Source organism: Actinomycetota bacterium (genome assembly GCA_030018275.1).
In the GTDB taxonomy this organism is placed as follows: domain Bacteria; phylum Actinomycetota; class Aquicultoria; order Subteraquimicrobiales; family Subteraquimicrobiaceae; genus Subteraquimicrobium.
On sequence record JASEGB010000003.1, the window covers coordinates 1 to 115,343 of the forward strand.

Sequence of the window (115,343 nt, forward strand, 5' to 3'; positions counted from 1 at the left end):
AACCGAAAGTGTCAGAAGTGTCAGAAAGTGTCAACTTGACTTGTTAATAGTCCATCTGAAACTTCAAATTAAACACAAAATAATCTGTCTTACAGACGAAATTAATGAGTTAAAAAATTCTCCCTACTTCCTCGATGAAATTCCAAGAGTAGCAATTGATAGAATTACCTCCACCTCTAATATTTTCCATTTTCTTCAAGTTAGATTCCAAGAAGATTGCGGTTGCTTTTTTCTCATAGATTTGAGAGATGCTAAACTTCAGAGAAAGCTCATTGGGGCATTGAACATTCTTTCCGATGAGGGAATAGGAGGAGATCGTTCTTCGGGGAAGGGTTTGTTCAAACCAGAATGTAAATCATTTGAATTGCAAATCAAGGGCGAATCAAAATTTTTTACGACACTTTCAACCTATTTTCCAAAAGAAGACGAAGTTAGGAAAGAAATAATAAAGAACTCTTGGTACGAATTCATTGAACGAAAAGGTTGGGTCTATTCATTTGGAGGTACCTCTTTCCGCCGAAAAGGAGTTAGGATGTTTTCCGAAGGTTCTGTTTTTCCCGATAAAAAGCAGGCTGGACAACTCGTTGAGGTAACGCCTACCGGCTTTCTCGATCATAAAGTCTATCGATACGGCTTGCCCTTTAAAATTCCCATCGAGGTGAGCTAATAGTGAATTATCGATATAAATTGGAAGTTCTTACACCCCTTCACGTCGGGTCCGGGGAAAAGATCACTCCAATTGAATATGTAGTGAAGGAAAAGTTGTATCGCATAGATATGGGTAAACTTTTCGCTGAGGAAAGCTTTCCGAGAAATGCTTTCATCACTAGAGCTAAAACCGGAATATATCTAGGTGAATTATTTACCGATTGGGCCATTTTGCCCAAAGTTACCCGCTATGCTTTGAGCATAGATATTTCTCATACTCAAGATATCACTCGCCCCAGTGCTGAGATTCAAGAGTTCATAAAAAGTGCAGATCGACCCTATATTCCTGGAAGTTCAATAAAAGGAGCCATGCGAACAGCTATTGCGTGGCGGCTTTTGGTAAAGGGTGGCCTCAAATCGAGGTACGAAAGAGCGATAAGCAATAGTCTTGGGAGAAAAAGACGGAAACATTTTTTCAGCCAGCAAGCCAATCGTGAGCTTTTTGGATCGGATCCGAACCATGACCTCATGAGAATTATTCAGATTGGAGATACACAACCTTTAAATATGGAGAATTTGGAAGTAAATTTGGTACGAATTTTATCAAAGCAAGATAGAGGCTATGGGTGGAAAGTCCTTCCACAGAGACGGACTGTAAAAAATCCAGAGACTGCTACACCCATTTTTCTTGAAACCCTTAGGGTGGGAACTGTGACCGAGGGTTCATTAAAGATTGATGATTGGTTGTTAGGAGAGGAGATAGCCCGTGTTTTGGGATTTAAAGGGAAGGAACATTTGTTAAATCGAGTTGGAGATGCGTGCAAGGAATTTTCCTCTGCTATCCTTGAGTCGGAGCTAAACTTTTATAAAGCCATAGGGATGCGGAATCTTATCGAAAAGGTAGAAGAGATTTTGAACACATCCCTTTCACCCGACTCTTTCATAATTGACCTTGGCTGGGGCACGGGTTGGAAGGCAAAAACCGTGGGAACTTCCTTAAGGGATGATTTATTGTCAAGGATACGGAGGGAATTCCGCCTTGGTCGTCAAGGTCAACCTTTTCCTAAAACGAGGAAGGTACTTTTCCAAAACGGTGTGCCGTCTATGCCGTGCGGGTGGGTTAAGATCACCCTAAAAGAAGCTTAGGAAATGCTATGCGAAGAGCTTTAATCATCTCTGTTGGTACGGGACGAAATGTCGAGAGTGGAATAGCGACTTCAATCAAAGTCCATGGACCAGGCTTCATTATTTTCGTAGTCACTCCCCAAAGTGAGGAAACCGTTTATAAAGTTCAAAATATTCTCCAGGGTTTGCCAAAACATGAAAAATTTAAGGTCACTGACGAGAATGATTATGAAGCAATTTATACTTTTGCAAGGGAAATCTTTGACAAGCTGGCTGCCAAAGGATTTTCATCGGAGGATATAGTATGCGACTTTACAAGTGGCACTAAGGCTATGTCCGTTGGGTTAGCTTTTGGCGCTTTTGCAAAAGGGTGCCAAATTCTTTCTTATGTGACTGGAAAAAGAGACGAGAATGGGCGAGTGATCAGCGGAACCGAGCGAGTCCTACCGATCTTTTTCAGCGAAATTATGTACGATTCAAAGATTGCAGAGATTCAACGTTTTTTTAACCTTTATGAATTTGAAGCTGCTCTTAACATCATAGAAACTCTGAAATCGAATAGCATCATAAAAACTCTGGAATCGAAAGAAGACAAATTAACCGAAATCAAAAACTTGGAGAAGGTTATTAGTGCATATAATCATTGGGATAAGTTTGACCACAAAAAGGCGTATCAGATATTAAGGCAAGCTTCTCCAAAATTAAGATTGAAGTGGTTAGGGGGTAAGAGTGATTCACAGCTAAAATTTCTCGGGCAATTGGCGGAAAATAATAAAGCCGATAGTGAAAAGGCAGTTGATTTATCATGTAATGCGGAGAGATGTGCAGCGAAGGGAAGATTTGACGACGGAGTGGCTCGCCTGTATCGACTTATCGAGTTTTTAGCAGAGATTGAATTACGTCAAAAGTATGGCATTGATACGTCGAATGTAGATTTATCGAAGTTAAAACCCGAGCATAAAGAGAAGTACCAGAATCTAAGAGATGAGGAAACAGGACGGATTAAGCTTGGGTTATTTAAGGCTTATGAACTTTTGGCTGATCTGAATAATGATTTAGGAAGAGCTTTTTTAGAAAACAGTAAACTTAAAAGCCTTTTGGGTTCGCGAAATGTTTCTATCCTAGCTCATGGGTTTAAACCCGTGGGTGAAAAAGTTTTTGTACAGCTTAAGGAAGAAGTAGAAAAGCTTCTCCTATTACGAATCAATAATTTGGATGAACTCAGAAGATCAGCAACGTTTTGTAAATTAAAGATCATCTAGATTTAATAATGCTCTCTTTAACTAGGCTCAAGTTTAAATTGAATTTTCCAGGTGGATTTTCTCTTCCCTACTGGTTGGGTAATAAGTTTAGGGGTGGATTTGGAAATCATTTGAGGGAAGCAATCTGCAACTATGTTGATGCCCATTGCAAGGATTGCAAAAGAGCAGAAGATTGTCTGTATTTTGTACTTTACGAGAAGGCAAAGCAGAAAAGAGGATATGCTCCTCCAATTAGACCGATCATCTTTGTTCCCCCATTCTTCGGGAAGGAACTGAAGGTCAAAGAGAATGGATTTCTCGATTTAGATGTCCTTATTTTCGGTGATTACACGAGATATTTTCCTCATCTCATCTTCGGATTGAGACTTTTAGGTAAGCGTGGTCTAAATAGGTTCTCTAAGTTCGGCATTTCCTCAGTCATTTCCGTCTACAATCAGCAAGAGGTTTTTGACGGTGAAACCCTCTGGCTTAACTTAATTGAAACTAAGGGTGTAACCGAATTCTTTATTGAGCCCGCTGAGCGGATAAGGGTGAACCTCCGAACTCCGCTGGAACTCAAAAGCCTGGATTTTCCCATAAAACTCGAGGATTTGCTGGAGATGGTGAGAAGGAGATTGATTCTTTATGTAAACGAATACGGACGCGGGAAGGTTCCTGAGTTCGATGTCGATAGTTCTATCTTGGATTATAGAAGGAGCTCTCACATATTGCAGTTTAGGAAATTGCATCCCGAGACTGAAGCCCTAGGAAAGTATATTGGTCACACCGGTCACATAGAGTATGAGATTAAAAAGATTGATAAGAATGCCGGTTGGTTGTTGGCAGTGGGTCAAGAGATCGGAGCGGGTCCAAAGTCCAGTTACGGCATGGGTTTCTTTTCCCTTGAGCGGATATAGGAGAGGAGTCAAAATGAGTTTAATTGCAAAGATCACAGACTTGGCGGTTGATATCTATGATGAACTTGGAAGCGGATACGATGAAGCGATTTATCAAAAGGCTTTTGAGGTTGCCTTGAGAATCGAGGGGATCGGTTATGAAGATCAGCGAGTCGTTCCCATCTTTTATAGGAAGCATTACGTTGGGGAAGGTAAACCGGACATCGTGGTTGGTAAGGGCGGCGAAAAACTAGTCATAGAGCTCAAAGCCGTAGCCAGTTCCATCGGTCCAAAAGAGGAAACACAGCTTAAGAACTATATGGGGGTTCTAAACATTGGAAAAGGACTTCTCATCAATTTCCCGCAGCCGGGAGCGAAGGGAACTCCAGAAAAACCAGAAGTAAAAGAGGTCAGTTTGGAATAGAAATTTTTAAATAACCTAGTCAGATGGTTAGTCGAAAAGAGATTGCTAGCTCAGCAGGTGTATGTTTCCAATTTTCACTCTTTTAAGTCCTACCTCCAAGGCTGCTTCTCGACACTCAAGCGCTTGTTTCCTCGAGGTTGTGGGCATATCCATCATCTGAAAGCAGGGGTAAAAAGCTAGAAGCGAGTAGGGGATGTTGGGATCCAAACCAGCGATGAACTTAGCGATGTTAAAGACCTCCTGGGCATCGATGTAGCCGGGTACGAGCAGAGTGCTTGCGACGAGGAATGGTGATTCGGGTCTTTGGGCGATGAATTGGGCGAGCATCTCGAAGTTCTGCAGGGTTTGGCGATTGGTTATCCCCGTTAAGGCGATATTCAAATTTTCATCCCAGGCTTTAAGGTCGAACTTAATGCATCCCCCCGAATTCAGGGAGAGTTCGGCCATTTTTCTTGCCAAGGATGGATTCATGGTCCCATTGGTTTCCCAGCATATCCTCAAGATTCTGTCCTCATTTTGTTTCAGGGCGATCTTTGAGGCTTTGATGGCGAAGGGCAGCTGAGGTGTGGGATCCCCACCGAAGTAGCAGATGCAGGAGGTTTTGTCATCCACACAATCGGCGAGTTCCTGAGCGGTCATAATTGGGAATAGAGTTCGGGTCATCTCCCGATAGTGCCAGTTTTGGCAGAAGAGACAATCGAAGGAGCAAGCCCCCAGGAAAACGGCGAGGTTCTTATAGCCGTATTCTACCCCCGGCGAGTAGGAATATTTGGGATAGCCACATTCGCTTCCACCGGGACAGACCCAGTCGGCAACGCAATTCGTAGGGAGGGGGTCGAAATACCAACTGACTATACCTTTTGAAGGTGTTCCTCCAAGGTGAACGAGCTTACCCTTTTGATTGGTTCGCAGTCCGCAGAAACCCTTTTGCCCCTCTCCAATCATGCATTGATTGACGCATATGGTGCACTTTACTCCATTGGGATCCTTCGGGGGAGAGGCGGGGAGGTCGAATTTTCCCTTGCTTTTTGCGTGAGCTTTCTCGATATAGACCTTTGCTTCTTGGGGTTTTTCTCGGAGACAGCTACCGCAAACTCTTAGCTCTTTGGATATAAGCTCGGAAGTCTCACCACAGAAGTTACATTTGACCTCGCTCACGGTGTGCCACAGGACATATCGAATCATTTTTGCCGCCTTCAAATCCGGGACCACCAATTTGTTGCACATCAATGAGGTACCAGTTTCCCAGAAACATCATCAATAAAAATCCATTTTTTGTCAATGAAAGGCAATACTTACGATGTGGGCAGATTTGTTTTACTTTTATTTAATGAGAAAATATAATTTAATTGTGGATTGTGTATAACCCAAGGATTGCTCCAAGGATAAACCTTGGAGTTTATTTTAACTTTTAGCCGATTCGTTGGTTTTCAAAGATGCAAAGCGATGTGAAAATCTTGGAAAATTTGAATCCCGTTCAGCGGGATGCGGTCACTCACGGTGAAGGTCCCTTACTCATTCTGGCGGGAGCCGGCAGCGGTAAGACGATGGCTTTGACTCACAGGGTTGCCTATTTGATAAAGGAGAAGGGGGTAAATCCCTATCGCATTCTGGCGATTACCTTCACCAATAAGGCTGCTCAGGAGATGAGGGACCGCATCCGCGCTCTCATTGGCAAAATCAGTGAGGATATGTGGATATGTACCTTCCATGCCGCCTGTGCCCGTATCCTAAGGAGAGAAATCCATCGCCTGGGTTTTAAAAGGAATTTCATCATCTATGATGAAGGCGACCGACTCCGTCTCGTCTCCCAATGCCTCAAGGATTTAAATCTGGACACTAAGCGTTATCCACCGTCATCCATTCAGACGACGATTTCCCTGGCTAAGGATGAGCTCATTGACGCCGATACCTTCGCCTCTCGAGCTCAAACTCACTATGAAAGAATCGTTGCCGAAGTGTATAAGTTGTACCAAAAGCGTTTATATCAGAATAATGCCTTGGACTTCGATGATCTGATTATGGTCACGGTGAGCCTGTTCACTCTCTTTCCCGCGGTGCTGGAAAAGTATCAGAACAAGTTCCAATACATCCTGATCGATGAATATCAGGATACGAATCACGCCCAGTATCGCTTGGTGAACCTTCTGGCTGCCAAGCACCGCAACCTCTGCGTCGTGGGCGATGATGACCAATGTTTACCTGAAGGTACTTTAATTTCTACCCCTGAAGGACAAAAAACAGTACAGCAACTGAATGGTGGAAGTCCGATAATCGCTGCTTCGGGTTGGGGAGAGACGACTGTAACTGAGGTGGAGAGAACGAGGTGTCGCGAGTACAATGGATCAGTCATTAAGATTCAAACTAAAACTGGTTTAAGAATAAGAGCAACTCCCAACCATATTTTCTTTGCCAAATTAAATGCACAACCTAAGCTTTATTATGTTTACCTTATGTATCGAGGTGATCTGGGCTTTCGTATTGGAATCACCCAAGGTGTGCGCAGCCGAAGACAATCGGATCAGATTGTTTGTGGCCTCAAAATTCGAACTAACCAAGAACAAGCGGGCAAGATTTGGATATTACGTACCTGTACGACATCCGAGGAAGCCATATTTTATGAGCAACTTTTCGCGGCTAAATATGGAATTCCAACGATGATTTTCCATAACAGGGCGAGAAAAGTGAGTGAGATAGATACTCGAACTCGAGCCAAGAGGTTAATGGAGGACCTCATGTTATTCGAGGAATATCCTCATTATCTTCCAAAGGCGGTGATAAGGGGAAACTCAACTCGAAAGGTGGTTAATTTAATGATGTTCGGCGACAGCCGTCCTCACATCGTTCGACCTTGGCATGAACATAGAATTAGTTTAAATACATCGGACGAGGATCTGCGATTAAAAGTTGCTGTGGAGTTTAAAACCCGCCTTGGTCGGAAAAATACTTGGAGAGTGGAAACTTCTCGTAAGGACTACGATGAAGCGGAAAGATTTGCCAGAAGATTAGCGAGTTTCGATACAATTGATATCATCAAGCGCGCTCGCCTAACTTCTCATGGTGCGTTCCATTACCAACCCGCTAGCCATCTGCGTCCAGGAATGAGTATTCCCATTTGTAGAAATGGAGTCATAACCGAGGACATTATCACGGATATACAAGTTGAAGAGTATCATGGTAAGGTCTTTGACTTAAGCATCAAAGATTTACGCAATTACGTTGCTAATGGTGTTGTGGTGCACAATTCCATATACGGGTGGAGAGGGGCGGACTTCAGAAACATATTGAGGTTTGAGGAGGACTACCCGGATGCGAAGGTGGTCACACTGGAGCAAAATTACCGCTCCACACAGACCATTCTGGAAGCGGCAAACTACGTGATCAGAAATAACAGGGGAAGAAAACCCAAGACTCTGTGGACCACCAATGCCAAGGGAGAGGCGATTTCCAGGTATCAGGCGGAAAATGAGCACGATGAGGCGGCATATGTTGCTATGGAAATCGAGCGCTTAAGGGAAATTGAGGGCAGAAGCTACCGAGATTTTGCTGTTTTCTACCGAACCAATGCTCAATCTCGAGTCTTTGAAGAGGTCTTCATGAGATGCGGTCTTCCATATAAGATAGTCGGAGGTTTGAGGTTCTATGAGCGGCAGGAGATAAAGGATGTCCTGGCATATTTGAGGGTGATCTGCGATCCTGAGGATACCATCAGTCTCAAAAGGATCATCAACGTCCCCAAGAGGGGTATTGGAAAGATGACCTTAAGCGCATTGGACCTCATCGCTCAGAGGGGGAACATGAGCTTCTTTGAGGCTCTAAGAAAAGCCCGGGAAAATCACTCAGACGGGCAAGCTCTCCTACCGGCGGCGGCAAAGAAAGTGGTGACACGATTCTTAAATATACTGGAGGAACTCATGGCTGACTTTGCCCGCCGGCAGGCGGGAAGGGACAAGGAAGGTATCGCCGAATTCACCGAGAAGGTGCTGGATAAAACGGGCTATATCGCCGCTTTGGAGGAAGAGAGGACAGTTGAAACCCTTGGAAGGATGGACAATATAAGGGAACTTCTTAATGTCATGAAGGAGTTTGAAGTGAGCCACCCAAATCCAAGTCTCGATCAATTCTTGGATCAAATTTCGCTACTCACGGATATAGATACCTATGAAGAATCCGAAGAGGCTGTGACCCTAATGACCCTTCACAATGCCAAGGGTCTGGAATTTCCCGTAGTATTCATGGTGGGCATGGAGGATGGCGTTTTTCCCCATATCCGTTCCATGACAGTCTCTGAGGAACTCGAAGAGGAGCGCCGCCTATGCTACGTTGGGGTCACCAGAGCGAAAGAGAGACTTTATCTCACCCATGCCTGGTCCCGTAGCCTTTGGGGTGGACCGAGTTATAATATTCCATCGAGATTTTTGAAGGAAATCCCCGAGGAACTAACCTGCTTTGCGGAGCAGGCAGAAGCTGTGCCCACCGGTGAGCTTAAGATCCTTAAGAAAAAGCCCATCTTTTCCGTTGGTGATGAGGTAATACACAAGAAGTTTGGGAGGGGCAAGGTTGTCGCCATCAAAGGAGCCGATCAGATAACCGTCTTTTTCCCAACCGAGGGTGAGAAAACCCTGCTAGTTGAGTATGCACCCCTCGAGAAAATCTAAACTTAATGCACCTTTCATGAGTAGATAAATTATTGTACTCTGGACATAATTCGTCCACAGAAGTTTCTTCCAGCAAGCACGTTTCAAATTCAAAATTTAAAATGGTTTAATATGAGGGATGAGAGAGAAGTCTAGAGTCAATTTTTATTTTTTATTTTTGCATTTTACATTATGATAACCTATCCTGTATCTTGCAATTGGAGGTATTATGTCAGAAACGGTATATCTGATTGGGCACAAAAATCCAGATACGGATTCCATCTGCTCAGCAATCGCTTATGCCTATTTAAAGAACCACATTGAAGGCGACCATTACATTCCCGCTAGACTGGGCAAAATAGATAGGGAGACCGAATTTGTCCTCAAATATTTCAATCTTTCTCCCCCCGAGCTAATTCCCCACGTTAAAATTCGAGTCAAGGATGTTATGACTTCACCGGTAATCACCGCCCGTCCCGACACTCCCATTCGGGAGATTGGCGAACTCCTTTACACTCACAAAATCAAATCCATCCCCATCATCGATGAAAGTCGGCGCCTACTGGGCATAGTCACGGAGCGGGACATGGCTCACCGCTATATTGAAGAAATCAAAATCAGAAGCTTAAAGGATATCTCCTTTGAGGTCTCAAAGATCGTTCAGACTCTGGATGGAAGATTGATCGTGGGGGATGCTCACAAATTGATATCCGGAAATGTGCTCATTGGAGCCATGCTTCCTCAAACGATGGTTAATTACATCGTACCCGGAGACATCGTGATCGTGGGCGATCGGGAAAGGGCACAGAAAGCAGCTTTAGAGAGAAAGGTTTCGTGCCTGGTGATCACGGGCAATTTCGATCCCCCTCCCGAGATCATACAACTGGCAAAGGACCAAGGAGCGACCATTATCGTTACACCTCATGATACATATGCGGCTGCAAGACTCATAAATTTGAGCATCCCCTCGGAGAAAATCATGCAAAGGGAGATATTCACCGTGGAGGAAGAGGATTTGTTGAGCGAAGTGACCGAGGATGTGATGACTTCCGAACACAGGCAGGCCCTGGTCGTCGATTCCGAAAATCGCCTCATGGGAATCTTAACCCGAAGCGATCTCGTAAATCCCATTCCAAGGAAAGTCATCCTGGTGGATCACAATGAGATAAAGCAATCCGCCGATGGCATAGAGCAGGCGAATATCTTGGAGATAATTGATCACCATCGGTTAGGAGATGTACAGACCAAGGAGCCCATTTTGGTCGTAAACAAACCCCTTGGTTCCACGGCGACCATCATTTGGAGAAGATTTAGGGAGCTCGGTGTGGAAATCCCTAGCGAGATTGCCGGTATCTTGATGGCATCCATCCTCTCGGACACCGTTCTTTTTAAATCGCCGACGACCACCGAAGAGGATAAGATGGCCGCCGAAGAATTGGCGAAAATTGCCAGGATTGAGGATCCCATCGAACTTGGGATTCGAATGTACCATGAATCCTCAGAGATAGTTTCCATGAAATCTAAGGATTTGATATTCGCGGATTTTAAGACCTACAACTTTGGGGATTTAAGAGTGGGGATAGGACAGGTGGAAACGATCGATTCCAATATCATATTAAAGAACAAAGCTGAGATATTACAGACCATGGAGCAAATTCGCCTGGATAAAGAGTTCGACATATTGGTACTGATGCTCACGGATATCATGGAAGAGGGGACAGAACTCTTGGCTGTGGGTAAGACGAGGTTTATAGAAAGAGCTTTTGGAAGAAAGTTGGAGCATGGAAAGATGTTTCTCCCCGGTGTTATCTCCAGGAAAAAGCAGGTCGCTCCACCATTGGCAAAAGCCATTGGATAAGCTTCCTTTTGCCTATTCCTTATTAAAGAGCAAGGCGGATATGTCGATTATATTTAAAGAGTAGTATTATTCTGGGGGAATTAAAATGAGATGGTATGTGAAAAAATTCTCTGAATTTTTCGATGAATGGCGGAAAGGGGAGCTTTATCTGAAAAATGGCCAGAGCTATATGGGAACCGTGGAGGAGTTCACGGTAGATGGCGATTTCAAGGAAAGCAAAATCGAATTTAAATACGAAAAGGGAGAGAAAGCCATTCCCCTCAAGGATATAAAGCATTTCCGGGTTTTAAACGGTCCCATCTTAAATATCGAAAAGTATTTGAACATAATTGAGCTGGCGAAACAAAGTGAGGAGCAAAAGGAAGAGTCGGATGAAAAAGGGTTGGTCTGTGTAGCCTTTGGCCTTGAATTTTACACCTCAAAGAAAGTGGCCAATTTACTCAAATCCAATGTAAAGGATATTTTATTCACCGGATTAAAGAATTTGCCCCTTTTGATGATCAAGGATCAACCCGCTGTTGACATGACCCCCACTTTTACCTCTTCGATTAAAAAATTGAAATCCATACTTGGGGTCAGACCTCGCCACCCCCATTTACCAGGCACAATAAATTCTTAATCCCAATTTTTATACTCCAATGCGGACTTAGAGCCACTCTGTGTGTTAAAAATTCACCAGTAGTGCTAAAATGAGAGATAATTTTTGCGGGGGACCCATAGGGGCAAGCTAAGCCCCCGCACTACTTGATAACTAGCACGGTTAACCGTGAACAGTGAACCATGAATGGTGAACCAAAATAAGGGGGTGTCTCTATGTCCAAGACTTACCAGGAGATAAACGAAAAAATAAAAAAAGGTCAGGCCGTTGTGGTTACCGCCGAGGAGATCATCGACCTTGTTGCCGAAAAGGGCACCCAGTGGGTTGCCAGGGAGGTCGATGTGGTGACTACAGCGACCTTTGGTCCAATGTGTTCTACGGGTGCTTTCATCAATTTCGGTCACGCCGACCCTCCCATAAAGATGGCGAGGGTATGGTTAAATGATGTCCCAGCTTATACTGGTATTGCTGCGGTCGATGCCTATATTGGGGCCACGGAGCTTTCCGAAACTCAAGGTTTGAGTTATGGTGGAGCACACGTAATCGAGGACTTAATCGTGGGAAAGTCCGTAAAACTGAAGGCTGTGGCATACGGCACGGATTGCTATCCCCGCAAGGATATAGAAACCTATATTACGAAGGATGACATCAATCAGGCATATTTATATAACCCCAGGAATTCCTATCAGAATTATTGTGTCGCCGTGAATTCATCCGATAGGACGATCTTCACATATATGGGTATACTCCTCCCCAAGATAGGAAATGCCACCTATTCCAGCGCCGGACAGCTCAGCCCTTTACTTAACGATCCCTATTATCGGACGATTAGCATCGGAACTAGGATCTTCTTAGCTGGAGCCATTGGTTACGTTGCCTGGGAGGGAACCCAGCACAACCCGGTTCAAGAAAGGGCACCGCATGGAATCCCAATTGGCTCGGCGGGTACCCTTGCTCTCATTGGAGATTTGAAACAGATGAGCACCAATTACATTAGAGCCGCGAACTTTTATAGGTATGGAACAACCATATACGTGGGGGTGGGCATCCCCATTCCCATATTGGATGAGGAAATGGTAGAATTTGTGAAAGTGAGCGATGCGGAAATTTATACCACCATCATCGATTATGGCGTCCCTCGTCGATCAAGACCCATGCTGGGGAAGGTGAGCTATGGGGAGCTCAGGAGTGGAGAGATCACAATTAAAGGCAAGAAGGTACCCACCGCGCCCCTGTCGAGCTATGCCAAGGCACGGGAGATCGCCAACGCCCTAAAATCCTTGATTCGAGAGGGGAAATTCCTGCTTCAGGAACCCATCGAAAGACTTTCTTTGGAAAGAACCTTCAAACCTCTGGAGATTTCAAGGGAGGGGATATAAGTGGTTCGGAAAAAACTCGTATTGACCTTTCCTCCTGAAAGAGTGGATAAACCTATAACCTACCATTTGGTCAAGGATTTCGATCTCGTCATCAACATCCTCCGAGCTGAAATTCACGAAGAAGAAGTGGGAAGAATGGTCCTCGATGTGGAAGGAGATGAAGAAAGGATAAATCAAGGAATTGCCTATTTAAAAAGCCAGGATGTTAAGGTTCAGGAGGCTGCAAGGGATATCACACTCGATGAGTCGAGGTGTGTGGATTGCGGAGCATGCACGGCGGTTTGCCTCCCCAAAGCGTTACGTCTAAATAACGAGACTTGGAAGTTGGAGTTTGACAAGGAAAAATGCATCTTTTGTGAATTGTGCGTGAAATCCTGCCCTCTGGGAGTTATCGAGATTAAATTTTAACGGGAAGCATTAAAGGGGAAGGTGAACTCGGTGGTGGGATTTAAACCATGTTGCATACCAACGGCAATTGGGAGTATGCCCCATACCGATGCAAAAAGGGCTTGCCAGATCGTATTGGAAAATTTTCCAGAGGTACCCGTTTGGCCTCAGCTGCCACGTCTATCCCTTCGAGAGAATATGTACATCCAATACAGCGAAGGCATGCCCTGTGTAGTTATGGATGAGCAAAGACATCGAATCTTCTTCGACACATCAGTGGATGTCACCTCAAAAATTGAGAAATTTTATGAAAGATATCTCGCTAAGGATATCGAAGCCTTTGCTCTAACCCCCGATTACGCCCAGGGCTTTCACGTCTTCGTCGATATCTTGAAGAAAAGTAGACCAAAGGAGCTCAGGTTGCTCAAGGGACAGGTCACTGGTCCCATTAGCTTTGGCTTAACCGTAACCGATGAGAATAAGAAGGCGATTATATACAATGAGGCGATCTTCGATACCGTATTGAAGACCCTTGCCCTAAAAGCGAAATGGCAGGAGAGAGAGTTCACCCAAATTGCCCCAGAGGATGTTGGAACACTCATCTTCTTCGATGAGCCCTACCTGGTTTCCTTCGGCTCAGCCTTTGTCAGCTTGCAGAGAGACCAGGTTATCAATTATCTCAATGAGTGCGTGGGTACCATTGATGGTTTGAGTGGTGTTCACTGTTGTGGACGGACCGACTGGGCAATTCTCATGGATACTAAGGTGGATGTGGTAAGCTTCGATGCCTATAACTACTTCGAGAGCTTGACGCTATACCCCAAGGAATTGAAGGAATTCCTTGAGCGTGGCGGTCTTTTGGCTTGGGGGATTGTTCCTACCTCGGAGGATATCGCCGGGGAAAGCACTGAAAGCCTGATGAAGAGATTCGAATCGAACATCGATCTTTTGGGTAATAAGGGTATAGATAAGGAGCTCTTACTCCAATCTTCCTTCGTGACGCCGAGCTGTGGAACGGGTTCTCTCCCGGTTGAACTCGCCGAGAGGGTACTCAATCTCACAAGGAGTCTCTCAAAGGCGATGAGAGAGAAGTACTGAATTCCTCTCCAGGATGCCCGCCGTCCCACAAAAATATGAGCTTAATCTCGATATAATCACTACGCATGTCATAATTTCAAAATTACTGTTTAATGCTCCCCGACGAGTCGGGGCGACGCCGTCGCTCACACTCGCTCGTGCGAGGCCATGAGCCAAGTTTATGGTTTTATGACTTAACTTAATTACTGTGAACCGTGAACGGTCAACTGTGAACGGTGAATTACGCTTTTGCTTTGGGCTTGAGATTGGAGGTAAAATAGGATTAGTTCCAAACTAGCATACAAAAACTTAAAACAAGCTTTTGACCAGGTCATTCTAAAATTCTTAAGAATATTGGAATATAAAATGGAAAAATTAGGAAGAAAATGTAAGACATTATATGTTGGGGGGAACGATGGATTACGAGCTCATTGCCGAGGCTTATGAGAAGATCGAGCGTACAAGCAAAAGATTGGAGATGACCGATTACCTAGTGGATCTAGTCAGGAGAACCCCTAAAGAAGCTATAGGTAAGGTGGTCTACCTCACTCAAGGAAAACTATACCCTGATTATATGGGCATAGAGATCGGAATAGCCGAGAAGCTGGCCATAAGGGCAGTTACCTTAGCCGCAGATGTTGGTGAGGACAAGGTCAAAAAGAGCTATAGGGAAACCGGCGATTTGGGGGAGACCATCCAAAGGATTCTTGAGGGGAAAGCACATCATGTGGAAAAACCCCTCACCGTGGAAGAGGTCTATGAAACGTTGGATAAGATGGCCAAAACCACGGGATCGGGCACTATCGAAATGAAGATGAATTTACTCTCCTCTCTACTTAAGAAAGCAAAGCCAAAGGAGGCAAAGTACATCATCCGAACGGTCACGGGCAAGCTCAGATTGGGAATCGCCGATATGACCATGCTCGATGCACTGGCCATCGTCTACGCCGGAGGAAAGCATTTTCGGGGGGAAGTGGAAAGGGCCTACAATATCTCCTCGGATTTGGGGGAGGTTGCCAGTACCATCGCCAAGGGTGGGCTAAAAGGGATAAGAAAGTTTGGAGTCCACGTGGGGAAGCCCATCCGACCGATGCTCGCGGAGAGACTCCCCTCGGCTCAAGGGATATTGGATAAAATGGGGGGGAGCTGCGCGGTGGAGTATAAATACGATGGCGAGAGAATCCAAATCCACAAAAAGGGGGATGAAGTCTTCCTTTTCTCCCGAAGGTTGGAAAATATCACCCATCAATATCCAGACGTTTTGGAGCTGGTGCGGAAAAATATAAGAGCCAAAGAGGCTATAATCGAGTGCGAGTGTGTAGCTGTGGATTTGGATACCGGGGAGATGAAACCCTTTCAGGAACTCATGCACAGGCGCAGGAAATATGGGATTGAACAGGCAATGGAGGAGTACCCCGTCTCAATTTTTGCCTTCGACGCCCTTTATGTTGATGGAAGGGATTTAACCCTTTGTTCTTATCCCGAAAGGAGAAAGACGCTGGAAAAGATCGTAAGGATAAATGATAGAGTCAGTTTAACACCTTACCTTGTGACCAACGATGTTGAAGAGTTGGAGAAGTTCTTTGAGAAAGCAATCGAGGATGGTTGCGAGGGTTTGGTTTGTAAAGCCACCGGTCCCCATGCGATCTATCAGGCGGGAGCAAGGGGCTGGCTGTGGATAAAGTACAAGCGCGAATACAAGAGTGAGATGACGGACACCGTTGATCTAGTCGTTGTCGGTGCCTTTCATGGGAGAGGTAAGAGGGCTGGAACTTATGGTGCTCTGCTTCTGGCAGCATACGATCCGGAAGGGGACATCTTTCCCACGGTGACGAAGTGCGGAACAGGCTTTACCGACAAGGATCTCGCCGAATTACCGGGCAAACTGGGAAAGTATAGGATCTCCCATAAGCATCCGAGAGTTGGCTCACTAATTGAGGCGGATGTGTGGTTTACCCCCGGTTTCGTTTTGGAAACCATCGGTGCCGAGATCACCTTGAGTCCGGTTCATACCTGCGCCTTGAATAAGATCAGGAGGGAAAGCGGTCTAGCCATCAGATTCCCCCGGTTCACGGGCAATTTTAGATTCGATAAGGCTCCTGAAGATGCTACAACGGTACAGGAAATTGTGGAGATGTACCAGAGTAGGTTAAGAAAAGTCTCAGCTTGATTCCAAAAAAGGAACAACTTTTAGCTTGTCAATTTTCTACTACTGGCTCTCCTGTGTCTGGTTTCCATGTGGTTGCTTGAGGGAGTAGGATTCGGTCTTTTAATTCATGGAGTGGGTAAATTTATTCCATTTTTAAGCCTGGTTAGGATTTTTTTAGCCAGCAATTTTGTGGGTTTTGTTACTCCCTTCGGCTCAGGGGGAGTGCCCACGCAGATTTATCTTCTAACAAAGAAGGGACTCTCTGCTGGGGAATCAACGGCTGTAGTATCCACTAGAGCTCTTTTATCCTCCTGGTTTTTTGGTATTATTGGACCGGTAGTCTTTTTCTTGCTGCGCCCTCATTTGTCTCTTAGATCTTCTTGGATTGATTTTTTTGGCCCCACACTTGTAGCTTTATTTTTATTTACACTCCTATTTCTTTATCTTCTGTGGAGACCACAGAAAGGGGGACATCTTGCCTCTGCCTGCTGCAATTGGTCTCCCTTGGTAAGGTGTTTTGGAACCGAGCGTATGAAAAGAATCCAAACCTCCATTGCTCATGAGATTGAGAAGTTACATCAAGGTCTCTCACTTCTCTTTCGCTCCAATTTTTTGATGGTCCTGGCTGTTGCCGGCTGTATAATTTTATGTTGGCTACTTTTGTTTGCGATTGCACCTTTGTTGCTTTTGGGGTTGAGGGTCAAGATCAATGTGGTACAGGTCCTCTTTTACCAATTTGTATTATTTTTCCTCATTCCTCTTTCGCCCACGCCAGGAGGTAGTGGAGCAGCGGAGCTAGGATTTGCCGCCTTACTAGCTTCTCTAGTTCCCAAACATTTATTAGCGGTTTTTGTTTTGTTATGGCGATTTCTAACCTATTATCTAAACTTGGTTGTGGGAGGGGCTATTCTAGTTTTATTTTTAAGGAAGTAAGTAAACTCTTTAGGAAGGGGGAGATGGCGGTGAGGTATCTTCTAATACTTCTGGGCGTTGTGCTGCTCGTTCTTGGTGTGTATGGTATTGCAAGCTTTTGGTGGGACGAATTGTACATCTTAATTAAGGGAGGAGTGGGGCTCCTCCTTCTCATTGCCGGCCTCATTTCACTAATTTCGGGCATTTCTGATCTACGCCAATGAGCAAAGTAAGACTTAAGGGGGAGTCTGGGAGGCAGGAAAGAAGGGGAAATTGTCCAAAGAAGTGGAAAGAGAGAAAGATTTTATCCTCCGGGGAATAACGAAAAATGTTTTCATCCTGGGAATGGTGAGCTTATTCACCGACATCAGTAGCGAGATGATATATCCTCTCATTCCCATCTTCTTGACCGCCGTTTTGGGTGCCCCCATGGCCATCGTTGGGGTAATCGAGGGTATTGCAGAGAGTACCGCCAGCATCTTGAAGGTATTTTCAGGATGGTTCTCCGACAAATTGGGCAAGCGGCGTTCCTTCATCGTCTCCGGTTATAGCTGTTCCGCTGTGGCCAAACCGCTTTTAGCTGCGGCTTTCAGTTGGCCGGTGGTCCTGGTCGCCCGCTTCATCGATCGATTCGGTAAAGGGGTAAGGACTTCAGCCAGGGATGCGATGATCGCCGATGAAACCAATACCCAGAATCGGGGAAAAGCTTTCGGTTTCCATCGAGCGATGGATACGAGTGGAGCGGTTCTCGGTCCTCTCTTGGCTTTGGTCCTTTTGACTCTTCTTGAAGAGAATTATCGTCTTATCTTTTTAATCGCTCTCATTCCGGCGGTTACAGCCGTTGTACTCCTACTTTTATTCGTGAAGGAGAGGGTAAAGATAGCATTGTCCCCTGCTGAAGTGCCGAAGTTCAACTTAGGTCAGTTTGACCGCAGGTTCAAACTCTTTCTCTTAATCATTTTGATCTTCGGATTGGGTAATTCCAGCGATGTTTTCCTGATCATGCGGGCGAAGAATTTGGGATTCTCAACGATGCTGGTTGTGGTCGCCTATGTGCTTTATAACTCCGTCTATGCCCTCCTTTCGACTCCAGCAGGGATCCTCTCCGACAGAATTGGACGAAGAAGGGTCATAATGACTGGTTTCTTCATCTTTGCCGCGGTATACTTCGGTTTCGCCTTCGTGAGGACAAGTATTTACGTTTGGGGACTTTTTGCCATCTACGGATTTTATGTGGCCATGACCGAGGGTGTGAGCAGGGCTTTTGTCTCGGATTTGGTTCCCACTGAAAAAAGGGGTACGGCTTTGGGTATATTCCATACAACCACTGGGCTGGTAACCTTTGCCGCTAGCTTTATCGCCGGTCTCTTGTGGACCTACGTGAGTGTCCCCGCGCCCTTCATTTATGGAGGAATTATGGCCGCCCTTGCTGCTATATTATTCTTTAGACTTTTACCTTAAACTCTGAACCCTAAATGTATTAATCACAGACATTGGTTACACTCTACATGGTTCACCGTTCACGGTTCACAGCTCACAGTAATTATATCAAGATTAAGTTCACATTTTTAGGACGGGGTATCCTGGAGAGTGCATCTTAAGAGAACCGTTAAGCGAGCAAGGCTCGAACAGCAGCGGCAACGGCCCGACCCGAACTTATGGAGGGTGTTCGCCCTTAAGAGAGCAGCGAGTAGGCTCGCAGCAGCTAGCACTCGGAAGGATGCCATCGAACAATATAAGTGTTACCAATGCAAAGCAAGGAAAAGGTCAGATTAACCCTTATAAGCAAATTGGATAAAGGAAATTCCGAGAATTACCAGGAAAATCCCGCTGCCAACCACAATGTATTTAAGTAGAATGTCGCTCAAAAATTTCTTTCCTTTATCGATGGAGTAGCTAACAAAACCGAACCAACCCAAATCCGCGCTGATATGTCCAATCAGAAAAGCCGTGAAGCCAATTATTCCCGCGAACTCTATGCTCTTGTACATGATGGGCATACCTATCGCTGCCCACCATAAAAAGAAGTGGGGATTGGAGACGCTGGTCAGAAATCCCTCAATGGGAAGACCATAAGCGGAGAATTGAGTTTCTCCGACTGGACTCGGTTCTATGTCGAGATGAACACCCCTGGAAACAATCATTAGGTAAAATCCCATCAGCATGAGCATAACTCCACCTATGTAGCCGATGGCGACTCTAACCGATGCCGATTCCAATGCAGCACCTAGACCTAAGAAAAGCAAGATGATTATGATTGTTTCGATCATGAAATGACCCAGTATAATCAAAGGTCCTGCGATATAACCTCGTTTTATGGATTCAGCAATAGTGACCGCAAAAACGGGTCCGGGCACAATAGCCCCTGATAATGCCGCCAGGAATGAGGCAACTATCAATCCCAGAAGTCCCAATACCATCTCTTGGATCGACCCCCGGTATAGCTTTTTATCATAGCTATGGTAGTATGACAAATATATAATAAAGGTAAATCTGTTTAAAGTGAGGGGCAAATATGAGAAGGATCAAATGGATTCTGATTTTAATCATTTTATTGATCCTGCTCAGCTTGGGGAGGATAGCTGGACTTTACACCGACTGGTTATGGTTTAAAGAACTTGGATACGCTTCAGTCTTTTTGAAAATTCTTTCAACCCAAATTCTCCTCGCGTTATTCTCGGGGGCTCTCTTCTTCGCCATCCTTTTCATAAACGCCCTCCTCACCAGGTATCTTTCTCCGAAATATGTAACCATCGAACAGGAATTAATCGAGATCTATAGAGGGGTGTACAGGAGATACTTCAATTTAATCTTACTAGTCATTGCATTATTTTTTAGCGCCATCGCCGCGAGTAGTACTGCAGACCATTGGGATATGGTTTTACGCTATCTCCATCAAGTCCCTTTCAAAATTACCGATCCCATATTCCATCGCGGTGTAGGTTTTTATGTTTTCAACCTGCCCCTTTACCGCTATCTATGGGGATGGTTACTGTGTGCCCTCGTGGCTGCCGTGCTCATTTCGATCTTCGTGTATTGGTTTGAAGGAGCCATTCTCTTAAGGAGAAGGGAGACTCGCCTCTCAAGACTGGTGAGGATCGTGCCCCAGGCTAAAGCGCATCTTTCGGTACTGTGCGGATTAATTTTGGTCGTCATCGCTTGGGGCTACAGGCTGAATATATACGAACTTTTATATTCCCCGCGAGGGGTGGCTTTTGGAGCGAGCTATACCGATATCCACGCTCAGCTTCCAGCCTTGAGACTAATGATCATCATGTCCCTATTCTGCGCTGCTCTTTTCATAATCAATATCTATTACCGTGGTTGGAGGCTCCCCGCCACGGGCATAAGCTTACTCATACTAGCTTCAATCGTAGCCGGTACCATCTATCCTGCCATCATCCAGCAGTATCGGGTTCTGCCCAATGAAATTGCCAGAGAAAAGCCATATATCGTGTTGAACATCAAATATACACGAAAAGCCTACGATTTAAACAAAATAAAGGAGCGGGAATTTCCAGCCACGGAGACTTTGACTTTGGATGATATCCGAAAGAATGAGGCCACGATAAAAAATGTAAGGCTCTGGGATTGGCGCCCCTTAAGGAAAACCTATGGTCAGATACAGGAAATAAGATTGTATTATAATTTCCGAGACGTCGACATCGACCGCTATCACTTGGATGGTGAGTATCGACAAGTTACCCTATCTGCAAGGGAATTGGCACAGGATCAACTTCCCGCGGCTGCAAAAACTTGGATTAACCGGCATTTGGTCTATACCCATGGACATGGTCTGGTCATGAATCCCGTGAATACGGTTACTCCAGAGGGCTTGCCAGAGTTACTCATCAAGGATATCCCACCGAAGTCAAAGGTCAATCTGAAAATCAATCGCCCAGCGATATATTACGGAGAAATAGCCAATGAGTATGTCATAGTGAAAACCAAGGAAAGGGAGTTTGATTATCCCAAGGGCGACAAAAATAAGTGGACCACTTATAGGGGGCGGGGCGGAGTTCCAGTCAGATCGCTCCTCAGAAAGCTCGCCTTCGCTTTGAGATTTGAGAGCGTGAAGATTCTTCTTTCCGATGCAATCACGCCCAGAAGTAGATTCATGTATTATCGCCAAATTACTCAACGTGTAAGGAAAATAGCTCCATTTTTGACTTACGATCCTGATCCATACCTCGTCGTCTCCGAGGATGGCAAGCTCTACTGGATCCTAGATGCCTATACCATTACCGATATGTATCCCTATTCTGAACCCTTTAAGGGTAGAAACCTTGGCAAGGGTAACTACATCCGAAATTCTGTGAAGGTGGTCATTGATGCCTATAATGGAGATACCGTTTTCTATCTCATTGACAAAGAGGATCCACTCATAAATACCTACGCCAAAATTTTTCCCGGTTTATTCATGCCTTTTGAGGCAATGCCCTTTGATTTGAAGAAGCACATTAGATACCCTGAAAAGTTATTCAGAATCCAGGCTCAAATGTACTGCACCTACCATATGCAAGATCCTCAAGTCTTCTACAATAAGGAAGATTTGTGGACTCTTCCAGAGGAGATTTATGAGGAAGGTGAGCAGAAGATAGAGCCATATTATATCATCATGAGATTGCCGGATCATCCAAAGGAAGAATTCATCCTCATGTTACCGTTTACACCCGCGAATCGGGATAACATGATCGCTTGGGTGTGTGCCAAGTGCGACCTACAGGATTATGGGGAGCTTTTAGTGTACAAGTTTCCCAAGGAAAAGCTGATTTACGGACCGATGCAGATCGAGGCACGTATCAATCAGCATCCTGGAATTTCTAGACAATTGACCCTTTGGGGCCAGAGAGGGTCTCGGGTGATTCGAGGTAACTTGCTCGTCATCCCAATTGAACAATCACTCCTCTATATTGAGCCCCTTTATTTGGAGGCGGAGCAAACCGAGCTCCCCGAGCTAAAGAGGGTAATCGTCGCCTTCAGCAATCGCATTGCCATGGAGGAGAACCTCGATACGGCTTTGCGCGCTATATTCGAAGAGAAAAAAGTCCGCGAGCGGATAAAACCTCCCGAAGAGGAAGAATTGCCCATAGCCAAGCTCATCGATGCCGCTGTTGAGCACTTCAATAAGGCTCAAGAGCGACTCAAAGCTGGTGATTGGGCAGGCTTCGGTGAAGAGATCAAGAAACTGGAAAGCTACTTAAATATGCTCAAAGAACGAACGTAATATTGTCACCTCGGAGTCAAACCTATTTTAGAGTTGCATCGAATTGTCAATAGTTTATTGTGTTATGCGAATTTAAGTTTGTTAACATCACGTTTAGGCGAAATGCTCGCTTGCTGCCGGTAGATAAAAGCTGAGCTTTAAAAAGGGAAACTGAAAAAAGCCGGCTGCTCCAATATCAGAGTATTTAGGTTCAACCAAGGAATAGATAAAAGACCAGTCAATGGAATCAAAGATTTGTTTGATAGGATTCGACAAGAAAGCTTTAGAATCCTACTCAAAAGTGGGGGTGAAAGCAAAAATTTTAGTCTAAAACATTGTTTTAGAATTAAACAGCCATTTTATATTTTGGGAGGTGAAAGCATGAAAATACAAATTGCGGGACCTGGTTGCCCCAGGTGTCAACAGAGAAGAATGTAATCGACGCCTGTGCTGAACTGAACCTTGCCGCTGATATCTCACACCTTTATGATGTAAGGGAATATGCAAAGCTCGGTGTAATGATGACACCAGCAGTGATTGTGGATAGCAAGGTTGTGGTATCTGGAAGAGTTCTCACGGTGGAGGAAGTGAAGAAGCTCCTCTCCTCTATTGAGTAATGCATTCATCTTGAATTTGACCACTTCTAATAATTTCCGCTGCTCCACGCCTTGAGGGGGGACTGTCCCCAAAAGATCGCTTATCGTACCAAGATTATTCCAGCAACTATTAGAATGATTCCGACTATCTTCGGGATGGTGAGGGCTTCACCGAGCAGGGATATCCCCAATACTGCTGCAATTAAAGGATATGTTCCGCACACGGGGACGACCCTAGAGCTTTCACCGAGTTTTAGCGCGGCGAAATAAAACACTTGACCCAGAAGTCCAGCCAAGATGCCACCGATGGCTATATAAATCAAGCTTTTCAATTCAACCCTGGGTATTGTCGTTATTTCCTTTGTAAGAATGACGGAGATGATGAGGATTATGGAAATGACAACGCTTCTTACGGTAACAGCAACAAGGGGACTCATCTTCCCTATCCCTACTTTTTCAAAGATGGGAGCGCTACCCCAGCATAAGGCAGCCAAAATCGCAAACCAGAACCACTGCATTTCATTCCCTCCTAATCGAGATAATTCTTGTGATTAGACCAAACAAATTTATTGCGGTAAGCAAAGGATACTAAAATGAGAACAGAATAAAAAGAAAATTCTTCCAAATTTAGCTTAAAAATGAATGCGAGTGTTGATAAACTTAAATTGTAGAGGCGATAAATTTTTATAGGGGTGGTTTTTGTGGTCAAGGCAATCAAAATAACACCAAAAAATACAGAGTTCGTGGTCATATCCTTTGAAGGACCGGATAAATATTATTCTCAAGCAGGAGGTTTGGGGGTGAGGGTCTCCGAGCTCACTCAAGTTTTGGCTTCAAAGGGGTTTACTACCCACGTCATCTTCATCGGAGATCCGAAGAAGCCGGGTGAAGAATGCTTGCAGGAGGGGAGATTGATTCTCCATCGCTGGTCTCAGTGGATAAGTGACTATTACCCGATTGGGGTGTACCAAGGTGAAAGTGAAAAGCTGTACGACTTCAACGACACTGTGCCCACTTTTGTCATGAATGATATCGTTAAGCCCGCGGTGGAAAGAAAAAAATTGGTGGTTATAATGGGAGAGGAATGGCATACCGCCGCTGCGATGATCAACATCAGTGACATCCTTCACTATAATGGTCTCAGGGATAAAGTATTGATGCTTTGGAATGCCAACCACACTATGTCCTTTCATCGGATAGATTGGGGTAGGCTGAACTACACCACAACCATCACCACTGTGAGCAAATATATGAAGCATTGCATGTGGGGTTTAGGTGTAAATCCTATGGTGATATCCAATGGGATTCCCAAAAGAATGCTGGAGGAGCACGATCATGAACTCTATAAAGAATTTCGGACAATTTTCCCTTCCGATTTGGTGCTGTTCAAGATAGGGAGATGGGACCCCGATAAACGCTGGAATATGGCTGTGGAAGCGGTTGCTTGCTTGAAGAGGATCGGTGTTTCCACGACTTTCTTGATTAGAGGAGGTAAGGAAACCTACGAGGGAGAAGTGATGCATAATGCAAAAAAGCTGGGTTTAATGGTCAAGGAAGTTAGGGTCAAAGAGCCAGATATTAAAAATTCCCTTGATGCATTCCGCCGAGCCTTACCCGCTGATATTTTGAATCTCAAGTTTTATCTCTCTGAAGACCTTCTGAGGCTCATCTACCGTGACTCCGATGCAGTCTTGGCCAATAGTGGAAGGGAGCCCTTTGGGCTGGTGGGTTTGGAGGTAATGGCCGCCGGAGGGGTGGCGATAACTGGGTCAACTGGTGAGGATTATGTGACCCCCTTCCAAAATGCCATCGTTTTGGAAACCGATGATCCCCGAGAGTTAGTCCAATATTTGCTCTTCTTAAAGGAACATCCTAATGAGGAGAAAAGGATTAGGAGAGAAGCACGGATAACTGCCAAGCAATACACCTGGGACGAAATCCTCAAAAACCTAATTTACAGGCTAGAGTTCATAGCGTTCACCAAAAATATCCAAATGGGGGAAAATCCCCATGGCCAGTGATCTGGTAGTCTACGTTGTCGTTCATCAGCCTCAAAGGTTGAAGTTGCCTGCTCAACCTATACCTAAGGGAGCTATACCCGATGATATTGAGAGATGTGTTTTCGATTCTGAGCTTAATCGATTTTACTTTGAGAAGGTTTCAAAGACATGTTACCACCCAGCTACCAGCCTGTTTCTTCAGATGGTAGAAAGTGGTTTCAAGATGTCCATCGGTTTTTCCGCTTCCTTCATCAAACAGGCCTTAGCCTGGGGACCAGATGTTTTGGAAGGTTTTAAAAATCTGGTCAAGCATCCCAATGTAGAGTTAGTCTGCGTGGAGCCCTCTCATAGCTTCATTTTTTTCTTCGACGTAGAAAAGTTCATTGATCGGATGAAATGGTGGAGGGGTTATCTTAAGGAGATTTTTGGATTTGAGCCCAAGGTAACCGATACCACCGAGATGTATATCTCAAATGATGTTTATTTTGCTCTTTTACAGGCGGGATTCGAAGGTGCACTAATGGACGGCAGGGAGTGGGTGCTGGAATGGCGTGATCCCACCCACCTTTACACTTATGTGGGGAAGAAACTCAAACTCCTCCCCAGGCATTATGATTTGAGCGACGATGTTGGCTATAGGTTCTCCAATTGGAGATGGGAGGGCTGGCCTCTCAAAGCTGAAACCTATGCCCGCTGGCTTAAAGAGGCAAGGGGAGATTTTGTGCTCATCGGTTGGGATATGGAAACCTTCGGTGAGCATCAAAGGGAAGATTCGGGAATTTTTTGGTTTATGGGATCATTACCTCGAGAACTTGAGTGGAGGAACATCACCTGCCTTACGCCAAGTGAAGCCATAGCAAAGTATGAGGATAAGACCCATGATCTCCCTTTGCCGGAATTCGGTTGCACCTGGGCGGGAAGCGGGGGGATGGAGTTTTTCCTGGGAAACTCCGCACAATTGGCGATATTCAGGCTCATGCAGCACGTCTACAACAAAGCCAAACTCACTGGACATGAGAGGTTGCTGGACATCGCCATGTGGCTTACACAATCGGATAACCTGCACACGATTCAATGGTTTGGGCGTACTGGTGAGGAAGCCGAGGTATCGGCCTACTTCACCCCAAGACGGTGGTGGGAACTCGGTCCGGATAGAATAATTTGGGAGCAACAACAGGTATACAAGAATGTAATTCGGGCCATGGATCATTATCTATAAAAATGTTTTTCAACGGATCACGAATTTGACAATCATTGCATCTCTGGGAGACGTATGATCAGGAGAATTAGTTTTGTTTTGGGACTACATAGCCATCAACCCGTCGGAAACCCCCCCTCGGTAATTGAACTTGCATACCAGCAAGCTTACCTTCCCTTTCTTCAGGTATTGGAGTCTCACCCCAGGATTAAGGCAACTCTGCACTATAGCGGAGTTCTCCTTGAGTGGATTTTACAGACTCATCCCGAGTTACTAGAGATGCTTGGACGATTAATCGATGCAAAGCAGATTGAGATAAAAACTGGGGGTTTCTACGAACCTATCCTACCCATCATCCCAGACGAGGATAAGGTGGCACAGATCAATAAGTTAACCCATTTTATCCAGTCTCATCTCCATTATTCTCCTCGGGGTATGTGGCTTGCCGAGCGAGTTTGGGAACCACATCTTGCAAAGCCCATTTCCGATGCAGGGGTAGAATATGTGGTGGTCGATGACTCTCATTTTAGATACTCCGGTTTGAAGGATGAGGAGATGGTGGGATACTACGTCACCGAGGAGCAAGGAGCTGCCCTCAAGGTTTTTCCCTCGAGCATGAAGCTCAGATATCTCATCCCCTTTAAAGAGCCCAAGCGAATAATCGATTATTTGCATAGCCTGGCTACGGATAGAGGTGACAGAATAGCCATAATTGATGACGATGGAGAGAAGTTTGGAGCTTGGCCAGAAACCTACAAGACCGTCTACCGAGAGGGCTGGCTAGAAAATTTCTTCAATCTGCTTGAAGAAAATTCGGATTGGATCGATGTCCTTACTTTCGCTGAATGCCTTGACAAATTTGATCCTCGTGGAAGGATATACCTAACCACCGCATCCTATACAGAGTTAATGGAGTGGGCTCTCCCCACCCCCATGGCTCTGGAATATGAGAGAATTGTGAGGGAATTAAGTGAGTCGCAGACCTTACAGCGATATTCTCCTTTTCTAAGAGGGACGCTTTGGAGGAATTTCTTGGTAAAGTACCCCGAGAGCAATAACATGCATAAAAAGATGCTTTATGTGAGCCAAAAGGTTCACCGGACCAATGACCCCAAAGCCCTGGAGGAGCTATGGCGAGGTCAGTGCAATGATGCTTATTGGCACGGCGTTTTCGGCGGTCTTTATCTTCCCCACCTTAGATCCGCCATCTACGAGCATTTGATCAGTGCGGAGGCGTTGGAGGATGAGCGATTGCATGGCAGCAAAGCTTGGGCAGAGGTTAAATTACTCGATTTCGATAAGGATGGGCTAGATGAGGTGCTTGTGGAGACATCGAGGTTGAATCTATATTTTGATCCCGCGGAAGGAGGGACCCTCTTTGAGCTGGACTACAAACCGAAACTAGTAAATTTATTGAATACGCTGGCCAGAAGACCAGAACCCTATCATGAAAAGATCCTCCAACCGCAGGAGCAAAAGGAAATACAAGGCTCTAAAGCGAAAACCATCCATGAGCTCATTCGGGTGGGTAAAGAGGATTTGAGACCTTATTTGCATTACGACCGGTATAGGCGTCTCTCTTTAATAGATCATTTTTTGTCTCCGGATGCGAATTTAAGCTCTTTTAAAGAATGCGATTATGAAGAACAGGGTGATTTCGTGGATCAACCCTATGAAGCTCAAGTGATTGGCTCCGATCCCCCTGTAATTTTGCTCAAGCGGAGGGGAATCATATTTAAGCGATCCTTAAGGCTACCCCTTCAGGTTCAAAAGAGGATAGAGATTCCCAAAGAACATTCCAGATTCACCATCGATTATGAGATTAAAAATCCTGCTACTCGCCGAAGCTCGGATATCTGGTTTGGAGTAGAATTTAATTTTTCCATGCCCGGAGGTTGCGAGCATGCTTATTATCACATTCCTGGGAAAAAATTGCCCGATAATAAGTTGAGTAGTATGGGAGAAAGTTCGGGAACTTCGACGGTGGGCATTCGGGATGAGTGTAAGAAGCTCAACATCACTCTCATGTTTGACAAAGATGCCTTCTTATGGAGATTTCCCATCGAGACGGTATCCCAATCGGAAGAGGGCTTTGAGAGAACTTATCAGAGCTCTGTGTTGATGCCTAGCTGGAAATTTATCCTGGAATCACAAGAAAGTTGGAAAGTTAGAATCATTCACGAGATTGAAGAGGCAAGGTGTCATGGGTAAACTTCTAAATGTAGCCTTTGTTTGGCATATGCATCAGCCTTATTATGGGAATGACTCCTACACCTTCCCTTGGGTTCGAATGCATGCTATAAAAGACTACGCCGACATGGTTGCCATCCTCAAAGGTTATCCCCATCTTCACCTAACTTTCAATCTCACCCCTTGCCTTCTCAGGCAAATTCAAGACCATGGTCAGGGTGATGTCGAAGACGTGTATTGGCAAATGACCATGAAACGGGCGGATGCACTCACCCCTTCCGAAAAACTCTTCATCGTCAAGCGGTTCTGCAATCCCATTTGGTATAAAAGAATCTCCCCTTATCCTCGATACCTTGACCTCTGTAAAAGGATTGAGTTTCTAACAACTTTATCCCCCACAGCTGCTATCGAAATTCTTACCCAGCAGGATATGCTCGATCTGCAGATTTGGTTCAACTTATCCTGGTTTGATCCTTTCTGGATCGAGACCGATGAAAAATTGCAATCTTTAGTGAATAAGGGGAGGAATTTTAAAGAGGAAGACAAAATGGTCATAGCTCAAAAGCAAAAGGAGATAATTAAGAGGATCATTTCCTTGTATAAGGAAGCGCGGGAAAGAGGTCAGATTGAGGTTACAACCTCTCCTTACTATCATCCCATCCTTCCTCTTTTGAACAATATCAACATCGCAAGACTTGCCATGCCACAAATAGTGTTTCCCATGAGGCAATTTGCTTTTCCAGAGGATGTAAAGGAACAGATAAAGATGGGTATAGATTGCTACCAAAACCACTTTGGCGAGTTACCTCGAGGACTTTGGCCTCCGGAATTGGCTGTGGGAGAGGATATCCTTTCAATGGTGGGGGGATCCGATATATCCTGGCTGATCAGCGATGAAGGCATTTTAGCCAAATCGCTTGGGATCGAGATCTCTCGTCATGGTATAGGTCATGTAAACGAACCCAAAGTGCTTTACCGAGCCTATCGCATAGAGAGAAAAGGGTTCTCTCTCGCAATCGTATTTCGCGATCGGGTTTTGTCTGATTTGATAAGTTTCACTTATTCTTCGTGGTCTCCCGAGGATGCGGCAACAGATTTAGTGAGGAGGTTAAATCATGTCCAGACTGCCTTGGGAGATAAGAGCAGTGAGCATTTAGTAACCATCGCCTTGGATGGTGAAAATTGTTGGGAATTTTATGAAAATGATGGTCATCAGTTTTTGCATACTCTTTACGGATTGCTGGAGAAAAGCCAAACCCTACGAACGGTGACCATCAGTGAATATTTGGCAGAAAATCCTCCGAAAGAGGAACTTTCCTGGCTTTATACCGGTTCTTGGATAGGTGCTAACCTGCGTGATTGGATTGGAGACCCCACGCAAGCCAAAGCATGGGATATTCTATCGGAAACCCGATCTTTTTTATCTCGGTTCAAGGAGCATCGAAGTAAGAAATGTGAGGAAACATGGAAAATGTCGTTAAACGAGGTATATATAGCGGAGGGTAGCGATTGGTTCTGGTGGTTCAGTGACCTTCATCGGTCCGAATTCAATGACATTTGGGATAGCCAGTTTCGCCAGCATCTTCGCCGAGTTTACAAACTATTGGATAAGCCCGTCCCTCACGATCTTTTCCGTCCAATTCGAGAAAAACCGTCACTGTCTCCTGTGGTTTATCCCCTGGGAAGTATCTGTCCCGAAATCGATGGGAAGGTCACAGATAATGAATGGATTCTCGCAGGATATTACGATTTTTCCACGTTAATGGGCACTCAATCTTGGACGGAGAAGGTCATCGAGAGGATTTACTACGGCTGGGATTACGAGAATCTATACTTACGAATGGATACACATTTTAGCCCTGACGAATTTGAGATAAGTAATATCTGGTTTGAGCTCTATTTTTCCCATCCAAGAAAGGAACCCCTGAACTCCTCCTGTCCTTATTGGGGTCTTCATTCCAACACGGGTGAGCTGGGTTTCGGTCTGGCTTATCGAATGGAATTAAAATTTAGTCCAAATGGAATCGTTGCCTTTCTTTCCTCGGCCAGGGGAGAGAATAAATGGGAAGGAAAAAGAGAGTTAAAAGACGTAGCTAAGGGCGAATGCATTGAACTAAAGATTCCCTTTTCCGATTTGGAATTAAAATCGGGCGATAGACTCGATTTTGCTTTAATTTTGATAAAAGAAGGAATTGAGTTAGAAAGGGCACCAAAAGAGGGTACGATCTCGATCGCGGTTCCCTAATCAAAAGTTCAAGGCAATCTGTGTTTCGGTATGGGGGTGGAGATGATGACCGATAAATTGAAAATTCTCATGATCGCCGCTGAGGCTGTTCCCTTCGTTAAGATTGGGGGGCTCGCGGACGTGGTTGGGTCGTTACCGAAAGCTTTGAGGAAGCTGGGGCACGACGTGAGAATCTGTATTCCGGGCTATGCCTTTATTGACCGTGCTAAATTTCGGTTTAAGAGGACTGCTGAGATATTGGTTCCCATGGGTGATGACCATCACGAGCCTGCGTTGATCGAAGAGGCTCTCCACGAAGGCAATATCCCAGTTTATGCTATTGGAAATACTAGATATTTCGGCAGGGAGAGGGTATATGGGTACTCCGATGATGATGAAAGATTCCTCTTTTTTAGCAGGGCGGTTTTGGAGATGCTCAAAAAGTCCGAGTGGTGCTCCGATGTCTTACATTGCAATGATTGGCATACGGGGGTCATACCCAATTACCTAAAGACCATTTATGAGAATGATCCCTTTTTTAAGCATGCTGCAACGGTTTTCACCATCCACAATTTGGCCTATCAAGGTGCATGTGGACCTGGCACTTGGAGGAAAGGGGAATTGGAGGGATACGATTCTAAATATACCGAAATTGCGGAATTTTCCAGTTTCATGAGCAGAGGGATCTTCTTTTCAGATGTGGTAAACACCGTTAGTGAGAAATACGCGCTGGAAATCCAAACTCCTGAATATGGAGAGGGACTTGACTTATTATTCCGTAAGAGGCGGGAAAGGCTCTTTGGAATATTGAATGGTCTCGATTATGAGGACTATGATCCAGCTACTGACAAGCGAATTCCCGTTAACTATGATGCTACAGCCATCGAGAAGAAGAAAGCAAACAAGTTGGCATTGCAAAAGGAGTGTAATTTACCGGTTAATTCCAGAATGCCACTCATGGGCATAGTCTCTCGCTTAGTGAGTCAGAAGGGACTAGACCTGGTCGCTAACGCCATTCATGGCATCCTGCTACACGATCTTCAGCTTGTATTTTTGGGGACCGGGGACGAATATTTTGAGCGTCTCTTTAGAGGAATTGCCCAAAAATTTCCCACAAAGATTTGTGTTAATATTTCTTTTGATCCCGATCTGGCACGAAGGATTTACGCTGGCAGTGATATGCTTTTGATGCCTTCTCAATTCGAACCCTGTGGCTTGAGCCAACTTATCGCCATGCGCTATGGCACGGTTCCGGTGGTGAGAGCCACAGGAGGCTTGGCTGATACGGTTAAGGATTTCAACCCGTCTACCGGTAAAGGGAATGGTTTTGTCTTTGAACTCTACAACCATTGGGTACTATTTTCGACCATCGTTAGAGCCGTTGAGACTTTCAAACACAAAGCTATTTGGTCTGAGTTGATTAAACGGGGTATGAGTGCCGATCACTCCTGGATGAGCTCAGCGAGAAACTATGTACAATTGTATAAAAAAGCTTTAGAGTTCAGAAGGAAGAGTTGACACTTTGTTGCTGGTTTGGATATAATTACCTGTAACTTTAGCTTTCTAAAGGCTGTGAAGGGGAGTAGTAGATTTAGCATTTGTCACAGCGAACCGGGATTGGTGAAAGCCGGGACAGTTTGCCGAATTGAATGTCGCCCTGGAGCTATCAAGCCCAAAAGAGTGGAAGGGATGTAACTTTTAGTAGGTTTGATCGGTTAGCAGCCGTTACAATGCTATGAGTGCCTCCGTTTAGGAGGAATTTGGGTGGTACCGCGGAAGAAGAACTCTACGAGTTGTAGACCTCTCGTCCCTTGGATGAGGGGTTTTATTGTATGGTCACCAGACGCAAGATGCAGGTTGCATATTATAGATATTTTGACGACTTCTGGAAATATCAAGGAAGTCAATGCAAGGGAGGAAGGATCATGAATTTGAGAAGCGATGTCATGAAAAAGGGGCTAAGCAAAGCTCCCCATCGATCGTTACTTAAAGCAGCTGGATTGAGCGATGAGGAGATAAATCGGCCCTTAATCGGTATCGTCAACTCAGCTAATGAAATCATCCCGGGCCATATTCATCTTGATAAGATCGCTCAGGCTGTGAAAGCGGGGGTGCGCATCGCCGGCGGGACTCCCCTTGAATTTTGTACCATTGGTATCTGCGATGGTATCGCCATGAATCATCCGGGTATGAAATATTCTTTGCCCAGCCGTGAGGTGATTGCCGATTCCATAGAGCTCATAGTGGAAGCGCATCGCTTTGATGCCCTGGTCATGATCCCCAACTGCGACAAAATAGTTCCGGGGATGCTCATGGCGGCGATGAGGATAAACATCCCAACCATCTTCATTAGCGGTGGTCCCATGCTCACGGGGCGATACAAGCGTCGGGATATCGATTTGATCTCCGTTTTTGAAGCCGTTGGCGCCGTTGAAGCTGGTAAAATGAGTCAGGAAGAGCTGGCTAGAATTGAGGATTATGCCTGTCCCAGTTGTGGTTCCTGCTCAGGGATGTTTACCGCGAATACCATGAATTGTTTGACCGAGGCTTTGGGTATGGCTTTACCGGGCAATGGCACTATTCCCGCCGTTTACTCCGAAAGGATTAGATTGGCGAAAAGGGCTGGGATGCAGATAATGGAGCTTTTACAGAGGGATATAAAACCCCGCGACATCATGACGCTTGCGGCTTTTGAGAACGCATTGGCTGTGGATATGGCCCTTGGTGGTTCAACGAATACGGTGCTTCACCTTCCGGCCATCGCATGTGAGGGAGGAATAAATCTCGATTTGGATATCGTTGATAAGATCAGCAACAGTGCTCCCAATCTTTGTCAGATAAGTCCGGCGAGCACTACCCACATTTATGAATTAAATGAAGCCGGTGGGATACCAGCGCTTATGGCCGAACTAGCCAGGGCGAATTTGATACATACCGGTACGATTACGGTGACGGGTAAAACCATTGGAGAAAATATCAAGGATGTTGAAAATCTTAACCCCGAAGTCATAAGACCCATAACCAATCCCTACTCAACGACGGGGGGTCTGGCAATCTTAAGCGGAAATTTGGCTCCCGAAGGAGCGGTGGTCAAACAATCGGCAGTTTTGCCGGAGATGCTTCGGCATTCCGGTCCCGCCAGGGTCTTTGATTCTGAGGAACAAGCCGTTGAGGCAATCATGGGAGGCAAAATAAATAAGGGAGACGTTATCGTCATTCGTTACGAAGGACCGAAGGGTGGTCCGGGAATGAGGGAGATGCTCACTCCCACCTCGGCGGTCGTGGGCATGGGGCTGGATAGGGATGTAGCCCTAATTACTGATGGGCGCTTTTCGGGGGGCACGAGAGGTGCAGCAATTGGACACGTTTCTCCCGAAGCCCAAGAGGGCGGACCCATCGCCATCATACGAGAGGGGGATTTAATCGAAATAGATATCCACGGAAGAAAATTGAATTTAAAATTGGATCAAAGCGAAATGGATAGGAGGATGAAAGAGTGGTCACCTCCTCCTCTTAAAGTCAAGGAAGGATATTTGGCTTTATACGCAAAATTGGTATCATCTGCTTCTGAAGGAGCAATAATTAAGAGGAGTTGATAGTCTCTTAGTCGGGAGTTAGGAGTCAATCCCCCATCCCAAAAAATATGAGCTTAATCTAGAATATAATTACCGTGAATGGTGAACGGTGAACCAGGTAAGAGTGTAACCAATGTCTGCGATTAATACAGTTGGGAGTTAAGGTATTAGATTTTTCACTACCGACTAATCACTACCGACTATCAACTAAGCCGAAGGCTTGAAAGGGGTGGTAAGGTGAAGCTAACGGGAGCCCAAGCAATAGTGAAGAGTTTGGAAAAGGAGGGGGTAGAGGTCATCTTCGGAATTCCGGGGGGAGCCACGCTTCCCATCTACGATGCCCTTCGGGAATCGAAGATAAAACACATTTTGATGAGGCATGAACAAGTCGCAGCGCATGCTTCTGATGGATATGCGAGGGCGACGGGGAAGGTCGGAGTATGCATGGCTACCTCCGGACCGGGAGCGACCAATCTAGTTACCGGCATAGCTAATGCATATATGGATTCGATACCAATCGTGGCCATCACCGGTCAGGTTCCCACACCCGTAATCGGCACCGATGCTTTCCAGGAAGCTGACATCACTGGAATCACCCTTCCCATAGTCAAGCACAGCTATTTAGTGAAGGATGCCAATGAACTACCGAGGGTGATAAAGGAGGCATTTTATATAGCTTCCACCGGGCGACCGGGACCGGTGCTTATCGATGTTCCCAGGGATGTATCTCAAGTTGTCATAAATTATAAATATCCCGAGAGCGTTGATTTATCCGGCTATAAACCCACTTATAGAGGACACGCCAAGCAAATAAGATTAGCGGCGAAAGCCATTATTGAGGCCCAGCGCCCAATCATCTATGCTGGAGGGGGAGTCATCACTTCCGGAGCCTCCGAGGAATTGAAGAAACTCGCTGAGCTGACCCAAATTCATGTGACCACCACGTTGATGGGGAAGGGTGCTTTCCCTGAAACACATCCCCTTTCTCTGGGAATGTTGGGGATGCACGGCACCCGTTATGCCAATTATGCCATGTGCGAAACCGATCTCATCATCGCTGTGGGCGCCCGTTTCGACGACAGGGTGACGGGCAAACTCTCCACTTTCGCTCCCAAAGCAAAGATAATCCACATCGATATAGATCCGGCTGAGATAGGAAAGAATGTGACCACTCATATTCCCATCGTGGGCGATGCCCGATTCATCCTTCATGATCTCATCGCCATCCTCGAGAAACTCTTAGCGGGGGAAAAGATGCAGAATAGGGTGGCATGGAACGAGCAAGTAGAAGAATGGAGGAAGAAATATCCCCTTACTTACAGCAAAGAAGGTGGTTTGAAACCGGAATTCATCGTAGAGCAAATTTATGATCTAACGAAGGATAAAGAGACCATAATAACCACTGGAGTGGGGCAGAACCAAATGTGGGCTGCTCAATATTATAAGGTCACTAAACCCCGGACGTTTCTTTCATCGGGAGGTTTGGGAACCATGGGATTTGGTATGCCCGCGGCAATTGGTGCCCAATTCGGTCGCCCCGATGCCATAGTTATAGATATCGATGGGGATGGTAGTCTGCAAATGGTCTCGCAGGATATTGCAACGGCGGTTATAAATAAGTTGCCCATCAACATCGTCATCATGAACAACGGCTATCTGGGGATGGTCAGACAGTGGCAGCAGCTTTTTTATGAACATCGGTATTACGCTGTCGATTTGATGCCCGGAATTCCGGATTTTGTAAAGCTTGCTGAGGCTTATGGAGCCAAGGGTATGAGGATAACCAAACCGGAGAAGGTAAGACCAGCCTTAGAGGAGGCAATCGCCTCCCCCATGACTGTGATAATAGATTGCTGGATAGAGAGGGAGGAGAATGTATTTCCCATGGTTGCCCCAGGAGCACCCCTTAGCCAGATGATCGGAGGTGAGGGAGAGTGAGACATACCCTATCCGTATTGGTTGAAAATAAACCAGGGGTTTTAGCCAGGGTGTCGAGTCTCTTTAGACGCAGAGGCTTTAATATCCACAGCCTGGCTGTGGGACCCACTGAAAATCTTGAGGTCTCCAGGATGACCATAGTAGTCGATGTCGAGGAGCGCCCCTTGGAGCAAGTGACTAAGCAGCTTCATAAGCTGGTGAATGTGATCAAGATAAGCGATCTCGATCCAAAAGAGTCCGTGGAGAGGGAGTTGGTTTTGATTAAAGTCAACGCCACCGCGGAGGTTAGACCGGAGATCATCGAGATAGTGGATATATTCAGAGCCAAGATAGTGGATGTCAGTCAGACGACTCTTACCATAGAGGTCACGGGAACGGGGGATAAGATCGAGGCGATTGAGGATTTACTTCGACCCTATGGCATAAGAGAGTTGGTTCGCACGGGTAAGGTTGCCTTGCCCAGGGGAGCTAAGGTGGGAGGATAAGTAACAAGGAAAGGAGGTCAAATGGCTAAGATCTACTATGACAAAGATGCCGATTTAGATGTACTTAAGGGCAAGAAGATTGCAATTATCGGCTTTGGTAGTCAAGGACACGCCCATGCCCTCAACTTAAATAATAGCGGTCTGGATGTCATCGTTGGTTTACGCAAAGGGGGCAAATCGTGGCGGAAAGCTCAAGAGAGTGGCCTAAATGTGATGACAATAGCCGATGCTGTAAAATCATCGGATCTTGTAGCCATGCTCACCCCGGATCAAACCCATAGGGATATTTATTATAGCCAAATCCAACCCAACTTGAATAATGGCAATGCGATCCTTTTTGCTCACGGATTTAATATTCACTTCCATCAAATTATCCCCGAACCGAATACGGATGTGATAATGGTTGCTCCAAAGGGACCTGGTCATCTTGTGCGGAGGACTTATCAGGAAGGCACCGGAGTCCCAGCTTTATTAGCTGTTTATCAAGATTATACTGGTAACGCCAAGGAGATAGGATTAGCTTATGCAAAGGGTTTGGGAGCCACTCGAGCCGGAGTCATCGAGACAACCTTCAAGGAGGAAACCGAGACCGACCTATTTGGCGAGCAATGTGTCCTCTGTGGAGGAACAGCGGAACTGATAAAGGCCGGTTTCGACACCCTAGTTGAAGCGGGTTATCAGCCGGAGATAGCCTATTTCGAATGTTTGCACGAGCTCAAACTTATAGTAGACTTAATATACGAAAGTGGCATCAGCGGAATGAGATACTCCGTCAGCGATACCGCGGAATACGGTGATCTTACCCGAGGTAAGAGGATCATAAGCGAGCAAACACGGGATGAGATGCGAAGAATTCTTAGGGAGATTCAATCCGGGGAATTTGCCAAGGAATGGATTTTGGAAAATCAAGCGGGACGCCCCGTTTTTAACGCACTACGAAAGCGCGAGGCTGAGCACTTGATAGAAAGGATAGGAAAAGAGCTTCGGTCCATGATGAGTTGGATCAAAAAATAGTTGCCAGATTTCTGGACCCAGATCCCAGTCGAAATATCTCAAAGATTTTCACCGGCATCTGGTGACTGGAATCTGGGAATTTTGTAAATTGGTTTGTGATTAAAGGCTCAAAATAATAGTATGCACATGAGTCATTTTCAAATGCAAAGTGCTCAAGGGCCGCCCTTGAGCTTCGGGTGCATCGGGTTGCTCGAATTGCGCTCGCGACGCCGTTGCTCACATTTGCTCTGTAAGCGGCTCTTGGCAGCAAGTTTATAGCTTATGACCTAACTATAATTGGGAGGTAGAGTATGAAAAAGGAATATTTAATGACACCGGGACCCACTCCTGTGCCAACCGATGTGCTTCTCGCTCAAGCGAGATGCATGATACACCATCGCACGCCTCTTTTTACGGAAACTCTGCTTTCTTTGATAGGGGACCTTAAATATATCTTTCAAACGAAAAACGACGTACTCATCTTCGCCTCTTCAGGTACGGGAGCCATGGAATCAGCAGTTGTCAATCTATTTTCTCCGGGCGATAAGGTTATCGCCGCAAGCAACGGTAAGTTTGGGGATAGATTTATAAAACTTGCCGAGGTCTATGGTCTCAACGTTGCAAAACTCGAGTACGAATGGAACAAGGTGGTAAATCCAGATGATATTGCAAACCTGCTTGAAAAGGACAAGAATATAAAAGGTATACTGGTGGTCCAAAGTGAGACCTCCACGGGAATCCTCAATGATATTAAGACTATAGGAGAGATCGTTGAAGACCATCCGGCCGTTTTGGTGGTGGATTCCATAACTGGAATAGGCGCCGTGGAGTGCAAAACCGATGAGTGGCACCTGGATGTGGTCATGACCGGGTCTCAAAAGGGTTTGATGCTCCCACCTGGTTTAGCCTGCGTGAGCGTAAGCGATAAGGCTTGGGAGGCGGTTGAAAGGTCTACTTTGCCGAAGTTTTATTTTAGTTATAAGAAGTATCGCGATGCATTGGGTAGATCCTCCCCTCAAACTCCCTTTACCCCCCCAATTTCACTGATGATGGCATTGAGGGAGGCTTTAAGGCTGATCAGGGAAGAAGGGTTGGAAAACGTTATTAGGCGCCACGCCATTTTGGCTGAGGCTGTCCGCCAGGGAGTCCAAGCTTTGGGTTTGGAGCTTTTTGCTCCCCCTGGAGGGAGAGGAAATGCGGTGACACCCGTTAAGGTCCCCCAGGGGATAGATGGAACGAAAATTGTAAAAATCATGCGTGATAAATATGGAATTACCATAGCCGGTGGTCAAGAGCACCTGAAGGGAAAGATTTTCAGAATTGGTCATCTGGGCTATTTTGATAGGTTTGACATCATCACCACCCTATCGGGTTTGGAGAGCACTCTCTCCGAGTTGGGTTACCCCCTCGAATTTGGAACCGCGATTAAGGCGGCGGAGGAAGTATTCAGGGAAAATCCACTCTAATGATAAATGGGTGAATGGGTGAATGGGAAACAATAACCCAATAACCCAGTAACTTAGTAACCCAATAACCGAGGTTGGAGGGAAGATAAATGAAAGTCTTAATCACGGAAAAGATCGCAGAAAATGGGATCGAACAGCTAAAGGCAGCAGGCTTCGATGTTGATGTTAAACTAAATATAGCCCCAGAGGAGCTCAAGGAATGCATCAAAGATTATGATGCCCTGATAGTTCGAAGTGGAACCAAGGTCACCGAGGAAGTTATATCTAACGCCAAGAACCTCAAAATAATCGGCAGAGCGGGTATTGGAGTCGATAATATCGATGTTAATGCCGCTACAAAGGGGGGAATAATTGTAGCCAATGCTCCTCAGAGCAATATCATTTCCGCGGCGGAGCATACCATTGCCTTGCTCTTTGCCCAGTGCAGAAATATTCCATCGGCTCATGTCCATTTGAAATCGGGAAAGTGGGAAAGATCCAAATTCCAGGGTGTTGAGGTGTGTGATAAGACATTGGGCATCGTAGGTTTGGGACGCATTGGTACATTGGTGGCTACTAGAGCACACGGTTTGGGGATGAAGGTAATCGCCTATGACCCATACGTTTCCGAGGAGCGCTTTGAGCAGTTGGGTGTGGAGCGAGCGGAAAAGCTCGAGGATTTATTGAAGGTTTCCGACTTTATATCCGTTCATGTCCCCAAGACCAAGGAGACAACGGATATGTTTGGAGAGAAGGAATTCACGCTGATGAAAGAGGGCGTACGCATAGTGAACACTGCTCGAGGAGGTATCTTCCAAGAAAAAGCCCTCATAAAGGCCCTTAAGGGGGGGAAAGTCGCCAGTGTGGCGGTCGATGTTTTCGAGAAAGAACCCTGTACTTCGAGCCCTTTGTTTGAATTTGAGCAGGTCGTGGTGACTCCCCATCTTGGCGCTTCGACTCAGGAAGCTCAGGATAAAGCGGGAATCATGATCGCTGAGCAAATAATCGCCGCCCTCAAGGGTGGAGTGGTCACGAATGCGGTAAACATCCCAGTGGTCCCGACGGAGGTAGCTGAAGCGCTGAAACCATTTCTGCCTCTCGCGGAGCAGTTGGGCAACCTCTATATTCATTTAGCGAAGGGGAAGTTGGGTCATCTGGAGGCCGAATACTCCGGAGAAATTGCCCAGTGCGATACGAGACTCCTCACCAATTCCATACTCAAGGGTTTATTCGCTTCCGTGGTTGAGGAACCCATAACCTTGGTCAATGCACCAGTTATTGCTAAGGAAAGGGGAGTAAGGATAAAGGAGAGCAAGAGCACCATCTCCAGGGATTATATCAACCTCATCACTCTTAGGGGCAGGGATGCCCAGGGAGAATTATCCGTTGCCGGCACGGTCATAGGCAAAAAGGATGAACCTCGTTTTGTGGGTATTTACGAGTATGAAATAGATATAATACCCTCAAAGTATATGTTGTTTGTGAAGTACATCGACCGCCCAGGGATGATCGGTGCCGTGGGTTCTAGCATGGGGCGAGCGAATATTAATATTGCCAGCATGCAGGTGGGGCGGAAGAGGATCCGAGGCGAAGCGGTTATGGGACTCAACTTGGACGATCCCGTACCCGATCACGTGGTGGAGCAAATCAGGCAAATTCCTGGGATTTCCGATGTATGGTTCATCGTTTTGGAGGGAGCGCAGGAAAAAATTGGCATCATTGAATAAACCCGTTAACAGGTAAATAGGTCACCCAACAACCAAATAAGTATGGAAGGGATTTTCATGAAGAAACGAGTTTATATTTTCGACACAACTTTAAGGGACGGGGAACAATCTCCGGGCATCAGTCTCAATGTCAGGGAGAAAGTGGAAATAGCCGAACAACTAGCTAGGCTGGGAGTGGATGTAATTGAGGCTGGTTTTCCCATCACCTCTGTGGGAGACTTTGAGGCGGTGAAGGCTATCGCTAAGAAGGTCAAGGGACCCGTCATTTGTGCGCTCGCCCGAGCTGTCAGTGAGGATATCGATCGGGCTTGGGAAGCCGTTAAATGCGCTGAAAGGCCCCGCATCCATACTTTCATTGCCACTTCGGATATCCACATCGAGCGCAAGCTCAGAAGAACCCGCGAGGAAGTACTTCAGATGACCGAGGAAGCCGTGAAGCGAGCCAAGAGGTATACCCCGGATGTGGAATTTTCTCCGGAGGATGCCACGCGCTCCGAATTCGAATATCTGTGTAAGGTCATAGAGGTGGCTTTGGAAAGTGGAGCCACTGTGATAAATATCCCCGATACCGTGGGTTATGCTCTCCCTGAGGAATTTGGCAAGCTCATTCGGAATTTGAGAAAGTCCGTTCCAGGTCTCGGTGAGGTCATTTTGAGCGTTCATTGCCATAATGATCTGGGCTTGGCTGTAGCCAATTCCCTAGAAGCGGTCATAAACGGTGCCAATCAGGTTGAATGTACGATCAATGGTCTTGGGGAGAGAGCGGGTAATGCCTCCCTTGAGGAGATAGTAATGATTTTGGATACCCGCTACCGCTCTCTGGGCAAAAGAACAAACATCAATACAGAGGAAATAATGAGAACTAGCAGGTTGGTGAGTTCTCTCACCGGCTATCACGTTCAATATAATAAGGCCATCGTGGGAGCCAACGCTTTTGCCCATTCTTCGGGAATCCACACTGATGGGATGCTCAAGGATAGAACCACTTACGAAATTATTGATCCTCGGAAGATAGGTCTTGCGGCGAGCAGATTGGTATTGGGAAAAACTTCGGGACGGCACGGTTTCAGAAAACGCCTTGAGGAGTTGGGTTACACCTTAAGCGATGAAGAATTCGAAAGGGCCTTCAACCGATTCAAAGATTTAGCGGACAAGAAAGCTCAGATCACCGATGATGATCTTGAAGCCATAGTAGCCGATGAGATATATACCGGCATTGAAGCCTATCGTCTGAATTATCTTGAGGTCACAAGCGGCACAGGAGTGACGCCAAAGGCAACCGTCAAACTCGTCAGAAATAGCCAAGTCTTTGAGGAATCAGCCAGGGGAGATGGTCCAGTCGATGCAGCGTTTAAGGCCATCGATAAAATCATTGGTTTAAAGAATAAGCTCTTGAACTTTTCCATCAGTGCCGTCACAGGGGAGAAAGAGGCTCTGGGGGAGACAAATTTACGATTGGAAGTTGAAGGGCGAATAGTATTTGGTAGGGGTGTAAGCACCGATATTATAGAAGCGAGCGTCAGAGCATATCTTAACGCATTGAACAAGATACTCACTAAATGAAGTGGTAATATGGGGATGACCATAACCGAAAAAATTTTGGCGGTTCATGCTAGCAAACGCGAGGTAAGTCCGGGTGAGCTAATTAATGTAAAATTGGATGTAGTTTTGGGAAATGATGTCACCACACCCTTAGCCATTGAGGGATTTAAAAAAATTGGGGTATCCAAGGTTTTCGATCCAAATAAGGTGGTGCTCGTTCCGGATCATTATACTCCTAACAGGGATATAAAAGCGGCAGAGCAATGTAAAATCTTACGAAATTTTGCCCACGAACAGGGTTTAACCCATTATTACGAAGTCGGCCGGATGGGCATAGAACATGCTCTCCTCCCGGAAGAGGGATTGGTTCTTCCAGGAGAGGTGATCATTGGAGCGGATTCTCACACATGTACCTATGGTGCCCTGGGTGCTTTCGCCACGGGTGTGGGGAGCACCGATATGGCTGCGGGAATGGCTCTGGGAGAGCTTTGGTTTAAAGTTTCCCCCACCATTAAATTCGTTTATTACGGAAAGCTTAATGATTGGGTTACTGGCAAAGATCTCATTCTTTATACCATAGGAAGAATAGGTGTAGATGGAGCTCTCTATAGGACCCTGGAGTTTTGTGGAGAGGTCATCAGTAATCTATCCATGGATAGCAGATTCACGATGGCGAATATGGCCATTGAAGCCGGAGCCAAAAGTGGAATCATTGAACCAGACCAGATAACTTTGGATTATGTAAACCCCAGAGCACGGCGCCCTTTTACGGTTTATAAAAGCGACGAAGATGCAAATTACGAGAGAACATTTGAATTCGATGTCTCACGGATAGAGCCCCAAGTTGCTTTCCCTCATCTACCATCAAATGTGAAGCCCATAAGTGAGGTAGGAGATGTACCCATTGATCAAGTTGTCATCGGTTCCTGTACCAACGGTCGTCTTGAAGATCTCCGAATCGCGGCTCGGATTTTAAGGGGACGAGAGGTCTATCCAAAAGTTCGCTTGATTATAATCCCTGCCACTCAAGGAATATATGCACAGGCTATACGGGAAGGCTTGATTGAGGTATTCATAAGTGCTGGAGCAGCTGTGAGCACCCCTACTTGCGGTCCCTGTTTGGGGGGACATATGGGAGTCCTTGCCGAGGGGGAAAGGGCTTTAGCAACCACCAATCGGAATTTCGTTGGTCGGATGGGACATCCAAAGAGTGAAGTTTATCTGTGTGGACCGGCAGTGGCTGCTGCCTCTGCAGTGCTTGGGAAAATTGCAGGTCCCAACGATTTGTAAAGGAATGACTGGTCCCTTATCCCTTTGGAGGTATAAGTGATTTACCAGGGCAAGGCGCATAAATATGGGAGAGATATAAATACGGATGTCATAATCCCGGCCAGATATCTAACGACATTTGATCTTCAGGAGCTGGGCAAGCACTGTATGGAGAATTTGGATCCGAGTTTTATCTTTAAAATAGAAAAGGGAGATATTCTCGTGGCTGAGGAGAATTTCGGTTGTGGATCCTCAAGGGAACACGCTCCCCTTGCCATCAAAGCAGCTGGTATTTCCTGTATCATAGCTAAATCCTTTGCCAGGATATTTTTCCGCAACGCGATCAATATTGGGCTCCCCATTTTGGAATGTCCGAAAGCGGTGGATGGAATAAACACTGGGGACCAGATAAAGGTGGATACTGAGAAGGGGCAGATAATTAATCTATCCACGGGAAAAATTTTTGAAGTCAAACCATTCCCCGATTTCATCCAAGAGATAATCGAGCGGGGCGGGCTCATAAATTATGTGAAAGAGCGATTGAAGGTTAAAGGTTAAAAGGTTAAAGGTTCTAGGTTGTGGGTGTAATGTTCACGAACATTGGTAACACTTATATTGTTTGGGGCATCCCTCCGAGTGCTAGCTGCTGCGAGCCTACTCACTGCTCTCTTAAGGGCAACACCCTCCATAAGTTCGGGTCGGGCTGTTGCCGCCGCTGTTCGAGCCTTGCTCGCTTAACGGTTCTCTTAAGATGCACTCTCCAGGATAACCCCAAATTACTATGAAATTCTCAAGAGAGTGGTAACCAATGTCTGCGATTAATACATGTAGGTTCTAAGTTAAGGTTAAAGGTGAAAGTATGTCTAACGAACAACGAACAACGAACAGCGAGCAACGATATAGGATCGGTGTCATTCCCGGCGATGGTACCGGACCGGAGGTTATCCGAGAGGGCTTAAAGGTTTTGAGGTCGGTCAGCGGAGTTATGAGGTTTCAATGCGAGTTTGTGGAATACGACTTTGGAGGGGAGAGATACTTACGCACCGGGGAAACAATTCCAGACTCCGCAATCGAGGAATTCAAAAGACTGGACGCCATATATTTGGGGGCAATAGGACATCTCCAGGTGAAGCCCGGTATTCTGGAGCGGGGCATTTTGTTGAAGATAAGATTCGCTCTCGATCAATACATAAATCTAAGGCCGGTAAAGCTCTACCCGGGAGTGGAGACGCCAATAAAGGGGAAGGGACCCGAGGATATAGATTTCGTGGTGGTCAGAGAGAACACCGAGGGACTATACGTCGGAGCAGGTGGGTTTCTGAGGAAGGGAACGCCAAATGAAGTGGCCATCCAGGAGAGCATCAACACCCGGAGGGGTGTGGAAAGATGCATCAGATACGCCTTTGAATTCTGCAGAAAAAGGGATAAAGCCAAGAAGGTTACCCTCTGTGGAAAAACCAATGTTCTAACCTATGCCCACGATCTATGGCAGCGAACCTTCGACGAGGTTGGGAGGGAATATCCCGATATAACCAAGGATTATGCCCATGTTGATGCAATCTGCATGTGGATGGTCAAGAATCCTGAATGGTTCGATGTCATCGTCACCGATAACATGTTCGGGGATATCATCACCGATTTGGGAGCCATGATTCAAGGGGGAATGGGTATAGCCGCCGGTGCCAATATTAATCCTGAAGGCACTTCTATGTTTGAGCCCATCGGCGGTTCAGCGCCGAAGTATGCTGGGAAAAATGTGATTAATCCATTGGCGGCAATCTCAGCTGCACAGCTCATGTTGGATTTTTTGGGGGAGAGTAAGGCTGCAAAACTCGTTGAGAAGGCGATCATCAAGGTGACCAGTGAGAAGATCAAGGGTCTTGCAGCTGGGCAAATGGGTTACACCACCACCGAGGTCGGGGATATGGTTGCCCAATTCGTAACCGAAGGCTAATGGGTTAAAGGTTAAAGGTTGATGGGAACCCAATAACCCAATAACCCAAATTATCCCAAATAAGGGGGGAATGTTATGCCCATACAAAAGGTGGAGAAAATATGGATGAATGGCAAGTTGGTCGATTGGGATGATGCCAAGGTTCATGTTTTAACTCACGCCCTCCATTATGGCTCTGGGGTATTTGAGGGAATTCGTGCCTATGAAACCAATAAAGGTACCGCCATCTTTCGCCTCACCGATCACATGAAAAGGCTAGAACGTTCAGCGAGAATCTACCTCATGGAACTGCCCTACAGTGTGGAAGAACTCGTTAGGGCCACAAAGGAAACCATTCGCGTCAACAATCTCAAAAGCTGCTACATTCGTCCCATAGCCTTTCGAGGCTATGGGGAGATGGGTCTCAATCCTCTTCAAGCACCCGTCGATGTAGCCATCGCAGTCTGGCCTTGGGGAGCTTATCTCGGTGAAGAGGGAATAAAACATGGCATTAGAGCCATGATCTCCTCCTTTCATCGCATAGATCCGAATTCCCTTCCCCCCGTGGCTAAGGCAACCGGGCAGTACATCAATTCTATCCTCGCAAAAATTGAAGCCATCTTTGGTGGATACGATGAAGCGATTTTGCTGGATTCAAGAGGCTTTGTCTCTGAGGGATCTGGTGAGAACATCTTCGTGATAAAAGATGGTATTATATATACACCTTCCACGGCATCCAGCATCTTGGAGGGAATTACCAGGGATACGGTGATGAAGACCGCTGTCGATATGGGTTATCAGGTGATTGAGAGAGATCTGGTTAGAAGCGATTTATTCCTCGCCGATGAGGTTTTCTGTACGGGGACGGCGGCGGAAATTACTCCCATCAGGGAGATAGATAAGCGCTTCATCGGCGAACCTGGACCGATAACACGAAAGTTGCAGGAGAAATTCTATGCTATAGTACGGGGTGAGGAAGAAAAATACATGCATTGGCTGGAATTTGTGTAATTGAAGGAATAAGGCTTGCGCCTTAGTTCCTTTGAAGTAAGTGTGATTAAAATGGCAATGGCGAAGGTAAAGTTATATGATACGACCTTGAGGGATGGAGCTCAGAGGGAAGGTCTATCCTTCACGGTCGATGATAAATTGAAAATCGCTCAAAAGCTGGACGAGCTTGGCATCCACTATATCGAAGGTGGATGGCCTGGCTCGAACCCAAAGGATATTGAATTTTTCAGGGGGATTAAGGATTATCCCATCAGAAATGCAACGATTGTCGCCTTCGGCAGCACAAGGCGTAAAAATACCCTTCCCGATGAAGATCAAAATCTTAAGGCTTTGATCAAAGCGGGTACACCCGCGGTGTGCATTTTCGGGAAAAGTTGGGATGTTCATGTGACCAGCGCTTTGGTCACCACACTTGAGGAGAATCTCAAGATGATCTTCGATTCCGTTTCATTCTTGAAGAATCGTGGTTTTGAGGTCATCTATGACGCTGAACATTTCTTCGATGGATACAGAAATAATGAAGATTACGCCATGAAGACCCTAAAAGCCGCTGTGGATGCCGGTGCCGATTGGATTGTTCTGTGCGATACAAATGGAGGCACATTACCCCTGGAAATAAGAGAGATTATTAGAGCCGTTAAAGCTAAAATAAAAGTTCCCTTGGGGATACACGCCCATAACGATGCCGATTGCGCTGTTGCCAATTCCATCGTCGCCGTTGAAGAGGGTGTAACCCAGGTACAGGGAACAATCAACGGATACGGCGAGAGGTGCGGTAATGCTAATCTCGTGTCCATTATCCCCAATTTAGTCCTTAAGCTTGGCATACCTTGTTTGAGTCGAGAGAAGCTTCCCTTGCTTACGGAGGTTTCCCACCACGTAAGCGAGATTGCCAACATCGCCCCTGATACTCATCAGCCCTACGTGGGACAGAGCGCCTTTGCTCACAAGGGAGGAGTCCACGTCAGCGCCATTTTAAGGCAAAAGGGAGCGTATGAGCATGTAGATCCAGAAGTTGTGGGCAATGTGCAACGCATCTTGGTTTCCGAGCTATCCGGGACAACCACCCTTCTACAGAAAGCCAAGGAGCTCGGTATCGATCTCATGGAGAAGAAAGACCGGATGGCCGATATCCTAAAGAAGCTGAAGAAGCGTGAGCACGAAGGCTATCATTTTGAAGTTGCTGATGGGTCATTCGCCCTGTTCATTCTGAAGAACATTGGAACTTATCGACCTCTGTTTGAGCTGGAGAGCTTTGAGGTGGGAATCGACAGATGGCGTACGGGAAGATTCGAGACTCAGGCCATCGTAAAGTTGCGAGTGAAGGGCAAAAGGATCGTGGAGGTGGCTGAGGGCAATGGTCCAATTAATGCGCTTGATCGTGCCCTGCGTAGGGCGTTGGAACCCCTGTATCCGGATCTTTCCCGCATAAAGCTGACCGATTATAAAGTACGCGTTCTGGATAGGAGAAAGGGAACCGCTGCAGTCGTACGCGTCCTCATAGAAAGCACGGATGGGGAAAGTACCTGGGGCACCGTGGGGGTCTCCGAAAATATCATTGAAGCCAGTTGGCAGGCTCTAGTCGACGGAATCGAATATGGACTGTTACGAAAGGCGTTGAAAGCCAAGTCATAAGGTGAACAGAGAGAATGAAATTGGTGCGATTTCTGCATGGTCATAGGGTGCGTTTTGGAATTCTTGAGCGTGGTGTGATTCGATCCATCTTTGGTACCGCTTTTGAAGTTTGCTCGTCAAAGAGTGGCTGTGAACAGGATCCAAAATTTACTGGTGAGGAGTATTCTATTGAGGAAGTTAAAATACTTGCCCCAGTGGAGCCATCCAAGGTAGTCGCGGTGGGATTAAACTATGTCGACCATGCCAAAGAACTTAATATGCCTTTACCGGACGAACCCATCCTCTTTTTGAAACCCTCGACTTCGGTCATCGGTCCCGAGGAGGATATAATTTATCCCCTAATGTCAAAACGCGTGGATTACGAAGCTGAACTGGCTGTGGTTATTGGGGGCAAAGTGAGATATCTATCTCCGGAGGAAGCTCCCGAGCATATTCTCGGTTTTTGCTGCTCTAATGATGTTACCGCCCGAGACTTGCAGAGCAAAGATGTACAGTGGACGAGAGCGAAAAGTTTTGACACTTTTACCCCCATTGGTCCCTGGATTGTTACGGATTTAGATCCGAGTGACCTCCGCATCGAATTACTGCTCAATGGCAAAGTGAGACAATCTTCCTCCACTTCGAAGATGATTTTCGATGTCAATCATTTGGTCAGTTTTATTTCCCAGATTATGACCCTTCTTCCAGGCGATGTAATCATGACCGGTACCCCTCCAGGTGTTGGCTCCATGAAGGTTGGAGATGTCGTCGAAGTCCGCATCGAAGGAATCGGAGTTTTAAGAAATCTCATTGCCACCCAAGTGTCCGACACTAAATAAGCCTTTTACCTGGCACAATGAAAAAATAACTGCATATTTGGTTGGCTTTGAAATATTGTTGAAATATAATTCATAAATTAATAACTATCTAAGGAAAAGGTTATTATGCCCAGACCTCCACGAGAAATTGTTCCGGGTGGCATCTATCACATAACCACCAGGGGAAATAACCGACAAGATATATTTCTCGACAAAGAAGACAGACAAACTTACTTAAGTTTCTAGTTATCTCTCATACATAGATTGCAAATCAGATGAGCTTCTTGACCATAAGGAGATCTTGAGCCTGTTCGGGAAGAAGGATTCCACTCAGAGGAGAAAATATCGGCAGTTTGTTGAAGATGGAATTGCCCTTTGGAAATTGTATGTACCAAGGAAGTTCAACGAAAATCAGTTCAGTAAAATGTGGTGAGGGCAGCGAAAGTGCTGGTGAAATATTTGCGAGGTGTCGGACACTAAAAGGGAGCGCTCATGAACACGGCCAAATTGGAGAGATTTAAACCGTTCTTGTTAATTCTTCTAATTTTACTTTTATTTCCTTCGACGGTCTATGCGGATAAAGGCATGATCCCTCTTTCTGATGTCTCTCCTTATGAACCCGGTCAAAAAGCGATCCTTGCATGCAATGGTGAGGAAGAAGTGCTCATCCTCTCAACGGATGTTTCCGCCAGCAAACATTCTTTATTTTAGAAGTCTTACTTCTACCTTCAAAACCGGAAATTAAGGAGGGAACCATTAAATCCTTTGAGAGGATGGAGAAATTGATCGGCGAGCGAATGAAAGATGTCTATGGACTACGGGGGTTGAAAGAAGGGGCTCCGGGTGTAGAAATAATCTTCCACAAGAGGATAGGAGCCCATGACCTCACCGTGGTCAAGGTGAGAAGTTATCAAGAATTTTTGAAATGGATTGCTGATTTTCTCAAAGATAAGAAGATCAAACACGAGGTTGATTCACCGAGGTTGCGCGAATTAATCTCAATATATTTGGAGCAGGGACTAAATTTCTTTGTCTTTGACCTCATAACGGTTGATCCGGAGCCACGGAGTATAAAGCCCTTAATATACAAATTTAAGAGCGACTCTCTTTATTATCCATTGGAGATTTCCTCCCTTGCTTCGGGCAATACTAGACTCTCGCTGTTCATCATCACCAAAGATAAATTAGACTCTTCGTCCCTTGAGAAAGTTCGATTGTATCCCGGTCTAACCCCTCCCTTTCGCGTGGGGGAAGACGAGCTCAGAAAGATCAGTCCAGAGGTCTCCCGGTTGTTTAATGGTTATGCTTGGCTTACTCCTGCCCATTACATCGGTCCGATTCAATTTTTGAGCGGAGATTTGCAGATACCCATAAAATCGAGGATTGAAGATAGGGGCATTGAGCGGTTGATGCCTATAGTCTTGGCGATTTTCGTGGCGATGTTTAGCTGTATTTTAGCTTGCCTTCTTATTTTGCTGAGGTTACAAAGAAGAATTGTTGAACTGGAGGAAAAGCTTCGGAAAGGAAATCAGTGATGGAATATCTTTTCAGACCGTGGAGGATGAAATATATCATGAGCGAGAAAGCCAAAGGTTGCATCTTTTGTGATAAACCTAAGGAAAACAGGGATAAAGAGAACTACATCCTTTACAGGGCTAAAACCTGCTTCATTATGCTAAATATCTATCCCTACAACAGTGGTCATCTTATGATCGCTCCCTACAAGCACATTCCGGATTTGGAAGGACTGGAGGATCACGAGCTCTCAGAGTTGATGCTGGTCACAAGGAAGAGCATCCAAATCCTCACCAAGGCGATAAAGCCCGATGGGTTCAATATCGGCATGAATCTGGGAAGAGTGGCGGGTGCAGGTGTAGAGGAGCACATCCACATTCATATGGTCCCAAGATGGAACGGGGACACGAATTTCATGCCTACGATTGGGGATACCAAAATCATCCCCGAACTCCTGGATGCCACATACGAAAAACTCAAACAAGCCTTAAAATAAGCCACCTCCACAATCTTCAGGTGGACATGCTCGTTTTCCATCGATGCATGTTGAGTAATTGATATTTTTATTTCGATGAAGGATCTTTTCCAATTTTACTCTATGGTCCCAATTATCGTGTGTAATCGATAAGCAGGGGATAAACAAAATTGTGATTATTAAAATGTTGACAATCATGTACATTTAGGGTGTACTTTAAGATGTGACAAAGGAGTGGTCTCATGAGTAAAATTATAGGGGTTACCGAAGCTCGCTCAAAATTAAGGAAGATTCTCGATGAGATTTCGAAAAAAAGAGAGCCTTACATATTAACGAGGGGAAGCAAACCCGAGGCAGTTATAATTCCATATGAGGAGTATCTGGCAATTGAGGAGCGAACAAAAAAACTCTGGAATGAGCGTTTTGAGCTAGCTCTTAGGAAGTCTCGCGCGCTCTTTAACGAGTGGTTGCGCAAGAAGGGTTACGATCCAGAAAAGCTGACAGAGGAAGAGGTAGAAAGGATAATTCGAAGTGCCTGAGGAGCCGCGGGTTGTCCTCGACACTAACGTTTTTGTCTCCGGCATTCTCTTTGGTGGATTATCGGGTGAGATTATTGAATTGTGGCGGGAAGGGGCTTTCAATCTCATCATCTCTCCTGAAACTTTGGCTGAGCTCATTGGAAAGCTAAAGTTTAAATTTGGCCTGCCCAGTGAACTTGCCAATGAGTGGCAAGATCTTTTAAGCGAGCGTAGTATCCCCGTTATCCCCGAATACACCACTAAAATCTGTCGCGATCCCGAGGACGATAAGTTCATCGACGTGGCTTTGGCAGCTAAGGCTGATTACTTGGTTACAGGAGATAAGGACTTGCTCGTGCTTAAAAACTATCGCGGGGTGAAGATTTTAAAGCCAAAAGAATTCCTGGCGTTGATGAGAAAATAGACCATCTGAGCATTTCGTCTTCTTTTTTTATGCTGTTAACCATCCACCATCAACAACTACTGTATGTCCCGTGATGTATTCGCTCTCATCACTTGCTAAAAAGGCGACTGCGTTTGCAATATCATTGGGTTTATATTCACAAAGCCCCCTTTGTCGCACAATAGATATTTTACAAGGAGGGCGTTTAATTATGGCATCATTAGTGAGCTAGGAATCATCTGCATGGCTTGGCTTTTTGAAGTTCATATATAAAACATCAGCCTCTTTATCGTATGCTGTCCAAATCCTTGAATATGGGACTTTCAATAACTCAGGCACAATCCATATTCTCTCAATTCCTCTTGCAAATATTAAGATTGCTCATAGGCATGACGCCACGATAGGCAAAATGGAGCGCCAGCGAGATTTTGCCTAACGTGTTGAGCGTATCTGAAGTCCAGCCATTAGGCTGGAGTTAGGCGAAGGTGTGAAGCATCGTAGCCAAATACGCTCTGTTAGGCGACGTGGCGAATTATTTCAAGAATATCTTTTACAAGGTTAGGTAATATCATCTTTAGTGTCGAAGATAATTCCATAGAGGGAAATAGATTCGCCGGTTGAATGGCGAAGATTATGACCGTTTCTGGGCATTCACCTAATTTATTGGAGAGCTCAATCATATTTAATAAATCGTATTCGTGAGTGGACTGCCCTGAACTTCGTTTGATAGATTTTATATTTTCTGGACTAAAACATCGTTTTTCACCTGGCGAGCCCCCAAAATCTACAGCATCAACTATTATTGCAGCATCAAGTTCAGTTAGAGCATGAAGTAAATTCAGACTACTCATTCCTATATCAATAATAAAAACATTTTCAGGCAGGGTTTCATTCTTCAGTAGTGCCAATACAGCAATACCTACACCATCATCACCCATGAGGCTATTCCCTACTCCAATTATACCTATCCTCTTTGGTTTCTTTGACCTCGACCTCGAAAGGGAATCACTGCTGCTACTTACAGCTACTTTCATACAAATCGTACCTGTAAATAATGGGTAGAACACGATATGCAAGGATCATATGCCCTAACAAGCATCTCCAATTTATGTTCAATTTCATTTCTAGGTTGATCCAGAAGAGTCGGGGCAAAGGCTTCCATATCTTTTTGTATATTTTCGTGATTTTGATTAGTCGGTATAATATAATTGGCATTGATGCATTTACCATGTTCGTCGAAGGTATAATCGTGAAATAGTATACCACGGGGAGCTTCAACCACACCTATACCGCGACCAGCCTTTACTACTATTTCCACTTTTTCTTCTTCTAATCCATTATCAAGCAGCCTTTCAATGATGCAAATAGACTCTTCCAAAGAATGGACAACCTCTACTAATTGTGCGACATTATTCATGAATGGATTAAAACACGGTACCTTCAAACCAAATCTTTCAGCGACTTCTTTTGCTAAAGCCGTCAACCTTGAACTGCTAAGGTTACATCTTGCTAAAGCACCAACCATATACGAATCTCTATCGTGCTTTGTATGTTTTGCAGTAGAATGCGGCACCACAAATTCGTTTGTGATCGATAGGTAATCCACGAGTTCGTGTTTTCCTGTATCTGTAGAGCCTATCATACCATCGTACAAGGCGTACTCCTCGTCTGATATTAAACCAATATACTCGGTTTCACGGCTGAAGTCGGGTAATTTATCAACATTAGCCGATACAAACCCAGCGACATCCAATGCTGTTTCAATTGCATTCACGAGTCTTGCTTTGAAATCTATTAATTCCTTCTCCTCTGGTAGCTTTGTAAAACCGCCGACAATGAAACAGATAGGATGTGTTGTCCTTCCACAAATTAAATCCGATAATTCATTTCCAAGACGATGAATGTTAATAATTTTGACCACCGCTTCCTTGTGTATCTCAATAAGTGGGAACACACTTCCAACACCAAATAGGTCCGGTGCTACGAGATATCCAACATGAAGGATATGACTTTGTATATTCTCGGCATGTTTAGTTAATTTTCTGAGAAGCAACGTTTGGTTTGAAATATTAACGCCCATCGCATTTTCTGTAGCTTTCAGAGACGCCAATGCGTGAGATATTGAACATATTCCGCAGATTCGAGATGCAATGTGAGAAAGCTCACTATAATCCCTCCCAACCATCATTGCTTCAAAAAAACGAGGGGCTTCTGGGACTTGCCACTGAACAGACAGGAGCTTTCCGTTCTTTGCATCCAGAACAATGTTTCCATGCCCCTCTACCCGCGTGATATGTTCTAATCGAATTTTCAGTTCTTGACTCATTTGGATATCACCCCCTTATAGCAAAATAGTTCAAACCGATTTAGCGCATCCTCTACCGTGAGACCATATTTTTGCAGGATCTCTAGTTCGGAATCTAAGTTGGGATCTGCCACCAGCCCCCTGCAACCTTTACACTCGTTCCTGTTTGTTGGGCAGATTGCATCGCAACCTGCTCGAGTCACAGGTCCAAGACAGAACTTTCCTTCCTCAAATACACAGATATTTTCGCGCTTTTTGCATTCAACACATACAGGATAATTTGGGATTTCGGGCTTTTTTCCTAGAGCGAGTGAGGTTATAACTTTTGCAAGTTCATCTCTATTTATCGGGCAGCCTGGAACATAATAATCAACTTTAACTACATCATCAACTGATTTCGTTGGGAATACATCAAAGTATGGGTTATTCTTTAGATCTGCACCACCATACACCTTCTTCACTTCATTTATTGGAAAACGATTCCTCAATGCATTTATGCCACCGATACAGGCACACGCACCCAGCGGTACGAGGATATTTGCACGGCTACGAATTACTTTCAATCGTTCTTCATCTATGGGTCTGGCAATAGAGCCTTCGATAAATGCTATATCATAATCATCTGAATGTTCTTTCATAGCTTCTCTAAACGAAACCACATCAACGATGTCGATTAAATCAATTACCGATTCTTCAAGATTTATTACCTGAAGTTGACAGCCTTCACAAGATGCGAAATCAAAAAATGCAACCTTCGGTTTCATTATAATGCCTCCTGTAAATCTTTAATCTCAGTATAATTGAACACAGGTCCGTCCTGACATACATAAATACCATTAATCTGACAATGCCCACACTTACCAACACCACATTTCATCCTGCGTTCAAGCGAAAGTATAATATGGTCATCTGGTAAGTCTCTCTCCTTAAGTGATTTTATGACGAATTTGTACATAATTGGTGGACCACAAACTACTGCATAAGTTGTATTAATGTCAAAATCAACTTTTGGAATAAGCGTTGTTATAACTCCTACATTGTAATTCCAATGTTCCCCCTCAGGAACTGCATCAACTGTTAAATGGAGTTCAGTATCTTTTCGTTGGCCCCAGGCTGTAACCTCATTAGTAAAAAGGAGTTCATGGGGTGCCTTACAACCGTATAAGATCGTTACTTTCCTATAATCCGCTCTATGCTCGAAGACGTAATTAATTAAGGACCGTAAGGGCACAATTCCAAGCCCACCACATATAAACAAAATATCTTTGTCTTTCAAAAACTCTGTATCAAAACCAATTCCAAACGGCCCTCTAATACCTACTTTGTCGCCTTTTTTCAGTCTATGCATTGCATTAGTAACATTTCCTACCCTACGCACACAAAGTTCGAATGTTTGGCTTTGGGTAGGTGACGATGAGACAGATATCGGTGCTTCTCCAATACCCATAATAGAGACTTCTACAAATTGACCAGGTTTATGGCCTAGCGGGTTTCCATCATCAAGCGTGATTTCAAAGAGATTTTCTAACTCCGTAAATCTATTGATATTTTTTATTGTTGCCGCCCTTGGTAGATATATTGAGTCATTATTCATTCGATCACCTCCTTTAGCGAGTTAAAGACTTTGCATGGGTCTGCAATATCTGGAAGACAACTTGATGCACATCTCCCACACCCAATACACGCAATAAATCCAAATTTATCATAAAGGTATTTTCCTTTTCTCATAAACCTATGCCTGTATCTTGCAGCTCTATCCTTTCTGAAGTTTTCTCCGGTGGCAACCTTTGCAAAATCCTCAAGCAAGCATCCATCCCAAGTTCGAATCCTTTCGCCAGTCTTCAAATTTAGTTCTGTTATATCCTGTACATCGAAGCAGTAACATGTAGGACACACAAAATTGCAAGACCCACAAGATAGGCACTTTTGTGCATTTTTCTCCCATAGCTCATTATCATAATTTTCTTCTAAAAGTTTAGGCAGTTCTTCAGATGAAAAATTGAGTTGCTTTTCGAATTTTGATCCTATTTCTGTTTTGATACGTTGAACTTCTCTCGTAGTATCATTATCCGCTTCTGAGACTTTTGCATACTTTTCAATAAGATTTTTTCCTTTTATAGAACCGATTTCTATAGCATATTTATCACCGATATTTGTTAACATAAGATCAAAACCACGATCTGTAGTTGCTGCTCCCATACTGCCTGAAAATGCATATGACGAAACATTTTGTATATTTGTGCCTATAAGGATTGATGCCTCGCGCTTTCTAATGTAATTATAGTCCGGATTTGAATCTTTAAACACTTTGTCCATCTGTTCAATCGCAATAAGATCATAAGGATGTATGCCGATAATAATTAAAGGCGTGACTTCATTTACCGCTTGCACCGAAAATTTGCCTGTAAAATCATATCTTAATAATGTTTCAGTTGGCGGCAAAAAATACTTATTAGGCGACAGCATTGTCACATCATACTCAAGTCGAAGTTCATCAGCTGAATTTAGCGTATCATATATAAATTTATTCCTTTTAGATTTCACTCCTACAACAGTTCTTGAATCATTCTTTATCAGCGTATTAACAAAGTTTAAGAAATCATCTTTCTTAACGAGTTTCATACCAAATCCTCCCTTATTCTTATCGTGTTTCGCAGCATCCGCATATTTATCTTCTTGCATTGTTATCTACTCCTTTTATTTTAATTTTTTTGAATCCCTACCATATCTCTCTTTAGCCGTCGAATGATTGATAGCGCCATGTCGCCTAACGTTTTGCGGATAAAAGAAGTTTTTGCGAAGCGAAAATTTGGGTAAAGGCTAAAAGTCTGAACCTTTTATGCTGTGTTATACGCCGTGCCGTATACCATATCTTCATAACTATTCTTCCCCCGATATCTTTGAGATTCTATCAAATTCTTCTCTTAGTTTTTTATACGCTTCATCTAATTCTTCTGCTTTACCTTCCAAATTTTTAAAGTGAGTCCTATAAAAAACTCGCCATATTTCATCGATCTCGCCAAATCGTTGTGAAAGCCTAACGAGATTTTTCCTCACTTTTTCTGCATCTTCGGAAAGTTTCTTTGCATAAGCACCCGCCTTTATAAGTTCGATTTTATGTGAAAGGGTCAGTGGCGATACTACTTGGACTCCATTTTTTGTATAATCTCGTAGCATTTCGAATGCTTCATTTACTAAGAAATAGTAAACTCCTTCAGAAGGAATATAAGCAAAAGCAAACTCAGCGGATCCCTTTTCTGGACAAACGTAATCATCGGCAATCTTATTGAGGTGACCTTGGACATCTCTAAGGAATCGTTTTTTGAATTCTTCTCTTTCGTTGGTTTCTTCTATATTTAACATCTTTCCAAAATTATCCAAAGGAAACTTAGAGTCTATGCAAATAATCCCCACCGTTGATCTTATGTTCGCATCTGGAGTCTTTCCATCAAGAGTTCTCTCTCTAATACCATACATATCTTTTGGAAGTTGGTCTGAAAGTATCGTCTCCAGAGAGAGCTCTCCAAAAGATGCCCTTTCTGTTGGTACTCGAAGCATCTGTTCAAAAGATTTGTAACTGTCTCTAATATCCTTAGCATGGCTTTCCACTGCACCTATTTTTTCATCTAATCCCAGCTTTATCCAACTTCTTGATACAGCAGTTTCAATATCCTTCGGCTCAACTCTTTTACTTCGTAAAATCAAGAATATCAATGCAAACAGAAGCACAACGATAATTATAAGCAAGATTTCCATTATCATATCACCTACGTTATTATTTTAAGCATGGCGTATAACCTTTTGGGGATAAAAGAAGTTGCCAAAGGCATTTGGGCGAAGCGTAGCGAAGCCTTTTATCCGCTGTTAGGCGACCCGAAGGGCGAGCCACGATAGTGGCGAAGCGTATCCCGCAGCCACCCCTACATCTCTCTCACCATTGTTATCCCGCAGCAATTTCTTTTAATCTTCTTTCAAGCATTTTTATTGCTTTATCTTCAATTTGGTTGGATTTGTCTCTTTTGTCGTATGCTTCAAAAACAAAATTGCCGATTTTATCTCGTATGTCTTTTGGCGGTACTATGATATTTATGTCTTCTAAAAGACTTGTATCTCGCTCTCCAATTTCATCTACCACAGCTCCATAGATTTTTCCCTTAATTTGATATTCCCCATAAGGAGAACTTAAGAAGGCTGCAATATACCCAGAATGTATTTCTGGTTTTATTATAATCCTCAACACATGTTCACTTGCTGCCCAATCTTCCCAACCACTTCTTACAACTCCTATTCTTCCAACCGTGCCAGAACGAGTCATTAGAACCCAATCTTTTTTTATCAATATATTTTTGAGATTTCTAGTTCCACTCCAAAGATATTTAACATCCATGGGTTTTATCTGTGGAATGTGAGAACCTTGTAAGAATGCGACACCTGAACTCGGGTCATCAACATAAGGGCGTTTAAAGCGGGTTGGGATGAATATTTTATCTATCACTTCCCTAAATTTCATATCTTCAAATTCTGATTTTGAGAGGTTTTCTTCGATTTGTTGTAAAATCGGTATATGAGACGATGCATCCAACCGCAAATTTAAATCACTTGCCTTAAGTTCAAAGCTTTTAACAATTTTCCCCTTATCTCCTTCAAAATACTCAACATTATCTTCATCTATTTTAGGCAAGCCCAATTCTGAATATATCATCTCTTCGGCTTTCAAAAGAAGTTCCTGGGCTTCTTCCCTTAATCGGTGGGCTTTTAAAATTTTTTGGTTTATCTCTTCTTCTAATCCAGGGATGCGAGGGACTGGTATATCGTAAAGATGATGTGGCAAAATGTGGTCAACCGTAATACCAAATTTAGGAGATTTAATAAGTGCTGAGCCAATCCAAGTTGATAAGAAAGCGTATAGATAACCTCTTATTTTTTCATCAGTGATTACTCTTATCGGATTCGGAGAAATGATAAACTGCTCCAAATATTTTGTTGCTATTGTTACTCTTCCAATAGTGCCTGACTGAGAGATGAGCAAATAGCCATTTTTAACCCGCCATTTGTCAGGTTCTGTTAGCTTTCTTATGTCAACTTTTTTCCTTGCCTTAGGCAAAAAGAATTCTACCTCGGATTGCGTCAAATATGGCTCACCATAATCTGAAAATGGAATGGTTATTTTTAAAGCAGGCATGTAAATGTTTTCAACACCAACTAAACCTGAAAGTTTTACAATTTCAGTTTTTTGCGACGCTTTTTCTAAAATTAGTCGTGCAGCAATCACATCTTGAGAGTAAAAGGAGGCATTTAATCTAAACTCTCCTTCAGCTACCCAGTGGCTTGGCACCTCAACTGTTTGGATTACTGCATCCATCATACCATTCCCTTCCTTCTAATCCATTCTTTAAACATCTCAGCCACCAGGGGAATATGGTCATCAATTGCAGGTTGTCCGTTTGCAGCCAATTCTATTTCTCCTTCTGGCGTGGTCTTGAATACCGGATTTCCCCTTCGGTCATGTCCCACTTTCTCTGGTATTGCCATGAAAATATCGTAATCCTCTTTTAGTTTTTCTTGTTCTGATGTCTTCTTTTTTAAGATGAGAATGCTTGTCTGTGTCCCCGTATGTGGCTCAAAAGTTTCTACTGGCAAATCAACACTTGCTATTATGTAAGTCTTTTTTAGAATCCACTCTCTGATCCATATTAATCCAGGATTACTCAAGATGCTGTCAGGAAGAACAATACCCAAAATACCGCCGGGTTTTAGAAAATCTAAACATCGCTCAATAAATAATTGTTCTGGTGGAAGTGCAGTCCTTGGAGAACCTACCTTGAAAGTGGTTAACTCAAATTGGCTTAATATATCGGGATTGTCTATTACTGCTTTCGTTCCAAACGGCGGATTGGTTACAACTATATCAAACTCTTCTAAATGCACTTTTCTTTTAGCTTCATCATTCCAATTTGATAATTTTTCAAGAGAGTTAGCATGTACAATATTTGAAGAACCATCACCATGCATAACCATGTTCATTTGAGAGACTTTTACCAAGAACGGGTTAAACTCTATACCATAAAAGTTGGTGTTTACCACATCTCGAACTAAATCTCTTAATTGGTCGTATCTAAATCCTCGCTTTAAGAACATCTGTTTTATCTTTTGTACGCCTGCTATTAAAAATCCACCTGTCCCAACAGCTGGATCAAGGATTTTTAACGCTCCTGGACTTGTTAATTTCTCCTCAGGAAATAGTGAAAAGAGCATTTCTATTGCCATACTACAAACATTTCTTGCAGTGAAAAACTCCCCTCTATCTCCCCTCAAATTAGGACCTACTACTTCCTCGTAAGCTTCACCCTTTACATCTGTCTCAGTATCTACAAAGCTAAATCTCTGTAACTCTGAAACAATATAACTAAGCACCGAGTCATTTAGTTCAAGTGTCTCGTTCCCTTTAAAAATATATTTGTATCTTTCTTGCACCTTTTGAAAAACCTTTGTTAATCTATTTCTGACTTTTGAGATGTCTTCACCGGGCAAGATGTAGAATTGTAATGTTGGGTCGTATTGTTCATCATAAACCTTTATAAAAATCAATTTTTGGAGTTCTTCAAAAGCCTTATCTTTCTGAAAACCTTGATTAACATATATGTAATTATGAACACGTTTGAACACTTGTTTTAGGTTTACAGCAGGAACAAGTCGCCCACTTGTAGGTTTAGGGATAGTAGTTTCTCTTCTTTTAGGTACATCTGGGATCCGAGTTAAAACTCGTTTTCCCCTCTCCTCTACAACCGTAAACGCTAATCTTTCATTACCTACCCAGAGGGCAAATGCACTATTAGGAGATGCCGCAACATAGCTTCCAAGCTGCCCGACTCCTTCTTTTCTGTCTGATGGCTTAACATCTTCGGTTTTTACTTCAGCAATTATGTAGATATTTTCTTGCGTATGTTCTCCATCTTCAGAAAAAATAACAATGTCTGCCCGCTTTTTCGCCCTTCCCATTTTTATAGGGAACTCAACATCAATATCACTTTTGTTATAGCCATACTCCTCAACAAGACTTCTGACTACATCTTGCCTTATTCTTTCCTCGGATGTATCTTTTCTTAGTTTCCCAGTAATGAAACACTTTATTTTTCCTGGTGGTATTACTTCTTCAGGCATATTCTTACCTCCTTTTAAGGCTGCGGGATATGTCGCCTAACTTAATATATACGAAATTCGCTTTATGTTCCCAAACTTTAGTATATACGAACTTCGTGTTATTCCCCAATATTGGTTATGCGCTTCAAATGATAATTCTTGCTATTACCTTCCCCTCAAGATTATATCTAAATGGACTTTTAATCTTTCCTAAATCTAGTAAACCAGTGGTATCAACCGCCATTTCGTTTTCCTCGTGTAGGTCTGGTATTCCTCGCCAAACTCAGTAACCAGCATTTTTTCTTCGTGTTGAATGCGCCATAGAGAAATGGCACCGGGGAATCGGTCCGACAAAATGGGCATATTCCCATGGCGGCATAAAGGTAAGGAGGGGCACGGTCACAAGCCCGAAGGCTATAACCATCACGCGTTGACTCCGGTCATAGGCCGACGGTGTACCGATTTGCCGCCCCAGTGCAGTCACCAGCCACCATACTACCCACAAAACCAGGTAAGCCACTTCCACTGGTCGGTGGAGGAAGGTTATTCCCCCGCCAGCCACGATAATAATCACACAGGAAGCCGCTATGAAGATAAATCGTCCGATAAGCATCTTGGTCACTTTCAAGCTTCCGACAAATAGGTTAATCAAACTCACTTTGATTGGGAGTGATATCTCCTTTAATCATCATTCTATTGAAGATCCATTTTACCAGTATTGGGGAGCTTAACGAGGTAACTACCGACATCACCACCACTGCGTTAAAAATGCCCACCGGAATGATTCCCATTTCTCTCCCCACGACGGTTGCTGTTAAGGTGACCGCCAGTTGAGGTAAGGTCATGAAGCCCAGTGCAAGCGAGCGATGGATTCCGTAGTTAAAAGTTCTTCCACTTAGCAAACCTGCTGCAATTTTTGCTAGGATTAGTCCCAAAACGATGGACGATGTTGTGACCAGAGACTGGGCTTTGCTTATCAGGATGGTTAAATTTGCATTCATCCCCACCACTATTAGAAATATGGGTATGAAAAATCCCCGTCCAAAGAAGTACACTTCCCTAAGGGCTGGTCATCGGCATGATACTTTAAACCTGCGGATAATGCTATTCCGGCTAGAAAGGCTCCAACTGCGGCATGAATCTTGATTATCTCGGCCAAAACTGCTGTGATTAGTAAAATCAAGATGATGAAGTGAAAATCCGAACGTTTGGCGCGATCAAGTTCAAAGAACTTCTTAGCTAATCGAGGTACTCCTCCCAAGATAACCAGCACAAAAATGACGAATAAAATCCCCAATTGAATGAATTCAGGGCCTACCGCCCTCCCAGCTTTTGCTGCTACTATGAGTGCCAATATAAGCAGCGCAGCAGTATCTGTTAATACTGTTCCCAGGAAAGCTATGGAAACAACTTCCTCGTTCATCAGTCCACGGTCCTTTAATAAGGGATACGTGATGATGGTGTGAGAGGATAAGATTGAACCAAGAATGATGCTACCCAAGAGGTCTAAGTGAAAGTACCTTCCGATCGAAAATCCTACGATGAACGGAATCGTGAATGTGAATATCCCAAAAGTTACTGCCCTTAAGCCGATTTTTCTGATACGTTCTGTTGGGATATCCAATCCGGCCAGAAATAGCATGTATATGAGCCCGATTGAGGCTAAGGCTTGTACGCTCTCACCCAAAGGGAGGATTCTAAAACCATGGGGTCCGACCAGTATCCCCGCAATCATGAAGGCTGTTTCCAGTGGGATTCTCGTCCGATTAAGTACACTGGAGACGATCAAAATGATGGTGATTAGAACCATAAACACGAAGAATATGCTCCACCGTTACTTCACCTTTTGTTGAAGTCTTGTCTAATTTTAGAATAGAAATTTCGGAATTAGAATAAAAATTTCTTGACAGTTATTTGAGCAAGTGTATACTTCTAAATATATACTATGGGAGAATTATAGGAGATGGGTTTGATGGAGGTAAAGGCAAAAGAGCTCAGAACACGGACTTCTTCTATTATAAAAGCTGTTAAAAGCGGTGAAGAGGTTACGATAACCTATCGCGGCAAACGGGTTGGGGTAATTAAACCTCTTTTAGGCAAGAGGAAAACCTTTAATCCAGTTGGCTTTGGTCTTTGGTTAGGACGGGAAGATTTAAAAGACGTCGAGACATGGATCCGAGAAAAGAGAGCAGCTCGATACGGAAAGTAATATTCGATACAGACATTCTCATTTGGTATTTTCAGGGGGACGAGAGCGCCAAAGCTTTTTTGGCTAATTTTCCATTTCGGTCAAGGACGGTTTCTTCTCTAACTCTGATGGAATTAATTCAAGGTGCACTTAGCAAGGCTGAGCTGAGAACCATCAAAAAATTCATTGAAGAAAATTTTAGCGAGGTTTTTCACCCAAATGAGGCAGTTTCAAGGCGAGCAATTATTTTGCTGGAGAGATATGCTTTATCCCATGGTTTAACCACAGTGGACGCTCTTCTTGCAGCAACTGTCCTTGTTTTCAAAAGCAAGCTTGCGACAGCCAACGCAAAGCACTTTCGTTTCATAAAGGGGTTAGAGGTTATTCCTTTCGTGCCAGCTTCTTTTGGCTAACTTCCTCTCTAGCACTTAATGCGCTCAAGCAGCTAATAGCGCTCCTCTTGAGGATTAGCATTTTGTGTCCGAAAATAATTCTCATTTTCTCCCCAAAATCTTGTTAGCGAACAAGTGTTCTGATATATTAAAAGATACATGATTGCAAAGGTTTGAAATTTAACCTGTATTATTGACAAGATGGGTTAACACCATGGTCGGGGTGAAGTGCTCCGAAAACACCCCGAAGAACGCTGTCGCGTCTACGGGGCAGGCGCAGTTAAGGCCGTTTACCCCATTGGCGAGTGAAACGAGTCCTTCGGGGTCGCTCGGTCTCGCCTCGCTACAGAAGTGTGAATCTGTTCAGAAGTTTTCATAGGCGAGGCTCCGACACTTTCTTAAGCACTTACCCCCTTAAATGTATGTGTAAACCAAACTCGCTAATAGTCCATTTAACCTCATAGGAGTGGAACTATGTCAGTGAATTTTGTTCATCTTCACACCCATTCTGAATTTTCCCTCCTTGATGGAGCTGCCCGGATAGAGGACTTAGTTCTCAGGGCTAAGGAATTGGGAATGCCCGCGCTCGCCCTTACCGATCACGGAGTCATGTATGGGGTCATCGATTTCTATGAGGCCGCCAATAAGCATGGTATAAAGCCCATCATTGGCTGTGAGGTTTACGTCGCACCCCGAACCAGGTTTGAGAAATCTCCAAAGAAGGCAGATTCCCCCTATCACCTGGTATTACTGGCTGAGGATAATGAGGGTTATCGGAACCTCATGCACTTAGTAACTCATGGATTTTTTGAGGGTTTCTACTACAAACCTCGTGTGGACAAGGAGTTACTGGAGAAGTATCACCGCGGTCTCATAGCCTTGAGTGGTTGTCTAACCGGTGAGGTAGTAAAACTAATTGAAGCCGGGAAGATTGAGCAGGCCAAGCAAGCGGCTTCGAACTTAAGGGACATATACGGCGATGGAAACTTCTTCCTGGAGATTCAGGACCAGGGACTCGAGGAACAAAGTTCCGTAAATGAGCATCTCATCAGGATATCTTCTGAAACCGGGATTCCCCTGGTTGCCACCAACGATGTTCACTACACCAATCAATTGGATAGTACGGCTCACGATGTACTACTCTGCATCCAGACGGGTTCAACCCTTGAGGAAAAAGATAGATTGAGATTTAGGTCGAATCAATTCTATCTGAAGTCCTCTCAGGAGATGGAGCAGGTATTTCCGGACCTCCCTCAAGTCCTCAAAAATTCCTTGGAGATCGCCGAGCGATGTAATGTAACCATGGAACTCGGTAAGATTTACCTGCCCCATTATGAAGTCCCACCGGGCTATGATCTTGATTCCTATCTTGAGAAACTTTGTCTGGAAGGCGTCAAGAAAAGATATTCCAAGGTAACACCATCGATAATGGAACGATTAAAGCATGAATTGGAGGTGATAAAGAGGACCGGTTTTTCCGGCTATTTCCTAGTGGTCTGGGATTTTGTCAAGTTCGCTAAAGAACATGGAATCAAGGTGGGTCCAGGGCGTGGGAGCGCGGCGGGGAGCATCGTTGCCTATGTTTTAGGGATAACAAATGTCGATCCCTTGAGGTACGGTTTGCTCTTTGAAAGATTTTTGAACCCCGAGAGGGTGAGCATGCCCGATATAGATATAGACTTCTGCTACGAGCGTCGAGACGAGGTCATCGAATACGTAGCCGAGAAATATGGTCGGGATAAGGTGGCTCAAATCATCACCTTTGGAACGATGGCTGCGAGGGCGGCGACGAGAGATGCTGGGAGAGTATTTGGCATTCCCTACGGGAAAGTGGATAAAATTGCCAAACTCATCCCCGATAGTCCCAGCACCACCATCGAAGAGGCTTTACGAAACGTCCCCGAATTACGCCAAGAATGTGAGAGTGATGAAACCACTAGGCGCATCATAGACACCGCCAGGACATTGGAGGGATTGGCCAGGCAGGATTCCATCCATGCGGCCGGAGTCGTTATTTCTCGAGATGAGCTCACCAACTACACTCCCTTGCAAAGAAAAGGTACCCCTGAAACGATTACCCAATATCATATGGATGCCATCAAGAGGATCGGTCTTTTGAAGATGGATTTTCTGGGGCTTCGCACCCTTTCGGTCATCGATAATGCGGTAAAGATAATCAAGAGAACCACAGGCAATGATTTGGACATAGATGATGTCTCCCTTGAGGATTCAAAAACCCTCGAGATGCTTCGAAGAGGCGAAAGTATAGGGGTATTCCAGCTTGAAAGCACTGGAATGCGCTCACTCCTAAAGGATTTACAACCCACGACCTTTGAAGATATTATAAATATTTTAGCCCTTTATCGCCCTGGTCCTTTGGGCAGCAATATGGTTCAGGATTTCGTCGACCGAAAGCATGATCGCAAGCCCATTTCTTACGTCCATCCCTCCCTTGAGTCCATATTGAAGGATACTTATGGAATCATCGTCTATCAGGAGCAGGTTATGAGGATAGCCTCCGAGTTGGCCGGATTCAGCATGGCCGAAGCCGATATTTTGCGGGCGGCGATGAGCAAGAAGAAACCCCATGTTCTGGCGGAGCAAAGAGAAAAATTTGTTAAAGGAGCAAAGTCCAGGGGAATAGATGCCGAAACGGCACAGAAAATCTTCGATCTGATGGCCTATTTCGCTGGCTATGGCTTCAATCGTGCACATTCAGCCGCTTATGCAGTTATTTCTTATCAAACTGCTTATCTTAAAGCGAACTATCCCGTGGAATATATGGCCGCTCTTCTCACATCCGTGATGGGAAATAAGGACAAGGTGGCCCAGTACGTAAATGAATGTCGACGTTTGGGGATAAAGGTCTTACCTCCGGATGTGAATGAGAGTTTCAAGAGTTTTACGGTGATCGGGGAAACCCGCCTGCCGCAGCGAGGTACGATCGGGCAGGCCATTAGATTTGGACTTTCGGCAGTTCGCAATGTGGGCAGTAGCGTCATCGATTCAATTATCCAGGCAAGGGAGAAGGGAGGCTCCTTCAAATCCATTTACGATTTCTGTGAAAGAGTTGATTTGACCGTGATCAATAAAAGAGCCTTGGAGAGTTTAATCAAGGGTGGAGCCTTCGATTCCTGTGGAGATACTCGAAAACATCTTTTAAGCATTTACGAACGGGCTATGGAGGCAGGATTGCGCAAGCGAAGGGATAGGGAGGTAGGACAATTCACCTTTTTCGATCTTCATCAAGACGAGTTCCGCGAGACCTCTGAACAACGCGCTGAAGATGAATTTTCCAAGGAAGAATTGCTCGCCCACGAAAAGGAGATGCTCGGTCTGTACGTGAGCGATCATCCCTTGTTGGGGGTAGAAAAATTACTTCGGAATCGCACCACAACCTCCATTGGTGAACTGCGGGAGCAGGGGGAAGGGGGTTCCGTTCGCATTGGCGGTATCATCACTCGCATAAGCCGCATTACCACCAGGAGAGGTGAAATAATGGCCTTTTTGACCTTAGAGGATCTGGAGGGTTCCGTTGAGGTTGTTCTTTTCCCCACGGTTTATCAAAAGCACAGAGAATTGCTGAAGGAGGATAGGATAATCGAGGTCAAAGGGCGAGTCGATGTCAAAGAGGAAGATATCAAAGTCATAGGTCAAGAGGTTGAGATGTTAAATAATAACAGCAACCGCAGCAGCAAGAGCCCTTTTCCTTTATGTATCAAGTTGCCTCTGAAAAGCTTCAATAGGAAGCTCATTGACCAAATCAAAGAGATTTTAGAGACCCATCCCGGTTCCTCCCCAGTATACCTCCAACTTACCGAAGAAAATAAGACGACCACTTTTCGATTGGGTGTCAAATATCGCGTGAAAACTCAAAGTAGCTTATTTGCTGAACTAAAGGAGCTCCTCGGGGAGGACAGCGTTTTTATTGACAATGGTCGCAACCAGCACATATAATTAATCCAAGTTGGAAGTTGCGGGGGGCTCTTTGGCAAGTTTAAAATCCCCGTAGCACGGGGGCTTGTTTGCCCACATGAGTGCCCCCGCAATACTTTGGTTATTAAACTCCTTAGTTTGGCAAATTTCAATTCCAGATAAGTGGTTTTATCTGCATAAATACTCTCTTCCGTAGCAAATGTAAAATGCAAAACTAAAAATGTAAAATGACAAAGAAAAATTTAAAATGACTGTGCAAACTTAAATTTTGCCAAGGTACAGGAAGATATTCCAATTGAGGGGTTCAGTGATGATGCCAATCATTAAAATCGAGAAATTCGATGAGACCAAGGTCGAGGAATTTCTGGCACGCCCTGTATTGGAAGACGAGGCTGCTCTAAAGGCGGTGCGGCAAATACTTGAGGATGTACGAAGAGAAGGGGATCGAGCTCTACTCAAATATACGAAGGAGTTTGATGGAGCCGATTTGACAGAAATGGGATTGGCGGTAAGAAAAGAAGAGATTCATGAGGCTTACTCGAGCGTGGGTGAGGAGTTTGTCGCTGCGATTAGGTTTGCCAAAGAGCGCATTCTCGGTTTCCATGAGAAACAGAAGACGAGTTCGTGGTTTACAACTGAGAAAGAGGGCATCTGGCTTGGGCAGTTGATTCGTCCAATTACCAGAGTTGGAATTTACATTCCCGGCGGTTTAGCTTCCTATCCCTCCACGGTGCTCATGAATGCCATTCCCGCCAGCGTGGCTGGGGTGAAGGAAATTGCCATGTGCGTTCCACCGAGATCCGATGGCAAGATGAACCCTTTCACCCTAGTAGCAGCGGAGGAAACGGGCGTAGATGAAATTTACAAACTGGGAGGAGCTCAAGCTATAGCAGCTTTAGCTTATGGAACGGAAACTGTAAAGAAGGTGGATAAGATCACAGGTCCGGGAAACATCTATGTGAACCTGGCTAAAAAACTCGTTGTGGGTCATGTTGGCATCGATATGTTGGCGGGTCCAAGCGAGGTGTTAATTCTCGCCGATGAAAAGGCTGATCCGAGGTTTATAGCCGCTGATATGCTTGGTCAGGCAGAGCACGCACCGGATGCCACCGCTTTACTCATCACCACCTCCCTTAAGCTTGCTGAGAGGGTTAATTCGGCTGTTCATGAACAACTTTCTGGCTTGAAGCGGCGGGAGGTTGCCGAGGAATCCATAAAGAATCGAGGGAGAGTGTTTGTCGTCTCGGATATAGAGATGGGAATAAAATTGGCCAACGCCATTGCCCCCGAACACCTGGAGTTAATGGTTGAAGAGCCCTTAAAATTTTTAAATGATATCGAGAACGCCGGAGCCATTTTTCTCGGTCCCTATTCCACCGAGGCGCTGGGTGATTATATGGCTGGGCCGAACCATGTCCTTCCCACTGGAGGAAGTGCCCGGTTTTCCTCGCCCTTGGGCGTGGATGACTTCGCCAAGAAATCGAGCGTGCTCATCTTCACAAAGAGTGGGTTGGAAAAGCTCGCGAAGGCCGTCACCGTTCTAGCTCAGGCCGAGGGACTGGAAGGCCATGCAAAGTCCGTGAAGATAAGAGTCGAGGGCAGCGAATAGATGCCATTCTCCCACAAATTCGTGGAGGTTCAACCGCATCTTCTTGTGCGAAAAGAGATGATGGGCATCTTACCTCTAATTGATGGTTTGGTGCTGGACATAGACGGAGTAATCCTCGATGTATCCCGATCCTTCAGAGTCGCCATAAGCAAGACCACTCAATATTATTTTTCAAAAATACTCAATTGGGGGGGCAGTTCCACGCTGATTAGACCTAAGGAGACTCAACTTTTTAAACTCGCAGGAGGATTTAACAATGATTGGGAGTTAACCTATGGAGTCGTTCTCTTTTATCTGGGAAAATCCCAGAAATTTTCGAGCCAAAATTTGGATTTTTTAAGATCGGAGGGCGAATCCCTGGAGGAATTTACGGAGAAGGTTCGAGATTTAGGTGGAGGGCTCAAAACGTTAGAAAAGTTGATATTTAGCTCTCTACCCCAGGGACAGCAACGCAAGGTCACCGAACTCTGGCGAAAGGACGTGATAAAAAGGGTTTTTCAAGAGTATTACGGAGGGGTGGATTATTGTCAAAGGTTATACGGTTTTAATCCGACCCTCGTTAAACAAAAAGGATTGCTCAATGAAGAGAGGGTTCTTATGGATAGAGAGAAAATAAAATTCTTTTACCCCAAAGTTGCCGTGATCACAGGAAGGACGGGAAAGGAAACGGTAGTAGCCTTGGAGAGAGCCAATTTAGCCGATCTTATTCCATCTCACCTGGTTTTATCCGATGATGGCGGTGTCCTTAAAAAGCCAAATTCCGAGGTTCTTCTAAGCTTAGGGATCAAAATGCAAACTCGGGTGGGAATATATATGGGTGACACATGGGATGACCTGCAAACGGTCCGTAATTTCGGGAAAATCCACACGCAAATGAGATTCCTTTCCTGCATCATTTCTCGCAAGCGATCTGAAGCACCCATTTACATTGAAGGTGGAGTGGATATCCTAGCCAGGAATCCCAATGGTGTATTATCATTTATTATAAAATCAAAGGAGATGGAGGAGGAAAGTGGAGCGAACTAGCACGGTAAAAAGGGAGACCAAAGAGACTTCAATCAACATTTCCTTGGATATCGATGGGAAGGGTTTGTCCAAAATCGATACCGGTATACCCTTCCTCGACCACATGCTTGAGCTATTTGCTAAGCATGGTCTATTCGATTTGACCATCGAAGCGAGGGGAAATTTACACATCGATGCACACCACACCATAGAAGATGTGGGCATTTGCTTGGGTCAAGCATTTCGGCAGTGTTTGGGGGATAAAAAGGGGATAAGAAGATTTGGTTTTAGCATCGTTCCCATGGACGAAGCTCTTGTTCTGACCTCTTTGGATATAAGTGGGCGCTCCCGTCTTTTCTACGATGTGGAGCTCCCCATGGAAGCCATCGGGAATTTCGATGTGAGCCTGATTCATGAATTCTTTCATGCCTTTGTGAACCACTCTGCCATCACCCTCCATATCAAGGTTTTATTTGGTAAGAACACCCATCATATCATTGAGGCAATATTCAAGAGCTTGGGCACAGCTTTGGATATGGCTACAGCGATCGACCCCAGGAGAATGGAGGAAGTACCCTCCACCAAGGGCCAACTCTAATCCTGTTGGCTGTTGGCCAATTTGCTGGTTAGCTAAAAAATTAAACCTAGCCAATTAACAAACCAGCAAACCAGTTTAAGGGTGAATGGAATTGATAGTGATAGTGGATTATGGAATGGGGAATTTAAGGAGTGTGCAAAAGGGTTTTGAAAAAGTTGGGTACGAAGCCTTTATAATCTCCGATCCGGAGGTGATTCGCAAATCTTCTGGTGTGGTGCTTCCCGGAGTAGGAGCCTTCGCTGATGCCATGCACAATTTACGGGCTTCTGGATTAGGTGATGCTGTTTTGGAAATTCTCTCTCAAAGTAAGCCCTTTTTGGGTATTTGTTTGGGACTACAACTCCTCTTTACTGAGAGTGAGGAGGATGGCTTGCACAAGGGTCTTGGTATAATAAAGGGTCGAGTTTTGCGTCTTCCACCGGAAGTTAAAGTTCCGCATATGGGGTGGAATCGGATAAAAAAGGTGTGCGAAGCGCCTATCCTTCAAGGTATCTCCGATGGTTCTTATTTCTATTTCGTCCATTCCTACTATGTGGATCCAAAAGACAGCGATATCGTCTGCACCACTACTGAATATGGTATCGAGTTCACTTCCAGCATCTGGAAGGATAATATTTTTGCAGTTCAATTTCACCCGGAGAAAAGCAGCAAGTTGGGATTAAAAATATTAAAGAATTTTGGAGGTATGGTTTATGCTCATCTATCCCGCAGTTGATATCCTGGGCGGAAAATGTGTACGCCTTTTTCAGGGAAGATTTGAAACCGTGAAGGTTTATTCCGAAGATCCTGCGGAGATGGCGAAGAGGTGGGAGGATGAAGGCGCTCAATTCTTGCATGTCGTGGATCTTAACGGTGCTGCCTCTGGTAAATCTCAAAATTTACCGGCCATCGAAAAAATCATCAAATCTGTGGGTATTCCCATCCAAGTTGGTGGAGGAATAAGAGATATTAAAACTGTGGAAAAGATATTGGATTTGGGAGTTCGAAGAGCTGTCTTGGGAACCGCGGTTATAAATGCTCCAGAGTTTGTTGCCGAAGCATGCCTGAAATTTGGACCTAAAATCGTAGCCGCCATCGATGCCCGAAGTGGGAAGGTAGCCATAAGCGGCTGGAGAGAGAGTACGGAATATGATGCATGGGAGGTCGCTCGGGAGTTGAAGATGCTTGGCATTTCGCGTTTAATTTACACGGATATCCTCTCCGATGGAACACAGCGTGGGATCAATTTTGACGCTGTGCGAGACATGGTTCAAACGATTGACATCTCTCTGATCGTTTCCGGGGGAGTATCCAGTTTGGAAGATATCATAAATCTCAAAAGGTTGGAGCCTTTAGGAGTGGAGGGCGTCATCGTTGGTACAGCCCTATATGAGGGAACATTTTCTCTTAAAGAAGCGATGGCTGCAGCGGGTTGTGCTACCGGTAGGTGAAGGAAGTGCTGACTAAACGGATCATTCCTTGCCTGGATGTGAAAGAGGGCAGGGTGGTAAAGGGAGTAAAATTTGTGAACCTCAGAGATGCGGGGGATCCCGTAGAGTTAGCAGCGGTCTATGACAGGGAAGGTGCGGATGAACTGGTCTTTCTGGACATCACTGCCTCCTATGAGAAGCGAGGGATAATGGTGGATGTGGCTCGGCGCACCGCGGAGGAGGTTTTCATCCCATATACGGTGGGCGGGGGCATCAGAACCATGGAGGATATCAGAAATCTTCTTTCTGCTGGTGCCGACAAGGTCTCTTTAAATACCGCTGCGGTGAAGAATCCGCAGATTGTAAGGGAAGCTTCTAAGAAGTTTGGAAGCCAGTGCATCGTGGTTGCCATAGATGCGAAGAGAGTTCACGGTTCACTCCCGACTTTAAAGTGGGAAGTTTACATAAATGGGGGAAGAACACCCACCGGTTTGGATGCTGTGGAATGGGCAAGGAAGGTTGAGAGCCTTGGGGCGGGAGAAATCTTGCTTACCAGCATGGATAGGGATGGCACAAAGAATGGGTATGATATCGCGCTAACCCGAGCCGTCTCAAGCGCCATTAATATACCCGTCATCGCCTCGGGAGGTGCTGGAAAGTTGGAGCATTTCCTCGAAGTGATCGTTGAAGCGAATGCAGATGCCGTGCTCGCCGCCTCTCTTTTCCATTACGGAGAGTTAATAATCAAAGAAGTTAAAGAATATTTAAAAGAGCATGGAATTCCCGTAAGATTGTGAAAAATTTCTCCAAAGGAATTTCTCCTTTCTTTATAATGTAATGGAGCAAATAGAATCAGAGGAAAGGGAATGATCTTTGCATTTTAAATTTGTCATTTGAGGTTTCTAGTGTTGCTTGAGTATAGGAAGGAGTTCACGTGAAGAAGGATATACTCAGTGAGGTAAAGTTAAAATTCGATGAGAGAGGATTGATCCCTGCCATAGTCCAGGATTTTAAAACTGGCGAGGTGCTGATGCTTGCCTATATGAATGAAGAATCCCTCAAGAAGACTTTGGAGAGTGGCGAGACCTGGTTTTGGAGCCGCTCCCGCCGGGAGTTATGGCATAAAGGGGAAAGTTCGGGAAATATCCAGAGAGTAAAGGAAATCCGCTACGATTGTGATGAGGATACATTATTGGTTTTGGTGGAGCAAATCGGAGTCGCCTGCCACACCGGCAATAGAACCTGCTTTTACCGAACCCTCAAGAAATAAGCTGCAATCTCAGCTATATAAATTGAGATGGCCTTAAGGCTGGAAGGAAGTGAGAACCGATTGCTCTCAACCTCTCTCGGGGTTGTGGCAACCCCACCGGCTTCGCGAACCTTCAGCCCGGTGACGTGGTTGTGGATTTCGGCTGTGGAGGCGGAATCGACGTTATTCTGTCTGCTCACAAGATCGGCTCACAAGGTAGAGTGGTCGGAATAGATTTCGCGCGTCAAATGATCGAGCGGGCAAAGCAGGCTGTGATTGAGGCGGGCTTGCAAGACAGGAACATTGAACTCCGCGTCTCGGCTATGGAGAATACACAGCTTCCAGACAGGTTCGCGGATGTAGTGATCTCCAACTGCGTTATCAACCTGTGCCCCGACAAGGATGCTGTGTATGAGGAAGCCTTACGTATTCTGAGACCCGGTGGGCGGTTCGCCATCTCGGATATTGTTCTCACAGAGAACATCAATCCTGAGCTGCAAGAGCGCTTTCGGTCAACTTGGGCAGGATGTCTGGGAGGGGCTATTATAGAAGAGGACTACTTGCAGATGGTGAGGCAAGCGGGTTTTGCTGAGATTAAGATTGTAGCGCGTCATACCCTTACCCCTGAAGAACTGGGGGCAATGGCTTGTTGTCCGGGCGAGGAATTCACACCCGCCCCCGCGAAAGAGGATCTTGCTGTCGTGCAAGGGAAAGTGACGAGCATTAAGTTCACGGCAGTCAAGCCATCTCTCAGGCAGGAAACGGAATAGAGCCGCCTACCTCTCTGAGCGGTGAAATTGGTTGGGTGTGCGAGTATAGCCGTGAGGTTAGGCCTCATCCGCTGAGAGGGCGGCAGGCGAACTTTGTTTAACCCGGAAACGATATGGGAAATTTCGGAACAAATGGTTAGATATTTTTAACCGGTTGTAAAATTAACCGTTAGAGGAAATGATGGAATGGATTCACAGATGATAGAATATTACGAGTACATAGAACCAAAGCTCAGGCAAAAGAGAATTACGATAAAATCAGTTGGTTTTATGATTATTTTGCCGGAGTATTTGAGAAAAAATTCAGAAACATGGCGGTAGAGAGTTAAAGATGTTTTAAGATCTGGTGAAGGCTCGGAGTTCTCAGCATGTCGAAAGAAAATGGAAGGAATTTTTCGATGCTTAGCGAATATATATTGCAAAGAATCACGTATTAATGTTAAACTTTATGAAAATTGAAATATATTATAAAGTCGGTGATGGGGACTAGTAGTTTAGAGGGCTTAGCCACAGAGAGTCGGGATTTGCTGAAACCCGGTGCAAGTCTCTAAATGAATGGACCTCTGAGATGCAAACCGAAAATGGTCTTGGTTGGTGTGGACCAAGACTGTAAGTAGGTTATGACGGAAACTTTCACCGTTAAAAGAAAGAGGGTATTATCTGTACCCGTGGAGTGACCTATAGGTAATTAGGGTGGCACCGCGAGAAAAGCCTCTCGTCCCTCGATGAGAGGCTTTTTTGTTTAGAATTGTCGCAGTTCGTGGCTCGATGCTCGACCCTAAAGATTTATCCGAGCGGCGAGCGACGATACTCAGGCGACGAGGGGGAAGAAATATGTATCGTCCGTGTCGAAGTGAGTTTAAACGTTTGGCAAGGGAGTATAATTTGATACCGGTGTATCGGGAGATCGTCGCCGATACGGATACACCCGTTTCGGCTTTTAAGAAGCTGGGTGAGAGCACCAACGCTTTTCTTTTGGAGAGCGTTGAGGGCGGAGAAAGGCTTGGGCGTTATTCCTTTTTGGGTAATAATCCTTACCTCATTATCACCTGCGACGATGGTAACTTGCAGATCATGCAGGGACAAAAGTTGACAAAAATATCGAATATTCACGATCCCCTGAAGATCATTGAAGAGATATTCTCCCAATATCGCCCCGCCCAAATGGAGGAGCCCCCACCGTTTTATGGTGGAGCCGTGGGCTATCTGGGCTATGATGTCATCCGATACTTCGAAGATATTCCCAGGACCACTCAGGATGATTTACACCTCCCCGAAATGATCTTTGTCTTCACGGATACCATTCTCATCTTTGATCATCTAAAGCACAAAATTAAGGTGGTAGCCAACGCCCATATCGATGGCGAAGCCGATGAGGCTTACGATCAAGCCATTTGTAAAGTCGAAGATCTAATCGAAAGGCTAAAACAACCCGTTGTTCATACTCCCCTTCGGGAATACTCCTATCTCTCAGCAGGTATCCCCCATCCTCACCTGGGATCTAACATGTCAAAGGAGGATTTCATCGAAGCCGTGAGTGAGGCAAAGGGATATATTAGAGCTGGAGATATTCTTCAAGTCGTATTATCGCAGAGATTCTCCACCGAGATTAAGGCTGATCCCTTTGATATTTATCGGGCGTTAAGGATGATAAATCCATCACCCTACATGTATTACTTGAAATTTGGAGATTTAAAGCTCATTGGCTCATCCCCTGAGCCCTTGGTGAAGGTCCAAGGCTCCTATGCAATTACCCGTCCCATCGCGGGCACTCGCCCCCGTGGGGAAACGGATGAGGAGGATAGAAAACTCGAGACCGAACTGTTGAGCGACGAAAAGGAACGGGCTGAACACATCATGCTCGTGGATCTGGGTCGGAATGATTTGGGCAGGATATGCAAGCCGGGCAGTGTGAAGGTGGAAGAACTGATGTTCATCGAAAGATATTCCCATGTAATGCACATCGTCTCCACCGTCGGTGGAACTTTGAGGAAAGATAAAAATGCCTTCGACGTTTTAAGAGCGGCTTTCCCCGCGGGAACCGTCACGGGTGCTCCCAAAATAAGGGCTATGGAAATCATCGATGAGCTTGAACCGACTTTGAGGGGTCCGTATGCGGGAGCTGTAGGATACTTCAGTTATTCTGGAAATTTGGATTCGTGCATAACTATAAGGACGATCATTGTTGTGGGAAATAAAGCATATGTACAAGCTGGAGCGGGGATCGTTTACGATTCTGTCCCCGAGAGGGAATTTCAGGAATCCGTGAATAAAGCTCAGGCACTCCTTTCAGCGGTTCATATGGCGGAGAATAGTTTGGGAGCTACAAATGATACTAATGATAGATAACTATGACTCATTTACATATAATCTGGTTCAATACTTGGGGGAGCTTGGGGCGGACCTCCGTGTTTTCCGCAATGATAAAATCTCCGTCTCTGAGATTGAAAAATTAAACCCCACACACATCGTGATCTCCCCAGGTCCATGTACCCCAAATGAGGCAGGCATTTCCATGAATGTGGTGAAATATTTTGCTGGGAAAATTCCCATCTTGGGGGTTTGTTTGGGACATCAATCCATTGCTCAGGTATTTGGGGGAAGGATTATCCGCGCTCCAGTTCCAGTTCACGGGAAAACTTCCCTAATTTATCACGATGGAAAGACCATATACCGAGAAATCGAAAATCCCTTCGTTGCTACCAGATATCATTCCCTGATAGTGGAAAGAGTTACCCTCCCCGATTGTTTTGAGATATCTGCGGAGACGAAGGATCGGATCATCATGGGAATTAGACACAAGAAGTCTCCAATCGAGGGGGTACAGTTCCACCCAGAGTCCATTTTGACGGCGGAGGGTAAGAAAATTTTGAAGAATTTTTTGGACATTGGTTGAAAGGGTCCCGGTTAAAGTTCTGGGTTCTAGGTTCAAGGTTCTGGGTCAAGAGTCAGGGGTCGAGGGACGAGGGTCAATGAACGGTGAATGGTCAACGGTGAACGAATTAAGGTTAAAGGGAGAGGAGGTGTAACTTGTGATCGTTGAGGCCATTAGAAAAGTAGTTGAGCAAAAGGATTTAACCTCGGAGGAGGCAGCATCGGTGATGGAGGAGATAATGAGCGGTAAGGCAACCGAAGCTCAAATTGCCTCCTTCCTCACCGCTCTTCGGATGAAGGGAGAGACCGTCGACGAGATCTCAGAATTTGCCAAGGTGATGAGGGCTCATGCCATTCGGATCAGTCCAAAAGTGGCGGATTTGGCGGATACTTGCGGGACGGGGGGAGATGTTTCACATACCTTTAACATCTCCACGGTCACTGCCTTTGTGGCTTCGGGAGCCGGTGTACACATCGCCAAGCATGGAAATCGTTCCGTTTCCAGTCGCTGTGGGAGCGCGGATGTTCTAGAGGCTCTCGGTGTAAAGATCGATTTGTCTCCCAAGGTGGTCGAAGCTTGTATCGATGAGGTTGGGATAGGTTTTTTGTTTGCCCCCCTGCTTCATCCGGCGATGAAATACGCCACTCCCGTCAGACGAAATATCGGTATTAGAACGGTCTTTAATATCCTGGGTCCCCTCACCAATCCCGCCTTTGCTTCGGCTCAGATTTTAGGGGTTTATGATCCCTCCCTCGCTCCTATGCTGGCTAAGGTACTCGGAAATTTGGGGGTAACGCATGCCCTCGTAGTTCACGGTGACGGGCTGGATGAGTTAACCAATACCGGCGAGAGTTGCATCTCAGAGCTCGTAGATGGAAAGGTAAAGAATTACAGGATAACCCCCGAGCAATTCGATTTGCCCAGGGTAAAAGTCGATGACCTCAGGGGCGGAACCGTTAAGCAAAATGCTCAAATTATGAGAAGCATCTTATCGGGTGAAAGAGGACCCCGAAGGGACATCGTGCTTCTAAATGCTGCGGCGGCTTTGGTTGCAGCGGACAAGGCTAAAGATCTTGGGAAGGGTTTGAAACTCGCCGCTGAATCAATCGATAGCGGAGCGGCTCTCGAAAAACTCGAAAAACTCATGGAATTCACCAACAAAATGAAGGGATGAGGGACTTATTTGGTGTGCTGTTATGATTCTAAACGAGATAATTAGGGATAAGAGATGTGAGATAGAACAGAGAAAAAAGAATATAGGTCTTGAGACCTTACGGGAGCGGATATCTTCCTTGCCTCCTACGAGGGATTTTAAGGCCGCTCTTAAGAAACCGGGTCTAAGTTTCATCGCGGAGGTGAAAAGGGCATCTCCATCGGCTGGTGTAATTAGAGAAGATTTCAATCCGGCGGGAATTGCTCGGGTTTGCGAGGGAAATGGTGCCGCTGCCATCTCTGTGCTAACCGATCGACATTTCCAGGGAAGCTTGCAACATCTGAAAGATATAAGGGCTGAAACGTCGATTCCCATCCTACGTAAGGATTTCATCATAGATGAATTCCAGGTTTATGAGTCTAGAGCGAGCGGTGCCGACGCCATACTTTTGATCGCGAATATCCTTTCAATTGAGGAGATATCAAAGCTTCTCTCGCTCGCTCGAAAACTGGATTTGGATGTTATTGTGGAGGTCCACAATCGCCAGGAGTTAAAGAAGGTATTAAAGACAAACGTGGAAATTATTGGTATAAATAATAGAAACCTCAGCGATTTCAAGGTTGATATTTCGGTCACTCCAAAGCTCATTGGGTTTATCCCCAAGAACAAGATCGTTGTGAGTGAAAGCGGTATCCATACGGCACAAGACGTTGAGTTTTTGAAGGAGGTGGGGGTTAATGCAATTTTAGTTGGAGAAGCGCTCATGAGAAGCGATGATATTGCGGTGAAGATTAGAGAATTATTGGGCAGCCAAGATCGATGAGCGATGTTCGAGTAGTGGTTAGCGTTGAAGAAAATAATAATTAAACTGCTAATCCCTTATCGCTGATCGAAAATCATCAAAAGGGGGGAATAAGTAGATGGAAGAAACGAAAATCATTTTGAGTGAAAGAGAGATGCCCACAGCATGGTACAATATCTTACCGGATTTACCAAAGCCATTAGAGCCATATTTGAATCCGCAGACGAAGGAACCATCGGGTCTTGCTCTCCCACCACCCCTGTTTGCTGCGGAACTTAGTAAGCAGGAGTCGAGCACGGAGCGCTGGATAGATATACCTGGAAAAGTAATAGACATCTACAGATTGTATCGTCCAACACCTCTCTTTAGAGCGAAGAGACTAGAGGCGGCACTAGATACCCCAGCCAAGATCTATTACAAGTATGAGGGTTGGAGTCCACCGGGAAGTCACAAGCCTAACACTGCTATTGCCCAAGCATACTATGCCAAGGAACAGGGTGTGAAGCGTTTGACCACTGAAACCGGAGCTGGACAATGGGGTAGTGCTTTAACCATGGCTTGCAGGTTGATGGATCTGGATTGCACGGTTTACATGGTCAAAGTGAGTTACCACCAGAAACCCTACCGCAGAGTTCTCATGGAGACCTGGGGAGCTCAAGTGATTCCTAGTCCCAGTGAGAAAACTCAATGTGGGCAAGAGATACTGGCGAAGGACCCAGAGTGTCCCGGTAGTTTGGGAATAGCCATAAGCGAGGCGGTAGAAGACGCGGGCACTCACGATGATGCCTTGTATTCGCTGGGGAGCGTATTGAATCACGTTCTGCTTCACCAAACCATAATAGGGTTGGAATGCAAAAAACAATTTGAAAAAATAGATGAATATCCGGATGTCATCTTCGGTTGCATCGGCGGTGGCAGTAGCCTGGGTGGAATTTGCCTACCCTTCGTAAAAGACAAGCTGGAGGGAAAGAAGGTAAGAGTAGTAGCTGTTGAACCCACCGCCTGTCCAACGCTCACGAAGGGTATTTACGCCTACGACTATGGCGATACGGCACACCTGGCCCCCATAGCGAAGATGTACACATTGGGTCACACCTTCGTTCCGCCTCCCATACATGCCGGTGGACTTCGCTACCATGGTGATTCGCCGCTTATGTGCGCACTTTATGATCAAGGTATAATAGAAGCTCAAGCCCATCACCAGAATCCGGTATTTGAGGCAGCGGTTACCTTTGCCCAAGCCGAGGGGATAGTTCCCGCTCCCGAGACTGCTCATGCAGTCAAAGCAGCCATCGATGAAGCAATTAAGTGCAAGAAGAGTGGTGAGTCGGAGAATATCCTCATTAACTTCACGGGTCATGGGTATTTCGACCTCGCCGCTTATGATGATTATCTTGCAGGCAAGTTAGCGGACTACGAGTATCCAAGGGAAAAGATAGAGGAGGCTCTGGCGCATTTACCTAAAATCTAAAACAAAGTGAGGAAGTGAAGGAGTGAATAGTGAGTGAAGTTAAAGAGCAAAATCCGTCGAACGTCGAACGACGAATGAATAAATAAATTAAGCGTTCGACATACGACATTTATCGTTCAGCAAGGGGAATCACTTCTCACTTGAATCACTCGAATCACTTTTATCCATGGTTAGAGTTAAAATATGTGGTATAACCAATTTAGAAGATGCGCTCCTGGTGGTGAAACTGGGAGCGGATGCTTTAGGTTTCGTTTTTGCCGAAAGCCCGCGATGCATTGAGCCTCAAGTGGCTGCTGAAATCATAAAAGCCATTCCTCCCTTTGTGAGTAGGGTGGGAATTTTTGTCGACGAAGATGAAACCTGGGTTAAAACGGTTGCTACCATATGCGGCTTAGATATCCTACAATTTCATGGAAGTGAGTCGGCGAGTTATTGCATGCAGTTTGAACGGAAGATAATCAAAGCCTTTCGAATTAAGCAATTCTCTGATTTGGATATATTTCCGGGGTACAGAGCAGTGGATGCCTTCCTTTTGGATACCTTCGTTGAAGGGAGATGTGGGGGAACGGGTAAGACATTCGATTGGAGGATTGCTAGGAAGGCAAAGGAATTTGGAAAGCCGATCATCCTTTCCGGAGGACTTAATCCCGATAACGTTGCTGAAGCGATTCGATTGGTTAAACCTTATGCCGTCGATGTCAGCAGTGGTGTAGAGAAGGAACCGGGCAAAAAGGACCCCGATAAATTAAGAGCATTCTTTGAAAATGTCCGTAGTTGGGAGTCTCTTAGTAAGTAGTCGGTAGTGTAATACCAACTTTAACAGGGAGATGGTTTGAATTGTTGCCGGACAGAACTGGTCATTTCGGCGAGTTTGGGGGGAAATTTGTTCCAGAGACATTGATGACTGCCCTCGCTGAGCTGGAGGAAGCTTACAACAAATATAAAGAGGATGAAGATTTTCAGCGAGAGCTTGACTACTATTTAAAAGAGTATGCAGGACGTCCCACACCCTTATATTTCGCCGAGAGACTGAGTCAACGCTTTGGAGGAGCCAAAATTTATTTAAAGCGGGAGGATCTATGCCACACCGGTGCACATAAAATTAACAACACTATCGGGCAGGTCCTCTTGGCTAGGAGGATGGGTAAGACCAGAATCATTGCCGAAACTGGAGCAGGTCAACACGGTGTTGCCACCGCGACCGCCGCTGCAATGTTTGGAATTCCCTGCCAGGTGTATATGGGCGAAGAGGATGTCAAGAGACAATCCCTCAATGTTTTCAGAATGAAATTACTTGGTGCGGAGGTGATTCCGGTCTCAAGCGGTAGCAAGACCTTAAAGGATGCCATCAATGAAGCCATCAGGGATTGGGTAACCAATGTTGAGACCACCCACTATGTTATAGGCTCCGTTGTCGGTCCCCATCCCTATCCAATGATGGTTCGCGATTTCCAAACCGTGATTGGCATGGAAACTAAGGAACAGATATTGGAGAAGGAAGGGCGCCTTCCGGATTATATAGTTGCCTGTGTTGGTGGAGGCAGTAACTCCATAGGCATCTTCTATCCCTTTCTTGAGACCAGGGTCAAATTGATCGGAGTGGAAGCGGCTGGGCGGGGACTCAAAACCCGGAGGCACGGTGCATCTCTTTGCGAGGGGACGAAGGGTATACTCCACGGCTCCTTAAGCTATGTACTTCAAGACCAATATGGACAAATCAGACCGGCTCATTCTATCTCCGCTGGGTTGGATTATCCGGGGGTGGGACCAGAACACAGCTATCTGAAGAAAAAAGGTCTTGCTACCTACACTGCTATTACGGATAAAGAGGCGTTAGAAGCATTTCAACTTCTCTCGGAAACCGAAGGTATTCTCCCCGCCTTAGAACCAGCCCATGCCATCGCCTATCTTAAACAACTCGCCCCAAATCTATCCAAGGATGAGATAATTGTGGTGAATCTCTCGGGTAGAGGCGACAAAGATGTCCAAGTGGTTGCTCAGGCATTGGGAGTCGAAGTACAAGTGAATTCTCATGAGTAGAATCGAGGAAAGGTTTAAAAAACTTAAAGGGAAAGGAAGAGCTGCTTTAATTCCCTATACAATGGCTGGTTATCCAACCTTGAATGGATCCAAGAGGATTATAGAGGCGTTAGCTGAGTGGGGAGATATCATCGAAATCGGGATACCCTATTCGGATCCGCTTGCCGATGGTGCAACCATTCAAAAGGCATCTGTGGTAGCGTTATCACAGGGAATAAAGACACCGCAAGTTCTGGAGATGATCGCAGATATCCGGAGGGTAACTGATACACCATTTGTCATCATGACTTACTACAATGCGATTTATAAATATGGTCTTGACGTCTTTGCAAAAGCCGTTGCAGGGGTGGGAGTCGATGGAGTGATTATTCCGGATTTGCCCCCTGAGGAGGCTCATCCTTGGTGCTCGGTTGCCAAAGCAAATTCCATCGACACCATTTTTTTGCTCGCCCCCACTAGCACCGAGGACAGGATTAGGAAAGTGGCATCCGCATGTTGTGGATTCATTTACTGCGTTTCCCTAACTGGGGTTACTGGAGCAAGAGAAGCTCTATCCATTACCCTACCTCAGTTTATCTCACGGGTAAGAGTGCTGACCGACAAGCCATTGGCGATCGGTTTTGGGATCTCCTCTCCCGAACATGCCAGGGAAGTTGCGAAAATTGCCGATGGTGTCATAATAGGAAGCGCGCTCATCGATCTCATAGATAAGGCAAAGGATGAGCGGGAACAAATAGCCAGCGTAACTGGATTTGTGAGAGATATACTGGCTGCATTAGGGAGGTAAAAGTGAGGAAATAATGCCCATTTCCGAATGGTTCCATAAGAAGGGTAAGAATGGTGGAATAAATCCATCTTCTGAAAAGCGCGAGATCCCCGAGGGGATTTGGTCGAGGTGTGCTGCTTGCAACGAGATCATCTTCCAAGGAGAACTACTCAGGAATCACAGGGTCTGTCCAAAGTGCAATTACCATTTTTCATTAACTCCCTGGGAGCGAATAAATCTCCTCATTGACGGAAATACTTTTAAGGAGTTTAATCCTCATCTTTGTTCAAAAGATCCCCTTGAATTTGTTGCTGCCAAGTCTTACCTGGAAAGCTTGAGTCAAGCGAGGGAAAGGACCGGACTCGATGAAGCCGTAGTCACCGGTGAAGGTCAACTCAATGGGCATAAGGTCATTTTGGGTGTCATGGACTTTCGATTCGTCGGGGGAAGTATGGGTTCTGTGGTAGGAGAGAAGATCACAAGGATTGTGGAAAAGGCGGAAAAAGAGAGGATTCCTCTGATTACAGTCTCGGCATCCGGGGGAGCTCGAATGCAAGAGGGCATGCTCTCACTAGCGCAAATGGCTAAGACCAGCGCAGCCCTCGCCCGCCTTCATGAGGCAAGGGTTCCCTATATTGCCATACTGACCCATCCCACCACTGGAGGGGTTGCCGCCAGCTTTGCCATGCTCGGGGACGTAATAATTTCGGAACCAAGGGCTTTGATCGGATTCGCAGGCCCCAGGGTTATCGAAAAAACCATGAAACAAAAGCTCCCCCGAGGTTTCCAGACGGCGGAGTTCTTGCTTGAGCATGGCATGATCGATATGGTCGTTGTTCGAGGTGAACTAAAATCGACCATCTCCAAACTCCTAGATTTCTTCACAGGATAATTTCCTAGACACAATATATTTAAAGAAATTTTCTGAATTCGCCATTTGTTTGTCAATTGTAGATTTTGTTTGTCTTGAGAAAAGGATTGTAGTAGAAGTCGATGGTGGACAACATCAAAAAGAAAAAGATAGAGATAAAGATATCGAAGACAATGAAGTTCTTAAAAATACAAAAAGATATGCTCCCATCAAAGGAGAGAAAAAGAGTATCCACTAAAAACGGAGAAGAGCCTAAATTTAAGACCGTAAGGTGCTGAGATGCCAAGACGAAGATTCATGCTCGATTTCGAGAGACCCATAGTGGAACTGGAGAATAAGTTAGAGGAGTTAAAGCAATCGCCCCTCTCTTCCCAGCCTGAAATAGCGGGGGAAATCGAATACCTAGAAGCTCAAGTCGAGAAGTTAAAGAAGAAAGTTTATTCTGAATTAAGTCCCTGGAAAAAGGTACAAATTGCCAGACATCCAGATCGCCCCCGAACATCGGATTACATCAATTTAATCTTCACCGATTTCCTTGAACTCCATGGAGATAGACTTTTTCGGGATGACCCCGCAATTATAGGTGGACCCGCCTTTTTAGGTCACCAGAGGGTGATGATCATAGGTCATCAGAAGGGCAAGGATACCAAGGAAAATTTGTTACGAAATTTTGGTATGCCTCATCCGGAAGGTTATAGGAAGGCTTTGAGATTGATGAAACTAGCGAAGAAATTTAACATCCCCATTTTGTGTTTCATCGACACACCTGGTGCCTACCCAGGTATTGGGGCGGAGGAGAGGGGGCAAGCCATTGCCATCGCCAATAATTTGATGGAAATGAGCTTGCTTTCTACACCCATAATTGTGGTGAACATCGGGGAAGGGGGAAGTGGTGGAGCTCTTGCCTTAGGTGTGGGTGACAAAATCTTTATGCTGGAGAATGCGTATTATTCGGTGATTTCTCCTGAGGGTTGCGCGAGTATACTGTGGCGAGACGAATCCAAAGCTCCTGAAGCTGCGCAAGCCCTAAAGCTGACGGCGGATGCCCTCTTAGAGCTGGGTATAATCGATGGAATAGTGAAGGAACCACTGGGAGGTGCCCATCGCGATCCAAGCTTTGTCGCTAAGGAGCTAAAGAGCATTTTGGTTGCCTCCCTCGGTGAGCTAAGGTCGTATTCTCCCAATAAGTTACTCGAACGGCGTTATAAAAGGCTAAGAGAGACTGGGATTTTTGAAGAGGGATAGAAATGATGCTCCTGGTGTGTGAAGGAGAATATTCATGAGGGAAATCGAAGCAGGTAAAATAACCGATGTGATATCGTATCTTTGTAAAGAAGCCAATTTTAGCCTACCGGACGATGTTCTTTCAGCCATTAAGACTGCTAAACTGCGGGAAGAGTCTCCAATGGGCAAGGAAGTGCTCTCCTTGATCTTGGAGAATGCGCAAGTAGCAGAACGGGAGAAGATTCCCTTATGTCAAGATACCGGATGCGTGATTGTATTTTTGGAGTTAGGGCAGGAGGTCATAATCAAAGGTGATATTTATAGGGTCATAGATGAAGGAGTTCGCCGGGGTTATGAGGAGGGTTATCTTCGAAAGTCAATGGTCAAGGACACCTGTTTTTCAAGGGAGAATACAGGCGACAATACTCCTGCCATTGTGCATATGGAAATCGTGCCCGGGGATGCATTGAAGATTATAGTCATGCCCAAGGGAAGCGGGAGCGAAAACATGAGCCGCCTTTCCATGCTAAAACCCGCAGAGGGCGTGGAGGGAATCATCGATTTCGTGGTGGAGACCGTTGAGATCGCGGGACCCAATTCTTGCCCTCCTTTGATCGTGGGTGTGGGAATAGGTGGATCCTTTGAGATGGCAGCATACCTCGCCAAAAAGGCTTTGTTGAGGAAGGTGCAGGGAAAAAATCCCTCTATTGAGGTGGCGAATCTGGAGAGAGAGCTGCTCGAAAGGATAAATCATTTGGGCATCGGTCCTCAGGGTTTTGGGGGAAGAATCACTGCTTTGGCGGTTCACGTGGAGACTTTCCCCACGCACATGGCAAGTCTTCCAGTGGCTGTGAATCTTAATTGCTATGCAGCTCGCAGAAAAGGAGCCATTCTTTGAGGGATAAGGGAGAAGTCTAGAGGGAGAAGGAGGAAAATGTGTCAGCCTATAAGGCTTAGTCCACCGCTTTCAGACGAGGATATTGAAAATTTAAGAATCGGTGACAGGGCCCTAATCACGGGAGCGATATATACGGCAAGAGACGCTGCCCATGGGCGTTTAATCTCCTCATTGCGGGAGGGGAGGGAGCTTCCCATCGATCTTGAGGGACAAGTCATTTACTATGTTGGTCCTACTCCCGCAAGACCAGGTCAGATCATTGGTACTGCTGGACCCACTACCAGCTCTCGAATGGACCCATACGCTCCAAAGTTACTTGCCCTTGGTTTGAAGGGGATGATCGGCAAGGGTAAGAGATCCCAGGAGGTAAAAGAGGCATTAAAGAAGTATAAAGCCATTTACTTTGCACCACTGGGAGGTGCTGCAGCCCCCGTTCTCATCAGTAAAACCATCAAAAAATGCAAAGTGGTGGCCTATGAGGATCTGGGAACGGAAGCCATTCATGAATTTGAAGTTGAAGATTTCCCCGTAATTGTGGTGAATGACATTTACGGCGGCGATCTCTACGAAGAAGGTAGAAGGAAATATCAGATACTGAAATCATCTTAATTTCGATTGCACTTTTTGGATTTGGGCTGAAATCGATTTCTCATCCAGGGTTTGGCACTTATCCCTTTCATACAACACCCTACCGGCGACCATGGTGAAAATGACCTTTGCTTTTTCCGCGTCAACCAAGCTTAAGTAAATGTCATCATGATCGATGGGTAAATCAACTACGATTATGTCCGCTTGCTTGCCTTCCTCTAGGGAACCAATCTGATTTTCCATCCTAAGAACCTGAGCTCCTCCCAAGGTTGCCATTTTTACTAACTGCTGTGGAGGAATCTTATGTTGGAGGAGAGCTGTTTTAAACTCGCTGAGTATGTTCAGATCGTCATTGCTCGCAAGGCTATCGGTGCCAAAGCCCACTCTGAGATCACTTTCAAAGAAGTCGGATAGAGGAGCGGTTCCCACCTTAAGACGTGCGTTGCTCCTGGGACAGCAAGTGATACCTACATCCTTTTCCTTTAAGACACTGATGTCCTCCTTGTCAACATGAACGCAGTGAACTGCTATGACATTATTATCCAAAACACCCAGTTGTTCTAAGTATCGAACTGGACTCACCCTGCCTGTCGGCCTGCCCTCCGGTAGGCAGGGCAGACACGGTCCCCTCGGTTGCCAGAAAAGTTTTAAACCAGCCATCTTCAAAAACCTATACTCTTCCCTGGATTCCGCCAAGTGTGTTGAAAGGAGTAATCCATTATGTTGCGCCCATTCGCTTAAAGATTGAAATACCCGAGGGGCAACGGTGTAAGTAGCGTGGGGAGATATCCCCATGTTGAGGAGACCATTCCCACATTTTTCTTTCCAATATTGGATGATTTTTTCCGACTCTGAGATTTTCTGATCAGCCTTTGCATCGTCAATTTCTATAACTTCGTGAAAGGCAAGACCCCGAAGCTCCGATTGGAGTAGGACTTCGAATCCTGGTCCAAAGCTTATTATATTGGCCACGCAGGTAACTCCGGATTTAATGCACTCCAAAGTTCCAAATAGGGCTGAGACCTTCCAATCACTCAAGGAAAGCTTTCTGCTCTTCTTAACCAGTTCTACGATCCAGGGGAAGAAGGACAAATTCTTGAGGATCCCCCTGAAGGCGCTGTATTCAAGATGAGTATGAGTGTTGACGAGGCCCGGCATGATGATGGCTCGTCCGAAATCAATCAGGGGTTCTTTTGGGTGAACTTTTTTCAGTTCTTCCTTGGAGCCTACAGCCTTAATCACATCTTTTGAGATCAAGACTGCTCCTTCATCGATGGGCTCTCTGGTGATCGGCAGAACCCATTTAGCGGTAAGCAGCATCATATCCCATCTCGTTGAAAGCCGAAAGCTAATCTTTTAACAGGGTAGGTTTTCGAAATTCCATGCATCCGCATTTTTCTTGAGAGTCCGTTATATTTCTTAGGGCTTCCAGAACTATCTGACCAATTTTCTTTGATTCTTCGTGGAAGATATCTTTAAGCTTATCATGCTCCCAGTCTTTCACGATCCCTTCAGCGTAGTTTACCACCATGTAAACTCCAGCATAGCAAGCTCCGATATCTCTTGCCAGATAGACTTCTGGAGAAAGGCTTTGACCGACGACATCCGCACCGAACTGCCTCATCATGGAGACCTCCGCGCGGCTCTCGAATCTAGGACCTTCGGTGACTAGATAAATCCCCCTCTCGAAGACCCTTCCTGGGTGATATTTTTGGACGGAGGAGAGCAGTGCGGCGTGTACCTGAGGACATATGGGCTGGCGCATGATTAAGAGGTGCTCTCCCACTACGGTTAATCCCTTCCGACCGGTAAAGTCGATGAAATCTGTGGGGATAATGATATCTCTGGGGTTAAGGAGGTGGTTTATGCTTCCCACTCCACCCTCGGCGATGATTTTCTTTACCCCCGCTTCTTTAAGTACCCAAAATACTCCACTGGAGGCCTTACCTCTATCCACCTTGGGTCTCCAACCATGCATTTTACAGGTCAGAACCCGTTTTTTCTCATTTTGATTATCTAAGATGGTGAAGAGCTTGAAGAGAGAGCTCTCCCCGAAGGGGGTTTCAAAGGTGAGGTTAGAGTCGATTATCTCTATTCCACTAACACCGACTTCTTCCGGGAAATCGATGGAAAATGTACTTGACCCCCCGATGATGGCAAAACTCGCCTTTGGTATCTTCTCCATGACCTACTCCCAAATTAAAAGTTTAGTCAGTTCTAGAAAGGATTTCGAAATATTTTGCCACACGTGGCTCGAACATAGCAGCAGACAAAAGCTCCAGTGCTTTGCTTTTCCTCTTTGGTTTGACTGCGTTTTTAATTAGCATAAGAAGCGCAATATTCTGAGGATCAATGGATTCTGTGCGGATTGAGTAATATGCAAAAGTTCTCTTATTTCTACTTGTCACAAAGCCCATCCTTAGAAGAACAGATAGATTCCGAGAAATGGTTGCAAATTGCTTCCAATTTCTCACTAATTTCTCCAACAGTCATTTCACCTTCTGTGAGCAATAGCTTGAGTATCTGAAGACGCTTTTTACAGGAAAGTGCCTTAAATGCCACTGCAGTTGCTCTAATTGAGGTTTCATTTTCTACCCCCTAGCAATCAAAATTGTAAAATACCAATGTTATTATTTCCGTAATTGCGCAACTATGAAAATAAGATGAGGGATCTGTTTTCCTTTTTAGATTTTTAAGAATTTTGGCTCGAATGGAAACATGTTTCAGTCATTTAAAATATCTTTAAAATGCCATAAAAGGTGTTGCGTTGGGCGGGAATCATGCGCGCATCTTTGATCACTCTGATCATTTCCCCTTTGGGCATCCTGTGAGAAACTCCCGTCGCTCTGACCACGTTTTCCTCGATCATAGTACTTCCCAAATCATTGGCACCAAATGCCAAAGCCACCTGCCCGATTTTTGCTCCCTGGGTGACCCAGGAGGCTTGAATGTTGGGAATGTTGTCCAGGAATAGACGTGATATAGCCAGTGTTTTTAAATAGTCAAAGGCACCGGTAGTCTCGCCTCCCAGGGCTGTATGACCTGGTTGATATGTCCAGGGGATAAAGGCGGTGAAGCCACCCGTTTTATCTTGAAGATTTCTGATTTGCTCCAGATGCTTCAATCTATGCTCGAAGGTTTCCACACTGCCGAACATCATCGTCGCCGTGGTGGGCATCTTCAAGTTATGAGCCACTTCCATGACTTTCAGCCAGTCTTGCGTGCCAATCTTATTTGGGCTGATATGTTCACGGATATCATCGGCTAGTATCTCCGCTCCTCCCCCTGGGAGAGAATCTAACCCTGCATTCTTTAGCTCTTGGAGGGTCTCTTCAATGGTAAGCCCTGAAATCCTTGAGATGTGAACGATCTCGGGAGGGGAGAAGGAGTGAATGTGGATATCAAAATTTGCTTTTATGCTTCGGAGCAGATCCGTGTAATAATCGATGGTTAAATCGGGATGAAGTCCCCCCTGAAGCAGTATCTCTGTCCCATCCAACTCTAGGGTTTCTTCAATCTTTTTAAATATCTCATCTTTAGTCAATAAGTAAGCTTCTGGGTGACCCTTTTCGCGGTAGAAGGCACAGAACCTACATTTAGTTATACAAATATTCGTGTAATTGATATTCCGACCGATGATGAAAGTGACGATACTGTCGGGATGGTATTTCTTTCTCACCCTATCCGCTGCCAATCCCAGTGGGATCAAATTTTCCTCTTCGAAAAGCGTGAGACACTCATCGACGGATAATCTACCTCCTCGAATTGTCTTTTCTAGCGCGTGATCCACATCCTTCACAGCGCATCACCTGTGAAATTTAGCGGAGCCACCTCATCTACCAAACCCAACTCCTGGGATTTTTGAAGGAAGAATAGAAGTCCTTCTTGATACGGAAGGGAGAAATCGAAGTGGAGAGCAGCGAAGTAACTTTTCAGAAAACCCACTGGGAATATTTCCCAGCGAGCGGCATATTCGGCGATCTGATCAAGATTCTCTTTGGAATATTCCAGGGATTTGTAAAGTGCTTGATGCACTTCCTTCACCAATTCCGGCTTGGTTTTGACAAATTCTCTATGCACCGCCCAGACGGCGTAAACCATCTTCCTCCCACAGAAGTCAAGCCACTCCGAGCCGAGATCGTACTTCAGAAGCGGACTTGGTTGATACAGTGCGCGAAGGGCATCATCCCCTATGAGCAGGGCGGCATCGGCTTCTCGCATCATTTGAGGAAGATCTGGTGGATATTCGATGTAGATGGGAGTCACTTGATACTTATAGTGAAGGAGTATTTTGACTAGAGCCTGGGAGGTGACCGAAGTATTAGTTAAGGCAACTGTTTTACCATTTAATTCATCAAGAGGTACATTACTAACCAAGAGGATGCTCTTTACCTCTCCATCGGAGCTGACTGAAAGGTTCGGTAGAAGGAGAAGCGATTTGTGGTAACGGCAGTAGTCTATGGCGGGGATGGGAGCGATGTCTAGCTTGCCGGAGAGCAACCCTGTGGTCAGCTCTCTGGGTGATCCCTTAATTAGTTCCACGTCGAGTAAGACATCATTTTTAACCAATCCATAGTAAAGGGGAAGGCAGTTTAGGAATTGAATGTGACCGAGCCGGGGTCGCATTGACATCTCCTAGTTGTATATCTTCAGGACGTTATAGACGGTGTCTCTTTCCACAGGAGTTCGACCGGCGTCTTTGATCGACTTGATCAGTGCCGATTTGGATATAGCTTCTGGGGTTTCAGCTCCGGCGGCATGGGTGATTTTCTCCTCCACTATGGTCCCATCCATATCATCGACGCCAAAGGCAAGCGATATTTGAGCGAGTTTTATTCCTATCATTATCCAGAAGGCTTTAATGTGATCGAAGTTGTCCAACATTAACCTGGCTATAGCCAGCGTTTTTAGGTCATCGCGCCCGGTGGTGAAGCTGAGCCGAGATAACTCAGTGTTTTTGGGGTGAAAGGCTAGGGGGATAAAGGCTTGAAATCCTCGGGTTTCGTCCTGCAATCGTCTTAAAGACAGTAGGTGGTCTATCCTTTCCTCGATGGTTTCGATATGACCGTAAAGCATCGTTGCGTTTGACTTTATGCCGAGTTTATGAGCCGTGCGCATTATCTCCAACCAGCGACTTCCGCTTATCTTTTTCTCCCATGCCTTTTTACGGGCCCGCTCGCTGAAAATCTCCGCTCCTCCTCCGGGGAGGGATCCCAATCCCACATCCTTGAGTTGTCTCAATACTCCTTCGGTGGAAAGCCCTGAGATTCTAGAGAAGTAATCTATCTCCACCGCTGTGAAGGCTTGGATATGCACGTGGGGAAGAGCCTCTTTAAGTCCTTTGACCATCTCCAGGTAAAAGGTAAAAGGAAGGTCGGGGTGAAGACCGCCCACGATATGGAGCTCGGTGATACCCCTTGGTGCGGATTCCAAAGCGGCTTCCATAATCTCATCTAGACTCATGGTGTAGGCATCGGGATCTTCTTTGTCTCGGCTAAAGGCGCAGAATTTGCACCTGTTAATACATATGTTGCTGGGATTGATGTGCCTATTGTTGATGAAATAAACGTAGTTGCCGGTTTTTCTCTGTTTTACCAGGTCGGCGAGGTAGCCAATTTGAAGTAGATCATCTGATTGGTAGACTCTGATCCCATCTTCCCTCGAAAGCCGTTCCCCCGCTAGGATTTTTTCGAAGATATCGGATAAATTTCCGTCTTTAAGGAAATTTTGCACCGTCCTCTCTTGATATACACTCGAGGATTTCTCCGACATCGAGAACTCCTTAAAATGGAAGGGTTGAACTTGTAGTAGTATACCTTCTTTTTGAGATTCTTTGAAGATGTTTCTCTGAAAAATTGTTTGAAAAATGGAGCTTTTGATATACAATTAGTAAGCGCTGGAAGGGTATATAAGTTCAGGAACTGGGGAGATGGAGGAAACTGACGTTAAAAGGGGAGATAGGGTAAACAATCTGGTTTCGGCTGAGGAAAAAGAGAGATACGTTAAATCAATATTTTCCACTATAGCTAAACGTTACGATGTTTTAAACACGCTTTTAAGCTTCGGCTTACACCATCATTGGAAAAAATTTGCGGTAAAATTAGCCAACCTATCTCCTGGAGACACCGCTCTGGATATATGCTCAGGTACCGGAGATTTGGCAATTCTTCTTTCCAAGAAGGTTGGATCGAGGGGTAAGGTCGTTGCCCTTGATTTTTGTCAAGAGATGTTGAAGCTAGCTCAGGAGAAAGTCAAGGCGGCGGGAATTATCAACTGTAACTTTGTCTATGGGAATGCCGAAGAGCTGAAATTTCCAGCGGAATCCTTCAACGCAGTGACCGTGGGCTTTGGCATGAGAAACGTCGTCCATATCGATAAGGTATTCAGGGAGATGCACCGGGTGTTAAAACCCAATGGAAGGGCAATTTGTCTGGAGTTCAGCCATCCCACATCCCCCATTTTTAGGACACTTTATGATTTTTATTCCTTTAAGATTCTCCCTAAAATTGGGGGGTTCATCTCCAGGAAGTCCGATGCCTATTTTTATCTACCCAATTCGATCAGAGAGTTTCCCAGCCAGGATGAGTTGAAAATCATCATGGAAAAGGTGGGCTTCGGCGAGGTTCGATATTACAATTTGACCGGAGGAATAGTAGCCATACATTTGGGAATAAAATCTTGATCACGGAGGTAGAAATTGGCGTTTAAAGACCTTCGAGAATTTATTGAATTTCTCGAGGTAAGGGGAGAATTGCACCGAGTGAGCACGCTCGTGGACCCGGTCTTGGAGATAACCGAGATCATAGATCGGGTGAGCAAAAGCCGGGGTCCTGCCGTTCTCTTTGAAAACGTTAAGGGATCGCAAATGCCCCTCCTCATAAATACCTTTGGTTCATTTAAACGGATGAGCTGGGCTTTGGATGCTGGGAACCTCGACCAAGTTGCGGAAAGACTACAATCCCTTTTCCCATCGGAGCTTCCCTCGACTTTTCGCCAGAAAATTAGCACCCTGTTGAAACTCAAGGAAGTCACTGGTCTTCAACCCAAGCTCATTAAAAGGGCTCCATGTCAAGAGGTTGTATTAAATCGAGATTTCAGCTTGGAAATTTTCCCCATTTTAAAATGCTGGCCCAAGGATGCCTCTAGATTCATCACCCTTCCTTTAGTGATCACCAAAGATCCTCCCACCGGTCGGCAGAATATAGGGATGTATCGTATGCAGGTTTTTGATGAGAGGACTTGTGGAATGCATTGGCACATACATCACGATGGGGCTCAGATTTACCGAGAAAGTGTTAAGCGAGGTGAACCCCTCGAGGTGGCGGTAGCTTTGGGAGGAGACCCGGCCACGATCTATTCTGCAACTGCGCCCCTTCCCCGTGGCTTCGATGAACTCCTATTCGCGGGGTTTTTAAGAGGGGAGCCCGTTGAGGTGGTTGCCTGCAAGATTGTTGATCTTAGGGTCCCAGCTCACGCGGAGATTATCTTGGAAGGCTACGTCGATCCATTCGAGCGCCGTCTGGAGGGTCCCTTCGGCGATCACACTGGATATTATTCTCTACCCGACGAATATCCGGTGTTTCACATCAAGTGCATTACTCATCGAAAGGACCCAATTTATCCCGCAACCATTGTGGGAAGACCACCTATGGAGGATTGCTATATGGCCAAGGCCACGGAGAGGATATTCCTTCCTCTTATCAAAGCCCAACTACCCGAAATCGTGGACATTAATCTACCTATGGAAGGCGTTTTTCATAACTGTGCCTTAATCTCCATAAAGAAGAGCTATCCTTTGCATGCTTTCAAGGTGATCAATGCCCTCTGGGGGTTGGGACAGATGATGTTCACCAAGATGATAGTGGTCGTCGATGAAAATGTCGATGTTCAAAATCCTTCCGAGGTAGCCTGGAAGGTCTTCAACAACGTGGACCCGGAGAGGGATATCATATTTACCAAAGGACCTCTGGATGTGTTGGATCACGCCTCCAATACCCCAAATTGGGGTTCCAAGATGGGAATCGATGCCACCAAGAAATGGAGAGAGGAAGGCTATACCCGTGAGTGGCCCGATGATATAAGGATGGATGAGGAGATAAGGAGACTGGTCGATGAGAAGTGGGACGAGTATGGGCTTGAATAAAATTAGCCTATTTTTCCAGACGATAAAGTTCGAGCACACGGTCTTTGCCCTTCCCTTCGCTTATATGAGTGCATTCTTAGCCGTGGAAGGTATCCCCGCTTTTAGGGATTTTTTCTGGATTACCATGGCCATGGTAGGCGCTCGCACCTTGGCCATGTCCTTGAATCGTTTGATAGATAAAGAGATAGATGCTCGAAACCCCAGAACTTCTCAGCGCGCTCTCCCACGGGGATTGCTTTCCACAAGAGAAATGGTACTTTTCTCCCTGATTTCCTTTTTCGTTTTCATGATGGCTGTTTACGAGTTAGCACCCCTTTGCCGATATCTCTGGCCCTTGGTGATCATCCCCTTCGTCGTTTATCCTTACACCAAGAGATTCACCTGGACCAGCCATTTTTTATTGGGTCTTTGCTTGGGGCTGGCTCCCTTGGGTGCTTGGGTGGCCATAAGGAATGGTCTTAGCCTGGTGCCAATCTTGCTCGGATTAGCCGTGTGCTTCTGGGTGGCGGGATTTGACATCATCTATTCATGCCAGGATGTTAGGGTAGACAGAGAACAGGGGCTTTATTCCATTCCCGCCCGTTTTGGGATTAAAAAAGGACTTCAAGTGACAGCTCTCCTGCATGTATTGACCGTAATTTTCCTCATTGGTGTGGGTTTATCGATGGGTGCAGGGATATTTTATTATCTGGGTGTCACAGTAGTCGCTTTCTTGCTCGCTTATGAGAACCGTCTCGTATCTCCGGATGATCTATCCAGGGTGAATGAGGCTTTCTTTACCACCAATGGTTTTATCAGTATCCTCATGTTCGTTTTCACGGTTTTAAGTCTCCGTTTCTAATGGGAGAGCAAGGTGTCCAGCTACATCCTGGCTGTCACGGGAGCGAGCGGAACGATATACGGAAAGCGTCTTCTTGAAGTGCTTCTCTCCCGAGGACATCAGATAAAATTTTTAATCTCCAAACCCGGCGAGGAAGTCCTCGCTCACGAGCTCGATTTTCAATTGGAGGGGGATGAGAGGGAGAGAGAAAGACGGCTTAAGGATTGGTTGGGATTAAAACCCGATGACCGTGGTTTGGAATACATCGATTACCTCAACTTCAGTGCACCCATCTGTAGTGGATCTTGCAAGACGGATGGAATGATAATCATTCCCTGTAGTATGTCAACGGTGGCTGGGGTGGCTCAAGGGATTTCCTCAAATCTCATCCAGCGAGCGGCTGATGTGATGTTAAAGGAGAGAAGACCTCTCATTCTCGTTCCCCGGGAGACTCCCTTGAATGAGATACATTTGAGGAATATGCTCACCCTCGTCCAAGCAGGGGCTTTTATCGTCCCGGCCATGCCCGGCTTTTATCATCGACCACAGAACATAGATGATTTGGTGGACTTTATTGTAGGTAGGGTCATGGATATTTTAGGCATCGAGCATGATCTTTACCTACGCTGGGGAGAATAACCACGGGTCAGACCTCCATACACCATTTTACCAGGCCAAATAAATCCTTATTTTCAATTTTAGACTTCGGTTGGTAACGGTTCTGAACAGTGTTTGGTGGTTTGGAAAAAGTTCTTTGGATGAAGGAAAAGCAAAGAGAGCGTAGAATAAGATTTATAAAAGCTTGGTGAGCTCATCTCAAGAAACACCAAGTTTCTTCTTTTCCTCACCGCTACTCCTCATAGGGGAGACCCGGAGAACTTCCGCTTATTCCTCGATCTTCTCGAACCAGGCTTTTTCGCCACTACGGAGATGCTTGAGCAGTCCATCCAAAGCAAGGACAACCCTCTCTACGTGCGAAGACTAAAAGAAGATTTAAAGGATTTTAATCAAAGACCCCTTTTCCCTCCCAGGGAAGTGAGAACAATTAAGTATCGCTTGAGCGAGGATGAAAAGCGACTTTATAATGCGGTGACTCAGTATGTGGAGGAACACTATAACAAGGCTTTGGCAAAAGAGAAAAGAAACGTCGCTTTTGCTCTCATTATTCTTCAGAAGAGGATGGCATCGAGCCTTAGAGCGATAAGAAGATCTCTCGAAAGAAGGAGAAAGCGCCTCCAGGCATACTTAGAGCTGGGGAGAATACTCCCGGAGGAAGGCAGAATCGATGAAGAAAGACTTGAGGACTTCACCGAAAAAGAAAGATGGCACGTAGAAGACGACCTTCTTGAGAAACTCACCACCTCTGAAACACTTGAAGAGCTCAAGGAAGAGGTGGAAAAGCTCGATGGGCTCATTAAATTGGCCAGAGAGGCAGAGAGGAAGGAGATCGAAACCAAGCTCAGTGAACTTAGAAAGGTGATGGGGACCGAGGCTATAAAAGAAAAGAACTACCTAACGAATGGCTGATGGCCGCTGAGATTGAGTTAGAAATAGAGCTTTCAGCGAAATCTGAGAAAGGAATAGATAAAAGCACCTTAGAACTCAAAACAAAAGAAACCCTCAACCAAATCCAAGCCAAAATTTTGGAATGGAAAGAGGAAGAAGAGTAGTTGTTTCTTGTAAGTTGGCAACCAAATCACCTACTACTATGTGCAGGTAGACTCTATGATCTAACAGACGAGGAAATCCAAATTATAGAGGAGGGCATAAATGCCACTTTATAAAATCGATGGCAAGAGGCTAAAACTGATTAAAGAAAAGTCTTTCAGCTTAGAGAAAGATCTACAAAAACTAACTGAAGAAAATCTTGAAACTCTGTTTGGGCTTGAATTTGTTCAAACTGAATTCCAACTAAATGATAGGTTTATAGATACCCTTGCTTTCAATCCTGAAACAAAATCATTTGTGATAATCGAATACAAGAAAGACAAGAGCTTAGCGTTGTCGATCAAGGCTATGCCTATCTGTCATTGATGTTAAGCAACAAAGGAGAATGCATTCTCGAGTATAACGAGCAAAAGGACAAAACTCTTCACCGCAAAGATGTAGACTGGACTCAGTCCAAAGTAATATTTATTTCTCCTTACTTCACGCCTTATCAAATTGAAGCAATAAACTTCAAAGACTTACCAATTGAGCTTTGGGAAGTCAGGTTTTACGAAAATCAAACTATTTCTTATACTCAACTAAAACCGATAGAAACAGCATCGATCAAAGAGATTTCCAAAGGTGGAGTCATTGAGCGTGTCAGCGAAGACGTAATTAAAGATGTTTTCACTTCAATGGATAATCAGATAACTGAAATTGACCCTAACATCCAGCAAGAGGTTGGAAAATCAACTATATACTATAAAATTAGTGGCATTACATTCGCCTATTTTTGGTTTCAAAAGACTCAGCTTTCAATAGATTTGAGACTTCCCAAAACCACAAAGGAACTTTATGGAATCGGCAAAATTAGAGAAGTCCAAGAAGGCGACCTCTTCGGCGTAAATGTGAAAATAAATTCTTCTAAAGATGTGAATAGAGCAGTGGAACTAATTCGACAAGCTTACGAAACCGTTGCCTCAACCACATAGAAGCGAGTTTGAGTTGATGGAGAAAAGGGAAACTTCCTCCTAATAAGTTCCATGTTTTGAATGCGGAGCAAGTCAGGCACTGACTGCTAAAAATTTAAAAAACCGACTGGCTCATCGGCCAAATCGTCTACAAACTTTCACGCAAAGAAACTAGCCCGCTTCGACGATAAAATCTTCCTCACAGAAGATATAGCTCCTGCTGAGCTTGCTGAAACAAAAGGTATCCCGAGTTAAAAGGGATAGTTCTAAAGACCTCTGGTTTAGGCTCTATCTTGCGCGATAATCTACATGGCGAGAAAGATATTCTAGTTGCCTTTATCTACGGTTCTTATGCTCAAAACCGGGAGACTATCTCAAGCGATATCGACCTTTTCGTGGTCGGTGAAATCCCGAGCAAGGATCTCCATAAGCTGATTAGAAAGGCTCAAGGAATTAGTGGTAGAGAGATTAACTATGCCTTATATACTCCAGAGGAGTTCACAAGGAAAGTTCAAACAAAGGATCACTTTATATCTGAAGTTTTGGACTCGGCTAAAATCTTTATAAAAGGCAGCGAGAGTGACTTACAAAAGATTGCTCGATGAGGGGAAAATCAGTCGACATAAGACCTCCGCGAAGGAAATAAAAGACCTTTTCACCATCGTTGAGAGAGGATCTAAAGGATGCTTCCATAGAAAAGTTATCCACTGATAGAAGATTCGCCACTGCTTACAATGCCGTTTTGCAATCTGCGACAATAATAGTGCATTGTGAGGGCTACTGAGCCAGAGGCACCGGACATCATGCAACTACCTTGGAATTTGCAAGGATTGCTTTAGGTAAAGAATTTGAAGAATTGGTGGATTATTTCGGTTCTTGTCGTGTAAAAAGGAATATTGCCGACTATAATCGAGCGGGTAAGATATCGGAGAAGGAAGCGAAAGATATCTTAAAAGAGGCAAGAAAATTTGCCCAAAAAGTCAAAAATTGGGTAAAAGAGAAACATCCTCGACTAGCACCTGATTGAGGTTGTGAGGTTGGGGTCGGGCTTGAATAATTTGACAAATCAGCTGGTTCATCGACCAAATCTTCTATGAACCTAATCGGTGTCGAGCGCCAATCCGAAAATCCGACCATTCCAGATATCATTCCACCTGGAGAATATAAATACCCTTGCTCTCCGAAGCAAAATGGGTACAATAGAGATGTCTCAATGGTTGTATCAAAGGGGAGTAAAGGGAGAGGATAAAATGGGAGCGATTGATCTGACCGATGTCTATAAGAAATATAAAGGAAAGTGGGTAGCTCTTGCCAAAGATGAGCAAACGGTGCTTAGCAGTGGCAAAACAGCCTCAGTTGCTTACAAGAAAGCGAAAGCCAAGGGTTTTGAGAAGCCCATTCTGATGAAAATTCCAAGGGAAATAGTCCCTTACATTGGCTAAGTAGGGAGCCAATGAGATTTCCATACAAGAGAGTTACGCCAGGTATAATCCGCCCAATTATTCCCATCGAACTTTCTTACCAAGACATCTCTATTTCTTACGAAGTTCTAATTGATTCGGGAGCGGATTTCTGCATCTTTGATGCAGAAATCGCTGAGATTCTTAATCTTCCTATAACGAAGGGAGTGAAGAGAGAGTTTGCAGGCGTCACTGGAGACAGAGCGTTTATGTATATGCATTCTATTGAGATGAAACTCGGTGGTTGGTCTTACCAGATTGAAGCTGGCTTTTCATCTGATATGGGTCCCTATGCTTATGGGATTGTCGGGCAGGTCGGTTTCTTCGATAAGTTTATCGTCAAATTTGACTACCTTAAAGAAGAAGTAGAGATCAAACCCAGATAAGCTTAATAAAACTTATCTAAAACTAAAGCGGTGTCGCACACTGCGCAAGCCTGCGAACTTCAAAAGATGAGTCATGACTGCAAATTTACTCAATCCTTCGCTTTGCTCAAGGACAAGCTCTGACTCGTCGACCAATTCGTCCACAATGGGGGTGCAAAGAGGAAAGATAAAGCATTGAAAGAATATTAGACTAATGCCTTTGCACATTGTCTGTGGGGCATTACCAAGCGGAAGGATGCGGACAAATTAAACCGCGAAAGCGGTTTTTGTTTTTTGTTGCGCACGCCTGTAGGATTTTAAGAAGATTTAGAGAATCTAAAGAAAGCAAGATTGGTTCATAAAGTCCAAAATATCACAATCGTTGCATGAAGTTAGGAAGGTGATAGTATGCCACCACCGATGATAAAGACGATTCGTGACCTTATCTACTTGGGAATATGCTCAGCTCATAGCTAAATCCGCTGGTTTTGAAAAGAACTACGGTTTTATCGTCAGTCGCTTCAAGAAGCTTAAAAGTGGTGAGATAAAGATGAGTGACATCTTAAGGGACGACAAGAAAATGATCCTTGAGGAGGAGTGCTGTGTTTATTGCGGATGTAAAGAAAATCTTTCCTTTGACCATATCATCCCTCGGAATAGAGGCGGGCCAGACATAACAAGCAATCTAGTCTTGGCGTGCAAAAGCTGTAACTCTTCAAAAGGGGACAAGGATATTTTCTACTGGTATGGCATCGAAAGGATGGAGGAGATTCCCCAACTTGTCTTGAGCAAATACCTTAAACTCGTTTATGACTTCCATGAGCAGAAAGGAATACTCGATGATACCGATCTAAACAAAGATGGCAAATTGGATGTCATGGATTTAGCCATATTTAAAATCGAAAAAGTTTAAAATTTTGGAAAATTTTGGGACGATTCTCTTTTTTAACAAAGTGACTGGCTCATCAACCAAATCACCTGCAAACTCCCGATACTTCAGCTATTTCAAACAGTGGAGCAATTTAAACTTACCTTTCGTTTTTAAAGTGTAGGCGATGTCAAAGCAAATAGTAACTGAGCGTTTTTAAGATGTGAGAATTATTAAGGGGAGCAAGATGCAAGATCTAAATAATCCTCGTCAAAACCGCTTACCGATTATAGCTATAGTTATAGTAGTTTTATTAGGCGTCATAGCTGTCTCCGTCACAGGAGCTGCCTTTTGGTCTCATCACAAAAATACGAGTCTACAAATGAATTAAAAATAGGTGACATGGTTGTCGCCATTGGTACCCCTTTTGGTCTATCAAAGCCCACTGTGACTTCAGGCATTATAAGTGCTCTTTATCCCGCAGTCATTCAAACCGATGCTGCTATTAATCCAGGAAATAGCGGAGGCCCCCTTGTAAACAAGGATGGAGAAGTCATCGGGATTACGACTTTTGCCTTGCCTCGCCCTCCAGCGGAGGGTATGGGGTTTGCTGTTCGCATTGACTTTATTTATAAGAAGTTATACAAACGCTGACAGTAAAGGAGTTTAAGTGTGTTAGAAATAGGAGACGAGTATAGATAAAAAGGGACGGCTCTTTTTTTGACATTTATCTCCCTTTTTGATTGTTTTATTCTTTCATTCCGAACCGCGGAAGCGGTTTTTGTTTTGCCGTGGGCAGGGCAAGGATTTTAGGAAGATTTAGAGAATATAGAAGACGTAGGCTAAATCGTCTACAACTCACGGGCTGACCCATGAAGAACGCGGAAAGGGAAAGGGGCTAAAGAAGAAATGGCGTTAGATAAAAAAGGCGGCTTAACAGACGAGGAAATAAAGATCGTTGAAGGAGCTGCAATGTGAAAATAAAATCATTAGATATAACGATTATCAGATTATTCTTCTTACGCACGAAAGCTCGTGGTTCAAAATACTTAAGAGAACTTTTGAACCTTTTGGTGGTTGACCAAGCAGATGGATTGGAGTTTTGAGAAATCCCCATTTAATCCTTCAAATGTCCTAATTTCGGGAATGAAGAGTTGATTTTTTATTTGCGTATGGCAAGATATAAGGGGGCGGTTGGAGCACCGGTCCAAGTATCAGGTCTGAGGTTGAAAAAAACCTGAGGTGTCAGGACAGTCCGCGCTGTGCGGCTTTTGATCCAGTTTGCTGGAGCATCTACCTCCTTGTGCCATACCGCCCCTGTTTTAACCTGCGTGAAATCAAAGTCGTGCAATGGCGTTAACTTAAACGAGAAATGGCAGCAGATAAAAAGGGCAAAAGGCAAGAATCTGACTTTATTCAGCAGAAAATCCTTCAGGCTCTCAAACATAGGAATTATCCCAAACTGCCCCTCCGAGTAATTAAGGTCTCAAACGGTTACATCATCGGACATTTAAGGGAGCCTTACGGAGATTGGTTCCCTTCTAAAGAACCTTTTTTGGAAGAATGTGCCAAGATTCAATTCATTAAAAGTCGAAATATCTGGAAGCTTTATTGGATGAGAAGCGACTTAAAGTGGCACGGCTATGGCGAGTACTCATCTTTTGAGGCAGCTATAAAGGAGATTGATCGAGACCCTTATGGCTGCTTCTTTGGCTAACAAGCAATAAACAGAAGTGTCAGGTCTTTAGTTTTCTATTCCTTACCAGATTGAAGCCGGCTTTTCATTTGACATGGGTCCGAGGAACACTTGACGTTAGGTATAAAAACATGTATTGTAACACTTAGTAAGACAAACAAATGTGGGGGCATCTCGATGGGTAGAGTGACAAAGACACTTACAATTTCTCTTCCGCCTCAAGTATTTGAAGAGGTTGAGAGACTAGCTAAACAGGAGAGAAAGACTAAAAGCGAGCTCTTCCGCGACATGATCAGCGTCTATGAGGATTACCTTGACGAAAAACGCTGGCGGCGTTTAAGAAGACTGGGTAGAGAGACGGCAAAAAGGCTCAATATTACCTCAGAGGAGGACATTGAGAAACTGGTACACGAGGCTCGAGGAATTCGGAGCTAAAAGTGTACCGTGTGGTTTTCGATACCAATATCCTCCTTTCAGCCTTCATATTTGGTGGAAATCCTGAGAAGCTATTCCAGCTTACCCGATCCAAAAAGATTCAACTTCTCACATCTTTAAGTATCCTTGCTGAATTTGCCACTTGTTTAAAGGACAAGTTTCTTTGGGCGGATGAAGATATCGCTGAAGCGATCAAGACGATTGGCTATTCCTCGGAGCTTATCAAGCCAACCCAAAAACTAAGAGTGCTTCACGATGATCCTGATAATAGAGTTCTGGAATGCGCTGTTGAGGGGAAGGCTCACTTTATTGTATTAGGTGACAAACACCTTCTAGCCCTAAAGAAATTTCAAAATATACCCATCATTAAAGCAGCTGAACTTGTTTCTAGGTTGACGTAAAAACATTTTGGAAATCGAACACATCTTTGAAGGCATTATAGCGGTCTTCGTAAATAAAAATGCTTCCATCACCATCTAAATGTCTACGTATAAAGTCCGCAAAGAATTCCTCTGGGATATCTAATTCACCAACCGTGTGAGTCTTGTTTGGTGTCAAGTCAATCTGTAGTAACCATCGATAAAAAGCAACATTACTAAACACCACTCTAAAGCAGGTTTGACCATAAATCCACTTGCTTTGATGGGCTTCAATTCATTAGATAAATTAAGGCACCTCTTGAATGTCTCTAGTAATTCATTGTCCACTGATGTCATCACAAGTGTCTTCCATCTGAAGAAAGATGTCCATCAGTTGCAATTAATCCAACCGCGTAAGCAAGCTCAGGTGTCCACTCAAAAATTTTATCTGGGAGTTTTGGCTTAGGCATAATTTCCATAAATAAAATGGTGCCGAGGGAGGGATTCCAACCCTCACGCCCTTACGGGCAGTGGTTTTTGAGACCACCGCGTATGGCTATTCCGCCACCTCGGCACGCCTGTATGGCAAGTTTATTATAGGTTAGCTCGCAGTTTGAGGTCAAGCAAAGATCTTTTACAAAACCGAAAGATATTTCTCGGTTTCATAAGAGGAGATTGTCCTTCGGTACCTATCCCATTCGATCTTTTTGTTTTCGATGAAATGGGCAAAGACGTGTTCACCGAGGGCTTTCCGAACCACCTCACTTTTTTCCGCCAATGTTATTGCCTCTATGAGACTCCCGGGAAGCATTCCTATATTCCTTTTCCTTCGCTCTTCTTCCGTCATTAAATAAACATTTTCCTCGACGGGATCGGGGGGTTTGTATCCATTTTGGATGCCCTCCAAACCGGCGACGAGCATTACGGAAAAGGCGAGATAAGGGTTGCAAGCCGGATCTGGACTTCGCAATTCAATCCGCATTGCCTCTTCCTTTCCCGGTTTGTACATGGGAACCCTTATCATGTCCGATCTATTAAGGTAAGCCCAGGTTATATACACTGGGGCTTCGTAGCCGGGAACCAATCGCTTGTAGGAATTTACCCATTGATTGGTAACCGCCGTATATTCCGGAGAATGCTTCATCAATCCAGCGATGAAACTCTTGGCGATGTCCGAGAGATGATATTTATCCTTTGGATCGAAGAAGGCATTGCGACCATTTTTGAATAGGGACATGTGAGTATGCATCCCGGAACCATTCTCTCCATAGATAGGTTTGGGCATGAAGGTGGCATAACACCCATTTCGGCAGGCTATTTCCTTGACCACGAATCGGTAGCTCATCACCTTGTCCGCCATCCTCAAGGCTTCATCGTATCGAAGGTCGATTTCATGTTGGGATGGAGCGACTTCGTGATGGGCGAATTCCACTCCAATGCCCATCGCTTCCAGTGCCAGGACTGTTTGCTGACGCAGTCCTATGGCTTCATCGCGGGGGATTAGGTCGAAGTAGCCTCCACTATCGAGTACTTCGGGCTGGTTTGGGGATTTAAAATAAAAATATTCGAGTTCTGGTCCCAAATAGAAGGTGAATCCCATCTCTTTTGCTTTTACCAGGTTCTTTTTCAAGACGTGGCGGGGATCACCCTCGAATGGGCGACCATCAGGGCGATAGATGTCACAAAACATGCGGGCAACTTTTTTATCTCCGGGTTGCCAGGGTAAAATGGCGAAGGTTGTGGGATCGGGTACGGCGAGGGTATCACTTTCCTCGATTCTGGCGAATCCTTCCACCGAGGAGCCATCAAAACCCATTCCTTCATCGAAGGCTTTCCCCAATTCCTCCTTTGTGATGGTGAAACTCTTGAGAAATCCGAGGATGTCTGTGAACCATAGCTCCATGAACTTAATGTCCTTTTCTTCCACGATCTCTAAGACATCCTTTTGATCTCTGACGGCTTTTTCCATATCTTCCTCCTCATAAAAGTTATTGGATTATAAAGCAAAAACGGAACTCGTTTTCGGTATAAGTTTAAATCATCGACATTCACGAGACAATAACATTGCCTTCAATGAGCATAAATTCTTCCATAAGGCTCTAAAACATTCACTTCCGCTCCAAGTTGATGGCTCTATTTTCCCCCGGATATATACTACACCTCCATGCATACCCGTACCAGTAAGTTGCCAACAATAGATTGATTCTTACTGCTCAACCCCAAAAGTATGATCACTCCACCGGCCATGTATTCCGCTAAAAAATTAGGGGCTACACCTTCTGCAATGAGCACAGGCACCTGATCCTTGTAAGCCTTCATGTGAATACCCAATCGATAACCGATGTCTCTTCTGTTCGTTCCGTAAGAGGAAATCTCCCCGTTGCGGACAATAGCCCAGTCAAGGATGGTAAAAGGATGAGCGCCTCCCCACCATCCGGGTCCCTCCTTAAATGCAAATTTTCATGTTGTAAAAGCTTGACATCGTAGCCTAATTTAACTTAAATAAGATAACGGCAACCCAATGCCGAGAAAATAAGGTAATCGGTAACCTATTACGTATTTAAGACAAGCTTTGCTTGTTGTCAAACCTTAATTGGACTATCAACGAGTTAGGTTTGCATTTTATACATTAGGGGAGGGGTAAGTGCTTAAGAGTGTCGGAGCCTCGCTCATGAAAACTTCTTAAGCATTCACAGTTTTGTAGCGAGGCTTGCCTGTCGGCAGACAGGCGAGATCCGAGCGGCCCCGAAGGACTCGTTTCACTCGCCAACGGGGTAAACGGCCGTAACTGCGCCTGCCCCGTAGACGCGACAGCGTTCTTCGGAGTGTTTTCGGAGTACTTCACCCCGACTATGGTGTTAACCCATCTTGTTAATAATACACCTCAATTTTTTGAAGGGTGAAAATCCATGGATCCAGAGGTTGAGAGGAAAATCGTCACGATTCTTAGGATATTGAGCAAGGAAAAGGAACCCCTTGGAGCAAGTTTAATCTCACGTCGCCTCCGGGATTTTGGTATTAACCTAAGCGAAAGGGCGGTCAGGTACCACCTTAAGATCATGGATGAGAGGGGTTTAACCCAAGGGTTCGGAAAGCGGGGACGTGTAATCACAAAAAAGGGTTTAACTGAATTAAGGGATGCACTGGTCTCCGATAAGGTTGGTTTGATAATTTCAAAAATAGACGCGCTTTCCTGCCGTACCACTTTAAATCCGGAGGAAAAAAGGGGGCGAATCATTTTAAACATTTCGTTTATACCGGAAAAAGATTTCCGTACTGCCCTAAGGGAAATGCGAGATATTTTCAAGATGAGGCTATGTATGAGTGATCTTGTGGTGGTGGCCTCCAAGGGAGAAGTTTTGGGGGATGTTGAAATCCCTCCAGGTAAAATTGGTTTCGGCACGGTGTGTAGCATCACTTTGAATGGGGTTTTAGTTAATGCGGGAATTCCCGTTTATTCTAAATTTGGTGGGATTTTACAGATGGATGATTTCAAACCGGTAAGATTTACAGAACTCATAACATATGAGGGTACTTCCTTAGATCCCTTGGAAATCTTCATAAAAAGTAAGATGACGAGCGTGAGGGAGGTAGCAAAAACTGGAAGGGGAAAAATGTTGGCCAGTTTCCGGGAAATCCCTGCAGTTGCTCTTGAGGCTGTGAGGAAGATGATCGAGAAATTAGAGGAAATAAACCTTTATGGTGTGCTCGCCGTGGGTGAGCCAAGTCAACCCGTTTTGGAGATGTCCGTCGGTGTAGATCGAGTGGGAATGGTCGTAGTTGGGGGATTAAATCCACTGGCTGCACTGGAAGAAATGGGCATTGAAACCCAAAGTAAAGCCATGAGTACGATGATAGATTTTGAGGAACTCAGAAGCTTCTGGGAGCTTTAAATAACCCACCCTTGTAATGTTTTACGTACATTGGTAACACTTATATTGTTTGGGGCATCCTTCCGAGTGCTAGCTGCTGCGAGCCTACTCGCTGCTCTCTTAAGGGCAACACCCTCCATAAGTTCGGGTCGGGCTGTTGCCGCCGCTGTTCGAGCCTTGCTCGCTTAACGGTTCTCTTAAGATGCACTCTCCAGGATACCCGTCCGACAAAAATGTGAGGTTAATCTCAGATAATAATTTACTGTGAACCGTGAACGGTGAATGGTGAGCTAGGGAGAGCAACCAATGTCTGCTATTAATACACATAGTTTTAAGGGGGTGAGTAAAAAGTTTTTAACCGGAAGGGAAATCCCATGGAATATGAAAGGGGGTAAAAGATGTCTTTAAGTAGACCGAATGCAAGTGCTGCGACTATAACCACGACTAGGGTTACGCCTTCACCCATTTCTGGACTGTGTGTAGCCTGTGTGGATGGTTGTCCGGGCTATTGCGAAGTAGGAAGATCCGCCGTTAGGGGGAGGGAAATTATCTATCCGCACCCATTTGGAAAGGTCATCGCTGGAGCGGAGAAAGATTATCCCGTCGATTTTTCTCACTTCAATATCCAGGGGAGCTGCGTCGGGGCTGCGGGTATCGAGGCGGATCCGGATAAAGCCATTTTCCCTGCTGTAGATGTCTCCACCGAAATTGGCGCCCGGGGAAGAAAGATGAAGATGAAAGTCCCCTTCTTCACCGGTGCTTTGGGTTCAACCGATGTAGCCAGGGTGAACTGGGAAGGCGCCGCCATCGCCGTTGCCATATGTGGAGCCGTACTCATCTGTGGAGAGAATGTTTGTGGCATGGATCCCGATGCTGAGTTCAAAAATGGGAAAGTGGTAAGATCTCCAGAACTCGAAAGAAGGGTGAAGATATACAAGGAATGGTATGAGGGCTATGGGACCATGCTCGTTCAAGCAAATGTAGAGGACACTCGCCTTGGTGTTCCCGAGTATGCGGTGGAGAAGCTCGGAGTCGAGGGAATCGAGATAAAGTGGGGGCAAGGAGCTAAATCCATCGGTGGAGAAGTTAAGCTGCCCACTCTGGAAAGAGCTCTTGAGCTTAAGCAAAGAGGATATATCGTTATTCCCGACCCCAATGATTCCGCGGTTCAAGAGGCTTATAAAGCGGGAGGAGTACGAGAATTCGAAAGGCACTCCCGCCTGGGAATGGTGGACGAAGAGTCCTTTTTGAAGGAAGTGGAAAGGCTAAAGAATATAGGCGCTAAGTACGTTACCCTCAAAACGGGCGCCTATAGACCCGCGGATTTAGCGCGGGCGGTGAAATTCGCCTCCGAAGCAAAAATAGACCTTCTAACCGTGGACGGCGCGGGTGGCGGAACCGGAATGAGTCCATGGGTGATGATGAACGAGTGGGGAATCCCCACGGTTTATCTGGAGAGCCTTCTTTACAAATTCCTGAAGAGGATCGAGGAGAAGGGAGCATTTGTTCCCAGCTGTGCTATAGCTGGGGGAATTGTCCTTGAGGATCAGATTTTTAAAGCCATCGCCTTGGGAGCTCCTTATATAAAGGCGGTGTGCATGGGTCGGGGTACCCTCACCGCGGCGATGGTGGGGAAGACCCAAGGGCAGCTCCTCGAAGAAACTTACGGGAAAGGTAAGGAATATCAAGAAGCGCTTCTCCGCACATTCATCGGGGCGGTGCAACTTAAGGAAAAATATGGAGAAGATTTTAAGAGGATGCCACCGGCGGCAATAGCCGTCTATACCTACTATGACAGGATTGCCACTGGTCTTAAGCAGCTCATGGCCGGGGCTCGTAAATTCGCCCTCAACTTAATAGACCGAAATGACCTCTTCGCTCTAACGCGAGAAGCGGCGGAGCTTTCCGGGATCACCTATATAATGGAATCGGATATGGAAGAGGCGGAAAGGATTTTGGGATAAAGGAGGAGATATGCTTAATTTAATATGCCCTCAACATTGCCCTTCACCCTTTTGCGAGATTGCCTGTCCCACGGACGCCATCACCATTTCAGCTAAGGATAACAACGTTTATGTGGATACGGATAAATGCAATAGATGTGGAATTTGCCGAATGGTGTGTATGACCTGGAGCCGAGATAAATCCCTCGAGGGCAAAAGGCCTTGGATTTCCGAGGATTGGGTTACACCGACATAGGATTTTTGCAAAATTGGAGCTATATAAATGAAAGAAGAACTTCTGAGAAGAATTCTGTCTTCCTATAAAGGAAGAAAAAGGGATCTCATTCCAATTTTACAGGCGGTTCAGGCAAATTTTGGTCGCTTGCCCGAAGAAGCGATGCTCCGAATTGCAAGGTTTATTGGTATACCTGAAAGCGAGGTTTATTCTGTAGCCTCTTTTTATACTCAGTTCAGGCTCACACCTTTGGGAAGAAAGCATGTTACGGCCTGTCGAGGGACCGCCTGTCACATCCGCGGTGCACCTCACATCCTCCGGGAAATAGAGAAAGCGATTGGCATTAAGGAGGGGGAAGTAACGTCTGACCTAGAATATTCCCTGGAGACCGTGGCTTGCATTGGCTGTTGTGCTCTAGCCCCATGCATCAGGCTCAACAGGGATGTCTATGGTGAGATGACTCCGGAAAAGGTAAAAGAGCTTTTCCCCGCCTCGGATGAAGGAGAGCAGGATGTCCAATAGGAGATGCACAATTCTTGTTTGCCAAGGAACGGGCTGTATATCGGGAGGAGCCGAGCAAATCTTCTCTTCACTGGAAGAAGAAATGGCGAGACTGAATTTGGAGGAAAGCGTTCAAATCAAGCGCACCGGTTGTCATGGCTTCTGCCAACGAGGTCCCCTTGTCATCATTGAGCCGGAGAGCATTTTCTACTCCAAAGTTAAGCTGGATGATGTGCCCGACATCGCTCAATCTTTTTTACCGGGAGGAAAGCCCTTAGAGCACCTCTTCTACCATGACCCAGTTACCGGTGAACCCATCCCCCATTATGGCGATATCCCCTTTTACAATAAGCAAGAGCGCATCGTGTTGCGAAATTGTGGACATATCGACCCCGAGGATATTGGAGACTTTCTTGCCCTTGGCGGTTATGAAGCGCTGCGCAAGGCTCTTTTCGATAAGACCCCTGAACAAGTCATCGAGGAAGTGAAGCGCTCTGGGCTTCGGGGACTCGGTGGTGCCGGTTTTCCCACCGGGCGGAAGTGGGAAGCTTGCCGCATGGCACCCGGTGAAGAAAAATATGTCATCTGCAACGGCGACGAAGGTGATCCGGGTGCATTTCAGGATCGGTCGACTATGGAAGGAGACCCTCATTCAGTTTTAGAGGGAATGATTATTGCCGGCTACGCCATTGGTGCTAAAAAGGGCTTCATCTACGTGCGAGCTGAATATCCACTGGCGGTGAAGCGTTTAAAAATTGCCATCGCCCAAGCAAGAGAAGAGGGATTCCTGGGTAAGGATATTCTGGGAAGCGGATTTGATTTCGATATAGAGATTTTTCAAGGCGCTGGGGCCTTTGTTTGTGGGGAGTCCACAGCCTTGGTTCTTTCCATCCAAGGCAAGAGGGGTATGCCCAAACCCTTGCCCCGTCCCCGCACCGCGGAGATGGGATTATGGGATAAGCCAACCCTGCTCAACAACGTAAAAACCTTTGCCAACATTCCTCTCATCATCAACCGTGGCTGGGAATGGTTTGCCAGTAGGGGAACCGAAAAAAGCAAGGGCACTGCCATCTTTTCGCTCACGGGCAAGGTGGCTAATTGCGGTCTGATAGAGGTACCCATGGGGGTCACGCTTCGAGAAATTATCTATGATATCGGAGGGGGGATTCCCGGTGAGAAAGCTTTTAAGGCGGTTCAAACCGGCGGACCCTCAGGTGGTTGCCTCCCAGCGAGTTTCTTGGATATGCCGGTCGATTTCGACTCGCTCGTCACCGCGGGCTCAATGATGGGTTCCGGGGGTATGGTGGTCATGGACGAGGACACCTGTATGGTCGATGTGGCTCGCTACTTTCTCGACTTCACTCGGAGAGAATCCTGCGGTCAGTGCATTCCTTGCAGGCTCGGAACGGAGCAGATGTTTGAAGTTTTAGACGATATTACCAAAGGACGAGGCAGACCCGAGGACATTGACCTGCTTTTAGAGCTGAGCGACGCAATAGCACATGGTTCCCTTTGTGCTCTGGGCAAGACTGCTCCAAATCCTGTGCTCACTACGATTCGTTACTTTCGGGATGAATATGAAGCGCATATCGATGAAAAACGGTGTCCAGCCGGTGTGTGCAGGGAGCTTACCAAGGAGAAATCCTAAATCCTAAGCACGAAATCCTAAACTTTGGGAATTTGGCTTTTGAATTTTGAATTTGTTTCGCCTGCCTGTCGGGAGACAGGGATTTAGAGCTTTGAATTTAGAATTTAGGTTCTTCTCCAAAAACAGTGGGTAGAAAATGAAAATTAAAGTATGTTGAAAAATAGAAATCATCTTAAGTCTGTCTTCTTTCTCCTTAATGGGGAAAGCTACAGTCTCCTCTTTGATGAGGAGAGGCATTCCAATTTCCTCCCCCTTGACGGGGGAGGATTAAGGTGGGGGTGTTAAACCTGAGTAAAAATCTTATAAAGGCGGCTAGAAGCCTTAGAAAAGAATCCACCGATATAGAAAGATTCTTGTGGAAGCACTTACGTAGAAGGCAATTGAATGGTTTAAAGTTCAGGCGACAACAGCCAATTGGCAAGTATAGCGTAGATTTTGTTTGTTTTGAGAAACAGATTGTGGTAGAAGTCAATGGTGGACAACATCAAGAAAAAAGGGATAAAGATATTGAAAGGGACAGGTGGCTTCAAAATCAAGGCTTTAAGGTTCTAAGATTTTGGGATAATGAGGTTCTTAAAAATATCAAAGGAGTGTTGGAGGTAATAAGGGAGAGTTCTTTTGTACCACCCTCCCCTTTATCCCCTCCCATCCAGGGAGGGGAAACAAAAAACGTTTTTCCATCAAGGGAGAAGAGTACCCACTAAAATGGAGAAGGGCCAGAATTTATAAGATGAGGAGCGCTAATGGATAAAATCACTATTACCATTGATGGCTCGGACATTATAGCTGAGAGCGGGGCAACCATTTTGGAAGCAGCGCTCAAAAATGGCATTTATATTCCCCATCTTTGCTATCATCCCGACTTAAAAACCTATGGAGCTTGTCGGTTGTGTATCGTTGAGATCGAGTGTGGGAAACTGGTGATCTCCTGCCGAACGCCGGTCAAACAGGGCATGTCGGTTAGGACAAGGAGTCTGGAGATTGATAAAGTACGTCGAGCCATTATTGAGCTGCTCATCGCCAATCACCACGCAGATTGCCGTGATTGCACTAAAAGTAGGCAGTGTGAGTTGTTGAAGATAGCCGCCTTTATTCGTTTTGATAGAAAACGGGCGAGGCGCTTAAGGTGGGCGAAGGAGGAACTCCCCCGAGATACCTCAAATCCATTTTTCGATATTGATCCCAATAGATGCGTGCTCTGTGGAGTTTGTGTCCGAACCTGTGAGGAAATTCAAGGAGTGGGCGCCATTGACTTTGTTGGTCGGGGTTATACCAGTAAAATTGCCCCCTTTGGAGACAAACCTTTGGCTCAGTCCAGATGTGAATCGTGTGGGGAGTGTGTGGTCAGGTGTCCGGTTGGTGCCTTGGTGCCAAAAAATGTCCAGCGTCCAGAGCGAGAGGTCAAGACCATTTGTTCATATTGTGGCACGGGTTGTGGCATTTATCTGGGCATTCGTGACAATGACGTCGTCAGCGTGCGAGGCGATACCGATAGTCCGGTAAATGGAGGCAATCTTTGCGTCAAAGGTCGGTTTGGCGCCAGTTTCGTCAACTCCCCGGATCGATTGAGCTCACCCCTCATTAGAACAGCTCTAAAAGAGCATTCTGAGTTCAGCACCCTCTCCCTCACCTTTCCCCCTCGAGGGGGAGGGCAGGGGTGGGGGGAGGTATCTTGGGATGAGGCATTGGAGCTAGTTGCCGATAAGCTAGTCAGGTACAGTGGGGACCAGTTTGCGCTCCTGACTTCAGCTAAATGCACCAATGAGGAAAGCTACGTTATTCAGAAGTTTGCCAGAGTGGTAATGAACACCAATAACATAGACAATTGCGCCCGCCTATGTCATGCCCCTACCATGGTAGGTCTGCATGAAACAATCGGCATCGGGGCGATGACCAACTCCATAAGTGAGATCGAGAAAACTTCCTGCATACTAGCTATAGGCACTAATGTTACACGAGCTCATCCGGTAATCGGAATCAAGGTAAAGAGGGCAGTGCGGAATGGAGCCAAGCTCATTGTGATTAATCCAAAGGAAATCGACCTATGCCGCTTCGCCGATATCTGGCTTAGACCTTATCCGGGTACCGATGTAGCTCTGATTATGGGTATGAACCAGGTGATCGTCGATGAAGGATTGCTCGATAATGCCTTCATCGAAAAACAGTGCGAGAATTTCGAAAGCTTAAGAGAGTCTTTAGAGGATTTTAGCCCGGGCAGGGTGGAAAGGATCACCGGTGTTTCCAGGGAAATGATAGCCCAGGCGGCCAGGATTTATGCCACAAACAAACCGGCGGCTATCATATGGTCTACGGGCATCACTCAGCATTCTCATGGCACCGATAATGTCTTTGCCCTTGTCAATTTGGCCATGCTTACGGGGAATATCGGAAAGCCTTCAGGGGGACTTTATCCACTTTTGGGGGAGAATAACGCTCAAGGTGCCTGCGATATGGGGTGCCTGCCCGATTTCTATCCCGGTTACCAAAGGGTAACCGATCCAGGGGTCCGAAAGAAATTTGAGACTGCTTGGAGTGTGGACTTGAATCCCGAGCCAGGATTAACCTTCACTGAAATATGGCAGGCTATCTTGGATGGAAAAATTAAGGCAGTTTACATCATTGGTGCCAATCCTGCATTGAGCATCGCTGGTTCCCAGAGAGTGCGTGAGGCCCTGAAGAAAGCAGAATTCGTTGTTGTCCAGGATATCTTCTTTAACGAGACGGCCAAATTTGCCCATGTTGTCCTCCCAGCGGCAAGCTTCGCTGAGAAGGAGGGAACTTTCACCAATACCGAGCGGCGCATTCAGAGGGTGCGCAAAGCAATGGAACCCGTTGGCGATTCACGTCCCGACTGGGAGATCACATGCGAGCTGGCCAGAAGGCTGGATGGTAAGGGTTTCGATTTCAGTCACCCCGCCGAGATCACATCAGAGATTGCCTCAATTGCTCCTCTGTATGGAGGCGTATCTTACGACCGCTTGGAAAATGAGAGCTTGGAACGGTTTCACACCCCCAGTAGCAAGGGTAAATTTAGACCGTTGGAATTTAGACCCCCGACAGAGGTTCCCGATGTTGAATATCCCTT

106 protein-coding genes, 1 tRNA gene, 4 pseudogenes and 2 other annotated features (1 of these 113 running past the window's edge) are annotated in these 115,343 nt (G+C 45.3%); of the genes and pseudogenes, 87 read left to right on the plus strand and 24 right to left on the minus strand.

The window, feature by feature from the left end; genetic code table 11:
* The 5 genes from csm4 to QMD66_01645 form a co-directional block, all read left to right on the plus strand.
* On the plus strand, positions 1–667 hold a 667-nt coding region (gene csm4 / locus QMD66_01625; protein ID MDI6821567.1), incomplete at its 5' end, for a type III-A CRISPR-associated RAMP protein Csm4.
* Positions 668–669: 2 nt separating this feature from the next.
* Positions 670–1,794, plus strand: a complete 1,125-nt coding sequence (gene csm5, locus QMD66_01630) for a type III-A CRISPR-associated RAMP protein Csm5 (GenBank protein MDI6821568.1) — start codon at positions 670–672, stop codon at positions 1,792–1,794.
* Positions 1,795–1,802: 8 nt separating this feature from the next.
* Positions 1,803–3,035 carry a TIGR02710 family CRISPR-associated CARF protein gene (locus QMD66_01635; protein ID MDI6821569.1) on the plus strand — a complete coding sequence of 411 codons (1,233 nt, stop codon included), beginning with the start codon at positions 1,803–1,805 and terminating at the stop codon, positions 3,033–3,035.
* A gap of 8 nt (positions 3,036–3,043) precedes the next feature.
* The gene (locus tag QMD66_01640; GenBank protein MDI6821570.1) at positions 3,044–3,931 is read left to right on the plus strand and encodes a hypothetical protein; all 888 of its coding nucleotides are present in this window, start codon (positions 3,044–3,046) and stop codon (positions 3,929–3,931) included.
* 13 nt (positions 3,932–3,944) lie between these two features.
* Entirely contained in the window at positions 3,945–4,334 is a 390-nt protein-coding gene (locus QMD66_01645) for a GxxExxY protein (GenBank protein ID MDI6821571.1), read from the plus strand.
* Between the two features lie 45 nt (positions 4,335–4,379).
* Here QMD66_01645 and QMD66_01650 read toward each other — a convergent pair whose 3' ends face one another.
* Complete coding sequence (locus QMD66_01650) at positions 4,380–5,534, minus strand: radical SAM protein (protein MDI6821572.1); 1,155 nt, start codon at positions 5,532–5,534, stop codon at positions 4,380–4,382.
* 248 nt (positions 5,535–5,782) lie between these two features.
* Here QMD66_01650 and QMD66_01655 point away from each other — a divergent pair, with 248 nt between their 5' ends.
* The 10 genes from QMD66_01655 (at position 5,783) to QMD66_01700 (ending at position 18,792) form a co-directional block, all read left to right on the plus strand.
* Positions 5,783–8,992, plus strand: a complete 3,210-nt coding sequence (locus tag QMD66_01655) for a 3'-5' exonuclease (GenBank protein MDI6821573.1) — start codon at positions 5,783–5,785, stop codon at positions 8,990–8,992.
* A gap of 208 nt (positions 8,993–9,200) precedes the next feature.
* Positions 9,201–10,829, plus strand: coding sequence for a putative manganese-dependent inorganic diphosphatase (locus tag QMD66_01660; protein ID MDI6821574.1), 1,629 nt, complete (start codon positions 9,201–9,203; stop codon positions 10,827–10,829).
* An 85-nt stretch (positions 10,830–10,914) separates the two neighbouring features.
* Positions 10,915–11,448 (plus strand): hypothetical protein, encoded by a 534-nt coding sequence (locus QMD66_01665; GenBank protein MDI6821575.1) that lies wholly within the window; start codon positions 10,915–10,917, stop codon positions 11,446–11,448.
* 194 nt (positions 11,449–11,642) lie between these two features.
* Positions 11,643–12,806 carry a homocysteine biosynthesis protein gene (locus QMD66_01670; GenBank protein ID MDI6821576.1) on the plus strand — a complete coding sequence of 388 codons (1,164 nt, stop codon included), beginning with the start codon at positions 11,643–11,645 and terminating at the stop codon, positions 12,804–12,806.
* Complete coding sequence (locus tag QMD66_01675) at positions 12,807–13,214, plus strand: NIL domain-containing protein (protein MDI6821577.1); 408 nt, start codon at positions 12,807–12,809, stop codon at positions 13,212–13,214.
* A gap of 21 nt (positions 13,215–13,235) precedes the next feature.
* Entirely contained in the window at positions 13,236–14,291 is a 1,056-nt protein-coding gene (locus tag QMD66_01680) for a methionine synthase (protein ID MDI6821578.1), read from the plus strand.
* 394 nt (positions 14,292–14,685) lie between these two features.
* Positions 14,686–16,440, plus strand: coding sequence for an ATP-dependent DNA ligase (locus QMD66_01685; protein ID MDI6821579.1), 1,755 nt, complete (start codon positions 14,686–14,688; stop codon positions 16,438–16,440).
* A 42-nt stretch (positions 16,441–16,482) separates the two neighbouring features.
* On the plus strand, positions 16,483–17,352 hold the full coding sequence (locus QMD66_01690; GenBank protein MDI6821580.1) for a lysylphosphatidylglycerol synthase transmembrane domain-containing protein: 870 nt from the start codon (positions 16,483–16,485) through the stop codon (positions 17,350–17,352).
* A gap of 23 nt (positions 17,353–17,375) precedes the next feature.
* Positions 17,376–17,555, plus strand: coding sequence for a hypothetical protein (locus QMD66_01695; protein ID MDI6821581.1), 180 nt, complete (start codon positions 17,376–17,378; stop codon positions 17,553–17,555).
* A gap of 49 nt (positions 17,556–17,604) precedes the next feature.
* On the plus strand, positions 17,605–18,792 hold the full coding sequence (locus QMD66_01700; GenBank protein MDI6821582.1) for an MFS transporter: 1,188 nt from the start codon (positions 17,605–17,607) through the stop codon (positions 18,790–18,792).
* A gap of 311 nt (positions 18,793–19,103) precedes the next feature.
* On the opposite strand, the gene QMD66_01705 is transcribed toward QMD66_01700, so the two are convergent.
* On the minus strand, positions 19,104–19,745 hold the full coding sequence (locus QMD66_01705) for a LysE family transporter (protein MDI6821583.1): 642 nt from the start codon (positions 19,743–19,745) through the stop codon (positions 19,104–19,106).
* A gap of 101 nt (positions 19,746–19,846) precedes the next feature.
* Here QMD66_01705 and QMD66_01710 point away from each other — a divergent pair, with 101 nt between their 5' ends.
* Both QMD66_01710 and QMD66_01715 read left to right on the plus strand, forming a co-directional pair.
* The gene (locus QMD66_01710; GenBank protein MDI6821584.1) at positions 19,847–22,558 is read left to right on the plus strand and encodes a UPF0182 family protein; all 2,712 of its coding nucleotides are present in this window, start codon (positions 19,847–19,849) and stop codon (positions 22,556–22,558) included.
* Positions 22,559–22,953: 395 nt separating this feature from the next.
* Positions 22,954–23,154 (plus strand): thioredoxin family protein, encoded by a 201-nt coding sequence (locus QMD66_01715; protein ID MDI6821585.1) that lies wholly within the window; start codon positions 22,954–22,956, stop codon positions 23,152–23,154.
* Between the two features lie 80 nt (positions 23,155–23,234).
* On the opposite strand, the gene QMD66_01720 is transcribed toward QMD66_01715, so the two are convergent.
* Positions 23,235–23,651, minus strand: a complete 417-nt coding sequence (locus tag QMD66_01720) for an EamA family transporter (protein MDI6821586.1) — start codon at positions 23,649–23,651, stop codon at positions 23,235–23,237.
* 183 nt (positions 23,652–23,834) lie between these two features.
* Here QMD66_01720 and QMD66_01725 point away from each other — a divergent pair, with 183 nt between their 5' ends.
* The 21 genes from QMD66_01725 (at position 23,835) to QMD66_01825 (ending at position 51,106) form a co-directional block, all read left to right on the plus strand.
* Positions 23,835–25,154, plus strand: coding sequence for a glycosyltransferase family 4 protein (locus tag QMD66_01725; protein ID MDI6821587.1), 1,320 nt, complete (start codon positions 23,835–23,837; stop codon positions 25,152–25,154).
* Complete coding sequence (locus tag QMD66_01730) at positions 25,144–26,352, plus strand: glycoside hydrolase family 57 protein (GenBank protein ID MDI6821588.1); 1,209 nt, start codon at positions 25,144–25,146, stop codon at positions 26,350–26,352. Before QMD66_01725 ends, QMD66_01730 begins: the two co-directional genes overlap by 11 nt.
* Before the next feature lie 54 nt (positions 26,353–26,406).
* A complete protein-coding gene (locus tag QMD66_01735; GenBank protein ID MDI6821589.1) occupies positions 26,407–28,542 on the plus strand; it encodes a DUF1926 domain-containing protein in 2,136 nt (711 codons plus the stop codon).
* The gene (locus QMD66_01740; protein ID MDI6821590.1) at positions 28,535–30,766 is read left to right on the plus strand and encodes a glycoside hydrolase family 57 protein; all 2,232 of its coding nucleotides are present in this window, start codon (positions 28,535–28,537) and stop codon (positions 30,764–30,766) included. Before QMD66_01735 ends, QMD66_01740 begins: the two co-directional genes overlap by 8 nt.
* A gap of 45 nt (positions 30,767–30,811) precedes the next feature.
* A complete protein-coding gene (locus QMD66_01745; protein ID MDI6821591.1) occupies positions 30,812–32,263 on the plus strand; it encodes a glycogen synthase in 1,452 nt (483 codons plus the stop codon).
* A gap of 45 nt (positions 32,264–32,308) precedes the next feature.
* Positions 32,309–32,560, plus strand: a binding site (T-box leader).
* A 116-nt stretch (positions 32,561–32,676) separates the two neighbouring features.
* A complete protein-coding gene (gene ilvD, locus QMD66_01750; protein MDI6821592.1) occupies positions 32,677–34,341 on the plus strand; it encodes a dihydroxy-acid dehydratase in 1,665 nt (554 codons plus the stop codon).
* A 216-nt stretch (positions 34,342–34,557) separates the two neighbouring features.
* Complete coding sequence (gene ilvB, locus QMD66_01755; GenBank protein MDI6821593.1) at positions 34,558–36,258, plus strand: biosynthetic-type acetolactate synthase large subunit; 1,701 nt, start codon at positions 34,558–34,560, stop codon at positions 36,256–36,258.
* The gene (gene ilvN, locus QMD66_01760) at positions 36,255–36,743 is read left to right on the plus strand and encodes an acetolactate synthase small subunit (GenBank protein ID MDI6821594.1); all 489 of its coding nucleotides are present in this window, start codon (positions 36,255–36,257) and stop codon (positions 36,741–36,743) included. The genes ilvB and ilvN overlap by 4 nt, the downstream gene beginning before the upstream one ends.
* Before the next feature lie 21 nt (positions 36,744–36,764).
* On the plus strand, positions 36,765–37,757 hold the full coding sequence (gene ilvC, locus QMD66_01765) for a ketol-acid reductoisomerase (GenBank protein MDI6821595.1): 993 nt from the start codon (positions 36,765–36,767) through the stop codon (positions 37,755–37,757).
* A gap of 290 nt (positions 37,758–38,047) precedes the next feature.
* On the plus strand, positions 38,048–39,202 hold the full coding sequence (locus tag QMD66_01770; GenBank protein ID MDI6821596.1) for an alanine--glyoxylate aminotransferase family protein: 1,155 nt from the start codon (positions 38,048–38,050) through the stop codon (positions 39,200–39,202).
* An 89-nt stretch (positions 39,203–39,291) separates the two neighbouring features.
* Entirely contained in the window at positions 39,292–40,908 is a 1,617-nt protein-coding gene (serA, locus tag QMD66_01775) for a phosphoglycerate dehydrogenase (protein ID MDI6821597.1), read from the plus strand.
* 57 nt (positions 40,909–40,965) lie between these two features.
* Complete coding sequence (locus tag QMD66_01780; protein ID MDI6821598.1) at positions 40,966–42,471, plus strand: 2-isopropylmalate synthase; 1,506 nt, start codon at positions 40,966–40,968, stop codon at positions 42,469–42,471.
* Between the two features lie 9 nt (positions 42,472–42,480).
* Positions 42,481–43,740 (plus strand): 3-isopropylmalate dehydratase large subunit, encoded by a 1,260-nt coding sequence (leuC, locus tag QMD66_01785; GenBank protein ID MDI6821599.1) that lies wholly within the window; start codon positions 42,481–42,483, stop codon positions 43,738–43,740.
* A 36-nt stretch (positions 43,741–43,776) separates the two neighbouring features.
* Entirely contained in the window at positions 43,777–44,277 is a 501-nt protein-coding gene (locus QMD66_01790) for a 3-isopropylmalate dehydratase small subunit (protein ID MDI6821600.1), read from the plus strand.
* 301 nt (positions 44,278–44,578) lie between these two features.
* Positions 44,579–45,673 carry a 3-isopropylmalate dehydrogenase gene (locus QMD66_01795; GenBank protein MDI6821601.1) on the plus strand — a complete coding sequence of 365 codons (1,095 nt, stop codon included), beginning with the start codon at positions 44,579–44,581 and terminating at the stop codon, positions 45,671–45,673.
* Between the two features lie 75 nt (positions 45,674–45,748).
* Positions 45,749–46,663: a branched-chain amino acid transaminase gene (locus QMD66_01800; GenBank protein ID MDI6821602.1), complete on the plus strand. Its 915-nt coding sequence runs from the start codon at positions 45,749–45,751 to the stop codon at positions 46,661–46,663.
* A 51-nt stretch (positions 46,664–46,714) separates the two neighbouring features.
* A complete protein-coding gene (cimA, locus tag QMD66_01805) occupies positions 46,715–48,298 on the plus strand; it encodes a citramalate synthase (protein ID MDI6821603.1) in 1,584 nt (527 codons plus the stop codon).
* Positions 48,299–48,312: 14 nt separating this feature from the next.
* Positions 48,313–49,116, plus strand: coding sequence for a fumarylacetoacetate hydrolase family protein (locus QMD66_01810; GenBank protein MDI6821604.1), 804 nt, complete (start codon positions 48,313–48,315; stop codon positions 49,114–49,116).
* Between the two features lie 471 nt (positions 49,117–49,587).
* Complete coding sequence (locus tag QMD66_01815; GenBank protein ID MDI6821605.1) at positions 49,588–49,806, plus strand: hypothetical protein; 219 nt, start codon at positions 49,588–49,590, stop codon at positions 49,804–49,806.
* A gap of 62 nt (positions 49,807–49,868) precedes the next feature.
* On the plus strand, positions 49,869–50,630 hold the full coding sequence (locus tag QMD66_01820) for a DUF2330 domain-containing protein (protein MDI6821606.1): 762 nt from the start codon (positions 49,869–49,871) through the stop codon (positions 50,628–50,630).
* Positions 50,630–51,106 (plus strand): HIT domain-containing protein, encoded by a 477-nt coding sequence (locus QMD66_01825; GenBank protein ID MDI6821607.1) that lies wholly within the window; start codon positions 50,630–50,632, stop codon positions 51,104–51,106. The genes QMD66_01820 and QMD66_01825 overlap by 1 nt, the downstream gene beginning before the upstream one ends.
* On the opposite strand, the gene QMD66_01830 is transcribed toward QMD66_01825, so the two are convergent.
* Positions 51,098–51,283 (minus strand): hypothetical protein, encoded by a 186-nt coding sequence (locus QMD66_01830; GenBank protein MDI6821608.1) that lies wholly within the window; start codon positions 51,281–51,283, stop codon positions 51,098–51,100. The genes QMD66_01825 and QMD66_01830 overlap by 9 nt on opposite strands.
* Positions 51,284–51,327: 44 nt before the next feature.
* Here QMD66_01830 and QMD66_01835 point away from each other — a divergent pair, with 44 nt between their 5' ends.
* Positions 51,328–51,624: a type II toxin-antitoxin system Phd/YefM family antitoxin gene (locus QMD66_01835; GenBank protein ID MDI6821609.1), complete on the plus strand. Its 297-nt coding sequence runs from the start codon at positions 51,328–51,330 to the stop codon at positions 51,622–51,624.
* Positions 51,617–52,027, plus strand: a complete 411-nt coding sequence (locus tag QMD66_01840) for a putative toxin-antitoxin system toxin component, PIN family (GenBank protein MDI6821610.1) — start codon at positions 51,617–51,619, stop codon at positions 52,025–52,027. Before QMD66_01835 ends, QMD66_01840 begins: the two co-directional genes overlap by 8 nt.
* Before the next feature lie 27 nt (positions 52,028–52,054).
* Here QMD66_01840 and QMD66_01845 read toward each other — a convergent pair.
* The 11 genes and pseudogenes from QMD66_01845 to QMD66_01895 form a co-directional block, all read right to left on the minus strand.
* Positions 52,055–52,159 (minus strand): annotated as a pseudogene (locus QMD66_01845) (SDR family oxidoreductase).
* A 362-nt stretch (positions 52,160–52,521) separates the two neighbouring features.
* A complete protein-coding gene (locus QMD66_01850) occupies positions 52,522–53,040 on the minus strand; it encodes a hydrogenase maturation protease (GenBank protein MDI6821611.1) in 519 nt (172 codons plus the stop codon).
* On the minus strand, positions 53,037–54,332 hold the full coding sequence (locus QMD66_01855) for a Ni/Fe hydrogenase subunit alpha (GenBank protein MDI6821612.1): 1,296 nt from the start codon (positions 54,330–54,332) through the stop codon (positions 53,037–53,039). The genes QMD66_01850 and QMD66_01855 overlap by 4 nt, the downstream gene beginning before the upstream one ends.
* Positions 54,329–55,075, minus strand: a complete 747-nt coding sequence (locus QMD66_01860; GenBank protein ID MDI6821613.1) for an NADH:ubiquinone oxidoreductase — start codon at positions 55,073–55,075, stop codon at positions 54,329–54,331. Before QMD66_01860 ends, QMD66_01855 begins: the two co-directional genes overlap by 4 nt.
* Positions 55,075–55,905, minus strand: coding sequence for an FAD/NAD(P)-binding protein (locus QMD66_01865; protein ID MDI6821614.1), 831 nt, complete (start codon positions 55,903–55,905; stop codon positions 55,075–55,077). Before QMD66_01865 ends, QMD66_01860 begins: the two co-directional genes overlap by 1 nt.
* Complete coding sequence (locus tag QMD66_01870) at positions 55,902–56,993, minus strand: 4Fe-4S dicluster domain-containing protein (GenBank protein ID MDI6821615.1); 1,092 nt, start codon at positions 56,991–56,993, stop codon at positions 55,902–55,904. Before QMD66_01870 ends, QMD66_01865 begins: the two co-directional genes overlap by 4 nt.
* 198 nt (positions 56,994–57,191) lie before the next feature.
* Positions 57,192–58,067 carry a DNA recombination protein RmuC gene (gene rmuC / locus QMD66_01875; GenBank protein MDI6821616.1) on the minus strand — a complete coding sequence of 292 codons (876 nt, stop codon included), beginning with the start codon at positions 58,065–58,067 and terminating at the stop codon, positions 57,192–57,194.
* 184 nt (positions 58,068–58,251) lie between these two features.
* Complete coding sequence (locus tag QMD66_01880; protein ID MDI6821617.1) at positions 58,252–59,676, minus strand: restriction endonuclease subunit S; 1,425 nt, start codon at positions 59,674–59,676, stop codon at positions 58,252–58,254.
* The gene (locus QMD66_01885; protein ID MDI6821618.1) at positions 59,673–61,472 is read right to left on the minus strand and encodes an N-6 DNA methylase; all 1,800 of its coding nucleotides are present in this window, start codon (positions 61,470–61,472) and stop codon (positions 59,673–59,675) included. Before QMD66_01885 ends, QMD66_01880 begins: the two co-directional genes overlap by 4 nt.
* A 623-nt stretch (positions 61,473–62,095) precedes the next feature.
* Positions 62,096–62,452 (minus strand): hypothetical protein, encoded by a 357-nt coding sequence (locus QMD66_01890; protein MDI6821619.1) that lies wholly within the window; start codon positions 62,450–62,452, stop codon positions 62,096–62,098.
* A gap of 11 nt (positions 62,453–62,463) precedes the next feature.
* The gene (locus tag QMD66_01895; protein MDI6821620.1) at positions 62,464–63,261 is read right to left on the minus strand and encodes a cation:proton antiporter; all 798 of its coding nucleotides are present in this window, start codon (positions 63,259–63,261) and stop codon (positions 62,464–62,466) included.
* 162 nt (positions 63,262–63,423) lie between these two features.
* Between QMD66_01895 and QMD66_01900 the strand changes: the two genes are divergently transcribed.
* The 9 genes and pseudogenes from QMD66_01900 (at position 63,424) to hisI (ending at position 73,849) form a co-directional block, all read left to right on the plus strand.
* Complete coding sequence (locus QMD66_01900) at positions 63,424–63,660, plus strand: type II toxin-antitoxin system prevent-host-death family antitoxin (protein ID MDI6821621.1); 237 nt, start codon at positions 63,424–63,426, stop codon at positions 63,658–63,660.
* Between the two features lie 845 nt (positions 63,661–64,505).
* Positions 64,506–67,988 carry a DNA polymerase III subunit alpha gene (locus QMD66_01905; GenBank protein MDI6821622.1) on the plus strand — a complete coding sequence of 1,161 codons (3,483 nt, stop codon included), beginning with the start codon at positions 64,506–64,508 and terminating at the stop codon, positions 67,986–67,988.
* Between the two features lie 289 nt (positions 67,989–68,277).
* Positions 68,278–69,576, plus strand: a complete 1,299-nt coding sequence (gene hisD, locus QMD66_01910; protein MDI6821623.1) for a histidinol dehydrogenase — start codon at positions 68,278–68,280, stop codon at positions 69,574–69,576.
* Positions 69,577–70,602, plus strand: coding sequence for a hypothetical protein (locus QMD66_01915; GenBank protein ID MDI6821624.1), 1,026 nt, complete (start codon positions 69,577–69,579; stop codon positions 70,600–70,602).
* Positions 70,589–71,179 carry an imidazoleglycerol-phosphate dehydratase HisB gene (hisB, locus tag QMD66_01920; protein MDI6821625.1) on the plus strand — a complete coding sequence of 197 codons (591 nt, stop codon included), beginning with the start codon at positions 70,589–70,591 and terminating at the stop codon, positions 71,177–71,179. Before QMD66_01915 ends, hisB begins: the two co-directional genes overlap by 14 nt.
* A gap of 91 nt (positions 71,180–71,270) precedes the next feature.
* Positions 71,271–71,894 carry an imidazole glycerol phosphate synthase subunit HisH gene (gene hisH, locus QMD66_01925; protein ID MDI6821626.1) on the plus strand — a complete coding sequence of 208 codons (624 nt, stop codon included), beginning with the start codon at positions 71,271–71,273 and terminating at the stop codon, positions 71,892–71,894.
* Positions 71,872–72,609: a 1-(5-phosphoribosyl)-5-[(5-phosphoribosylamino)methylideneamino]imidazole-4-carboxamide isomerase gene (gene hisA / locus QMD66_01930; protein MDI6821627.1), complete on the plus strand. Its 738-nt coding sequence runs from the start codon at positions 71,872–71,874 to the stop codon at positions 72,607–72,609. Before hisH ends, hisA begins: the two co-directional genes overlap by 23 nt.
* Before the next feature lie 5 nt (positions 72,610–72,614).
* Positions 72,615–73,385 (plus strand): imidazole glycerol phosphate synthase subunit HisF, encoded by a 771-nt coding sequence (hisF, locus tag QMD66_01935; GenBank protein MDI6821628.1) that lies wholly within the window; start codon positions 72,615–72,617, stop codon positions 73,383–73,385.
* A gap of 137 nt (positions 73,386–73,522) precedes the next feature.
* A pseudogene (hisI, locus tag QMD66_01940) lies at positions 73,523–73,849 on the plus strand (phosphoribosyl-AMP cyclohydrolase).
* On the opposite strand, the gene QMD66_01945 reads toward hisI, so the two are convergent.
* On the minus strand, positions 73,837–74,037 hold the full coding sequence (locus QMD66_01945) for a hypothetical protein (GenBank protein ID MDI6821629.1): 201 nt from the start codon (positions 74,035–74,037) through the stop codon (positions 73,837–73,839). The pseudogene hisI and the gene QMD66_01945 sit on opposite strands and share 13 nt — an antisense overlap.
* On the opposite strand from QMD66_01945, the gene QMD66_01950 reads away from it, so the two are divergent.
* The 14 genes from QMD66_01950 (at position 73,990) to QMD66_02015 (ending at position 87,316) form a co-directional block, all read left to right on the plus strand.
* Positions 73,990–74,607: a methyltransferase domain-containing protein gene (locus QMD66_01950; GenBank protein MDI6821630.1), complete on the plus strand. Its 618-nt coding sequence runs from the start codon at positions 73,990–73,992 to the stop codon at positions 74,605–74,607. The genes QMD66_01945 and QMD66_01950 overlap by 48 nt on opposite strands.
* 467 nt (positions 74,608–75,074) lie before the next feature.
* Positions 75,075–75,333: a binding site (T-box leader), on the plus strand.
* Between the two features lie 108 nt (positions 75,334–75,441).
* Positions 75,442–76,956, plus strand: coding sequence for an anthranilate synthase component I (trpE, locus tag QMD66_01955; GenBank protein MDI6821631.1), 1,515 nt, complete (start codon positions 75,442–75,444; stop codon positions 76,954–76,956).
* Positions 76,937–77,503: an aminodeoxychorismate/anthranilate synthase component II gene (pabA, locus tag QMD66_01960; protein MDI6821632.1), complete on the plus strand. Its 567-nt coding sequence runs from the start codon at positions 76,937–76,939 to the stop codon at positions 77,501–77,503. Before trpE ends, pabA begins: the two co-directional genes overlap by 20 nt.
* Positions 77,504–77,639: 136 nt before the next feature.
* A complete protein-coding gene (gene trpD / locus QMD66_01965) occupies positions 77,640–78,656 on the plus strand; it encodes an anthranilate phosphoribosyltransferase (GenBank protein ID MDI6821633.1) in 1,017 nt (338 codons plus the stop codon).
* Positions 78,657–78,678: 22 nt separating this feature from the next.
* The gene (gene trpC / locus QMD66_01970) at positions 78,679–79,458 is read left to right on the plus strand and encodes an indole-3-glycerol phosphate synthase TrpC (protein MDI6821634.1); all 780 of its coding nucleotides are present in this window, start codon (positions 78,679–78,681) and stop codon (positions 79,456–79,458) included.
* Between the two features lie 97 nt (positions 79,459–79,555).
* Positions 79,556–80,908, plus strand: a complete 1,353-nt coding sequence (locus tag QMD66_01975; GenBank protein MDI6821635.1) for a TrpB-like pyridoxal phosphate-dependent enzyme — start codon at positions 79,556–79,558, stop codon at positions 80,906–80,908.
* Positions 80,909–81,074: 166 nt separating this feature from the next.
* Positions 81,075–81,704: a phosphoribosylanthranilate isomerase gene (locus QMD66_01980; GenBank protein ID MDI6821636.1), complete on the plus strand. Its 630-nt coding sequence runs from the start codon at positions 81,075–81,077 to the stop codon at positions 81,702–81,704.
* 44 nt (positions 81,705–81,748) lie between these two features.
* The gene (trpB, locus tag QMD66_01985; GenBank protein MDI6821637.1) at positions 81,749–82,948 is read left to right on the plus strand and encodes a tryptophan synthase subunit beta; all 1,200 of its coding nucleotides are present in this window, start codon (positions 81,749–81,751) and stop codon (positions 82,946–82,948) included.
* On the plus strand, positions 82,941–83,735 hold the full coding sequence (gene trpA, locus QMD66_01990; protein ID MDI6821638.1) for a tryptophan synthase subunit alpha: 795 nt from the start codon (positions 82,941–82,943) through the stop codon (positions 83,733–83,735). Before trpB ends, trpA begins: the two co-directional genes overlap by 8 nt.
* 13 nt (positions 83,736–83,748) lie before the next feature.
* On the plus strand, positions 83,749–84,606 hold the full coding sequence (gene accD / locus QMD66_01995) for an acetyl-CoA carboxylase, carboxyltransferase subunit beta (GenBank protein MDI6821639.1): 858 nt from the start codon (positions 83,749–83,751) through the stop codon (positions 84,604–84,606).
* A gap of 49 nt (positions 84,607–84,655) precedes the next feature.
* Complete coding sequence (locus tag QMD66_02000; protein MDI6821640.1) at positions 84,656–84,823, plus strand: DUF559 domain-containing protein; 168 nt, start codon at positions 84,656–84,658, stop codon at positions 84,821–84,823.
* Between the two features lie 41 nt (positions 84,824–84,864).
* A complete protein-coding gene (locus tag QMD66_02005) occupies positions 84,865–85,830 on the plus strand; it encodes an acetyl-CoA carboxylase carboxyltransferase subunit alpha (GenBank protein ID MDI6821641.1) in 966 nt (321 codons plus the stop codon).
* 34 nt (positions 85,831–85,864) lie between these two features.
* The gene (locus QMD66_02010; protein MDI6821642.1) at positions 85,865–86,707 is read left to right on the plus strand and encodes a fumarate hydratase; all 843 of its coding nucleotides are present in this window, start codon (positions 85,865–85,867) and stop codon (positions 86,705–86,707) included.
* 36 nt (positions 86,708–86,743) lie between these two features.
* Complete coding sequence (locus tag QMD66_02015) at positions 86,744–87,316, plus strand: Fe-S-containing hydro-lyase (GenBank protein ID MDI6821643.1); 573 nt, start codon at positions 86,744–86,746, stop codon at positions 87,314–87,316.
* Here the strand turns inward: QMD66_02015 and QMD66_02020 are convergent.
* The 5 genes from QMD66_02020 to mqnE form a co-directional block, all read right to left on the minus strand.
* Entirely contained in the window at positions 87,308–88,618 is a 1,311-nt protein-coding gene (locus tag QMD66_02020) for an amidohydrolase family protein (protein ID MDI6821644.1), read from the minus strand. The two genes, QMD66_02015 and QMD66_02020, sit on opposite strands and share 9 nt — an antisense overlap.
* A gap of 25 nt (positions 88,619–88,643) precedes the next feature.
* Positions 88,644–89,480: an MTAP family purine nucleoside phosphorylase gene (locus QMD66_02025; GenBank protein MDI6821645.1), complete on the minus strand. Its 837-nt coding sequence runs from the start codon at positions 89,478–89,480 to the stop codon at positions 88,644–88,646.
* Positions 89,481–90,026: 546 nt separating this feature from the next.
* The gene (gene mqnC / locus QMD66_02030) at positions 90,027–91,094 is read right to left on the minus strand and encodes a cyclic dehypoxanthinyl futalosine synthase (protein ID MDI6821646.1); all 1,068 of its coding nucleotides are present in this window, start codon (positions 91,092–91,094) and stop codon (positions 90,027–90,029) included.
* Positions 91,091–91,921: a menaquinone biosynthesis protein gene (locus QMD66_02035; protein MDI6821647.1), complete on the minus strand. Its 831-nt coding sequence runs from the start codon at positions 91,919–91,921 to the stop codon at positions 91,091–91,093. The genes mqnC and QMD66_02035 overlap by 4 nt, the downstream gene beginning before the upstream one ends.
* 9 nt (positions 91,922–91,930) lie before the next feature.
* A complete protein-coding gene (mqnE, locus tag QMD66_02040) occupies positions 91,931–93,067 on the minus strand; it encodes an aminofutalosine synthase MqnE (GenBank protein ID MDI6821648.1) in 1,137 nt (378 codons plus the stop codon).
* 157 nt (positions 93,068–93,224) lie between these two features.
* Here mqnE and ubiE point away from each other — a divergent pair, with 157 nt between their 5' ends.
* The 17 genes and pseudogenes from ubiE (at position 93,225) to QMD66_02125 (ending at position 104,101) form a co-directional block, all read left to right on the plus strand.
* Positions 93,225–93,977 (plus strand): bifunctional demethylmenaquinone methyltransferase/2-methoxy-6-polyprenyl-1,4-benzoquinol methylase UbiE, encoded by a 753-nt coding sequence (ubiE, locus tag QMD66_02045; GenBank protein MDI6821649.1) that lies wholly within the window; start codon positions 93,225–93,227, stop codon positions 93,975–93,977.
* A gap of 15 nt (positions 93,978–93,992) precedes the next feature.
* Positions 93,993–95,438 (plus strand): menaquinone biosynthesis decarboxylase, encoded by a 1,446-nt coding sequence (locus QMD66_02050; protein MDI6821650.1) that lies wholly within the window; start codon positions 93,993–93,995, stop codon positions 95,436–95,438.
* Positions 95,407–96,279: a UbiA-like polyprenyltransferase gene (locus QMD66_02055; GenBank protein ID MDI6821651.1), complete on the plus strand. Its 873-nt coding sequence runs from the start codon at positions 95,407–95,409 to the stop codon at positions 96,277–96,279. Before QMD66_02050 ends, QMD66_02055 begins: the two co-directional genes overlap by 32 nt.
* A 12-nt stretch (positions 96,280–96,291) precedes the next feature.
* Positions 96,292–96,897: a flavin prenyltransferase UbiX gene (locus tag QMD66_02060; protein ID MDI6821652.1), complete on the plus strand. Its 606-nt coding sequence runs from the start codon at positions 96,292–96,294 to the stop codon at positions 96,895–96,897.
* A gap of 165 nt (positions 96,898–97,062) precedes the next feature.
* Positions 97,063–97,761, plus strand: a pseudogene (locus QMD66_02065) (helicase).
* A 23-nt stretch (positions 97,762–97,784) separates the two neighbouring features.
* The gene (locus tag QMD66_02070; GenBank protein MDI6821653.1) at positions 97,785–97,928 is read left to right on the plus strand and encodes a hypothetical protein; all 144 of its coding nucleotides are present in this window, start codon (positions 97,785–97,787) and stop codon (positions 97,926–97,928) included.
* A 100-nt stretch (positions 97,929–98,028) separates the two neighbouring features.
* Positions 98,029–98,292, plus strand: coding sequence for a hypothetical protein (locus QMD66_02075; GenBank protein ID MDI6821654.1), 264 nt, complete (start codon positions 98,029–98,031; stop codon positions 98,290–98,292).
* The gene (locus tag QMD66_02080; GenBank protein ID MDI6821655.1) at positions 98,292–98,897 is read left to right on the plus strand and encodes a DUF5655 domain-containing protein; all 606 of its coding nucleotides are present in this window, start codon (positions 98,292–98,294) and stop codon (positions 98,895–98,897) included. Before QMD66_02075 ends, QMD66_02080 begins: the two co-directional genes overlap by 1 nt.
* A gap of 272 nt (positions 98,898–99,169) precedes the next feature.
* Entirely contained in the window at positions 99,170–99,481 is a 312-nt protein-coding gene (locus QMD66_02085; GenBank protein ID MDI6821656.1) for a nucleotidyltransferase domain-containing protein, read from the plus strand.
* Between the two features lie 209 nt (positions 99,482–99,690).
* Positions 99,691–99,903 (plus strand): hypothetical protein, encoded by a 213-nt coding sequence (locus QMD66_02090; protein MDI6821657.1) that lies wholly within the window; start codon positions 99,691–99,693, stop codon positions 99,901–99,903.
* A gap of 178 nt (positions 99,904–100,081) precedes the next feature.
* Complete coding sequence (locus QMD66_02095) at positions 100,082–100,318, plus strand: DUF5678 domain-containing protein (GenBank protein MDI6821658.1); 237 nt, start codon at positions 100,082–100,084, stop codon at positions 100,316–100,318.
* 11 nt (positions 100,319–100,329) lie between these two features.
* Positions 100,330–100,722: a hypothetical protein gene (locus QMD66_02100; protein ID MDI6821659.1), complete on the plus strand. Its 393-nt coding sequence runs from the start codon at positions 100,330–100,332 to the stop codon at positions 100,720–100,722.
* Between the two features lie 415 nt (positions 100,723–101,137).
* Positions 101,138–101,614 carry an HNH endonuclease gene (locus QMD66_02105; GenBank protein ID MDI6821660.1) on the plus strand — a complete coding sequence of 159 codons (477 nt, stop codon included), beginning with the start codon at positions 101,138–101,140 and terminating at the stop codon, positions 101,612–101,614.
* 330 nt (positions 101,615–101,944) lie between these two features.
* Positions 101,945–102,184 (plus strand): annotated as a pseudogene (locus QMD66_02110) (trypsin-like peptidase domain-containing protein).
* Positions 102,185–102,941: 757 nt separating this feature from the next.
* Positions 102,942–103,286 carry a DUF3024 domain-containing protein gene (locus QMD66_02115; GenBank protein ID MDI6821661.1) on the plus strand — a complete coding sequence of 115 codons (345 nt, stop codon included), beginning with the start codon at positions 102,942–102,944 and terminating at the stop codon, positions 103,284–103,286.
* A 156-nt stretch (positions 103,287–103,442) separates the two neighbouring features.
* A complete protein-coding gene (locus tag QMD66_02120) occupies positions 103,443–103,700 on the plus strand; it encodes a ribbon-helix-helix protein, CopG family (GenBank protein ID MDI6821662.1) in 258 nt (85 codons plus the stop codon).
* Positions 103,701–103,702: 2 nt separating this feature from the next.
* Positions 103,703–104,101, plus strand: a complete 399-nt coding sequence (locus QMD66_02125; GenBank protein MDI6821663.1) for a putative toxin-antitoxin system toxin component, PIN family — start codon at positions 103,703–103,705, stop codon at positions 104,099–104,101.
* A gap of 445 nt (positions 104,102–104,546) precedes the next feature.
* Here QMD66_02125 and QMD66_02130 read toward each other — a convergent pair.
* From QMD66_02130 to QMD66_02140, 3 genes are all read right to left on the minus strand, one after another.
* Positions 104,547–104,633 (minus strand) — tRNA-Leu (locus QMD66_02130).
* Between the two features lie 60 nt (positions 104,634–104,693).
* Positions 104,694–106,028, minus strand: a complete 1,335-nt coding sequence (locus QMD66_02135) for a glutamine synthetase family protein (GenBank protein ID MDI6821664.1) — start codon at positions 106,026–106,028, stop codon at positions 104,694–104,696.
* A gap of 185 nt (positions 106,029–106,213) precedes the next feature.
* Complete coding sequence (locus QMD66_02140) at positions 106,214–106,378, minus strand: hypothetical protein (protein MDI6821665.1); 165 nt, start codon at positions 106,376–106,378, stop codon at positions 106,214–106,216.
* Between the two features lie 590 nt (positions 106,379–106,968).
* Here QMD66_02140 and QMD66_02145 point away from each other — a divergent pair.
* The 7 genes from QMD66_02145 to fdhF form a co-directional block, all read left to right on the plus strand.
* Positions 106,969–107,952: an NrpR regulatory domain-containing protein gene (locus QMD66_02145; GenBank protein ID MDI6821666.1), complete on the plus strand. Its 984-nt coding sequence runs from the start codon at positions 106,969–106,971 to the stop codon at positions 107,950–107,952.
* 377 nt (positions 107,953–108,329) lie between these two features.
* Positions 108,330–109,895 carry an FMN-binding glutamate synthase family protein gene (locus QMD66_02150; GenBank protein MDI6821667.1) on the plus strand — a complete coding sequence of 522 codons (1,566 nt, stop codon included), beginning with the start codon at positions 108,330–108,332 and terminating at the stop codon, positions 109,893–109,895.
* A gap of 10 nt (positions 109,896–109,905) precedes the next feature.
* Complete coding sequence (locus QMD66_02155) at positions 109,906–110,130, plus strand: 4Fe-4S binding protein (protein ID MDI6821668.1); 225 nt, start codon at positions 109,906–109,908, stop codon at positions 110,128–110,130.
* A gap of 27 nt (positions 110,131–110,157) precedes the next feature.
* On the plus strand, positions 110,158–110,631 hold the full coding sequence (nuoE, locus tag QMD66_02160; protein ID MDI6821669.1) for an NADH-quinone oxidoreductase subunit NuoE: 474 nt from the start codon (positions 110,158–110,160) through the stop codon (positions 110,629–110,631).
* Positions 110,621–112,258 (plus strand): NADH-ubiquinone oxidoreductase-F iron-sulfur binding region domain-containing protein, encoded by a 1,638-nt coding sequence (locus tag QMD66_02165; GenBank protein MDI6821670.1) that lies wholly within the window; start codon positions 110,621–110,623, stop codon positions 112,256–112,258. The genes nuoE and QMD66_02165 overlap by 11 nt, the downstream gene beginning before the upstream one ends.
* 287 nt (positions 112,259–112,545) lie before the next feature.
* Complete coding sequence (locus tag QMD66_02170; GenBank protein MDI6821671.1) at positions 112,546–112,962, plus strand: endonuclease domain-containing protein; 417 nt, start codon at positions 112,546–112,548, stop codon at positions 112,960–112,962.
* 39 nt (positions 112,963–113,001) lie between these two features.
* On the plus strand, positions 113,002–115,343 hold the 5' portion of the coding sequence (fdhF, locus tag QMD66_02175; protein MDI6821672.1) for a formate dehydrogenase subunit alpha. It continues 337 nt past the right edge of the window; the window shows 2,342 of its 2,679 coding nt (coding positions 1–2,342); the start codon lies at positions 113,002–113,004; its stop codon lies beyond the right edge, outside the window.

Bases quoted from the DNA above. Each gene is read 5' to 3' on its own strand.
- QMD66_01635 (MDI6821569.1), top strand. From the start codon at position 1,803: ATGCGAAGAGCTTTAATCATCTCTGTTGGTACGGGACGAAATGTCGAG.
- QMD66_01640 (MDI6821570.1), top strand. From the start codon at position 3,044: ATGCTCTCTTTAACTAGGCTCAAGTTTAAATTGAATTTTCCAGGTGGA.
- QMD66_01645 (MDI6821571.1), top strand. From the start codon at position 3,945: ATGAGTTTAATTGCAAAGATCACAGACTTGGCGGTTGATATCTATGAT.
- QMD66_01660 (MDI6821574.1), top strand. From the start codon at position 9,201: ATGTCAGAAACGGTATATCTGATTGGGCACAAAAATCCAGATACGGAT.
- QMD66_01665 (MDI6821575.1), top strand. From the start codon at position 10,915: ATGAGATGGTATGTGAAAAAATTCTCTGAATTTTTCGATGAATGGCGG.
- QMD66_01670 (MDI6821576.1), top strand. From the start codon at position 11,643: ATGTCCAAGACTTACCAGGAGATAAACGAAAAAATAAAAAAAGGTCAG.
- QMD66_01685 (MDI6821579.1), top strand. From the start codon at position 14,686: ATGGATTACGAGCTCATTGCCGAGGCTTATGAGAAGATCGAGCGTACA.
- QMD66_01695 (MDI6821581.1), top strand. From the start codon at position 17,376: ATGGCGGTGAGGTATCTTCTAATACTTCTGGGCGTTGTGCTGCTCGTT.
- QMD66_01710 (MDI6821584.1), top strand. From the start codon at position 19,847: ATGAGAAGGATCAAATGGATTCTGATTTTAATCATTTTATTGATCCTG.
- QMD66_01720 (MDI6821586.1), bottom strand. From the start codon at position 23,651: ATGCAGTGGTTCTGGTTTGCGATTTTGGCTGCCTTATGCTGGGGTAGC.
- QMD66_01730 (MDI6821588.1), top strand. From the start codon at position 25,144: ATGGCCAGTGATCTGGTAGTCTACGTTGTCGTTCATCAGCCTCAAAGG.
- QMD66_01735 (MDI6821589.1), top strand. From the start codon at position 26,407: ATGATCAGGAGAATTAGTTTTGTTTTGGGACTACATAGCCATCAACCC.
- QMD66_01740 (MDI6821590.1), top strand. From the start codon at position 28,535: ATGGGTAAACTTCTAAATGTAGCCTTTGTTTGGCATATGCATCAGCCT.
- QMD66_01745 (MDI6821591.1), top strand. From the start codon at position 30,812: ATGACCGATAAATTGAAAATTCTCATGATCGCCGCTGAGGCTGTTCCC.
- ilvC (MDI6821595.1), top strand. From the start codon at position 36,765: ATGGCTAAGATCTACTATGACAAAGATGCCGATTTAGATGTACTTAAG.
- QMD66_01770 (MDI6821596.1), top strand. From the start codon at position 38,048: ATGAAAAAGGAATATTTAATGACACCGGGACCCACTCCTGTGCCAACC.
- serA (MDI6821597.1), top strand. From the start codon at position 39,292: ATGAAAGTCTTAATCACGGAAAAGATCGCAGAAAATGGGATCGAACAG.
- QMD66_01780 (MDI6821598.1), top strand. From the start codon at position 40,966: ATGAAGAAACGAGTTTATATTTTCGACACAACTTTAAGGGACGGGGAA.
- leuC (MDI6821599.1), top strand. From the start codon at position 42,481: ATGGGGATGACCATAACCGAAAAAATTTTGGCGGTTCATGCTAGCAAA.
- QMD66_01795 (MDI6821601.1), top strand. From the start codon at position 44,579: ATGTCTAACGAACAACGAACAACGAACAGCGAGCAACGATATAGGATC.
- QMD66_01800 (MDI6821602.1), top strand. From the start codon at position 45,749: ATGCCCATACAAAAGGTGGAGAAAATATGGATGAATGGCAAGTTGGTC.
- cimA (MDI6821603.1), top strand. From the start codon at position 46,715: ATGGCAATGGCGAAGGTAAAGTTATATGATACGACCTTGAGGGATGGA.
- QMD66_01810 (MDI6821604.1), top strand. From the start codon at position 48,313: ATGAAATTGGTGCGATTTCTGCATGGTCATAGGGTGCGTTTTGGAATT.
- QMD66_01815 (MDI6821605.1), top strand. From the start codon at position 49,588: ATGAACACGGCCAAATTGGAGAGATTTAAACCGTTCTTGTTAATTCTT.
- QMD66_01820 (MDI6821606.1), top strand. From the start codon at position 49,869: ATGGAGAAATTGATCGGCGAGCGAATGAAAGATGTCTATGGACTACGG.
- QMD66_01825 (MDI6821607.1), top strand. From the start codon at position 50,630: ATGGAATATCTTTTCAGACCGTGGAGGATGAAATATATCATGAGCGAG.
- QMD66_01830 (MDI6821608.1), bottom strand. From the start codon at position 51,283: ATGATTGTCAACATTTTAATAATCACAATTTTGTTTATCCCCTGCTTA.
- QMD66_01835 (MDI6821609.1), top strand. From the start codon at position 51,328: ATGAGTAAAATTATAGGGGTTACCGAAGCTCGCTCAAAATTAAGGAAG.
- QMD66_01850 (MDI6821611.1), bottom strand. From the start codon at position 53,040: ATGAAAGTAGCTGTAAGTAGCAGCAGTGATTCCCTTTCGAGGTCGAGG.
- QMD66_01855 (MDI6821612.1), bottom strand. From the start codon at position 54,332: ATGAGTCAAGAACTGAAAATTCGATTAGAACATATCACGCGGGTAGAG.
- QMD66_01860 (MDI6821613.1), bottom strand. From the start codon at position 55,075: ATGAAACCGAAGGTTGCATTTTTTGATTTCGCATCTTGTGAAGGCTGT.
- QMD66_01865 (MDI6821614.1), bottom strand. From the start codon at position 55,905: ATGAATAATGACTCAATATATCTACCAAGGGCGGCAACAATAAAAAAT.
- QMD66_01870 (MDI6821615.1), bottom strand. From the start codon at position 56,993: ATGCAAGAAGATAAATATGCGGATGCTGCGAAACACGATAAGAATAAG.
- rmuC (MDI6821616.1), bottom strand. From the start codon at position 58,067: ATGGAAATCTTGCTTATAATTATCGTTGTGCTTCTGTTTGCATTGATA.
- QMD66_01880 (MDI6821617.1), bottom strand. From the start codon at position 59,676: ATGATGGATGCAGTAATCCAAACAGTTGAGGTGCCAAGCCACTGGGTA.
- QMD66_01885 (MDI6821618.1), bottom strand. From the start codon at position 61,472: ATGCCTGAAGAAGTAATACCACCAGGAAAAATAAAGTGTTTCATTACT.
- QMD66_01890 (MDI6821619.1), bottom strand. From the start codon at position 62,452: ATGAATGCAAATTTAACCATCCTGATAAGCAAAGCCCAGTCTCTGGTC.
- QMD66_01895 (MDI6821620.1), bottom strand. From the start codon at position 63,261: ATGGTTCTAATCACCATCATTTTGATCGTCTCCAGTGTACTTAATCGG.
- QMD66_01900 (MDI6821621.1), top strand. From the start codon at position 63,424: ATGGAGGTAAAGGCAAAAGAGCTCAGAACACGGACTTCTTCTATTATA.
- QMD66_01905 (MDI6821622.1), top strand. From the start codon at position 64,506: ATGTCAGTGAATTTTGTTCATCTTCACACCCATTCTGAATTTTCCCTC.
- hisD (MDI6821623.1), top strand. From the start codon at position 68,278: ATGATGCCAATCATTAAAATCGAGAAATTCGATGAGACCAAGGTCGAG.
- QMD66_01915 (MDI6821624.1), top strand. From the start codon at position 69,577: ATGCCATTCTCCCACAAATTCGTGGAGGTTCAACCGCATCTTCTTGTG.
- hisA (MDI6821627.1), top strand. From the start codon at position 71,872: ATGCTCATCTATCCCGCAGTTGATATCCTGGGCGGAAAATGTGTACGC.
- trpE (MDI6821631.1), top strand. From the start codon at position 75,442: ATGTATCGTCCGTGTCGAAGTGAGTTTAAACGTTTGGCAAGGGAGTAT.
- pabA (MDI6821632.1), top strand. From the start codon at position 76,937: ATGATACTAATGATAGATAACTATGACTCATTTACATATAATCTGGTT.
- trpC (MDI6821634.1), top strand. From the start codon at position 78,679: ATGATTCTAAACGAGATAATTAGGGATAAGAGATGTGAGATAGAACAG.
- QMD66_01975 (MDI6821635.1), top strand. From the start codon at position 79,556: ATGGAAGAAACGAAAATCATTTTGAGTGAAAGAGAGATGCCCACAGCA.
- QMD66_01980 (MDI6821636.1), top strand. From the start codon at position 81,075: ATGGTTAGAGTTAAAATATGTGGTATAACCAATTTAGAAGATGCGCTC.
- trpA (MDI6821638.1), top strand. From the start codon at position 82,941: ATGAGTAGAATCGAGGAAAGGTTTAAAAAACTTAAAGGGAAAGGAAGA.
- accD (MDI6821639.1), top strand. From the start codon at position 83,749: ATGCCCATTTCCGAATGGTTCCATAAGAAGGGTAAGAATGGTGGAATA.
- QMD66_02005 (MDI6821641.1), top strand. From the start codon at position 84,865: ATGCCAAGACGAAGATTCATGCTCGATTTCGAGAGACCCATAGTGGAA.
- QMD66_02010 (MDI6821642.1), top strand. From the start codon at position 85,865: ATGAGGGAAATCGAAGCAGGTAAAATAACCGATGTGATATCGTATCTT.
- QMD66_02015 (MDI6821643.1), top strand. From the start codon at position 86,744: ATGTGTCAGCCTATAAGGCTTAGTCCACCGCTTTCAGACGAGGATATT.
- QMD66_02020 (MDI6821644.1), bottom strand. From the start codon at position 88,618: ATGATGCTGCTTACCGCTAAATGGGTTCTGCCGATCACCAGAGAGCCC.
- QMD66_02025 (MDI6821645.1), bottom strand. From the start codon at position 89,480: ATGGAGAAGATACCAAAGGCGAGTTTTGCCATCATCGGGGGGTCAAGT.
- QMD66_02035 (MDI6821647.1), bottom strand. From the start codon at position 91,921: ATGCGACCCCGGCTCGGTCACATTCAATTCCTAAACTGCCTTCCCCTT.
- mqnE (MDI6821648.1), bottom strand. From the start codon at position 93,067: ATGTCGGAGAAATCCTCGAGTGTATATCAAGAGAGGACGGTGCAAAAT.
- ubiE (MDI6821649.1), top strand. From the start codon at position 93,225: ATGGAGGAAACTGACGTTAAAAGGGGAGATAGGGTAAACAATCTGGTT.
- QMD66_02055 (MDI6821651.1), top strand. From the start codon at position 95,407: ATGAGAAGTGGGACGAGTATGGGCTTGAATAAAATTAGCCTATTTTTC.
- QMD66_02070 (MDI6821653.1), top strand. From the start codon at position 97,785: ATGGCCGCTGAGATTGAGTTAGAAATAGAGCTTTCAGCGAAATCTGAG.
- QMD66_02075 (MDI6821654.1), top strand. From the start codon at position 98,029: ATGCCACTTTATAAAATCGATGGCAAGAGGCTAAAACTGATTAAAGAA.
- QMD66_02080 (MDI6821655.1), top strand. From the start codon at position 98,292: ATGTTAAGCAACAAAGGAGAATGCATTCTCGAGTATAACGAGCAAAAG.
- QMD66_02095 (MDI6821658.1), top strand. From the start codon at position 100,082: ATGTCTCAATGGTTGTATCAAAGGGGAGTAAAGGGAGAGGATAAAATG.
- QMD66_02100 (MDI6821659.1), top strand. From the start codon at position 100,330: ATGAGATTTCCATACAAGAGAGTTACGCCAGGTATAATCCGCCCAATT.
- QMD66_02115 (MDI6821661.1), top strand. From the start codon at position 102,942: ATGGCAGCAGATAAAAAGGGCAAAAGGCAAGAATCTGACTTTATTCAG.
- QMD66_02120 (MDI6821662.1), top strand. From the start codon at position 103,443: ATGGGTAGAGTGACAAAGACACTTACAATTTCTCTTCCGCCTCAAGTA.
- QMD66_02135 (MDI6821664.1), bottom strand. From the start codon at position 106,028: ATGGAAAAAGCCGTCAGAGATCAAAAGGATGTCTTAGAGATCGTGGAA.
- QMD66_02140 (MDI6821665.1), bottom strand. From the start codon at position 106,378: ATGAAGGCTTACAAGGATCAGGTGCCTGTGCTCATTGCAGAAGGTGTA.
- QMD66_02145 (MDI6821666.1), top strand. From the start codon at position 106,969: ATGGATCCAGAGGTTGAGAGGAAAATCGTCACGATTCTTAGGATATTG.
- QMD66_02150 (MDI6821667.1), top strand. From the start codon at position 108,330: ATGTCTTTAAGTAGACCGAATGCAAGTGCTGCGACTATAACCACGACT.
- QMD66_02155 (MDI6821668.1), top strand. From the start codon at position 109,906: ATGCTTAATTTAATATGCCCTCAACATTGCCCTTCACCCTTTTGCGAG.
- nuoE (MDI6821669.1), top strand. From the start codon at position 110,158: ATGAAAGAAGAACTTCTGAGAAGAATTCTGTCTTCCTATAAAGGAAGA.
- QMD66_02165 (MDI6821670.1), top strand. From the start codon at position 110,621: ATGTCCAATAGGAGATGCACAATTCTTGTTTGCCAAGGAACGGGCTGT.